This window comes from Streptomyces sp. NRRL F-5630 (assembly GCF_000719475.1).
Taxonomy (GTDB): Bacteria; Actinomycetota; Actinomycetes; order Streptomycetales; family Streptomycetaceae; genus Streptomyces.
Window position 1 is genome coordinate 1 of the sequence record NZ_JOGO01000005.1, and the last position, 115,343, is coordinate 115,343.

Consider the following 115,343-nt stretch of genomic DNA (forward strand, 5'->3'; position numbering starts at 1 on the left):
CGTCGGGGGAGGGCCGGGCGGGGGCCCGGCACTCCCGGCCCCCGCACGCAACGCCGCGACTCCCGCGCCGCCGCTGCCCCCGCCTCCGCGCCCTCCCGCCTCCCCACGCCCCCTGTCAGTCCGCCCGCGCGAGTGCCCGGGCCACCTCCTCCGCGACCTCGTGCACCTGTCCGCGAGGCTGTGTCGCGAGGGTCCCCGGGTTCCGCGTCCACCGGTCCTCCAGCGCGAACCAGTCCACCGCCACCGGCTTCCGCCTCTCCTTGAGCGCCGCCGACAGCTCGTCGATGTACGTGCTCCAGCGCAGCCGGTACAGCCCGCCCACCAGCCCCGACCACTCCCGGTTCGCGTAGTCGCGCAGGCCCGCGTCCGCCCCCTGCCGCGTGCCCCACGTGGTGAGCAACGACAGTGCGTCGTACTGGAGCTGGCTCTTCTCCCGCGCGCTGCCGCCCCACGCCCGCGCCGACTCGACCCACCGCCCCAGCAGATGGTTCTCGTCCGTCGCGACAAGCTCTTCGAGGAGGTCGATCAGCGCGATCCAGCGCCGTCCGAGACGGGCGAACTCCGCCTGGTTCTCCGCCTTGTAGGCGGCGGCCAGGCGCGGCAGCAGGGTCCGGCTCCGGTTGGCGAGCGCCTGCCGTGCCACGTCCAGCAGGTCCCTGCGGTATGTCGGTGAAACACGCAAATCGGCACGCACGGCGAGGAGTTCGTCGAGCGCGGGCTCGAAGGACGCCGCCTCGTACCGCAGTGCCTTGGGCGACCACTTGCCCGCCGAGACCGCGTCGAGCGCGGGCCGGGCCCCGAAGAGCCCGTCGGCGGGCTCCGACCAGCGGTCGTCGCGGCGCGTCCCGTACACCGTCGTCCGCAGGATGTCCCACGCCGCCTCGGCGTGCGCGTCGCTGCCCCCGTACCGCACCCGCGCGTAGTCCCGGAACCAGCTCTTCAGGTCAACGGGCCCTTCGGTCCAGGGCAGTTCGGCGAACAGCTCGAAGGCGGCCGGGTTGTTGTCGGCGGCCTCCGGCATGAGCGCGATACCGGAGAGCCGGCTGCCCGACCGGTCGCGCCAGCGGGGGTAGAGGTCCACCCAGTCCCGCGTGTTGGCGCCGAGCGCGGTGTGGCCGCCGAAGTTCCAGATGGAACCGAAGGCGTACGGCGTGTCCTGCCAGTCGCTCTCGCGGTCGTTCACCTCGGGGAAGCGGTCGCTGAGGCCGTCCACGACGAGCATCGCCTCCCGGTCCGCGGCGGCGATGACCTCCTTCGGCGGGTTCTTCTGCCACCCGAGGATGACCCACACCGCGTCGGGCCGCGCCGCGCGCAGCGCCCGCTGCACCCCGCGCGTCGCCTCCCCCACCGGCACGTTCCCGGCACTGCCGCCCTCGTGCAGGAGATCCATCTTGTAGAGCGTGCCGCGCCCGAACAACTCCTCCTGGATGTCGTAGAACGCGGCGGCGACCTCGGCGAAGAGGTCGGTGCGCGGGTCGAGCCAGTCGGGTCGCGCGAAGCCCATCCACTTGCCCTGCGGCACGGTCTTCGCGCCCGGATTGCGGTCCGCGAAACCGGCCGGGACCGTGCCGAAGTAGCCGGGGAGCACCGGCGACATGCCGAGTTCGCGCAGCCGCCCCACGATCCGGGCACCGAGCGCGGCGCGCTGTTCGACCAGCCCCGCCGTGACGGGCTCGGGGAAGGAGGAGAGGTTCTGGAGCAGCCACCACGGCTGGTGCGCGGGTCCGGGAATCCAGGCACGCACCTCCTCGTCGCTGTACCCGAACTGCCGGAAGAGCCGCTGGTAGACGGCGTCGGCGCCCGCGTAGACGAGCACTTCGTTGAAGCCGTGCAGCGCGAGGAGGTCGATCTCGCGCTCCCAGTAGGCCCAGTCGTGGTACGGGCCCGTGTAGCCGTCGTTCGTGTCGTTGAGCACGAAGCGGTGCGGCGTGTCGGCGCGCCCCTCGATGCGCCCGCCCTCCGGCGCGGGCACCCGCTCGGGCAGCCCGGCCCGGCTCCCCGCCCAGGTGAACTGCGCGAGGCCCGCCTGCTTGAGGTACCGCCGCAGCCCCGCGAGCTGGGTCGCCGGGGTCGTCCCCGCGATCGTGATCCGCCCCGCCCGGCCGCTGACGGCGAAGCGGTCCCGGCCCTCGGCGTCCGGGGCGAGGGAGGTGAAGAGGAACTGGTCGGCGTGGGAGCCGAGGAGACGACGGGCCGCCGCGGCGGCGGGGTCGGAGGGCGCGGGCGGGGCGGGCGGTGCGAGGGGCGTCCGGCGTGCGCTCACCTGGGCCGCGGCCGTGCCGCTCCCGGCGACGGCGGCGATTCCGGGCGCGCCCGCGAGCAGTCCCAGGAAGGTGCGGCGATCCCATGGCATACGGCGGCTCCTCGGCTCGGCGGCGTGGTCCCCCGCGAGCAGTACCCCGTCCGCCCGTCCCTCTTCCACCGGTACCCGCCGTGTCGGCCGGATGGGGCCCACGAACGACCCGGAAGCACCTTTTGTCCGACCGGTTCGGCTTGCCCGACCGGCCCGGCCGACCGTCAGAAACCGAGCGGTGCCGGGTCGGTGGCGAGCGCGTGCACCCGCGCGCGGGGATCGGGGACGAGGCGTCGCTCCCGCAGATCCAGGATGCCGCCGACCCCCGTGACCTCGGCGGCGACGACCCCGTCGACGCGGGTGATCGTCTGCTCGACACGGAAGGTCTTCCCGCCGCCCCACAGGAGCGCGCACCCCACCGTCACCTCGTCCCCGGCCCGCAGCTCCCGCAGGTACCGGATCGTCGTCTCCAGGACCACGGGCCCGATCCCGGCCTCCGCGAGGCCCCCCTGCGTGATCCCCGCCGCGAGGAACAGCTCCCACGGCGCGTGCTCCGCGTACTGGAGGTACACGCTCTGGTTGAGGTGCCCCTGCACGTCGGTCTCGTAGCCCCGCACCCGCACGGAGACGCTGAACTGCTGCTCGGACATGGCCCACTCCTGACCTCGGCTCCCGGTTCGCCGCCGCTCATTCTCGTAGGGAGCGACCCCGTCCCGCGCCGTTCGTGCCACCGGACACGCCGAGCCGCCCGAAAGCACGGGCCCCCGACGGCCGCCGGTACGGGACGGCCTGCCCCCAGGCAGGTGAGGCGCCTACCTCCGGGGCGGTGAGGCGATCACCACCCGGCCCCCGCGCCGGTCCCCGTGCTCACTCACCTGCCACCCCGCCGCCTCCAGCGCCTCCGCGCAGCGCGCCAGTTCCCGGCCCTCCCCGGCCCCCGGCCCGGCCGTCCCCACCACCCGTACCTCCACCGCCTCCGGCTGCGGCGACTCCCGCACGACGTACCCGCCCCGTCCCGCGACCGCCGGTACCCGGCCCGCCGCCTCCAGGGCGAGAGCCGCGGCCCGGACGAGGTGCGCGCGTTCCCAGGCGCAGGGGCGGCCCGTGTCGCCGTCCGCCCGCGTCATCCGGCGCAGCTCCAGGAGCCCCTCCCAGGCCGCGCGCACCTCGCGGGCGCGCGCGGCGGGATCGGCGGGGGGCTCGCTCTCCTCGCCGCCGCGTGCCGCGAAGACGCCGTCCGCCGCCGGGCGGGGTGCGGGCGCGGGCTCGGTCCCGGGGGAGGAGGGCGGTTCCGGGGGAGCGGTGCGGGCGCGCCGGCCCGCCGGGGTCAGGAAGCAGTCGTGCGGCGGACGAGGGTGCCGGAAGGCGAGCCCCAGCCTCACGAGCCGGTCGAGCACCGCCGCGGACCCCCGCAACCGTCCCGTCACCGGGTCCGCCGCGCCGATCACCCGCCGCTGCGCCGCCGTCAGCTCCCGCGCCATCCCGCCGCCCCTCTCCGCACCGCCGTCACCGTTCCCGCCGTCGATGGTGCCGCACCCCACCGACACCGGCCGCACACGACGGACCCGGCCCGTACGCGAGGGCTCCCGCCGCCCGCGCCCCGCTCGCGGACGGCGCCCGCGCGTCCGGTCGCGCCGGGCCGCGCCCAGCGGGCCTCGGCCGCACGCGGGCCCGCGGGCGTGGGGACCGCTCAGCCGTCCTTCAGTGCCGCCTCCGCCTTTTCGGCCCGCTCGCCCATGCGGCGCGCGAGGCGGTGCACGCGGGGATCGCCGTCCGTGCGGTGGAGCGCGTCCGCCAGCATGCGGGTCTGCGCGAGGTGCTCGCGCAGGGCGGTGCGCAGCAGTGTGTCGAATAGGGTGCCGCGCGCCCGTTCCAGGGCGCGGCGTTCGAGGGCGTTCACCATGCCGGGCATGTCGTGGCCCTCGTGCGGGTTCTCGTCGCCGAGGCCCGCCGCCGCGCGCAGCGCCCGCAGGGCTTTGAGGTCGGCACGCTGCCCCCGGGCGAGTTCACCCGCCCACGTGGTGAGCGCGGGGTCCGCTCCGTGGGTGGGGGCCAGCTCCAGGAGGGCGAGGGACTGCTCCTGCATGGCGAGGGAGAGGTGCAGCCAGCCGGTGTCGGTGGCGCCGAGGCCGCCGGGTGACGGCGTGCCGGGGAGGGGCGTGCCGGGGACGGGCGGGGGCGGGCTCGTCGTCGTCACGGGTGGGCTCGCTTCCGGGGAGGCCGCCCCGCCGGTGCCGCACCCCGTCGCGAGCACCGCGCCCAGGAGGACGGCGAGGCTGCCCCGTACCGCCGCCCCCGGTACCGCCGCTCCCCGCCCCCGTACCCGTACCGCCGCCCCTCGTGCCCGTACTGCCGGTCCCTGCCCCGAGGTCCCGTCTTCTGCCCTGCCCGCCATGCCCGGTCCTCTCAGCCGTGCCGTGAACGACGGGACCGCCCGGCGGGAGCGGACTCCCCCCGGGCGGGCTGTCGTTCAGGAGGGGGTGCCGTCCGCCCCGCACTTGACGATCGCGTTGATGCAGGTGGTGACGCGCCGCTGCATCTCCGCGGCGGGCCACGCGTTGAAGAAGTCGCCGTGCATCGTGTAGCCGGGCCCCGAGGCCAGCCGGAAGCCCGCCGGGTTGCCCGAGGCCGGGTACCGCAGCACCTGGCGGAGCTTGGGCACGGGGACGGGGTGGCTCGGCGGGCAGGCCCCGTTCACCGGGTAGGACATGTGGCTCTTGTGGTCGGCGGAGTCGAGGTCTTTGCCGTTCCAGCACTGCGGGAAGTCGAGGTAGGACTCCAGCATGGAGCCGGGCGGGCAGTTCACGAAGTCCTTCGAGGGGTTGACCTCGCCGTGGTGCAGGCAGGACCAGCGGGCGATCGAGGTGGGGTCGTCCGTGCCGGTCGCCTTGGCGTTGCCCGCGACGATCCGCAGGCCCTGGGGGAGCGGCTTGATCTGCTGGATGATGTCGTCGCGCACCCCTTCGCCGAGGTAGTAGAAGGTGGTCCCCGTCGGTTCGACGGGCTGGTCGTTCACGTACAGGGTCGGGACCCAGTACGAGGACGTGTCGATGCTCGGGCTGCACGTGGACGCCGCGCCGAGGAGCTCGTTGACCGTGGTGTGCGCGTTCGTCGCGTGGCTTCCGAAGAAGCTGTGCATGTGCGAGGCGCCGGGCAGGTTGGGGAAGACGATCGGGTCGTCGGGCAGGCGGTGGCTGTAGGGACACTCGGCGAGGAACTCCGCGACGCGGACCACGTCGGCCTTCTGCGCGCCCGGCTGCGGCGAGCGGGGCTCGGCGCCCGCGGTGGAGCCGGTGAACAGCATCGCGAGCAGCAGACCGAGAGCCGCGAAGAGCGGCGGCCACGGGCGCCTGCGCCGGTGCGGGGGACCGGCTGAGCGGGGGGAACGTCTGAGCAGCACAGCACTCCTCCTTCAGGGGAAGTGTGGTGGGGTGTGCCCGCACCCTGAGGTGCGCAGGCCGTGCGGGGCCTTGCGGAGTGAGTGAAGCGCCAAGCGGCAACCGCGTCAATACTTCTCGTACACAGGAAAAGAGCAACCCCGTTGCTATGTAAGGGAGTTGAAGTAATGCCCCGAAGGGTGTGCGTCCGGTATCCGTGCGTGGCGCGAAGGCGTGCCGCGTCAAGGGCGCCTGGGGTGAGCGGATACGACGGCAGCGGGCTCGAACCGGCCTCCGCAGGACCGCGGATCGTGGCCCCCTGCATTCACCTCACGAACGCGGAGAACGGCGATCCGTGTCGTGTCGTGTCAACAGGACCCTTCTGCCAGTTACCAGGAGTCCGGGCCCGTCTGTCGCGGCGTGTGGTGTGACGCAGGCGTGGCGCGCCCCCGTGGTCCGGGTCGCCCCCGTTCGTCCGGGCGGAGCCGCCGCTGACGTGTGCGCCGCCCGCCGCCCGGGACCGGCGCGGGCGGGTGGCGGCGGGCGGCTCAGCCCTCGGGCACCGCCGCGTCGAGCAGCGGCCCCAACTCCCGCACGACGTCGTGCAGGGGGCGGACGTCGTGCGTGGCGCGCGCGAGCAACAGGGCCCCTTCGAGTGAGCTGACCATGAGCGTCGCGAGGGCACCCGTACGGGTCTCGGGTACGCCCATCGCGTGCAGCGCCCCCGCGACGGCGGCGCGCCAGCCGTCGAAGGCGCGCGCGGCGGCGGCACGGGTGGACGCGACCGTGTCCGCGCTGTCGACCGTGGCCGCGGCGACCGGGCAGCCGCCCGCGAAACCCGCCTCGCTTTCGAACTCCTCGGTCCACTGCCCGACCATCGCGGCGAAGAGTCCGCTCGGCGAGGGCGTGCCGAGCCCGGCGACGAAGCGCTCCACGCGGCGGGCCGCGTACCGGCCCGCCCAGTCGACGGCCTCGTTGACCAGTTGCTCCTTGCCGCCGGGGAAGTAGTGCTGGAGCGAGCCGCGCGGGGCTCGCGCCCGCGTCACGGCCTCCCGCATCCCGGTCCTCGCGACACCGCCCCTGCGCAGCAGTTGGGCGGCGCTGAACACGACCCGCTCCCGCGGACTCCGCTCCGCCAACCCCGCCACCTCCCTCGCGCACCGGCCGCCAGCATATCGACGCCCCCTGTCATGACAGCCGTCATATCCGGCCCCTACTATGACCGTGGTCATGATCCCGTTCCGCCGAGGAGACCCCGTGCCGCCCACGCCCGAAGACGACACCCCGACCGGCTTCGTCGGACTCGGCGTCATGGGACAGCCCATGGCGCTCAACCTGGCCCGCGCGGGCACCCCGCTCGTGGTCTGGAACCGCACCGCGTCCCGCGCGGAGCCCCTGCGCGCGGCGGGCGCGGCGGTCGCGGACGACCCGGCCGAGGTCTTCCGTCGTTGCCGCGCCGTCTTCCTGATGCTCGCCGACGAAGCGGCGACGAACGCCGTACTGGCGCGCGGCACAAGGGAGTTCGCGCACCGCGTCGCGGGCCGCACGCTCATCGTGACGGGTACGAACCCGCCCGCCTTCGCGCGAGCCCTGGAGGCGGAGGTGCGGGAGGCGGGCGGCGCGTACGTCGAGGCCCCCGTCTCCGGCTCGCGCGTCCCGGCTGAGGCGGGCGAACTCGTGGCGATGCTCGCGGGCCGGACCGCTGACCTGGCCCGGGTGCGGCCGTTGTTCGCCCCGCTGTGCAAGGAGACGTTCGTCTGCGGCGAGGCGGCATCGCAGGCCCTCCTCATGAAGCTCGCCGTCAACCTCTTCCTGATCACCACCGTCACCGGTCTCGCCGAGTCCTTCCACTTCGCCGCCCAACACGCCCTCGACCTCCCGCAGTTCCTCGCGATCCTCGAAGCGGGCCCGATGGCGAGCCCCGTCTCCCGCACGAAGTCCCCGAAGCTCCTCGCCCGCGACTTCACCCCCCAGGCCACGATCGAGGACGTCCTGAAGAACAACCGCCTCATCGCCGAGGCGGCCCGCGCCTCCGGAGCGGCCTCCCCCCTCCTGGACGCGTGCCACGCGCTCTACGGCGAGACGCTCGCCGGGGGCTTCGCCCGGGAGGACATGGTGGCGGTGGTACGGGCGCTGGAGGGACGGGCCGGGGAGGCGCCCCCGGTGAGTGGGGCCCGGTCCTCGTGAGGGCGGCCGGTCCGCAGGCCCCGCCGAGGCGTGCCGCTCAGAAAGCGACAGAATCCGACGTCGTTATTGTCTCGGTTCTGTTCTCTTCCTAGGGTGGGCGCGGTTCCGCACGACCTCCCGGCCGGAAGGGCACAGCCATGCCACACCCGTCCAGCGTGAACGTAAGCCGCCGTCGTCTCCTGGAAGCGGGGGCGGTCGTGCTCGGCGCGCTCGCCCTGCCCCACGTACCGCCCGGGGGAAAGGCGTTCGCCGCGGCGGGTGACGTGAGCGCGGGCGGGGACGAGTGGAACGGGCACATCGACCTCTTCCGCCTCGGTACCGAGCCCGCCCACACCACCCTCATGCCGTACGAGAGCCTCGGACAGGCGCTCGCCGCCGACCGGACGAAGTCCCCCTACCGGCAGAGCCTCGACGGACGCTGGAAGTTCGCCTACGTGGAGCGGCCCGCCGACAAGCTCGACGACTTCTACCGCACCGACCTGGACGACTCCGGCTGGGAGACCATCCCGGTCCCCTCGGCCTGGCAGCTGCACGGCTACGACAAGCCCCTCTACGTCAACATCACCTACCCGTGGTGGGGCGCCAACGGGCTCGGCGAGGAGGCCCAGCCGCCCGCCGCCCCCACCCGGTACAACCCGGTGGGCCAGTACCGGCGCACGTTCACCGTGCCGAGGGGCTGGCGCGGGCGGCGCACCTTCCTGCACTTCGAGGGCGTCAAGGCCGCGCACTACGTCTGGGTCAACGGGCAGCTCGCCGGATACCACGAGGACTCTTACACGCCCGCGGAGTACGACGTCACCCCGTACCTGGTCGACGGCACCAACCACGTCGCCGTCGAGGTCTACCGCTACTCCGACGGCGACTGGCTCCAGGACCAGGACATGATCCGGCTGAGCGGCATCTTCCGCTCCGTGTACCTGTACTCGACGCCCACCGTCCACCTCCGGGACTTCAAGATCGAGACCCCGCTCGGCGACGGCCACACGACGGCGGAACTGGCGGTCACGGCGCACGTACGGGACTACGCGGGCGACGCCGACGGCGCCGTCCACACCGTCGAGACCCAGCTCTACGACGCCGACGGGCACCCCGTCTGGAACAGGCCGCTCACCGGCTCCGCCCCCCTCACCACCTCCGAAGTGAGCGTCGCCTGCGCCAAGTCCGTCCCCTCGCCGCGCCTGTGGTCCGCCGAGGACCCCTACCTCTACACCGCCGTCCTGCGGCTGCGCGACGCGCACGGGAAGGTCCTGGAGACACTCTCGCACCGCGTCGGCCTGCGCGAGTTCGCGCTCAAGGACGGCCTCATGCGCATCAACGGGCAGCCCGTCTCGCTGCGCGGCACCAACCGCCACGAGATGCACCCGGACCGCGGTTCGGCCCTCAGCCGCGCCGACATGGAGCGCGACATCCGGATCATCAAGCGGCTGAACATCAACTCGGTGCGCACCTCGCACTACCCCAACAACCCCACGTGGCTCGAACTCGCCGACGAGTACGGCCTCTACCTCGTCGGCGAGACCAACCTGGAGACCCACGGCATCCGCGACGAGTACCCCACCAGCCACCCCGACTGGACGCAGGCGTGCCTGGACCGTGCGCGCAACATGGTCCACCGCGACAAGAACCACGCCTCCGCCGTCATCTGGTCGCTCGGCAACGAGGCGGGCAGCGGCTCCGCCTTCAAGGCCATGTACGACTGGATCCACGAGTACGACCCGACCCGCGTCATCCACTACGAGGGCGACGACCGGCCGGGCGTCAGCGACATCCGCTCGAAGATGTACGAGTCGCCGAGCCAGGTGGAGGCCCGCGCGAAGGACACCGGTGACACCCGCCCCTACGTGATGGTCGAGTACGCGCACTCGATGGGGAACTCGACCGGCAACTTCAAGGAGTACTGGGACGTCGTGCGCCGCTACGACGTCCTCCAGGGCGGCTGGATCTGGGACTTCGTCGACCAGGCCCTCAACTGGCCGACCCCCGCGCGGGTCCTGTTCACCGAGACGGGGCCGGCGCGCCTGACGGGCCGCATCGTCAACCCGTCCGGCTCCTTCAGCCGCGACAAGGGCGTCTCGGGGGCGACCGTCTTCGCCCGCGACGAGGGTCTGGACCTGCGCGGTTCCCTGACCCTCGAAGCCTGGGCCACCCCCGGCGTGCGCGGCTACGACCAGCCGATCCTCGCCAAGGGCGACACCCACTACGCGCTCAAGCAGTCGGGGAGAACTCTGGAGTTCTTCCTCTACGCGGACGGCGAGTGGATCACCGCCTCCTGGACCACGCCCGAGGACGGCTGGACCGGCGTCGAGCACCACATCGCGGGCGTCTTCGACGCGGACAAGGGCACGCTCACCCTGTACGTGAACGGCGAGGTCAGGGCGACGAAGACCACGACGCGCACTCCGTCCGGCTCCACCGCGCCCCTCTCCCTGGCCGGTGAGGTCGAGAACCCCACCCGCGAGTTCAGCGGCACGATCCGCCGGGCCCGCGTCCACGCCCGCGCGCTGAGCGCCGCCGAACTCGCCGACGATAGGCGCGGTCCGGACGACGACGGCGTGCGCTTCTGGTTCGACGCCCGCACGGTCGGCCACGAGACGAAGAAGCCCCGGGACAAGACCTTCGCCGCGTACGGCGGCGACTGGGGCGACAACCCCAACGACGGCGCCTTCAGCGGCGACGGCATCGTCCTGCCCGACCGCGGCCACACCGGAAAGGCGGCCGAGGTCAAACGGGTCTACCAGACCATCGGCGCGCGGCCCAAGGACGGCGGCGCACCCGGCGACCTCACCCTCTCCAACGAGAACCTCTTCACCAACCTCCGTGCCTGGAACGGCAGCTGGGAGCTGGCCTGCGACGGCGAGGTGGTCCGGCGCGGGAAGCTCACCCGCGCCCAGCTCGACATCGCCCCGCTGAGCAGCAAGGACATCAGCGTCCCCGTCCACCTCCCGCCCGACCCGGCCCCCGGCGCCGAGTACTTCCTCCAGCTCTCCTTCACGACCAAGGAGCGCACCCCGTGGGCCGAGGAGGGCTTCGAGGTGGCCCGCGTCCAGCTGCCCCTCGACGCGCGCGGCCCCGAGGTGAGGCCCCTCCCGCTCGCCGCCGTGCCGAAGCTGTCGTACGAGGACGGCTCCGCGCGGATCACCGTCACCGGCGCCAAGGGACTCAAGGTCGTCATCGACAAGTCGACCGGGCTCCTCACGACGTTCGAGGCGGGCGGCACGCGACTGCTCGTCGCGGGCGCCGTCCCCAACTTCTGGCGTGCCCCGACCGACAACGACCACGGCAACGGCCAGCACACCCGCAACCAGACCTGGCGGGACGCGGGCGCCCGGCGCGCGGTCGAGAAGGTGACGGCGCGCCCGCTCGACGGGGGACGCGCGGTCGCCGTCACCGTCGAGGGCACCCTGCCGACCTCCACGAAGTCGGCGTACAGCACGGTCTACACCGTCTTCGGCAACGGTGAGGTCAAGGTCGACAACACGCTCCACCCCGGAGCGGCGAACCTCCCCTACCTCCCCGAGGTCGGCACGATCCTGCGCCTGCCCGCGGCACTCGACCGGCTGCACTACTACGGCCGCGGGCCCGAGGAGAACTACTGGGACCGCAAGGACGGCACCGACGTGGGCCGTTGGTCCTCGACCGTGCGGGAGCAGTGGACCCCGTACATCCGGCCGCAGGAGAACGGCAACAAGACGGACGTGCGCTGGGCGGCCCTCACCGACCGGCACGGGCGCGGCCTGCTCGTGTGGGGCGAGGAACTCATCGAGGTCAACGCCTCCCACTTCACCCCGGAGGACCTCTCCGTCGGCGACCGCCACGACTACCAGCTCACCCCGCGCGACGAGGTGATCCTGCGCGTCAACCACCGGCAGATGGGCGTCGGCGGTGACAACAGCTGGGGCGCGCACACCCACGACGCGTACAAGCTGCTCGCGGACCGGGACTACGCGTACACCTACCGGCTGCGGCTGATCACGGACGTGGCGGAGGCGGGCCGGATCGCGCGGCGCCCGACAGGGGTGGCGTAGCCCCCCGGGCAGACGCCGGAGGGGACGGGCAGGGCGCACGGCCGGGGAGCCGTGCTCCCTGCCCGTCGGCCGCGACCGCGCGCGTCGAAGGAGCCTCGAACCGTCGCTCGCGAACGGCTCCCGCGCGACCTCCCGCCCCCCGCCCTCCCCGCGATCAGCCCGCGGCGGTGTTGTAGTTGACGATGCTCTCCGCCAGGAGGGCGACCGCACCGACCAGTGGGCTGTCGGCCCTCCCGTCGAGCACGTCGGGCAGCCGGTGCGCTTCCTCCTCGGAGGCCGCCACCATCCCCCAGAAGGCGTTGTAGCGCGCGGGATCGGCGGGCTTGTCCACCGCCGCCTCGACCGACAGCCGTCCGCCCTCGCGGGTCAGGGCCAGCGCGCCCATCTGCCGCAGCGTCTCCGGCTCCCGTGTCTCGGTGGCCACGACGCTCCAGCCCGTCACGGCGGTCCGGTCCAGCGCGGCGAGGAGGGTGCCCGGAGCGCCGGGGCCGTCGACGACGATGTCGGGCAGGACGAGGGCCACCGGCCCCAGCGTCATCGGCAGCGCGCAGCGGATCGCGCCGTCCAGGCCCGGTTCCTGCGACTCGTCCTGGTAGACGAAAACCATGTGGAATATCCCGGCATAGCGTGCGAGATAGCCGACCGTGTCCAGCTTGTGCTTTCCGAACACGACGACCACGCGTACGTTGAGGCCGTTCCTGGCCAATTCGACGACGGGTTCGAGACTGCGGTCCAGCACGGTCACCCCGGGCGCCAGACAATGGAGTTCCTTCGAGTACGGGGCACCGAAACGGGTCGCGAACCCGGCGCAGGGCAATACCACCGAAACGTCGGGAAAGGAAGCGGAAGAACGATGCATCGGGTCGCTTTCAGGTTGTGTTGACGGACTGAATTCCGGCAGCATTCACTTGCTTATCCACCGGACCGGAAGGACGAACCATGCGGGCGCTGTTGTCCACGTACGGAACGCGGGGCGACGTCGAACCGCTGGTGGCACTCGCGGTGCGGCTACGGGCGCTCGGCGCGGAGGTCCGCGTGTGCGCCCCACCGGACGAGGAGTTCGCCACGCGGCTGGCCGGGCTCGGCGTCGAGCTGGTGCCGGTCGGCCCGCCGGTGCGGGAGCTGATGCGCGGGACGGAGCTTCCGTCGGCGGCGGACCTCTCCCGGTACCGGGACGAGCTGGTCGACACCGAGTTCGACGTCTTCCCCGGCGCCGCGGACGGGTGTGACGTGTGGGTGGCCGCTGGCCTGGCCCAGATCGCCGCGCGGTCGGTCGCTCAGGCCGCGGGCGTCCCCTACGTGTACGCGAGTTACGCGGCGGTGCAGTTGCCGTCGCCGCATCACGCGCCCCCGCCCCGTCCGGGCTGGCCGGAGCCGGAGACGGACGACCACCGCGTCCGCTGGGAGCGGGACGCCCAGCACGTGAACGCGCAGTTCCGCAGGGCACTCAACAGACACCGGGCCTCCCTCGGCCTGCCGCCGGTGGACAACGTCCGCGACCACGTCGTCACCGACCGCCCGTGGCTCGCGGCGGACCCGGTCCTCGGGCCCTGGCGGGCGGCCCCGGGCCTGGACGTGACCCAGACCGGCACGTGGACGCTGCCGGACGAGCGCCCGTTGCCGGCGGATCTCGAAACGTTCCTCGACGCGGGCGAGCCGCCGGTCTACGTGGGATTCGGCAGCGTACGCCCGGCGCCGGACATCGCGCGCAGGGCGATCGAGGCGGCCCGCGCCCGGGGCCGCCGCGTACTCGTCGCGCGGGGCTGGGCGGAGCTTGACCTGCTCGACGACCGGAGCGACTGCTTCGCCGTCGGCGAGGTCAACCAGCAGGCGCTGTTCCCGAGAGTGGCCGCGGTGGTGCACCACGGCGGCGCCGGAACCACCGCGACGGCGGCCCGGGCGGCCGTTCCCCAGGTGGTGGTGGCCAGCCCGCTCTCGGACACCCCGTACTGGGCCGGCCGGGTCGCGGACCTGGGTATCGGCGCGGCGCTCGACGGCACCGCCGTGACCGCCGAGTCCCTCGACGCGGCGGTCGCGACGGCCCTGGAACCGCGGACCCGGGAGCGGGCGCGGGACGTGGGCGCTCAGGTCCGCACCGACGGGGCGGCGGTGGCCGCGCGGCTGCTCACCGACGGCGTCCGGAAGTGAGCGGGACCGGCCCGCGCCGGTCCCGCGCCGAGGCGTGGGCGGGAGCGCGGCGCGGGCGGTCCTCATCGGGGGTCGCTCCGGTGCTCGTCGGGCCGTCAGCCCTTGACCGGGCCGCCGTTGATGGCGACCCGCCGGCCGTAGCGGGCGTAGGGGTAGTAGTCGTACGTCGCGTGGTGCTGGACGCAGCGGTTGTCCCAGAAGACGAGCGTGCCCGGCGTCCAGCGGACTCGGCAGTGCAGGGCGGGAGTGGCGGCGATGACGTCGAAGAGCATGTCGAGCAGGGTCCGGCTCTCCCGCGCCGAGAGCTGGGGCACGCGACTGGTGTACGCCTTGTTGACGTAGAGCAGTTTGCGGTCGGTCTCGGGATGCCGGGCGACCAGCGGGTGCTCGCTCTTGGGAATGACGTAGTCCGGCGGCGGGGTGTAGCCGGCCAGAGCCTGGGCGCCGTCGTGGATGGCGGTGAGCGGGTCCAGCAGGGAGCGCATGGCCGGTGAGAGCAGCTCGTAGGCGAGGTGCATGTTCGCGAAGAGGGTGTCGCCGCCGCAGCCCGGCTCGGGGATCTCGGTGAGGTAGAGCATCGATCCCAGCGACGGCTCGGCGTCGGCGGTGCCGTCGGCGTGCCAGCCGTTGCCCGCCACGTCCGCCGCCGCCGACGTGGTGCGGATCTCCAGGACGCAGGGATCGCCCTCGGGCGGTGGCGGGTTGACGGGGCGCAGTTCGCCGAAGGCGGCGGCGAAACGCTTGTGGTCCTCGGTGGTGATCGTCTGGTCGCGGAAGACGAGGACGTGGTGGTCGAGGAAGGCGGCGCGGATCTCTTCCAGTTGGTCCGCCGGGAGTTCCCGCGACAGATCGACGCCGGAGATCTCCGCGCCGAGCACGGGGGTGATGCGTTCGGCGGTGAGCGTGCGGTAGGACCTCGTGGGACGCGTGGTCACCGCTTCCAGTGCTTCGCGTTCGTACGACTCCATGGCTTCTCCTCCAGAGGGGGGTGCGGTCAGGACGGCGTGGCGGGGGAGGCGGCCGAGGGGCCCGCGAGCGCGTCCCTGATGGCCTCGGCGACCGTGTGTACGTGGGGCGGAGAGACGATGCCGTAGTGGTCGGTGGGCAGGGTCCGCAGTACGGCGGTGGGGGGAAGGCACGCCCTCCACTGCCGCTCCGCCTCCCGGGGGTCGCCGGTGGCGGGCAGCCCGGTCGTACGCTGTTCGGCCAGCCACAGCTGGGTGGGGACGGAGGCGAGCGGCCGCACGCGGTGCTCGTCCAGGCTGCGCAGGTTGGCCCGGCAGCAGCGGGCCAGCCGTTCGGAGTAGGCCCGGGCGGCTGCCGCCGGCTCGGAGGCACCGGACGGCAAGGAGGCGCGGGCGCTGAGTTCGGCGGCGAACACCGCCTCCAGGTACGTCTCGTCCCAGGCGAGGGCCGGTGTCTGCGTCCGGGGCGGCGGCGGGTCCAGCAGGTGGAGTGCCTCCACACGGTGCCCGGCCGACTCCGCCAGGCCCGCCATCTCCATGGCCACCCGGGCACCGAAGGACCACCCCGCCAGGTGGACGCGGTGGCCGGGGCCCCCGAAGCGGGCCCTCAGCGCCGCGTCGTAGTGGCGGGCCCGTTCGGCCAGGGACCAGGCGGGCGCTCCGGTGTCGCGCAGGGCCGGGTCGGCGATGAGGCACACGGTGGGTGCCGGGCCCAGCTCCCCCACCAGGGACCGGTACGCCTGGATGTCCCCGCCCACGGGGTGGACCAGGCACAGGACGGTGTCCTCGCTTCCCTCCTGCCAGATGTCGAGGACGACCGGCGAGTGGGCTTCCCCCGTCTCGGCGACGGTGGGCTCGGGGGGAGCGAGGGACGCCTCCAGTTGCTTGAGGATCTCGGCGAGGCTCACCCGGTGGCTGAAGGAGGCCAGGTCGCACTCGACGCCGTAGTCGTCCTCGATGGCGGAGATCACGCTGATCAGGGTCAGCGAGTCGGCGCCGAGGTCGTACAGGGAGTCGTCCGGGTCCAGTTCGTCCACGCCGAGCAGGTCCCGGACCACGCGGGTCAGGGCGGCGGCCCGTTCCGCGGCGCCGTCCTGCGGCGCGGGGCGCGGGGCGGGTGCTTCCGGCAGGGCCTCGGCGGCGGGGGCGTAGAACGCGCGGGAGGCGGCGAGGTCGGTGGTGGAGACGAGGAGCTGGGGCAGTTGCAGAGCCAGGGCGTGGGCGAAGACCTCCTTGCCCTCCTCGGTCGTCAGGCCGACGTCCAGGTGGGCCCGGTGGCGGCTGTCCGGGTGCGCGACCCGGGTCGCCATACCGGTCTCACGCCAGATGTCCCAGTCGATGCCGATCCGGACGGTCTCCTCCGTCTCGTCGGCCCGGTGGTGGGCGAAGCCGTCGAGCAGGCTCGCCCCGGCCGCGTAGTCGCTCTGCCCGACGCCGCCGAGCAGGGCGGACATCGAGGAGCAGTAGACGGCGAACCGCGGCCGGAGAGCGGCGATCAGGTGCTCCACGACGAGAGCGCCGCCCTCGCGGACCGCGGCGGCGTCCCGCATCGCCGCCGCGTCGCGACGCACGAGCAGTCCGCCGTGTCCGAGGCCGGCCGCGTGGACGACACCGTCCAGACGCGGGGCGTGCCCGGCGACGGCCGCCGCCACCTCGTGCGCGGGCGTGGTCGCCAGGTCCACCGCCAGGAGGCCGACGCGATCGGCCCAGCGGTCGAGCTCCTCGGGGAGCCGGGGGCTCCGCGACAGCAACAGGACCCGCCCCTCGGTGTGTTCCAGGAGCCAGGCGGCGACGGCGCGGCCGATGCCACCGGTGCCGCCCAGGACGAGGTGGACCGTCTCCGGTCCGGCCGGTATCAGGGGCGCGGGGTCCGGCGGCGCGGCCACGGGGGTGGTGCCCTGCCGCCACCAGTAGCCCTGCCGCAGCGCGAGCTGCCGGGCCGGGTTCCCCTCGTCGGCGTGCCCCGCCGGTTGCGGCCCCGCGACGAGCGCGGCCACCGGTGCGGCCCAGCGGCCCAGGTCACCGTCGGGGAGGTCCAGCCAGTGGCCGTCCAGGGCGGCTTCCTGGGCGGCGGTCTCCACCGGTCCCCCCAGGAGCGCGAGTTCGGGCCGGTCCACCGTTCCGTGCACGGGGCGCGCGCCGTACGACAGCCACCACACGCGGGGCCGGACGCTCCGCCCGGCCAGCGCCTGGGCCAGGGCCGCCGTGGTGTCCAGGCAGGCGTGGCGGGCGCGGACCAGCGTGTCGGAGCCGACCGGACCCGTCACGTCCAGGGGCAGCGCGTGCACCCACTCCATGCGCACCGTGGCCTCGACGGACCCGGTGCCGTCCTCGGACAGGGCGTCGAGCACCAGGCGCAGCGACGCCGGGTCGGCCGGGTCGGCGTCGAAGCTGTCGGGGCCCTTGCGGGCGAAGGCGGTGGACGGGTGGACCCGGACGAGCCGGGAGGACACGGCCTCGAACGGTGCGAACGCCTCCCGGGGGGTGCTGTCGGCGGCCACGACGACCACGAGAGGCGCGTCCCCGGTCCGTGCGGTGCCGTCCGGGGCCGCGGCGCGGCGCGACCGGACCCAGTGCGGCTGGTGCAGCCACTCCGACGCGGGCAGCCGCCGGGGCCCGGCGCCCATGGGCGCGGGCGCGCGGTCGAAGTCGTACTCCGCGAGGGCGAACGACGGGGGAGGGAAGTCCCAGGGGGCCGGGGCGGGCCCCGGGCCCCAGTCGACGGATCCTCCGGCGGCCCACTCCTCGGCGAGGTCGCGGGCCGTGCGCCCGGCGGCGGGGACCGGGGCGGCATCCGGGTCGGCGGTGCCGGGCGGGACCTCTCCGGCGGCGACCGCGCGCAGCCACTCCACGGCGGCGGTGACGTCCTCGACGGCCGCCGCGGCCCGCAGGCGCCGGGCGGGGCGGCCGGCCTGCAGGTGACGCAGTACCGCCTCGAAGCGGTCGGGCCGTGCGCCGAGGTAGTCGGCGATCCTCGCGGCGTCGGCGAGGAGGGCGTCCCTGCCCGACGCGGAGAGCACCAGGCACCCGGGTACGTCGCGGGGCGCGGTGTCACCGGTCCCGGTGGGCTGTTCGACGATGACGTGCGCGTTGGTGCCGCCGATCCCGAAGCTGCTCACCGCGGCCACCCGTTCCCTCCCCCCGGGCCAGGGCGCCGCCTCGGTGGGGACGTGGAAGGGGGTGGGGTCGGGCCCGATCTCGGGGTTGAACGCACGGAAGTTGAGGGTGGGCGGAACGGCCCCGTGGTGCACGGCGAGGACGGCGCGCACCAGGCCCACCACACCGGCGGCGGCTCCCAGGTGGCCCAGCTGGCTCTTGACGGAGCCGAGGGCGCAGCGGCCGGACTCGTCGACGCCGTAGGCCTGCCGCAGGGCGCTCACCTCGATCGGGTCGCCCAGCCGCGTCCCGGTCCCGTGCGCCTCGACGTAGCCCAGGTCGGCGCCGGTGCGTCCGGCGCGGGCCAGCGCGGCCCGGATGACCTCGCGCTGTCCGGCCACGGACGGCGCGGTGTAACTCATCTTCGCCGCACCGTCGTTGTTGACGGCGGAACCGGTGAGGACCGCGTAGACGGTGTCGCCGTCGCGCCGTGCCCGGCGCAGCGTCTTGAGGACCACGACCCCGACACCGCTGGCGCCGACCGTCCCCGTCGCGTCGTCGCTGAAGGGCCGGCAGTCGCCGTCCGCGGAGAAGATGTGCTGGGGCCGGTACCGGTAGCCGCCGGTGAGGCGGGGGTCGATCAGCACGCCCGCGGCGAGCATCGCGTCGGCCTCGCCCTGCCGCAGCAACCCGGCCGCGAGGTGCACGGCGACCAGGGAACTCGAACACGCGGTCTGGGCGCTGAAGGTGGGGCCGGTCAGCCCGAGGTGGTAGGCCGCCTTGGTGGCCAGGAAGTCCTTCTCGTGGTGCAGGGCGAGCTGGAAGTCGTCGGGCAGCCGGTCGGGGTCCGCTTCGCGCAGCAGGGACTGGAAGTAGGTGTTCTCCCCGGCGCCCGCCACCAGGCCCACACGCGCGGCCGAGGTGTCCGCGATGCCGGCGTGGGCCAGTGCCTGCACGCAGGCCATCAGCAGATGCCGCTGCTGAGGGTCCATGAGGCGGGCCTCCTGCGGGCTGATGCCGAAGTGGCCGGGGTCGAAGCCGAGCATCGCGTCCAGCGTGCTGTGCGCGCCGACGATCCCTTCCGGGGCGTCGACACGGCGGATGCCGGTGCCGCCCGAGACCACCAGGTCCCAGAACGCGGCGAGGTCCGCGGCACCGGGAACCCGTAGCGCCATGCCGACGACCGCGACGGGCTCGCCGGGCCGGAGGTCCTCGTCGTTCTCCTCGGCGGGGGCCGCTGCCGGGAGGGGCCGGGCGGTGGCGGCGAGGTGGCGGGCCAGGGAGCGGACGGTGACGTGCTCGAAGAGGTCCGCGACACCGAAGCGCAGTCCCAGCGAGGTGGTGCAGCGCAGATGGAAGCGCATGAGGGCGAGGCTGGAGGCGCCCGCCTCGAAGAAGGTCTGGTCCGGGCCGATCGCCGCCCCGGTGACCTCCTGGAAGGCGGTGACGAGCCGCTCCTCGTCGGCCGACAGGCCGGTGCGGGCGGCCGTCGCCCGGCGCAGTTCCTCGCCCGGCGCGCGCAGCGCGGCCCGCCGGTCCAGTTTGCCGCTGGGGGTGCGGGGCAGCACGGGCAGGGCCCGGAAGCGGTCCACGCGGACGTAGGAGGGCAGCGAGGCGGCGAGGTGGGCGCCGAGTTCGTCGGCGGTGGCGGTCTCCTCCCGGAACTGCACGCAGGCGGTCAGCCGGTCTCCGTCGAGCGCGACGACGGCGTTCGCCACCAGCGGGTGGCGCAGCAGGGCCGCCTCGACGGCGCCGAGTTCCAGCCGGTGGCCGCTCCATTTGATCTGCTGGTCGGCGCGGCCCGCGTAGTGCAGCAGACCCTCGTGGTCGAACCAGGCCCGATCGCCGCTGCGGTAGAACAGCCCGGCCCCGGGCACCTCGGTGAAGCGGGGGTCGCCGGAGGCGGGAGCGTTGAGGTAGCAGCGGGTGGCCATGGTGCCGCCGATCAGCAGTTCCCCGGTGCACCCGGGCGGCACCGGGTCCCCGTGGGCGTCCACGACGCGCAGGTCGGCCCCGGCCACCGGGCGTCCGATGGCGGGCCGCTCGGGCCACTCGCCCGGGTCGCCCTCCAGGCACAGGGCGCTGACCACGTGGGTCTCGGTCGGCCCGTAGTGGTTGAACAGCCGGGCGCCGGGCAGCCCGGCGAACCACCTGCGGAGGGTGTCGGTGCACACGGGCTGCTCGCCCGCGGTGACCACCTCGCGCAGCCGCGAGGGGAACTTTTCGAGCCGGACGCCGTACTCGGCGAGCAGTTGCAGGGCCACGTACGGCATGAAGATCCGTTCGGTGCCCGCCGATTCCAGCCGGTCCAGGAGCGCGGGGACGTCCTGGCGCCATTCGGGGCGGATCAGCTGCAGGCTGCCGCCGGTGCACAGCGTGCCGAAGATCTCCTGGAACGACACGTCGAACGAGAGCATGGAGAACTGCTGGGTGGCCGCCGGTCCGGCCGGGCCCCCGGTTCCCGACTGCCAGCGGATCAGGTCGCACAAGGTGCGGTCGGATATCTGCACGCCCTTGGGGACGCCGCTGGAGCCGGAGGTGAACAGGGTGTACAGCGGCCGGGCGCCGTCGTGGGAACCGGCCGCCCGGGGGGCCGGCCGCGGCGGTACGCGGTCCGGCAGGACGACGGGGTGGCGGACCACGCCGTGGGGGAGCGGGGTGTCCGGCGCGGGCGCCGCGTCGGGTGCGACCAGGACGCAGAGCGGATCGACCCGCTCCAGGACCCGGCGCAGCACGTCGGGCGGGTAGGAGGGGTCCAGCGGGACGGCGGTGATGTTCAGCCGCGCCAGGGCCAGCAGGGACACCACGTGCTCGGTGGACGGCTCCAGGTACAGCGCCACGCGGCAGGTGCCGCCCTCGGCGGGGACGGGGTAGCGGTCGGCGAGTTCGGCGGCGAGGCCCGCGGCGAGGGCGTCGAGGGCCTCGTAGGTGAGGGTGCGGCCGTCGGCCGTCAGCAGGGCGGTGGCCCCGGGGGCGCGGGCGACCTGCTGGGCGAAGCCGTCGGCGACGGTGGTGAAGCCCGGCCGCGGGGCGGGTCCGCGCCCGTAGCGCGGCAGGGAACGCCGGTACGGCGCGACCAGTTCACGCGCCGTGGACGGGCCGTCGGCCGCGAGCGCGTCCACGCCGCTCTCGAAGAGCGCGGCCATCGCCTCGACGTCCTCGGCGGAGAAGCGGTCCTCCGCGTACTCCCACAGCAGGTCGAGTCCCTCGGAGTGGTCGACGACGGAGACCGTCATCGGGCACTTGGCCTCCGTCGCCGCCCACCACAGGGGGCGCTGGGAGCAGCCGGGCAGCCGCAACCCCGCGAAGTCGGTGTTCTCCGACACGAACAGGAAGTCGAACGGGGTGCCGTCCCCGAGGTCTTCCCAGCCGGTCAGGACGTCCGTGAGGGCCACGTCCTGGTGGCGCAGCACCTCTTCGGTTCCGGCACCCGTGCGCAGGAGGTGCGCGCGCAGGTCCTCCCCGGGGTCGACGGTCACCGGCAGCAGCACGGTGTTGGCCAGCATCCCGACGCTGTGCTCCAGCTCGGCCACCGGGCGGTTGGCGACCGGCGTGGCGACGCGCGGACGGACCACGCCGGTCACGCCGTACAAGCTCCAGGAGAAGACGGTGAGCAGCGCCTGGAAGCGGGTCAGGCGGAGTTCGGCGCAGAGCCGGTCCAGGGCGGCCCGGCGGGCGGGGTCGAGACGGGTGTGCCGCAGCCGGGCTCGCGGTGCCGGAGTGGCGCCGTGGTCGGGCAGCGGTTCCTGGGGCTCCTCCGACTCCTTGTAGTGCGCGAGGAGTTCGTCGCGCCGGGCGCGGTACGCGTCGGTCGCGAACCAGGTGTCCTGCCAGACGGCGAAGTCCAGCGGGGTCGCGGCCTGTGCGAGGGACGGTTCGGCCGCGGGGCCGGCCGCCTCGGCGTAGGCGGCGGACAGGTCGCCCAGCAGGATGCCCAGTGACCACCCGTCGACGGCGATGTGGTGCAGGTGGAGCAGGAGCGTGCCGCCCCCGTCCCGGGGCAGCCAGCAGCTACGGAGCATCCGGGGGTCGGCGAGGTCGAAGGGCTCGGCGAAGAAGGCGTCGGCGAAGGCGTGCGCCTCCTCCTCGTCCCACGCCTGCCGTGGTTCCGGCTCGTGCCAGGGGTCGTACGGCTCGCCGACCCTCTGTTCGAGCCCCCGGGGGCCGTGGCCGAAGCCGGTGCGCAGGGCGACGTGCCGGGTCACCAGGGCGCGCAGCGCCCTTCGCAGGCGGGCCGTGTCGACGGGGCCGTCCACGCGGAACGCCTGGTGGACGGAGTAGGCCCGGGAGTCCGGCGCACGGCGGTGCAGCAGCCACAACCGCTGCTGCTCACTCGTGGCGGGTGCCGAGCGGGCGCCCACGGCCGTCAGAGGGGGGTACGCGTCTCCCGTGGGAGGACCGGCCGCGGTGACGGCTCGGACGACGGTGGCGAGGTCGCCGTGCAGGACGGTCTCCTGCGGCAGATCGTGGCCCCAGCGCTGCCGGACGGCGAAGCGGAAGCGCAGGGCCTTCAGCGAGTCGCCACCTGCGGCGATCCACCGGTCGCCCAGTCCCAGGCCGCTGGTGCCCAGGGCCCGTTCGGCCAGTTCGAGTACGTCCCGCTCCGTGTCCGTCGCGGCCGGTGCGCCGGACGCGCCGGGACGCCAGGGACGGCCGGTCGTCCGCAGCAGCGCGGCCTCGTCGACTTTGCCGTTGGCGTTGAGCGGCAGCTCGGCGACGAGGTGGATGTGGTGCGGTCGCATGTAGGCGGGCAGGTGCGCCGCGAGGTGGGCGTCGAACTCCTCGAAGGGGACCTCGTGGCGCAGGACGACGTAGGCGAGCAGTTCGTTGCCGCCCCCCTCGCCGTCGCGGCGGGTGCAGACATGGGCCTGCCGCACACCGGGGTGGCCGAGGACGTGCCGCTCCACCTCGCCGGGCTCGATCCGGAAGCCGCGGACCTTGACCTGCCGATCGGCCCGTCCGATGTACTCCAGGCGCCCCTCGCCGTCGGTCCGTACGAGGTCACCGGTGCGGTAGTACCGCTCCCGGCCCCCGTCGAGCCAGGCCGGCCGCACGAAGCGCCGTTCGGTCTCCTCGGGGAGGTTGCGGTAGCCGGACGCGAGCCCGGCGCCGCTGAGCAGGAGTTCGGCGACCTCCCCGGGCGCGGCCACCCGCCGTTCGTCCGGCACGGCGACGACGAAACCGGTGTCCGGCAGGGGCCGCCCGATCGGCACCACGTCGCCGTCGAAGTCGCGCGGGATCGGGTGGCACAGGGCGAAGGTGGTGGACTCGGTCGGCCCGTAGGCGTTGTACAGGCACGTGTCGCTGTCGGCGTTGTCCCGGTACCAGCGGCGCATGACGCGGGAGTTGAGCTGTTCCCCGCCCACCAGGACCTGACCGGCCGCGGCGAAGCAGTCGGGGACGGCCGTGACCACCGCGTTGAACAGCGCCGTCGTGACGAAGGCCGTGTCCACCCGTTCGCGCCGCAGCGCCGCGGCGAGCCTCTCGGGGTCCTGGACGTCCGCGTCGCGCAGGACCACGCACACTCCGCCGGTCAGCAGCGGGACCCAGACCTCGAAGCTCAGCGCGTCGAACGCCGGGTTCGCCAGGCACGCGTAGCGAAGACCGGCTCCGACCCGGATGTAGCCGGGCCGTGCCAGCCGCATGACACCGGCGTCGCGGACCTCGACGCCCTTGGGCCGGCCGGTCGTTCCCGAGGTGTAGAACAGGAAGGACACGCCGTCGGCGGCGGGGGGTTCGGGCACGGTCGCCGCGCCGTCCGGGAGCGTGGGGAGCAGCGTGTCGACCGCGAGCGCAGTCCTGCCCCGGGCGAGCGCGCCACCGTCGTCGGGGGCAGCGTGCACCAGGACGTCCGCGCCGGAGTCCCGGAGGATGAAGAGGAGACGTTCGTGGGGGCTCTGGACGTCCAGCGGCACCACCCGGGCACCGGTGCGCAGGATGCCGAGCATCACGCAGACCAGTTGCCACGAGCGCGGCAGTGCGACGGCCACGGACTGCCCCGGTACCACGCCCTCGCGGGCCAGTGCCTCGGCGACGGCAGCCGCCGCGGCGTTCAGCGTCGCGTAGGTCAGGCGTACCTCGCCGTCGACGACCGCGTCCGCGTCCGGAGTGCGCAGGGCCCGGCGGTGGACGGCGAGGGCGATCCCCGACGCCTCGCCGGGATCGGCGGTGGGGTCGGCGGGGCCGGAGGGGTGTGCGGGCAGGGGCGGTTCCATCAGTCCTCCGACGTGCCGTGGGGGGTCGCGAGCGGCGTCCCGGCGCCTCCCGGGCCGGGGGACAGCCGGGCCAGCTCGGCGGCGAGTACGGAGGCGACCTTTGGCAGTTCGTCGCTCTCCAGCATGTCCCAGTGGCCGCAGGCGACCGGCTCGACGGTGAAGTCGCCTGTGACGCGGTGGCGCCAGAACGCGCGCAGGCGGCCGGGCGCCTCCTCGTCGTCCTCGTCCCCCACGTCCGTCGCCTGCATCAGCACCACGCGGGCCGGTGACTCGGGTACGGCGTAGGCCGCCGCCGTCTCACGGTGGTGGTTGTAGACGTTCAGGTACCGGGCCACCTGATCGTCGTCGATGCCCGGGTACATGCCGTTGAAGCGCACCAGCTTCGCCCGGAACTCCTCCATGCCGACCGGTTCGGCCGCGGCGCGCTCCCGCGCGTCTTCCCCGCCCTCCATGCCGTGGGTGTCGAGCAGGACCACGCTCACTCGCCGTCCGGCCCCCACCAGCCGACGGCCCATCTCGTACGCGATCAGGCCGCCGTAGGAGAGTCCGCAGAGCACCAGTGCCTCGTCCGGCCGGGGCGCGACGAGCCGCAGGTACTCCTCGGCCATCTCCTCGACCCCGGCCAGGACGGACTCGCCGGGGTTGATGCCGGGTGCCTGGAGCCCCACCACGCCGACGCTCGCGGGCAGGGCCGCGGACAGCGGCAGGTAGCAGAAGGCGGTACCGCCGGCGGGATGGACGCAGACCACGCGCTCCCGCCCGTCGCCCGGACGGAACTCCACCAGGCTGCTGACGTCGGCGGACGGCGCGGCGCCGTCGCCGTGGCCGCGCACCCGTGCGGCGAGCGCCTCGATGGTGGGATGCAGCATGACCTCCCGGACCGGCAGGGGAACGTGGAGTTCCTCCTGGACGGCGGCGGCCATCTTGATCGCCGATATCGACGTGCCGCCGAGTGCGAAGAAGTCGTCGCCGATGCCGATGTCCGGCTGCAGCAGCAGCCGGTGCCAGATCCGGTGCAGCGCCATTTCGACGTGGTCGCGGGGCGCGGCCGTGTTGACCCGTCCGGTCCGGGCGCCCGCCGCGGCGCGCAGCACCGCGGGCCGGTCCACCTTGCCGCTGCGGTTCAGCGGCAGCCGCGGGAACTCGGCCACCACCACCGGGATCATGTAGTCGGGCAGGCGGTCCCGGAGGGCCGCGCGCCACGCGTACGCCGTGCGCGCGGCCTCCTCGTCGCAGCCCACCCCGGCGACGAGGTGCGGGCCGCCGGGCGACTCGCGGTCGGCGAGCACCACGGCCTCGCGGACGCCGGGAACCGCGAGCAGGGCCGCCTCGACCTCACCGGGTTCGATGCGGAAGCCGCGCAGCTTGAGCTGGTCGTCGCGACGGCCCGCGTACTCGGCGTTGCCGTCCGGCAGCCAGCGCGCCAGGTCGCCGGTGCGGTAGACGCGTTCGCCGGGGACGAAGGGATCGGGGAGGAACGCTTCCTCGGTGAGGTCCGGCCGGTTCAGGTAGCCGCGCGCCAGGCTCGCGCCGCCCAGGTAGACCTCGCCCACGACCCCCACCGGGACCGGGCGCATCCGCGCGTCGAGCAGGTACAGGCGGGTGCCGCGCAGCGGCCGTCCGATGGGGCACGGCCGCTCATGGGGCCCGGGATCGGTGTAGGCGGTGGAGTAGAGCGTCGCCTCGGTCGGGCCGTAGCCGAAGCAGACGCGCAGGCCGGGAAGGCACTCACGCATGCGGTGCAGAGCCCGCTCGGGCAGGGACTCCACCCCGGTGAGGAGCTGGCGCAGGCTCAGCCCGGCCAGGCGAGCGGCCGGGTCCTCGTCGGCCCACAGGACGTAGGAGGGCGGCAGGAACGCCTGGGTGACCCGGTGCTCGCGCAACCACGCCATGAGGGCCGCGGGGTCGCCGCGAAGCTCGTCGGGGACGAGATGGAGCACGGCCCCGGTGGTCAGCGGTACGAGCAATTCGTGCACTGACGCGTCGAAACCGATGCTGGACCACGCCGAGGCGGCCTCGCCGGGCGCGTCGCCCATGAGGTCGCGCCAGTGGTCGAAGAGATTGACCACACTGCCGTGCGTGACCGCCACGCCCTTGGGACGGCCGGTCGATCCCGAGGTGTAGATGACGTAGGCGAGCCGGGCGGGGTCCGCGCCCACCTCCGGGGCCTGCTCGTGCGCTCCCTCCGCCTCGACCTTCGCCAGGTTCTCCCACGGACGCCGGTCGTCGCCCGGCGTGTCCTCCCCGTCGGTCAGGACCAGGACCGGCGCGGCGTCGTCCACCATGGCGGTGAGGCGCTCCGGGGGCTGGCCGGGGTCCAGGGGAAGGTAGGCGGCACCGGACTTGAGGATGCCGAGCACGCCCACGACGAGGTCCGCCGTGCGGCCCGCGTGCAGGCCGACCACGCGATCGGGACCGGCGCCGCGCGCGGTCAGCGCGTGCGCGAGCCGCTTGGCCCGGCGGTCCAGCGTCCGGTAGTCCAGCACCGTGTCCCCGGCCACCACGGCGGGCTGCCCCGGCCGGGTCCGCACCTGTTCGGCGAACCGCTCCAGCAGGCCCGCCGGTGCCGGTGAGCCCGGCTCACCGGCGGAGGGTCCCGTGCTGAAGGCGGCGAGGAGCTCGCGCTGTTCGTCTTCGCGCAACAGGCTCAGGTCGGCGATCCGCGCCTCGGGCTGCCGGGTCATCAGGCGCAGCACGCGGAGGAACTGGCGCACGTACCGTTCGACGGTCGTCCGGTCGAAGAGCGACACCGCGTAGTCGATCTCGCCGGTGAGCCGTGATCCCTCGTCGGCCAGCGCCAGGACCATGTCGAACTTCGCCGGAACGTGGGCGGCGTCCTGCCGCAACTCCACGTCCAGGCCGGGGATCTCCAGCTCCTTCTTCATGGAGGGGACCCAGGCGAACATGGTCTGGAACAGCGCCGTGTGGGCGGGGCTGCGCGGCGGGTTGACCACTTCCACGACCCGCTCGAACGGCAGGTCGACATGGCGGAGACCGTCCCGGACCCGCTGGTTGACCCGTGCGAGGGCGTCGGCGACACGAGGCGAGCCGGACAGGTCGGCGCGCAGGGCGAGGGTGTTGACGAAGAGGCCGATCAGGCCCTCCACGTCACCGCGGCGCCGGTTCGACGTGGGGGCCCCGACAACGATGTCATCTTGCCCCGACAGCAGCGAGAGGAGTACGGACCAGCCGGTCAGGACGGTGGCGTACAGGGAAACACCGTGCTCGGCGGCGAGAGCGCGCAAAGCCCTCGTCAGGTCCTCGTCGACGGTCACGGTGACCCGGTCGCCGCGGAAGACCTGCTCGGGCGGGCGGGGCCGGTCGGTGGGCACGGAGAGCACGGCCGGAGCGCCGGCCAGCGCGTCGGCCCAGTACTCCGCGTGCGCGGCGGGGTCCGCCCCCGACATCCACTCCCACTGCCAGCGGGTGTAGTCGCTGTACTGCCAGGTCAGTTCCGGCAGGGCGGCGTCCCGTCCCTCCTGGAGCGCGGTGTACACCTGGCCCAGTTCCCGCAGGAGCAGGGAACGGGACCAGCCGTCGAAGACGATGTGGTGGGCCGTCAGGAGCAGTACGTGGTGATCCGGCCGGAGCGCCACCAGGCAGCCGCGCACCATGGATTCCTCGCCCAGCCGGAACGGGGCGCCTTCCACCGCGTGCCGGATGCGGGTGAACCGCTCGGCCGCGTCGGGCAGCCCCGTCAGGTCCTCGACCGTCACCGGGAACCCGGTCCCGGGCGGGTCGACGACCTGGAGCGCCGAGCCGCCGGAGGGCACCAGCCGGGTGCGCAGCGCCTCGTGCCGGGCCGCGAGCAGGTGCAGCGCCCGCACGAGCAGATCCCGGTCGAGTGGCCCGCGGATGTCGAAGGGCATCGGCTCGTTGTAGGCGGCGCTGGCGTCCCCACCCATGCGTGCCATGACCCACAGCCGCTCCTGCGCCAGGGACAGCGGCGCGGGAGACGTCCTTTCGCCGGAAGGTCGGGGAACAGCGATGCGGGGAAGAGACACGGACCACCCTTCACACGAAATAAAAGAGACGGAAACATGCGTCGGCACTTTCGGCGTGAATATCCGCCCCCGCGCAGCCATTTCCTTCCACAGCTCCGCACGAGCGCGCCAAAGGTATCCGGGATGCAATTCAGAGGAATAATCAGGGAAGTGTCCGCTTTTTCCGCCCATCGCGGCGGCGATTTATTTCCGCTGATATTAATTGCGAGTCGATCACCTGGTCAACAGTGACCCACGCCACACCCCTCCGGCCGACGACCGGCCTCCCGTACGCACACCCGCGCCCACCAGCGCCTTCGCGCGACTCTCGGCACCCCGATCCGACGCGCCCGCCTCGCCCCGTGCGGGGTCGTGAACTCGACGACCGCCTCCCGTGTTTCGGCCATGGTTCCGGCCGGGCGACCTCGACCGGCACACGCTTCTTCCCTTCGTCGCCGCCGGCATTGGCGTGGCCCTCGCCCTACAGCGTCAGGACGCCGCTTCCCGCAGGCACCCGACGTCTTTCACTCGACGGATACCGCAATGAGCCGGATCGTCACGGCGACCCGCCGAGGAGACACCCGTCTCCTCGTACAAGCCTTCATCGCGGCATCGAGTCCCTGACAGCTCGCGGCCACGACCGGGCGAACGGCAGCGCGTTGACCGGCCGAGCGAGCGCCTCCCGCCTTTCGGCCCGCGGAGGACACGGTCCCGAAAGGCGTCCTGTGGTGCGCCCCCCGAGTCGAAGGGCGCCGCTGTCCGGCAGGGCGTCGGTGGTGCGCAGACGTCCCGCGTCTCACCTCGCCGCCGCGTACCTTCCGTGCGAGGCGTCCCACCTTCCGAGCGAGGCATCCCCGGAGGGAGTTCAGCGCGAGGTGTCGTCCACGGTGACGACGCGGTTCTGGTAGGCCCATACCGCCGCTTGCAGACGGGACTGCACGCCGAGTTTGGGCAGCAGCCGGGCGAGGTGCGACTTGACGGTGGGGACCTCGACGACGAGCGCTCCGGCGATCTGCTCGTTCGACATGCCCTGCGCCAGCAACAGCAGAATGTCCCGCTCGCGGGCGGTGAGCATGTCGATCCCCCGCGCCGCCGTCACGGGGCGCAGCCGCCGGCGCTCCACGTACTCGGCGACGATGCGGCGCGTGAGAGTACGGTCGAGAGTGCCGTGACCCGCGGCGATGTGCCGGACCGCCCGCAGGATCTCCTCCGGGTCGGAGTCCTTGAGCAAGAACCCGGCGACCCCCGCTTCCAGCGCCCGGAAGACGTAGTCGTCGATGTCGAAGGTCGTGAGGATCAGCACCGGGATGGCCGGAGACGCGCCGGGGCCGCAGATGCGGGCCGCGACGTCGATACCGTCCATCTTCGGCATCCGGATGTCCAGACACGCCACGTCCGGCACCAGCTCGGCCGCCAGGTCGAGGGCCTCCAGGCCGTCCGCGGCGACACCGACGACGTCGATGTCCTCCTCGGCGTTCAGCAGCGCACTCAGGCCGGCGCGGACGAGGGGCTGGTCGTCGGCGAGGAGTACTCGGATCATGCGGACCGCTCCGGGAGGTCGTGGCCGCTTTCGCGGGGGATGCTCATACGGGTTTCCCAGCCGCCGTCGTCGGCCGGGCCCGCGTCGAAGGACCCGCCGATGAGGGCGGCGCGCTCCCTCATACCGACGATGCCGAAGCCAGTACCTCCGGTAGCGGGACGGGCCCGGGGGCCGGGCGGTGCGTTGCGGACGGTGAGCCGCAGCCGGTGCGGCTCGCGGTCGTCCACGGTGACGACGCAGTGCGCGCCGGGCGCGTGCTGTGCGGCGTTCGTGAGGGATTCCTGCACCATGCGGTAGGCGGCGAGCTGACCCAGCGGGCTGACTCCGGCGCCCGGCTCCCGCCGTTCATCGCTCCGCAGGTCGAAGTCGACACGGGCTCCGGTCGCACGGGCCGTCCCGATCAGGCCGGGAAGGGTGGCGAGGGTCTTGACGCCCTCGTCCTCGGAGGCGGCGTCGCGGAGCAGCCCCACCAGACGGCGCAGGTCCTCCAGGATCGCGTTGCTCTGCTTGCGGATCTCCAACGCCCCGGAGCGGGCTTCGTCCGGTGCCGAGGCCGTCTGCCGCGCGACGGCCGAGGCCATCAGCGAGATGCCGGACAGGTGGTGGGCGGCGATGTCGTGCAGTTCGCGAGCCATCGCGGCCCGTTCCAGGGCGATCGCCTCACTGATCTTGGCGTCGCGCTCACGGCTCACCGCCTCCAGCGTCTCCCGCCGCGCCGCGTTCGTCGCGCGCTGCGCGGCGATCACGGAGGCCGGCAGCAGCGGCAGGCCGACCACCACGGCCGCCTGGAGCACCGCCTCGAAGACCAGGGTCCACCCCTCGGTGCGACCGTCGGCGCTGCCGTTGACCAGGTGTGCGGCCGCCACCAGTACGCCCGCACCCAGAGCCCACCGGCGAACCTCGCGCCAGGCCCCGGTCAGCCCGGCCAAGAACGAGGCCACCAGCACCGGCAACGCGGTGACGGTGAACAGTCCGCTGGGAAACACGAGCGCCAGGACGAGGGAGAGCCCGGCCACACAGCCCAGCGGAACGGTCGCCCGACGGCGGCCCCACAGGAGAGTCGCCGATTGCAGGAGGAGCGTCGCAGCCGTCCCCCACCAGGCGCCCGTACCGGGTGCCGCTCCGGCGAGGGACGGGTCGTCAGGCGACAGCAGGGCGATGATCGACAGGAGAGCCAGCGCGCTCAGCGCGGTCGCCGCAGCGATAGCTGTGGACCGGGACGTGCCAGGTCGCTGGGCGGTTGTCACGAGTCGATCATAGTTCGGTCCCGGGCGTACCCGGCGTGGTGGGCGGACGGGGCCGTAGCGCCCCCCGCGTGGCGGGCGGACGCCGTCTCGCCGCGGTCCGGGGAGGGCAGCGGGTCGTAGCCGAGACGGCCGCGGGTGGCGATCACGATCACCGTCGCGGCGACGGCGGCACCCGAGCCCATCGCGATGAGGGCGAGTTCCCCGTCCAGGGCGGGGAACATCTCGGTCCACATCACGGACGCGAAGGTGTTGACGCCCACGTGCATGAGCATGGAGAACGGCACACTCTGCCCCGTGCGGTTGAACACCCACGACATCACGATGTTGAACGCGACGCAGAACCCGAGGAACACCAGCGGCCGGAACCAGGACGCCTCGGGGTAGCCGCCCCACTCCGTGAGGAACAGCGGGAAGTGCCACACACCCCACAGCGGGCCCAGGACGAACGCGGAGCGCAGCGGCGAGAACCGGCTCTGCAGACGGGGAAGGGCGAAGTCGCGCCACCCGGGCTCCTCGGCCAGGCCGGTCGTGATCATCTGGAACACCAGCATCGGCACGAAGGCACTGAGCGCGGCGGCCGAGGGGGTGGCGATCTGCCCGCCGGAGAACGCCAGGCCGGTCAGGAGCATCCCGGCGGGAACGCTGAGCAACGTGACCGCGTACCAGCGTCCGCCGACCCGCCACCGCCAGAGCCGGCGCGTCCAGGCGCGCAGACCGGTCCGGCCGTCCACCAGCGCGGTCATCGCGAAAGCCGCGCCGATCGGGCCCAGGTAGGCGCCGGGCAGGACCCCCAGGACCTGGGTGGTCCCCAGGATCGCGGGGAACCGGTAGTCCCAGACGCCGAGGCCGTTCTGCGACAGGATGTACGGCACCCACGCCACCCAGCTCAGCCCGTTCGCGAGGAGGAAGAAGTAGGTCAGCGGACGCGCTCGCGCGATCGCGCGGAGCCTTGCCGGGAGGCGGTCGGGGACCGGGGCGCCGGAGAGAGCGGTTCGGTTCTGTGTCATGGCGGCAACGCTAGGTTTCCCCGCCGACGGGCTCTACGGTCCGATGGTTGCATCGAGGCAGTGCATCCGAAGGATGCAAACCACTCCGTGCGGGCGGCGCGGTCTCGCGGGACGGCCGTTCTCGCTACCGCCGCGCGGGCCGGGGAATCTCCCGGAACAGGCGTTCGTCCAGGGGTGGTGCGACACGCTGCGAAGAGCGTCGGCCCGGTAAGAGCCTTGGGGAACCGGGGAGTCCGTCGCGATCCTGGCCCGCTGCCGCGCGAACTCCCCGCACGGCAATCACCCTTGGTTACTATGCTCCCTTCATGCCAAAAGCCGGAAGCCGGAAGCCGGAGGGCGGGGCGCCCTCGACGGGCTGCTGGGGGAGCGGGGAGACCGGCCCGCCGGCACATTGCCGGTGAGATCGGCGTGAACGAGCTGAGCAGCGTCCTGCTTCACCGGGCGCCTCAGCTCCAGCAGAGCCGAGAACGGCACGGAGAGGTCGTCGATCACATCGACGTCCTGCTCGTCCCACGCGACCCGATCGCCCACAGCCCACGGATGGGCACGCCGATCAAGGAAGTTCGGCCGGGGCACCTGCCGCAGGGCAGCATGGAAGGCACGGCCGGCACTGAGCACACCGCTGATCGGCGGGGGCGTCAGCACGGAGTCCTGCGCCGCACACGCGGTTGACGGCCACCTCGACATCGATGCGCGAGTAGGGGCGGCCGAGCAGGTGCCGCAGCGGCCGGGTGCGGCGGCTGATCTCGCGGCGCAGTGCTCCTGCGTCGAGGGCGTCGATGCCGGCGCCCCTGGACGGAGGAGGACACGGCGTGCGACACAAGTGACATCCGACCGCCCGTCCTGGACGCCGTCCAGGACGGGCGGTCCGCAGCGGATCCGCCGCGGACCGGAAGCGGAGAGAGCGCTGTCGCTGCTCGGGGCAACTTCTGGTCGCGGGTGGCGGTCAGCCGGCCACAGCCCGGCGAGGCGCAGCCACCCGCAGGGCGATCAGCAGTGCGGAGGCGAGCAATACGGCGCCGGAGACGGTGAATACGGTCAGGACGCCGCCGAAACCGAAGAGCACACCGCCCGCCGCGGCCCCGCCCGCGATCGCGGACTGGACGCCCACCACGACGAGGCCGCCCGCGCTCTCCGCCTGGTCGGGCACCATGCGCGTGGCCCAGTTGGACCAGGCCACCGATACGCCGCCGAAGGCGAGGCCCCAGAGGATGACCAGCGCCACGTACCCGGTCTGCCCGACGGGCAGCAGGGCCAGGCCGAGGGCCGCGAGGGCCATCAGGGCAGGCGTCAGTGCCAGCGTCAGGCGGAGGCTGAATTCCAGGAGGCGGCCGGCCGCCAGCGTGCCGACGAAGTTGGCCACGCCGAAGACGAACAGCACCAGGGTCAGCTTGCCGCTATCGACCTTCACCACGCTTTCCAGCGCCGGCCGGATGTAGGTGAACAGCGCGTAGTGCCCGATGTGGACCAGCAGCATTCCCACGATGCCCAGCCCGAAGCCGGGGCGCCGCAGCACCTCCCACAGCGTGCCCAGCCGTGCCGTGCCCTGGGGCTTCAACGGGGGCAGCGCGAACATCTGGAAGACCAGCGTCAGCACGCCGAGCCCGGCCGCCGCCCAGAAGGTGCTGCGCCAGCCGGCCAGGTCGCCGAGGTAACTGCCGAGCGGCACGGCCACGATGGTCGCCACCGCGATACCGCTGAAGATGACCGACACCGCACGCGGCACCAGCGGGGCGGGCACCAGCCGCATCGCTACGGCCGCCGCCATGCTCCAAAAGCCGCCGAGCGCGATGCCCAGGAGTATGCGCATCAGCATCAGCATGGTCATGTTGGTGGCCGTGGCCACCAACAGGTTGGAGACGATCAGCAGGACGGTGAAGCCGAGCAGCACGAGCCGCCGGTCGATCTTCCTCGTCAGGCTCGCGGTCAGCAGTCCGGACAGCATCGCCGCCACCGCCGTGACGGTCACCGCCTGCCCGGCCAGAGCTTGCGAGACTCCCAGGTCGGAGGCGATCGGGGTCAGCAGGCTGGCCGGCAGGTACTCCGCCGTCAGCAGCCCGAAGACGCCTACCGCCAGCGAGAGTACCGCCGCCCAGGAGGACGAGACCGGTTCGGGCGGCGCCGCTACCGCACCGGAGGATCCCCCAGGGCCGGCATCGGTCACCGTGCCGCACACATCACTGCTCAACTTCTTTACTTCCCTTGACTCGCGTGAAAGGTTCGAGTCAAGCCTGCACGCGAAATTCAGGATGAGCTATGACAGTAAGTCCGCGATATTTGACCGAAACCCCGGGCGGGCACACCGGGGGCTCCTCAGACGGATCACGGGACGGAGCCCCGGACAGCGCCCCCGCCGCGGAAACCGGAGAGCACTCCACCCTGTCGTCGGACCTCATCAGCGAGCTACTGACGAGCATGCGGCTGCGTGGGGTCCGGTACCGCCGCGTACAGGTCGGCGCACGATTCGGGTTCCGTTTCGACGCCAAGCCGGGGCGTGCCTGTTTCCACTTCCTCGCCGTCGGCTCCGCCGTCCTGCGCACCGAGGACGGGACGCTCCACGAACTCGTCGCCGGCAATGCCGTGTTCATGCCGCACGGCGCGTCCCACCAGCTGCTCTCCGGTCCGGACATCCCGGCCCGGGGCATCGACAGTTTCGACGCGGTCCACCTCGGTGACGCGGTGAGCGGCGTGGACACCTGCCCGAGCACCCATCCGGACCCCGGCGCGATCTTCTTCACCGGCTATATGGACTTCGACCTCGGCGGAATGCAGGGCCTGAGCGCGTTGATGCCCGAGGTCATGCTGGTCGACGCCACGGGGGCGCGGTATCCCGGGCTCATGCCGATCCTCGCCTCCATGAAGCGGGAGGTCTGCTCCGGTCGTGTGGGCTTCGCCGGAGTGCTCGCCCGGCTGGCCGAGGTGGCGGCGGCCATGATCGTGCGGGGCTGGGTCGAATGCGGCTGCGACAACTCTGCCGGTCTCGTGGCCGCGCTGCGCGACCCGCGCCTGGCCCGCGCGATCCTGGCCCTGCACCGGAAGCCGGAACACCCGTGGACGGTGGCCGAGTTGGCGGCGGAGTGCCATGTCTCCCGGTCCGTGTTCGCCGACCGGTTCCAGGCCACGATCGGCATGCCGCCCCTCCGTTACGCCACGGAACTGCGGATGCTCCTCGCCGGGCAGTGGCTGGCCCAAGGCACGCTGCCGATCCAGTCCGTGGCCAGCCGCCTCGGCTACACCTCGCAGGCCGCCTTCAGCCGCGCCTTCAAACGCGTCACCGGCCACCCGCCGGGTGCCAGCAAAAACGCCGCCCGTTCGTAGCCGCGCGTCCGCAGATCCGCGTCCGCAGGTCTGGCGTGACTACGGGCCTTCCTCTTGCGGTTGGTGACCCCGGTGTGGGGATTGTCTGCCGTGCGGAACCACCGGTGTGGCCAGGACGTCGCTCAGGCCGGGCCGGAGTCCTCCATGGCCTGGGCGAGGGACGTGGGGCGCAGGTCGGTCCAGTGGGTGTCGATGTACTCGAGTGCCTCATCGCGGCCGGTCTCACCGAGGGCGGTCCGCCAGCCCTCGGGGACGTCGGCGAACGAGGGCCACAGCGAGTGCTGCCCCTCGTCGTTGACCAGGACCAGGTAGGTGCCGTCCGGGTCGTCGAAGGGATTGGTGCTCATCCGGTCACTCCTTCTCAGCGGATTCTTCTTCACCGGTGTGGCGTGACATTCGCAAACAGCTCACCGGGGGAGGGGCGGCGCAAGCCGGCGCCCCCCGGCGCCCGTGCGTGCTCGGCCTCCTGGTCCCGGTGTCCGTGCCGGCCGCCTGCCGTCGGTCCGCGCACCGGATCCGGCAGGACGACCTAGGTGAAGACTTTACGTTGCGCACGCTTCCAAACCTCTCCCACCTGCTTCTTTGGATCGTCGCAAGCAAACGTGAGATACGGCATATTGCACGGTCTTTACTCATCCATTGCCTGCCGTGTTTCGATGAGTCGGTCCGCTTCTTGATCGCTCCGACCACATCCGACGGCGTCGCCGGCACGGCACCGGCAGGACCGATGGGGATGCTCATTCTCATGCCCGAAAACCGACCTGACCTGCGGCTCTCCGATGCTCAACTCGGGGTCTGGCTCGCGGAGCGTGCTGGCTTCAGCCGCCCCGGCGCCTATCAGTGGGCCGAATACCTCGTCCTGGACGGAGACGTCGACACCGGCCTCCTCGCCACCTCGGTGACCAGAGCGGCGACCGACTGCGAGGCGGTCAACGTCCGCATCGTCGAGGGAACGGATTCTTCGCCTGCGCAACGGCTTCTCCGGGCCCCGGAACACACCATCGAGGTGGTCGACATCCGGGAAGCGTCCGACCCGGAAGCCGCCGCGCGGGAGTGGATGCGGGCCGCTCTGGCCGAGGCCGGAGGCAGCGACGCCGGGCCGCTGTTCCTGGGGGCCGTGCTGCGCGTCACCGACGACCGCACGGTGGTGTTCCACCGGGTCCACCACATCGCCCTCGACGGCGCGGGCATGGCCCTGTTCGCCGAACGTGTCGCCGAGGTCTACCGCTGCCTGTACGACGGGCGCGCCGTCCCGGAGTGCGACTGGGGTGGACTCCGTTCCCTGGTGCACGCCGAGGCCGCCTACCGGGAGGCGGCGGAACACACCGAGGACCGGGACTGGTGGCGGGAACGGCTGGCCGGGGGGCCGGACTTCTTGAGCCTCGGCACCCATCCGGCACCGGCCACCACCCACTCGCTCCGGCTGACCAGGGTTCTGCCGACGGAGGAGTTCGCCAGGCTGCGGGGTGCCGCGCGACGGCTCGGACACCGCTGGACCCGGCTGCTCACCGCGGCGACCGCCGGCTACCTGCACGCGGTGACCGGCAACCGTGACGTCGTCCTGAGCCTGCCCGTCGCCGGCCGTCCGCCCGAACTCACCCGGACCGTCCCCGCGATGTCGGCCAACGTCCTGCCGCTGCGGTTGCACGTCGATCCGGCGGCCAGCGTCGGTACCCTGCTCGACCAGGTCGCCGGGGAACTGCGGCTGGTGCGCCGTCACCAGCGTTACCGGGGCGAGCACCTGCGACGCGAGCTGGGCTACCCCGAGGACGGCAGGAGGTTCTTCGGGCCGGTGCTCAACATCCAGCGTTTTGACCGGCCACTGCGGTTCGGCCCGGTGACCGCCACCGTCCACAACCTCCAGGCGCCACCGTCGGAGGACCTCTCGATCGTCGCCTACGACCGTGGCGACGGCGTGCTGCGCCTCGACTTCGACGCCAACCCCTACAACTACGGCGAAGACCTGCTGCACGACATCGCCGACCGCTTCCTGCACGTGCTGTGGCAGGTGGCGGACGCCGACCCGGACACACCACTGGCCCGGATCGCGCCGACCACCGCGCGGGAGCGCAGGCACAGCGCCGCGCTGGGCACGGGCGACCGCACGACGGCGGCGCCCGGCGGGACGGCCGTCGGCCGGTTCGCGGAACAAGTACGCCGCACGCCGGACGCGTTCGCGGTGCGCTCGGCGGAGACCGGTGAACGGCTGACCTACCGCGAACTGGACGCGCGGAGTTCCGCGCTGGCCGCCGGACTCACCGCGGCCGGTGCGGGCCCGGAGCGGACCGTCGCCCTGCTCCTCGAACGGTCGGCCGACCTCGTCGTCGCGGCACTCGCGGTGGTGCGGACGGGCGCCGCCTACGTCCCGTTGCAGCGGGACGACGCGCTCTCCCGGCAGGAAGCGGTGCTCTCCGACGCGGGAGCGCGGGTGCTGCTCACCGACCGGCACACCGCGGGGGACCCCGTCGTGCCGCTGGCCCGCGACCGTGGGGTGCGGCATCTGGACGTACGGACAGGGGAAGCCGGGACGTCGAGGGGGTCCGGGGCCATGGAGCCGCGGGCTGTACCGGAAGCGCTGGCGTGCGTGATGTTCACCTCCGGCTCGACGGGACGGCCCAAGGGCGTCGCGATCACCCAGGGCAACCTGGCCGGGCTCGCCGCCGACCAGTGGTGGTCCGAAGGCGGCGCCGACCGGGTGCTGCTGCATTCGCCGCACGCCTTCGACGCGTTCAACCTGGAACTGTGGGTGCCGTTGCTGACCGGTGGCGAGGTGGTCGTCGCCGCACCGGGACGGCTGGGCCCGGCCGAACTGTCCCGGCTCGCGGCCGGGACCGGGATCACCGGGCTGTGGCTGACGGCCGGGCTGTTCCACGCCATCGCCACGGAGGACCCCGCGTGCCTGGCCGGAGTGCGCCAGGTGTGGACCGGCGGTGACGTGGTGTCTCCCGCGGCGGTGCGCGCCGTGCGCTCCGCGCTGCCGGAACTCACCGTCGTCAACGGGTACGGCCCCACCGAGACCACGGTGTTCGCGACCAGGGGTGCCGTCGGTGAGCAGGCGCCCGAAGACGCGGGGCCGGTCCCCATCGGGACGCCGCTGGACGGCAAGCGGGTGCTGCTGCTCGACGACGCACTGCGCCCGGTGCCACCCGGCGCGGTGGGCGAGCTGTACCTCGGGGGCGCCGGGGTGGCGCGCGGCTACCTGGGCCGGGCGGCCCTCACCGCCGAGCGCTTCGTGCCCGACCCCTACGGGCCGCCCGGCGCCCGTGTCTACCGCACGGGCGACCTGGCCCGCTGGAACCACGACGGGCGGTTGGAGTTCGCCGGACGCACCGACGGACAGATCAAGCTCCGCGGCTACCGGATCGAACCGGGAGAGATCGACGCCGCGCTGCTGGCCGAGCCCGGCGTACGCCAGGCCGCGACGATCCTGCGCGAGGACCGGCCGGGGGTGCGGCGGCTGGTCTCCTACGTGGTCACCGCGGGCGAGGCCGGTGCGCTGCGCGACGGTGTGGCGGACCGGCTCCCGCCGTACATGGTGCCGTCGGCCGTGGTCGGGCTGGACCGGCTGCCGCTGACCCGCAACGGCAAGCTCGACCGGTCCGCGCTGTCGGCGCCGGAGACCGCGAGCACGAGCACGGGCACGAGCGCGGGAACGGACACGAGCACCGGCACCGGTAACGGCAGGGCTCCTCGCACCGCCGTCGAGCAGCGGCTGGCCGAGCTGTTCGGGGAGGTCCTCGGCCTGTCCGAAGTACCGGTCGACCAAGACTTCTTCCAGCTCGGCGGCGACAGCATCAAGGCGATCCAGCTCGCCGGAGCGGCCCAGCGGGCCGGTCTCGCCGTCGGCACCCCCGACGTGTTCCGCACCCCCACCGTCTCCGGCCTGGCCAGTGGCGTCGGAGCGGAGCAGCCGGAGACGGGGCAGCGGGTCGCGCTGGGCGACGCGGACGATCCCACGGTCCCGCTGACGCCCATCATGCACTGGCTGCGTGAACGCGGCGGCCCGATCGAGGGCTTCACGCAGTCCCTGACCGTACGCACCCCGGCGGGCATGACCGGGGAACAGGTGCGCGCGGTGGTACAGGCGCTGGTCGACCACCACGACATGCTGCGGCTCTCGCTCACCACCGCCGCGGGCGGCCTGTGGGCCCTGGAAGTGCGGCCGCGCGCCACCGTCGAGCTGAACCGGCGGGACACCGTGCTCGACCCCGGGCACGGGCGGATGGTCGACGCGCGCTGGCAGGACCGCGGCCCGGCAAAGGCGGGCGAACTGACCCTCACCGTGCACCACCTCAGCGTCGACGGTGTCTCCTGGCGCATCATCCAGGAAGACCTCCGGGCCGCCTGGGAGGCCGTACGAGACGGGCGCACACCACGGTTGCAGCCGACGGGCACCTCCTTCCCCCAGTGGGCGAAGGCACTGGTCCAGTACGCACACCACCCGTCCGTGCTGGAGGAATACCCCCGGTGGCAACCGGACCGGCAGGACCAGCCCGACCTGCCGGAAGCACCGGTCCAGCCGGTCCCCGAGGACCCCCCTGTCGCAGCCCGTGCCCTGGACCGCACCGTGGACACCGAGGACACCCGGCTCCGCCACTCCGCCACCCTCCCCGGCACACTCACCGCACACCTGGTGACCGAGGCCACCGCCGCCTTCGACTGCTCGGTGCACGAGCTGCTGCTCACCGCGTTCGCCCTGGCAGCCGCCGACTGGCGGGAGGGCCCCGACACACTGCTGGTGGATCTCGAAGGCCACGGGCGCGAGGAGTTCGCCGCCAACCTGGATCTGTCCCGTACGGTCGGCTGGTTCACCACCCTGCTCCCCGTGGTGCTCGACCCCGGATGCTCCTGGGCCGAAGCGCGCACCGATCCGGCCGCGCTGGACGGCGCGGTGGCCAAGGTACGGGCCTGCGTACGGGACGCCGCGCGCGCCGGACTCAGCCACGGACTGCTGCGCCACCTCAACCCGCAGACCGCCCCGGCGCTGGCCGCACGCGCGGCGCCGCAGTTCGCGTTCAACTACCTGGGCAGGTTCGACGTCGGCGGTGCGGGGGACTGGGCCGTGGTGGCCGACGCCACCGTGCTCGGTCCTGACACCGGCGGCGGGCTGGCGATGGGTCACATCGTCGAACTGGACACGGTGCTCGCCGACCACCCGGACGGACCCCGGCTGGTGGCGAACTGGTCGTGGCCCGGCGGGCTGCTCACCGAAGCGCGGATCCGCGAACTCGCGGACCGGTGGTTCGACGTGCTGACGGCGCTGACGCGGCGGGCCCGCACCCGGGCGCAGGGCGAACTGCCACTGCCGCCGCTGGCACAGGGGCTGCTGTTCCACTCGCTCTACGACCACGACGGCGCCGACCCCTACCTCGTCCAGTTCGTCTTCGACATCGGCGGACCGCTGGACCCCGCCGCGCTGCGCGACGCACTCCACCGCCTGCTGCTGCGCCATCCCCAGCTCTCCGCGGGCGTCCGGAACAGCCCGTCGGGACGTCCCGTCCAGGTGGTCGTCCCGGACTTCGCCGTGGAGTGGCGGGAGATACCCGCGCACGAGGACCTGGAGCGTTTCCTCGACGCCGACCGCAGGCGGCGGTTCGACCTGGCGAGCCCCCCGCTGGTCCGCGCGGCACTGCGGCACCGTGACGGCGAACGGCACACCTTCGTCCTGACCACGCACCACCTGCTGCTGGACGGCTGGTCCATGCCCGTCCTGATCGAGGAGCTGTTCGCGCTCTACGCGGGCCGCGCGCTGCCGCCCGCGACGCCGTACCGCGACTTCCTCGACTGGCTGTCCAAGAGGGACTCCCGCGCGAGCGAGGCCGCCTGGCGCGCGCTGCTCTCCTCCGTTGACGGTCCGACGCTCGTCGGGGGCGCGGACCGGCGTGGTTCTGCCGCGGCCCGGCACCGGCTGACGGCCGAGCTGGACGAGGCCATCAGCGCGCGCGTCGACGCCGTGGCGCGGCAGCACGGGCTGACCGCCAACGTGATCGTGCAACTGGCATGGGCGGTGCTGCTCGGTGCCCTGACCGGCCGCGACGACGTGGTGTTCGGCGCGACGGTCTCCGGCCGCCCCGCGGAGCTGCCCGGCTCGGAGCGGATCGTCGGCCTGCTGATCAACACCATTCCCGTACGGGTCCGCCTCGACCCCCGCCTGTCGGTCGCCGAGTCCCTCGCGGAGCTGCGCGCCCAGCAACTGTCCATGCTGGACCACCAGCATGCCGACCTGACACGGCTCCAGTCGATCGCCGGGCACGCCGAACTCTTCGACACGGTCGTGGTCTTCGAGAACTATCCGGTCGACGAGGACAGGCTGCGCGATCTCGTGCCAGGGCTGGAACTCAGGGACGTCCAGGGCCGGGACGGCACGCACTACCCGCTGACGCTGATCGCCATGCCGGGCGACGGCCGCCTGCGGCTCCGTCTCGACCACAGCACCGACCTGTTCGACGAGGAGGGGGCCCGCCGTCTCCTCGACCGCCTCGGCGCACTCCTCGACCGGATCACCGCCCGTCCGGAGGCACGGCTGGGCCAGCTCGGTCTGCTGCTTCCGGACGAACAGGAAGTGGCCGCGGACCGCGAAGCGGAACCCGTCCACGGCACACTGCCCGCGCTGTTCGAGGAGCAGGTGCGCCGACGGCCGGCGGCCCCGGCCCTCACCTGCGGGGAGACCACCCTGTCGTACGGGGAGCTGAACGCGCGCGCCAACCGTCTCGCGCGGCTCCTCGTCGAGCGCGGGGCCGGGCCTGAACGCCTGGTGGCCCTGGTGCTCGGCCGTTCGACGGACCTCGTGGTCGCGGTGCTGGCCGTGCTGAAGTCGGGCGCCGGGTACCTGCCGCTGGACCCGGCACACCCCGAGGAGCGGGTGCGGCAGGTGCTGACCGACGCCGCACCCGTGCTCGTCGTCACCGGCGAGCCGCTCGCGGTCCCGCATCCGCAGCTCGTGCTCGACGGAACCGAGCGGTGCGCCGCCTTCTCCGGGGACGACCTCGGTCTGTCCCCGCACCCCGACAGCGTCGCCTACGTGATCTACACGTCGGGCTCCACCGGAGCCCCCAAGGGCGTCGTGGTGTCGCACCACAACGTCGTGCGGCTGCTCTCCGCGTCCGACGACCGGTTCGGATTCGGCGACGAGGACGTGCACACGCTGTTCCACTCCTACGCCTTCGACGTCTCGGTGTGGGAGCTGTGGACGGCGCTGGGCCGCGGCGGTCGCCTGGTGATCGTGCCGGACGACGTCGCGAAATCACCCCGGGAACTCGTGGGGCTGCTCGCCCGGGAGCAGGTGACCGCGCTGAGCCAGACCCCCTCGGCCTTCTACCAGTTGATGCGGGCCGCAGCGGAGGCCGCGCCGGGCGGGCTGCCCGCGCTGCGGGCCGTCGTGTTCGCGGGCGAGGCGCTGGAACTCTCCCGCATCCGCTCCTGGCACGGCCCCGGGCGGCCGAAGCTCGTGAACATGTACGGGATCACCGAGACCACCGTGCACTCGACCTACGCCGAGCTGACCGATCCCGACGAGACCGCCGGTGTCATCGGCACCGTGCTGCCCGATCTGCGGCTGCACCTGCTGGACCACGCGCTGCGGCCGGTCCCGCCGGGCTACACGGGCGAGATCTACGTGGCCGGTCCAGGGGTGACGCGCGGATATCTGGGGCGGCCCGGTCTCACCGCGAGCCGTTACGTCACCGACCCCTTCGGCGCACCCGGAACCCGGATGTACCGGTCCGGGGATCTCGCACTGCGACGGGCCGACGGCACGCTGGAGTACCTGGGCCGCGCTGACCAGCAGGTGAAGATCCGTGGCTACCGGATCGAGCCCGGGGAGATCGAGCGGGTCCTTGAACAGCATCCTGGCGTGGAGCGCGCTGTGGTCCTCGCCGAGGCGGACCCCGACGGCGGCAGACTGCTCTGCTACGTCGTGACGAAGGGGGAGACGACCCCCGCCGCGACCCCCACCGGACTGCGCGAGTACGCGCGGAGGGTCCTGCCCGCGCACATGGTGCCCGCGTTCGTCCTGCCCGTCGACGGGATCCCGCTGACCGGCAACGGCAAGCTGGACCGCCGGGCCCTGCCCCGGCCCGAGTCCGCGCTGCCGGTGAGCCGTCCGCCCGCGACCGCCCGCGAACGGCTCCTGTGCACGCTGTTCGCCGAGACGCTGGGGGTTCCCGAAGTCGGCGCGGAGGACAGCTTCTTCGACCTGGGCGGGCATTCACTGCTGGCCACTCGCCTCATCAACCGGGTGCGGGCCGAGACGGGCCACGAGCTGAGCATCCGCGCCCTCTTCGACGCCCCCGTCGTCGCCGACCTCGCGCGGTGCCTGCCGGAGCAGCCGGAAGGCGCACCACGGGCGCGGCTCGCCGCGACCGCGCGCCCGGAGCGGATACCGCTCTCGCCCGCGCAGCGCCGGCTGTGGTTCTTCAGCGAGTTCGCCGGGCCCAACCCGGTCTACAACATGTCCTTCGCGGTCCGGCTGAGCGGCCCCCTGGAGGTGGAACACCTGCACGCGGCCCTCGGCGACGTGCTCGTCCGGCACGAGAGCCTGCGCACCACCATCACCGTCACCGAGACCGACGGCGAGCCCTGCCAGCACATCGGCATGGTGGAGAAGCCGCCGTTCGAGGTGGTGACCACGTCGGAGGCCGAACTGCCAGGACTGCTCGCCGACGCGGCCGCCCACGTCTTCGACCTCACCGTCGAAATCCCCGTCCGCGTCCTGCTCTACGAGACCGCACCCGAGCGGTACGTGCTGCTGATCCTGCTGCACCACATCGCCGCCGACGGCTGGTCACTGGGCCCCCTCGCCCGCGACCTGTCCACCGCCTACCGGGCCCGCCTCGCCGGCGAGGCCCCGCGATGGGCGAGCGAGCCCGTGCAGTACGCGGACTACGCACTCTGGCAGCGGGGGCTCGGCCTCGACGCCGGGATCTCCTACTGGACCGAGACCCTGCGCGGTGCCCCGGAGGTACTGCCGCTGCCGTTCGACCACCCCAGGCCACCGGTGTCCGCGCACCGGGGGGAGACCGTCGCCTTCGCTCTGGACGCCGGTCTGCACGCACGGCTGGAGCGGCTCGCACGGTCCACCGGCACCAGCCTGTTCATGGTGACGCACGCCGCGATCGCGGTGCTGCTGTCGCGGCTCGGCGCCGGTGAGGACATCCCCATCGGCACACCGGTGGCCGGGCGGCACGACGAGGCACTGCACGACACCGTCGGCTGCTTCGTCAACACGGTGGTGCTGCGCACCGACCTCAGCGGCACACCGACGTTCGCCGAACTGCTGGAGCGGGTGCGCGCCACCGACCTCGACGCGTTCGCCCACCAGGAAACGCCGTTCGAGCAGGTGGTCGAGGCGCTCAACCCGCCGCGCTCACTGTCCAGCCACCCGGTCTTCCAGGTGATGCTGGCCTTCCAGGACACGCCGCCCGCGGTGTTCGACCTGCCGGGCCTGCGGGCCGAGCCGGTCGCCGCGCACGGCGGCGCCTCCCGCATGGACCTGTTGTGGAGCCTGCGCGGGCATCACGGCGACGACGGCGCGGCAGCCGGTGTCGAAGGCGAGCTGGAGTACGACACCGAGCTGTTCACCCCCGCCTCGGCGCGGCTGCTGCTCGCGCGCCTGGAAGGAATCCTGCGCGCTGCGGTGGCGGACCCGCACCGCCGCATCGCCGACCTCCCGGTCCTCGTCGGGGGTGAGTACGAGCGGCTGACCGGCCACTGGAACGCCACAGCGCACGAGGTGCCCGGGGCCACCGTGGCCGACCTGTTCGCGGCGCAGGTGCTCCACACCCCCCACGCACCGGCCGTACGGCACGGGGACACCGTGCTCACCTACCGGGAGCTGTCGGAGCGGGCGGCCCGCACGGCGGCGCGGCTCCGCGCCCGTGGCGCCGGTCCTGGCAGCCTGATCGCGCTGGAGCTGCGGCGCGACGCCTGTCTGCCCGCCGCCCTGCTCGCGGTCCAGTCGGCCGGTGCCGCCTATCTGCCCGTCGACCCCTCGCTGCCGCCGGAGCGGACCGCGGCGCTGCTGGCGGACGCCCGCCCCCTGCTGGTGGTGCGCAACGACGACGGTCCCAGCGCCGACGGGCTCACACCCGACGGTCCCAGCGCCGACGGGCTCACCGTCACCGCCGGGTCACAGGACCCGGCGTCCGTGCCGGAGAACACCGCGTACGTCACGTACACCTCGGGCTCCACCGGACGGCCGAAGGGGGTCGTCGCGCCCCACAGCGCGCTGACGAACGTGGTGCTCGCCCTGGGCGAGCAACTCGCGGTCGGCCCGGAGGACCGCGTACTGGCCGCGGCGCCCGCGAGCTTCGACATGTCCAAGCCCGAGCTGTATCTCCCCCTGGTCACCGGCGCCACGATGGTGCTCGCCGGTGAGGGCGCGCTGCGGGACCCGGACGAGCTGTCGGCGCTGCTCGACCGCCACCGGGTCACCGTGATGCAGGCGACCCCGTCGCTGTGGCAGGCCCTCGTGACGCGACGCCCCGACCAACTGCGCCGCATACGCGCGGTCGTCGGCGGCGAACCCGTACCGCCGGAGCTGGCCGAGAGGCTGACCGGCCGCACGGCGTCCCTGCTGGCCTGTTACGGCCCGACCGAGACCACGGTCTGGTCCGCCACCCACACGGTGGGCCGCGTGACGACCGCCGCCGTGCCCCTCGGGCGTCCCCTGCGCAACACCCGGTGCCATGTGCTCGACGCCAGGCTGCGGCCGGTGCCACCGGGCGTGACCGGCGAACTGTACGTGGCCGGTGCGGGCGTGGCCACGGGTTATCTGCACCGCCCCGGCCTCACGGCGACCCGGTTCGTCCCCGACCCGTTCGGCCCGCCGGGAGACCGGATGTACCGCACCGGCGATCTCGCGTCGTGGACCGCCGACGGGGTGCTGCGCTTCCACGGGCGGACCGACGACCAGGTGAAGATACGCGGTCACCGCGTCGAGCTGGGAGAGGTCGAGGCGGTGCTGGCCCGCCATGAGGACGTCGAAGCCGCCGCGGTGGCCGTGCACGACCGCGGGGCCGACGACCGCCGCCTGGTCGGCTACGTCGTCCCCGCCGGCGCCGCCGAGCCCGGCGAGGCCACCGTCGACCTGGACTCGGTGAGCGCACACCTGGCCCGGCACCTCCCCGACTACATGGTGCCCACCCGCCTGCTCGCGCTGGACCGGCTCCCCCTCAGCACCAACGGAAAGCTGCTGCGCGACCGGCTGCCCGAACCGGACTGGGCATCCGTGCGGGACTCCCCGCCGCCTTCGAGCCTCCGCGAGCACCTGATGTGCGAACTCTTCGCCGAGGTGCTGGACCTGCCCAGGGTCGGCCCCGGGGACAGCTTCTTCGAACTGGGCGGGCACTCGCTCCTGGCGGCACGGCTGACCGACCGGGTGCGGACCGTGCTCGGGCTGGAGCCGACACTCAGGAACGTCTTCGAGGCGGCCACCCCCGCCGCGCTGAGCGACCTGCTGGACCGCACACCGGCCACCCCCGCACCCGCCCACCTCGTGCCGTTCCGGTCCGAAGGGACGGCGGCGCCGGTCTTCTGCGTCCACCCGCTCAGCGGGATGAGCTGGCTGTACTCGGGGCTGCTGCGGCACATCGGCCGCGACCATCCGGTGTACGGCATCCAGGCCGAGGGCCCCGGGGGAGTGGCGGACCTGCCGGACACCGTCGAAGCGATGGCCGAGCGCTATGTGGACCTGGTGCGTTCGGTTCGCCCCGGCGGCCCCTGCCACCTGGTCGGCTGGTCCTTCGGCGGGCTCGTGGCACACGCGATGGCGGTACGGCTGCACGAGATCGGCGAGCCGCCCGGGTCGCTGTTCCTGGTGGACACGGTCGCCGGTGACGCAGCCGGTGACGCAGCCGGACCGGAGCATCCCATCGACGACCGGCGCGTCCTGCGGGTGCTGCTGACGGCGGCGGGGTTCGACGACGAACGCCTGGCCTCGACGGACCTGGACTTCGACACGGTCTCGGCACTTCTGCACAGGGAGGGCAGTGTGTTCGCCCGGTTCACCGAGGACGACATCAGCCGCGTCATCGAGGTGTCGCGGCACAACGACAGGCTCACCCGGGCCTACCGGCCACCGCGCTGCCCCGGGGACACCACCTACGTCGAAGCGGCACCGGACGGGCCGCGCCGGGTCCCGCACCACGAACTGTGGCGGCCCCACGTGGGCGGAGACCTGACCGCCCGTCACGTCACCGCGTCGCACCACCGCGTGATGCAGCCGCAGCACGTGGACGAAGTCGGAGCCCACCTCCGCGAGCTGCTGAGGAGGCTGAGTTGACCAGCGCCAAGACCAGCACCGTGCCCGGCGCGCTGGCCGAGCTGCCCGCAGGCACCCGGGTGGTGATCAGGATGCCCAACGGCCGCGGGCTGGCGGACACGCTGCTCGCCTGCTTCGACCTGCGCCTCGTCGCCGTACCCCTGCACCCGCGCACCACCGGCCGAGCGGTCGCGGACATCGCCGAACGCGTCTCCGCCGCGGCGCTGGTGGACGTCGACGGCCTGCACCGCACCGGTCTGCCCGACGTGCACGAGGCCCCGGACGACCTCGCCTTCATCATGTTCACCTCCGGCTCCACAGGCCCGCAGAAGGGGGTCATGCTCAGCCGGCACGCGGTACTGGGCAACGCCACCAGGACCGCGGCGCTGCACGGGCTGGCACCCGACCGCCCCCACGGCACCTGCCTTCCGCTCTACCACTGCAACGCGCTGGTGATGTCGCTGCTCGGCACGCACATCACCGGCACACCACTCACCCAGCAGGCCGCCTTCGACCCCGAGGGCTACTTCGCGGCGCTGGACGCCGCGGGGGCCAGGACCGCCTCCATCGTGCCGGCGCTGCTGTCGGACCTGCTGGAGGACGGCCCCGACTGGCCGGAGAGCCTGGAGTACCTGATCACCGCGGCCGCGCCGCTGACCAGCGACCTCGCCCGCCGCTTCCACCGCCGCTACGGGCCGCGCCTGCGGCAGGGCTACGGCCTGACCGAGGCGGTCAACTTCAGCTTCACCATGCCCCGGCTCGACGACGCCGGGTTCCGCGAACAGTACCTGGAACACGTGCCCCCGGTCGGCGCACCGCTGCCGGACACCGAACTGCGACTGGAGTCCGGCGAAGTCTGGATCAGGACCCCTGACCTGATGACCGGTTACTGGCAGGACAGCCGGACCACCGCGGCCACGGTCACCGAGGACGGCTGGCTGCGCACCGGCGATCTCGGCGAACTGCGCGACGGCCTGCTCGTGCTGCGCGGACGCGCCGGTGAGCGCGTCAACCGGGGCGGGGAGAAGCACTACCCGCTCGACATCGAGCAAGGCTGGCGCCGCGCGGGACTGTCCGGCAGGTTCGCGGCAGTCCCGGTGGACGAACCCTCGCTCGGCCAGGACATCGGGCTGATCGCCACGGACCAGCCCGTCGTCGCCGTACGCGAACTGTACGAGCGGGCACCGCTGCGCCCCTCGGCGGTCCAGTTCGGCGGGTTCCTGGCGACGTCCACCGGCAAGCCCCAGCGCAAGGCCATGGGCCGGGCCCTCACCGCCCGTCGGCTGGCCTCCGCACGGTACGAACGACTGCTGCGCCACGCCGCTTCCACCGCCCGCGACCTGTTGCGCTCGGGAGCCCGCCACCACGGTCTGCGCGCACTGGCCGCAGAGGCCGACGGCCGCCCGGAAGCGGAGTCGAGAGGGGAAGAGGACGCCGTTTTCGGCGCCCTCGACTTCATGCGGAAGCACTGGCACGACGAGGACGGCGCGGAACTGTCCCGGGCCAAGGCCCACTGGCACACGGCGCTGCTCACCGGGTGGCCCCTGGCGGAGCACGCGGAACTCGCCGCTGCAGTGGCCGCCCGCCACGGCCACGAGACACCGCCGGTGCCTTTCGGAAGCGAGGCGCGGCTCGGCGGCGGCACGCTGCTCGTGCTCCCGCACGGACCCGCTGCCGACGGCCCCGCCTGGCCGCTGGGCCCGCTGCTGGCCTTCCTGAACGGCGCCACGGAGGGCGCCACGGAGGAGGACGGCGAGCCGGACCGCTGGACGCGGCTGACCCGGCTGCGCGACCGAGGATTCCCGACAACGGGCTGCTCGGTGCTGCGCGCCGGGCGGCACGACCTGGGCGGCGTGCTGTGGGCACAGCAGCCGGCCCCCGGACCGACCGACGAGCACACTGGAGCGACTGGATGACGCACAGCACCGAAACGCCCGGCCGGATGAACCGGATGAAGGAGTCGCCCGACCACGAGGACGAGGTCCTCGACGTCGAGCGGCACCAGGACCCCTCCCGGAACCGGCTGACCCCCGTGGTGCAACTGCCGCCGGACGTCGCCCTGAGCGTGGTGGAAGCGCTCGCCGGCCTGGTCCGGTCGGCACACCGCACGGAGCGGGAGCGGCCCACCCCCGCCGGTGTGCTCAAGCAGGCGCAGGAGTTCGAGGAGGGAGACGTCTTCATGCTGGAGCCGCCCTTCGAGGGCTACTTCGCCGACCGCTACCTGATGGACTTCTACGACACCGCCGAGCGCGACATATGCTCGCGCATGCACCTGCACACCGGGTTGCGGTTCGTGCGGATGATGACGGGTCCCGAGACCACGATCCGGGTCTCCAGCCTGTCCCCGATATCCGTACGCCCCGCGACGGGGGGCTGGGCGGGCCCGATGAGCGCGTTCACCGACGCGCTGCCCGGTACGCCTGCCGGGGTGCACCGGGAGCGGCACAACGTCATCGTGCCGCCCAACTCCTGGGTGGACATGCAGATCCCGCGAGGAGTGTCGCACCAGTTCAACGCGGTCGGTCCGAACGCGGTGATCGACTCGGTGCACCCGGAGGAATCCATCGAGACGCTGCGCGAGGGAATGTCGGGCTACCGGATGATGGCCCAGACCATCTTCCTCGCCAAGGACAAGAGCCCTGGCAGCACCTGCGCCGACCCCACCGCACCGGCCGACACCACGCACCCCTGACCTCGACACCCACGAGGGCGGGGCGAAGGACTGGCAGGGGGAGGCGGCGCCGAAGGACGGCTTTCACGTGCTGTGCCACACCGACGCCTCGATCATGCTGGAAGCCGGGGAGTCCGTGGTGACGCCGGCGCGATGGCTCGGCCACTCGTCCCCGGCTGTCACGCTTGGTTACTATGCTCACTTCATGCCAGAGGCCGGGAGCAAGGGCGGCACCGCCATTGACGGACTGCTGGGAAGACACGGGGACGAGGATGCCGATCGAAACTCCCCAGATTCTCCCCAGGGCTGATCGGGGGGTTTCTTCGGATCGCATCTCGTGGGAGCGTGTCGTGGAAAGTAAGGCAAACAAGCCGAGGGGCCTTGGGAAGTGCTGAGAGAGGTCACTGCGAGCCGCTATATCGAACCTCTGTGCTCCGGCGGCTCCGTCCCCGCCGTCGTCGAGGCCGATGACCTCGGGACGTACGTCGTGAAGTTCACCGGCGCCGCGCAGGGGCGCAAGGCGCTCGTCGCCGAGGTGATCGTGGGGGAGCTGGGGCGGCGCCTCGGGCTCCGGGTGCCCGAGCTGGTGCTGGTGGACTTCGACCCCGCGCTCGGGGCGGGGGAGCCGCAGCAGGAGGTGAGGGAGCTGCTCGACGCGAGCGGCGGGATCAACCTCGGGATGGACTACCTGTCCGGGGCCGCCGACTTCGCCGCGGGGGAGTTTCCCGTCGATCCCGTCGATCCCGTCGAGGCCGGGCGGATCGTGTGGCTCGACGCGCTCACCGCGAACGTCGACCGCACCGTGCACAGCACCAACCTGCTCGTGTGGCCCACGCGCGGCCTCGCGCCCCCGCGCCTGTGGCTCATCGACCACGGTGCCGCGCTCGTCTTCCACCACCGCTGGGCGGGGGCGGAGGACGCGCGCGGCAAGGCGTACGACTTCCGGGCGCACGCCCTCGGCGGCTACGCGCCCGACATGCGCGCCGCCGACGCCGAACTGGCCCCCCGGGTCGACGAGGAGTTGCTGCGTGAGGTCGTCGGCCTCGTACCGGACGCCTGGCTCGAAGGCGAGGAGGGCTTCGCGGCGCCCGGCGAGGTCAGGGACGCGTACGTGCGGCACCTCGCCGAGCGCGCCGCGCTCTCCGCGCGCTGGCTGCCGACCGGCTTCCCGAGCGCGGCCGAGCTGTCCGAGGCGGACCGCCGCCGCCGCGACGCCGGCCGCGCGGGCCGCCCGGCGTGGCTCCAGCACGTACCCGACCTGCACGGCCGCCGCTGAGACCGTGCTCAGGGGCGACCGTGCCGGGGCTCAGCCGCGCAGGCGCGCGTACGCCGGGACCGTCAGGAAGTCCGCGTACGTCTCGGCGAGCGCGACCTCCAGGAGCAGCGTGTACGCCTCGTCCCAGCGGCCCGCCGCGTACGTCTCCTCACCGAGCTCGGCGCGCAGCGCGGCCAGGTCCTCGTCGGCGACCTCGCGGACCAGGTCGCGCGTGACGAGGACGGACGCGCCCTCGAGTTCGACCTCGACGCCCGCGTTGATCCACTGCCACAGCTGCGAGCGGGAGATCTCGGCGGTGGCCGCGTCCTCCATCAGGTTGAAGATCGCGACCGCGCCCGAGCCGCGCAGCCACGCCTCGATGTAACGGATGCCGACCTGCACGGCGTTGACCACGCCCTCGTACGTCGGCCGCGCGTCGAGCGAGTCGATCGCGATGAGGTCGCTCGCGGCCACGTCGACGTCCTCGCGCAGCCGCTCCTTCTGGTGCGCGCGCGTGCCGAGCACCGCGTCGAAGGACTCCAGGGCGACGGGGACGAGGTCGGGATGCGCGACCCACGAGCCGTCGAAGCCGTCCGCCGCCTCGCGGTCCTTGTCGGCGCGGACCTTGGCGAAGGCCGTCTTGTTGACCTCGGGGTCCTTGCGCGAGGGGATGAACGCGGCCATGCCGCCGATCGCGTGCGCGCCGCGCTTGTGGCAGGTGCGGACGAGGAGTTCGGTGTACGCGCGCATGAACGGGGCCGTCATCGTCACGGCGTTGCGGTCCGGGAGGACGAACTTGGCACCGGCGTCACGGAAGTTCTTCACGATGGAGAAGAGGTAGTCCCAGCGGCCCGCGTTGAGCCCGGCCGCGTGTTCGCGCAGCTCGTACAGGATCTCCTCCATCTCGTACGCGGCGGTGATCGTCTCGATGAGGACGGTCGCGCGGACCGTGCCGTGCGGGATGCCCAGCTTCTCCTGCGCGAGCGTGAACACGTCGTTCCACAAGCGGGCTTCGAGGTGCGACTCCGTCTTCGGCAGGTAGAAGAACGGGCCGAGGCCGCGGGCGGCGAGCCGCTCGGCGTTGTGGAAGAAGAAGAGCCCGAAGTCGACGAGCCCGCCGGGGACCGCCTCGCCGTCGACCTCCAGGTGCCGCTCGTCGAGGTGCCAGCCGCGCGGGCGCACGACGACGGTGGCCAGCTCCTCGTCGGGACGCAGGGCGTAGCTCTTGCCGCTGCGGGCGTCGGTGAAGTCGATCCTCCGCTCGAAGGCGTCGATCAGGTTGGCCTGGCCGCCGATGACGTTCTCCCAGGTGGGGGCGGAGGCGTCCTCGAAGTCGGCGAGCCACACCTTGGCACCGGAGTTGAGCGCGTTGATCGTCATCTTGCGGTCGGTCGGGCCCGTGATCTCGACGCGGCGGTCCTGGAGCGCCTCGGGGGCGGGCGCGACGCGCCAGGAGTCGTCCTCGCGGATCGCGCGCGTCCCGGGCAGGAAGTCGAGCGAGGCGGTCCGGGCGATCTCCGCGCGGCGCTCGGCACGGCGCGCGAGCAGTTCGGCGCGGCGCGGCGCGAAGGCGCGGTGCAGCTCGGCGAGGAAGGCGAGGGCGGCCGGAGTGAGGATCTCCTCCTGCCGGCTCACGTGCGGGGCGCCTGCGGCGACGACGGCGGGAGCGGGTGCGGACATGAGGGGCACTCCTTCGGCTTCGACGGGGATGGCACACCGCGAAGGGCGCACCGTGTGGCACTGCGTGCCATGGCGGGTCGGGGGCGGGTGGGGAGGAGAAAGGGGTATGCGGACGACGTGAGAAGGGCTCGCCGTTCACTAATGGATAGTAGTTTTCCCATCGCGGAAGTCAATGGCTGAGGGTGAGCGGGCCGCTGTCCCTCGGTGCCACCTCCTTGGCGCGCGGCTCAGGGCGTCCCGCGCAGGCGCCACAGGTCCTCGGGGGTGTCGATGTCGTACGGGTCGCAGAGATCGCCGCACTCGACGAGCCGGATCTCGCCCGCGTGCTCCCGCAGGTAGGTCCGCGCCCCCTGGTCGCCCGAGGCCCCCGCCGCGACCCCGGGCCAGTGCGCGGCGCCGAGCAGGACCGGGTGCCCGCGCTCGCCGCCGTACGCCGCCGCCGCGAGCGTCGCGGGGCTCTCGTACGCGGCGAGGACCCGCGCCACCGCCCCCGGAGTGATCCCCGGCTGGTCCACGAGCAGCACGACCGCCGCGCGGGCCCCCGTCCCGGCGAGCGAGGCGAGCCCGGCCCGCAGCGAGGAACCCATGCCCGCCTCCCACGCCGGGTTGTGGACCCACGCCTCCGGCGCCGTCCCGGCGCGTTCGCCGGCCGCGCGCACCCTCTCCGCCCCGGCGCCCGTCACGACGTGCACGCGCGCGCAGCCGGCCGCCCGCGCGAGGGCGACCGCGTGCGCGACGAGCGGTGAACCCTCGTGTTCCAGAAGGGCTTTGGGTCTGCCTCCGAGTCGCCGCCCGCCCCCGGCGGCGAGCACGATCCCGGCCGTGGCGCCCTCCGTGTCCCTCGTCACCCCTGCCTCCCTCCCGCCGGTCCGGACCGGCGCGTGTGCGGCGACCCTACGGGTGGGGCGCCCGCGGGGGCGGTCGGGGCGCATACCGGCTGGCGTGTCGGCGCACGGTTGCGAATACTGGGCCCGGTTCGCTCCGCCGCGCGCCTGACCAGCCGTGGCCCGCGAACACATCGGGGTAGGCGCACGGGAGCGTGCGAAGGGGGAGGAGTGCCGCTTGTGACCGGTACTGACCGGACGGGTGTGCCCGTCGTCAACACGGGGCGGCCGGCGGGCGATCAGCGGCCCGCCGGGGAGCCGGATGACCCGCGCATCGCGGAGTTGCGCGCGGCTGTGACGGTGCTGCGGTGTGCGCTGGCCGCGCTGCCCGCCGACCTCACCGACAGGGGCCTCGCCGAGGGGGAACTCGCCGCCCTCGCAGTCCTCCTGTCCGGCCCGGCCCCGAGCCCGGCCGCCCTCAGCGGCCCGCTCCTGCGCCTCGCCGCCACGACCGGCTCGGTGAGCGCGCTGGCCCCCGCCCTCGCCCGGCTCCGCGCGGCGGTCGAGCTGTTCGGGGGCGCGGGCGGCCGCTGAGAGGGCGTCAGGCGCGGAGGCGCGCGGGCCCGGGGCTGGGGGTGACGTGCCGTCCGCAGGCCCCCGCGGGCGGCCTGCTCGGCTCCGTGGCCCCCGGAGGGTTCCGCTACGCCTGCTCCTCGCGGCGCGCGAGCGCCTCGGACAGCTCGGCCGCGACCTGCCGCAGCACGGGTACGTGGCGCTCCATCGCCTCGTCGGTGAGGCGGCCCGCCGGGCCCGAGACCGAGAGCGCCGCCGTCGTGGGGGAGTGGGGGACCGGCACCGCGAGGCAGCGCACGCCGATCTCCTGCTCGTTGTCGTCGACCGCGAAGCCCCGTGCCCGTACCTCGTCGAGCGCCGCGAGGAAGGACTCGGGCGTCGTCAGGGTGCGGTCGGTCGCCGCGGGCATACCCGTACGGGCGAGCAGCGCGCGCACCTCGCCCGGGGTGCTGTCGGCGAGGAGGGCCTTGCCCACGCCCGTCGAGTGCGGCAGGACCCGGCGGCCGACCTCGGTGAACATGCGCATCGAGTGCTTCGAGGGCACCTGCGCCACGTACACCACCTCGTCGCCGTCGAGCAGCGCCATGTTCGCCGTCTCGCCCGTCTCGTCGACGAGCCGCGCGAGATACGGGCGCGCCCACGTGCCGAGCAGCCGCGAGGCGGACTCGCCGAGCCGGATCAGGCGGGGGCCCAGCGCGTACCTGCGGTTCTCCTGCTGGCGCACGTAGCCCGTCGCGACGAGCGTGCGCATGAGGCGGTGGATCGTGGGGAGCGGGAGGCCGCTGCTCGCGGCGAGTTCGCTCAGGCCGACCTCGCCGCCCGCGTCCGCCATCCGCTCAAGGAGGTCGAAGGCGCGCTCCAGGGACTGCACGCCCCCGGCGGCCGCGGACTTCGGGGGAGCGGCGGCATCGCTGGTGCGCGGGGTCGGCACGGCACGGTCCTTTCAGGGGACGGACGGGCGAAGCAGCAGCCTACCGGGCGGGATCTTTCCGGCCGCACGGAGGACGGTGTTACATGAAAGTATATTTCCGGTTACCGGAAAGGAGCAGGGTGGGTCCCGCCGCCCGGCGCCCTTGACGGGGTCCCTGGGGCGGCAGAGACTCGCGGCAAAGGTTCAACAGAACGTTGAACGCTTCCGCAGGTGTTGACCAGGGGGCCCCGCCTTGACCGCCGCCGCACCGCCCGACCTCCTCCTCCGCTCCACCCGCGCCGTGCTCCCCGAGGGCCCGCCGCGTCCGGCCGCCATCGCCGTCACGGGCCCGGTGATCAGCGCGGTCCTCCCGTACGGGAGCGCGGCGCCCGAAGGCTGTCGTGTTCTCGACCTCGGCGACGACGCCCTCCTGCCCGGCCTCGTCGACACCCACGTCCACGTCAACGACCCGGGGCGCGCCCACTGGGAGGGCTTCACGACCGCGACCCGCGCCGCCGCCGCGGGGGGCATCACGACCCTCGTCGACATGCCGCTCAACTCCCTGCCGCCCACCACCACCGTCGAGCACCTGCGCCGCAAGCAGGAGGTCGCGGCCCCCCGCGCGCACATCGACGTCGGCTTCTGGGGCGGAGCGATCCCCGGCAACGCGGCCCACCTCCGCCCCCTCCACGAGGCCGGGGTCCTCGGCTTCAAGTGCTTCCTCTCCCCTTCCGGCGTCGACGAGTTCCCGCCGCTGGACGCGGAGGGGCTCGACGCGGCCCTCGCCGCCCTCGCCGCGTTCGACGGCCTTCTCCTCGTGCACGCCGAGGACCCCCACCACCTCGCCGCCGCACCCCAGCGGGGCGGCCCCCGCTACCGCGACTTCCTCGCCTCGCGCCCCCACGCCGCCGAACGCGAGGCCGTCCGCCTCCTGTTGGAGGCGGCCGCGCGCCACCCCGGCGCCCGCGTCCACGTCCTGCACGTCTCCAGCGCCGATGTGCTGCCGCTGATCGCCGAGGCGAAAGCGGCCGGGGCGCGCGTCACCGCCGAGACCTGCCCGCACTTCCTCGCCCTCACCGCCGAGGAAGTCCCGGACGGTGCCACGGAGTTCAAGTGCTGCCCGCCCATCAGGGAGGCCGCCAACCAGGAGGCGCTGTGGCAGGCGCTCGCCGACGGCACGCTCGACTGCGTCGTCTCCGACCACTCACCGTCGACCTCCGACCTCAAAACCCCCGATTTCGCGGGCGCCTGGGGCGGCATCTCCTCGCTCCAGCTCGGCCTGCCCGCCGTCTGGACCGCCGCCGAGGCGCGCGGCACGGGGCTCGCGGACGTCGTCCGCCGCATGTCCACCGCGCCCGCGGCCCTCGCGGGACTCACCACCAAGGGCGCTCTCGCCCCGGGCAGGGACGCCGACTTCACCGTCTTCGCCCCCGAGGCCGCCTTCACCGTGGAGCCCGCCCGCCTCCACCACCGCAACGCCGTCACCGCCTACGCGGGCCGCACCCTGCGCGGCGTCGTCCGCTCCACCTGGCTGCGCGGCCGACGCGCCTACGAGGCCGGGGAGTTCACCGCACCGTACGGGAAGCTGCTGCGCCGGGAGACGTGACCCGGGCGCGCCCGAAGCGACGAAAGGAACCACGCCCACCGTGACCGCGACGCCCTCTTCCTTCACCGGCCCCGCCCAGCCCTACGCCGGCGGCGACCCCTACGCCGACTACCGCGCCACCGCATACCCCTTCACCCACCTCCCCGACCTCGCGGACCGCGGCCTCGGCGGCTGCGTCGTCGCCGCCAACGACGAGTTCTTCGCCGACCGCGAGAACCTGCTCGTCCCCGACCGCCCCCGCTTCGACCCCACCGCGTACGGCCACAAGGGCAAGATCATGGACGGCTGGGAGACCCGCCGCCGTCGCGGCACGGGCCCCGCGCACCCCTGGCCGGAGGCCGACGACCACGACTGGGCGCTCATCCGCCTCGCGACCCCCGGCGTCGTGCGCGGACTCCTCGTCGACACCGCGCACTTCCGCGGCAACCACCCCCGCGCCGTGAGCGTCGAGGCAACCGCGCTGCCGGGCCACCCGAGCCCCGATGACCTGCTCGCCCCCGGCGTGCGCTGGACGACCCTGCTGCCCCGTACGGAGATCGGCGGGCACGCCGCGAACGGCTTCCCCGTCACGGTCGCACGCCGCTTCACGCACGTACGGCTGCGGCAGTACCCGGACGGCGGGATCGCCCGGCTGCGCGTGTACGGGGACGTCGTGCCCGACCCGCGCTGGCTCGCCGCGCTCGGCACCTTCGACCTCGCCGCGCAGGAGTACGGGGGGCGCGCCGAGGACACGTCCGACCGCTTCTTCTCGCCGCCCGCCAACACGCTGCGCCCCGGCCGTTCGCGGTCCATGCACGAGGGCTGGGAGACGCGGCGGCGGCGCGACGACGGCCACGACTGGGTGCGGTACGCGCTCGCCGGGCACGGCGAGATCCGCGCCGTCGAGATCGACACCGCGTGCTACCTCGGCAACGCGGCGGGCTGGGCGGCGCTCTCCGTGCGCGAGGACGAGGGGCCGTGGACCGTCCTCCTGCCGCCCACCCGCCTCCAGCCCGACACCCCGCACCGCTTCCTCCTCGACCACCCCGTCCCCGCGACCCACGCGCGTCTCGACATCCACCCCGACGGCGGCGTCTCGCGGCTGCGGCTGCACGGGAGTCTGAGCGCACGCGGGAGAAGCGAACTGGAGCGCCGAGTCCGGGAGTTGGGGGAGGACTGAGGGCGGGGCGAGGTGTCGCGGTGCGGGGGCGCGCCGGGGGAGTACCGGCCGTCGGCCGCGTACGCCCGGGGGCGCGCGGCCCGCACCGGCACACACCGCGTGCACCAGCCGTTCACCAACGCACGGAACTTTCACCCGGGTTGACATGGACACAGGCATCTACGCGCGTCATCGTGGACGTCATGCGACGACACCCCCACACCCTGTCCCGCACCGCCCGACTCGCCGCCCTCACCGCGCTCGGCGCCGCCCTCCTGATCGGTGGCCCGGCCGCCACCGCGCAGGCGCAGGCCCCGGCCCCGTCCCCCGTCTCCGCCACCGTCCTCACCCCGGCCGGCGCGGCCGCGGTCGGGGACATCTGCTCCTCCGCCCTGCCGAGCCAGGCCCACGACACGCTCGAACTCATCGACAAGGGCGGCCCGTTCCCCTACCCGCAGGACGGCATCGTCTTCCAGAACCGCGAGGGCGTCCTCCCCGACCAGTCCACCGGCTACTACCACGAGTACACCGTGAAGACCCCCGGCTCCCCGGACCGCGGCGCGCGCCGCATCGTGACCGGCGAGAAGACCGACGAGGACTACTACACCTCCGACCACTACGCGAGCTTCGACCTGATCGACTTCACCTGCTGAACCGGCGTCGCGCCCGCTGAACCGGCGTCGACCGGCTCGACCGCCCCGCTCCCCGCACGAGTTGACTCTTTCCCCCCCGGCGCCCCGCCGGTAGCCGCACCCACCGGCCCAGGCGCCCCCGCCCCACCGCGCGTCCCCCCACGGTTCGACGGCGCGCGGTGGGGCGGCCTGACGGTGGCGGGAAGCCGCGAGGACACGTGGGGACGCCGGTGCTCGCCCGACCCCGGCGGCGGCGTCCCCCTCCGGTCACCACCAGCGCGCGGAACCGCGCGAACGCGACGAACCGCTCCTCGTCCCGCTCACCTCCGGCGCCGCGACTCGCAGCGGGCACGGTCGCTGACCGGCGACGTACGCGACCCGGTTCGCCGTGCCGCGCCCCCACGCGGCCTTCGACGGACCGCGCGGAGGGTCGGCTCGATCGGGGTGCCGCAGTGCGCCCGGCGGGGCGGAACGCGGGACCTGGTCCAGGACCGATGCCGCAGCACGTGCCGCCGTGGCGCGGCGAGCGCTCGCCGGGCGGACCGGTGACGTGCTGCGCCCCTGCCGGGCGTCGGCGCTTCCTGCCGGGGGCCGGCCGCGTCGCCGCTCCCCGGGCGCCGGGCTCGGCGCGCGGCCCGCTGACTTTCGTACCGCCCCGTGGACTTTCGGATGATCCTTCGTTCCGGCCGCCCGCCGCGCCGCCCCGGCCACGTAGCTTTGATGATTATGACGACACAGGTGGCACCCGGGCCGAGGCCGGGGCAGGAGACCGCGGCGGCCCGTGGAACCGGTGCACGGACGCGGGCCGGGGCCGCCGTCGCCCGCCTGCGCGCCGCGCTGCCCGCGAGCGCGGCGGACGGCGGGCCCCGCGGCCCCGTCCGGCCCGAGTACCCGTGGCTGCTCCCCTCCGCCGTCGCCGACCTGGCGCCGCCGCGCCGCGCGCGGCGCACCGTGCGGGACTGGATCGTCGACAGTCTCTGCTTCCTCGCGGCGCTCCTCGTCGGCGTCCTCGGCCTCGACGCCCTCAGCCGCCACGCCTCCGGAGCACAGGTCTTCGTCGACGTCGTCCTCGGTCTCCTCGCCTGCTGCGCCCTGTGGGTGCGGCGCCGCGTGCCGCTCGGGCTCGCGCTCGTCCTCATGGTCGTGGGGCTCTTCTCGGAGACCTCCGGCGGTGCGATCCTCGTGAGCCTCTTCACACTGACCGTGCACCGCCCCTTCCGGTACGTGGCCTGGGTCGGCGGTCTCACCCTGCTGCTCGTCCCGCCCTACTTCCTCCTACGGCCGGACCCCGAGATGTCCGTGGCCGAGGCCAGCGCCTTCGTCGTCGCCGTGGTCGGCACCGTGATCGGCTGGGGCATGTTCGTCCGCGCCCGCCGCCAGCTCGTGCTCTCGCTGCGCGACCGCCCGGCGCGCGCCGAGGCCGAGGCGACACTGCGGGCGGCGCACGCGCAGCGCCTCGCCCGGGAGGAGATCGCCCGCGAGATGCACGACGTGCTCGCCCACCGCCTCTCCCTGCTCAGCGTCCACGCGGGCGCCCTCGAATTCCGCCCGGACGCCCCGCGGCCCGAGGTCAGGCGTGCGGCGGGCGTCATCCGCGACAGCGCCCACGAGGCGCTCCAGGACCTGCGGCAGATCATCGGCGTGCTCCGCGCGGGCGACGAGGGCGAGGACCCCGCACGCCCCCAGCCCACGCTCGCCGCGCTCGCCCGCCTCGCCGAGGAGAGCAGGGAGGCGGGCGCCGACGTGGACCTCGGCGTGGACCTCGCCGGGCAGCCGCCCGAGGCCGTGCCCGCCGCGAGCGGCCGCACCGCCTACCGCGTCGTCCAGGAGGGCATGACCAACGCGCGCAAGCACGCCCCCGGCGCCCCGGTCGCCTGCCGCGTCCACGGCCGCCCGGGGGAAGGGCTCACCGTCGAGGTCGCCAACACCGCGCCGCCCGGTGCCCCCGCGCCCGTGCCAGGCTCGGGGCAGGGGCTCATCGGATTGCGCGAGCGCGCCGTGCTCGCCGGGGGCCGCCTGGAGCACGGGTCCACGGCCGACGGCGGCTTCCGCCTCGCCGCCTGGCTACCGTGGCCCCCATGACCGTGACCGTGCTCCTCGCCGACGACGACGCCCTCGTACGCGCCGGACTCCGCCTCATGCTCGGCGGCGATCCCGAACTGGAGATCGTCGGCGAGGCCGCCGACGGCGAGGAGGCGGTACGGCTCGCCGAGGAGCTGCGCCCGGCCGTCGTCCTCATGGACCTGCGCATGCCCGGCACGGACGGGCTCGCGGCGACCGCACGCCTCAGGGAGCGGCCGGAGGCCCCCGAGGTCCTCGCTCTCACGACCTTCCACGCCGACGAACAGGTGCTGCGCGCGCTGCGCGCGGGCGCGGCGGGCTTCCTCCTCAAGGACACCCCGCCCGCCGAGATCGCCGCCGCCGTGCGGGAGGTCGCCCAGGGCCGTCCCGTCCTGTCGCCGCTCGTCACCCGCCGCCTCATCGCGCAGGTCGCGGGCGGGGACTCCCTCTCCGCGCGGCGCGAGCGGGCCCGCGCCCGCCTCGCGAGCCTCGCGGAGCGCGAACGAGCGGTCGCCCTCGCGGTCGGCAGGGGCGCCTCCAACGCGGAGATCGCCGCCGAGCTGTACCTGAGCGTGCCCACGGTCAAGGCCCACGTCTCGCGCGTCCTCGCGAAGCTCCAGCTCAACAACCGGGTCCAGATCGCCCTCCTCACCTACGACGCGGACCCCGCCGCGACCACGTGGGACGAGCAGACCTGACCCCCGCCGCGTGCGGCGTTGGTCACGGACGCCCGGCCGCCACCCCCACATGAGGCATCCACACCGTCACGGGATGACTACGTAGTGTTACCGACGGCCCGCAAGTCGTAGCCGCGCGGCACGAGGGCCCGGCCCCACACCCGCCTTGCTTCCCGGTGAAGTTGACCACCCGCGCCCGCGTCGCCCGCCGCGAAGCCCGCACGGGCCATTGACGCGCACCGCCACTCTCCGTTACAACTCTGCGAGCCGCCCGCCCACCCCACCCACCGCCGTGCGGCGAGGGACCGGTGCACGATACTTGGTCGGTCGGGGCGGCTGACGGCGCCCCTCACGGGCGACCTCCCCCAGCCTCCGGCCGGGGCCCACCGCCCCGTGGACCGTGCGCCCACCGGGCGCGGCGGATTCGACGCACGTACGGCAAGACGAGAAGGGCTGGTCCTGGTGGCACGCTTTCGTACCTGGGTGAGTGTCGCGGTGGCCGCGGCGCTCGGCCTCTCCCTCGCGGGGTGCAGCAGCACCGGCGGCAAGCGCGCCGAGGACGCCCGCAAGGCCGCGGCGGCCGGTGGCAAGGCCGCGGTGAACACCCCGCGCTGGACGATCGCCATGGTCACCCACTCCGGCGACGGCGACTCCTTCTGGGACATCGTGCAGAACGGCGCCAAGCAGGCCGCCGTCAAGGACAACATCAAGTTCCTCTACTCGCACAGCGACCAGGGGCAGACCCAGGCGCAGTACGTCGACGCCGCCATCGACAAGAAGGTCGACGGCATCATCGTCACGCTCGCCAAGCCCGGCGCGATGAAGTCCGCGCTCGCCCGCGCCAAGAAGGCCGGCATCCCCGTCGTCACCGTGAACTCGGGCGCCGACGCCTCCAAGAAGTTCGGCGCGCTCGCCCACATCGGACAGGACGAGAGCGTCGCGGGCGAGGCCGTCGGCGAGGAACTCAACAAGCGCGGCAGGAAGAAGGCCCTGTGCGTCCTGCACGAGCAGGGCAACGTCGGTCACGAGGACCGCTGCGCCGGGGCGAAGAAGACCTTCGACGGCACCATGGAGAACATCTACGTCACCGGCACCAACATGCCCGACGTGCAGTCCGCCCTCCAGGCCAAGCTCCAGACGGACAAGAAGATCGACACCGTCGTCACCCTCGGCGCACCCTTCGCCGACGCCGCCGTCAAGGCGAAGAACGAGGCGGGCAGCAAGGCCGAGGTCGACACCTTCGACCTCAACTCCGAGGTGGTCGACGGGCTCAAGGACAAGACCCTCGGCTTCGCCGTCGACCAGCAGCCCTACCTCCAGGGCTACGAGGCCGTCGACCTGCTGTGGCTCTACCGCTACAACGCCGACATGCTCGGCGGCGGGCAGCCCGTCCTCACGGGTCCGCAGATCGTCACGCGCGCCGACGCCGACGCCCTCGCCGAGTACACGAAGCGGGAGACCCGATGAGCGCCGCGGCAGGCGGTGACGAACGGCTCCTGCGCACCCCGGCCTGGCGCAAGCTCCTGCGCCGCCCGGAACTCGGCTCGATCGTCGGCGCGATCGCCGTCTTCGTCTTCTTCGCCCTCGTCGCCGACAGCTTCCTGAAGCCCGCGAGCCTCGCCACGATGCTCTACGCGGCCTCCACGATCGGCATCATGGCGGTCCCCGTCGCACTCCTGATGATCGGCGGCGACTTCGACCTCTCCGCCGGTGTCATGGTGACGACCTCCGCGCTCGTCTCCACGATGTTCAGCTTCCAGATGACCGCGAACACGTGGGTCGGCGTCGGCGTCTCGCTCGTCGTCACCCTCGCGATCGGCTTCTTCAACGGCTACCTGCGCCAGCGCACGAAACTGCCGAGCTTCATCATCACGCTCGGCACCTTCCTCATGCTCACGGGTCTCAACCTGGGCCTCACGAAGGCCATCAGCGGCGGCGTCTCGACGAAGAGCATCTCCGACATGGAGGGCTTCTCCTCCGCGCACGCGCTCTTCGCGTCCACGCTCACCCTCGGAGGCGTCGACTTCAAGGTCACGATCCTGTGGTGGTTCGCGCTCATCGCCCTCGGCACGTGGATCCTGCTGCGCACCCGCGCGGGCAACTGGATCTTCGCCGTCGGCGGCGACGACAACGCGGCCCGCGCGGTCGGCGTCCCCGTCACGAAGACCCGCATCGGGCTCTACCTCGGCGTCGCCTTCGGCGCCTGGATCTCCGGGCAGCACCTGCTCTTCTCCTTCGACCAGGTGCAGTCCGGAGAAGGCGTCGGCAACGAGTTCATCTACATCGTCGCGGCCGTCATCGGCGGCTGCCTCATCACCGGCGGCTACGGCTCGGCGATCGGCGCCGCCGTCGGCGCGCTCATCTTCGGCATGACGAGCAAGGGCATCGTCTACGCCGAGTGGAACGCGGACTGGTTCAAGTTCTTCCTCGGAGCGATGCTCCTCCTCGCCACGCTCCTCAACGCGTGGGTGCGCAAGCGTGCGGAGGCCACCTCATGACCACCCCCACAGCGGCCGGCTCCGGGGAGCGCGTCCCGCTCGTCGAGCTCGACGACGTCAGCAAGTACTACGGGAACGTCCGCGCCCTCGAAGGCGTCTCGCTCAGCGTCCACCCCGGTGAGATCACCTGCGTGCTCGGCGACAACGGCGCGGGCAAGTCCACCCTCATCAAGATCATCGCCGGTCTGCACCAGCACGACGCCGGTGCCTTCCGCTTCGACGGCGAGGAGACGAGGCTGTCCTCGCCCCGCGAGGCGCTCGATCTCGGTATCGCGACTGTCTACCAGGACCTCTCCGTCGTCCCGCTCATGCCCGTGTGGCGGAACTTCTTCCTCGGCTCCGAGCCGGTCAAGGGCCCCTGGCCCTTCACGCGCATGGACGTGAACTTCATGCGCGAGACGACCCGCTCCGAACTGGCCCGGATGGGCATCGACCTGCGCGACGTGGACCAGCCGATCGGGACGCTCTCCGGCGGTGAGCGGCAGTGCGTCGCGATCGCGCGCGCCGTCTACCTCGGTGCCAAGGTCCTCGTCCTCGACGAGCCGACGGCCGCGCTCGGCGTCAAGCAGTCGGGCGTCGTCCTCAAGTACGTCGCCGCCGCGCGCGACGCCGGGCTCGGCGTGGTCCTCATCACGCACAACCCGCACCACGCCTACCTCGTCGGCGACCACTTCGTGCTCCTCAAGCGCGGCACGATGGCCGGCAGCCACCCCAAGTCGGGGATCAGCCTGGACGAACTGACCCGGCAGATGGCGGGCGGCTCCGAACTGGACGAACTGAGCCACGAACTCCAGCGCGCCCCGGTTCCCGACCACCTGGGCGGGCACCCGGCCAAGGACGCGGACTGAGCGTTCCTCCCCCTCCGCCGTGCCCGCGCCTCCCACCGGACGGGGATGCCCCGCCCGAAGGCCGGCGGAGGACGGGCACAGCGGGGGCCCGGCACCGGCCGTCCCCATGCCGGGACCCCACCCCGACCCCCGGCAATGGCACAATCGGCCCCGGTGGGCACCCCGCCCACCCCGGCCGAGTGCCGCGCCCCCGACCGAGCAGGGACCCGATGAGCACGTACCGCGGCGCCGCCCGCGCCACCGTCCTGCGTACGCGCACCGTGGGCACCCGTGAACGGCGTTCCCACCTCAGCGCTCCGCGGGTCCCCACGGTCGGCATCGACATCGGCGGCACCAAGGTCATGGCCGGCGTCGTGGACGCGGACGGCCACATCCTGGAGACGCTCCGCGCCGAGACCCCCGACAAGTCGAAGAGCCCGAAGGTCGTCGAGGACACGATCGTCGAGCTGGTCCTCGACCTCTCCGACCGGCACGACGTGCACGCGGTCGGCATCGGCGCGGCGGGCTGGGTCGACGCGGAGCGCAACCGGGTCCTGTTCGCCCCGCACCTCGCCTGGCGCGACGAACCGCTGCGCGACCGCCTCTCGGGCCGCCTCGCGGTGCCCGTCATGGTCGACAACGACGCGAACGCCGCCGCGTGGGCGGAGTGGCGCTTCGGCGCGGGGCGCGGCGAGGACCACCTCGTGATGATCACACTCGGCACCGGCATCGGCGGCGCGATCCTGGAGGACGGCAGGGTCAAGCGCGGCCAGTTCGGCGTCGCGGGCGAGTTCGGGCACATGCAGGTCGTGCCCGGCGGCCACCGCTGCCCCTGCGGGAACCGGGGCTGCTGGGAGCAGTACAGCTCGGGCAACGCGCTCGTGCGCGAGGCGCGCGAGCTGGCCGCCGCCGACTCGCCGGTCGCGCACGGCATCATCGACCGCGTCGGCGGCAACATCAACGACATCACCGGGCCGCTCATCACCGAGCTGGCCCGCTCGGGCGACGCCATGTGCGTCGAACTGCTCCAGGACATCGGCCAGTGGCTCGGCGTCGGCATCGCGAACCTCGCCGCCGCGCTCGACCCCTCCTGCTTCGTCATCGGCGGCGGCGTCAGCGCCGCGGACGATCTCCTCATCGACCCGGCGACGGACGCCTTCCGCCGCCACCTCACCGGGCGCGGCTACCGCCCCCAGGCCCGCATCGCCAAGGCCCAGCTCGGGCCCGAGGCCGGGATGGTCGGCGCCGCCGACCTGGCCAGGCTCGTCGCCCGCCGCTTCCGCCGCGCCAACCGCCGCCGCGTCGAGCGGTACGAGCGGTACGCCCAGACCTCGGGCGTCCCGGGCGGGGAGGACGGCGCGTGAGCCTCGGCCGGGCCAGCCTCCCCCAGCAGCCGGGGCCACTCCGGGCCCCCCGCGCGGAATCCCGCGGCCACATGATCCGCCGCCGCTCGCTGACGCTCCTGATCATCGTGCTGCTCATCGGCGTGCCCGCCGGATACCTCCTCGTCTCCGCCTCCCAGAGCCGCGAGTCGGGGCGCGACAAAGAGAACAGGTACTCGGCGACGGGCCTGAGCGCGGGCTGGCCCTCGAAGGTGCAGCGGCGCATCTACGAGGTGGACATCCCGCCGAAGTCCTCCTTCGTCGCGTACTACGAGACGAACAACTGGAAGGCCAGCCGCCTCTACACCCAGTTCCGCACGACCGACAAGGGACTGACGAAGTTCCTCCACTCGCTCGGCAAGACCCGCGCCGACCTCAACGACGGGGTCACGATCAAGAAGCGCGACCGCGACATCACCCGCTGGAGCTTCGACCCCGCCGTGCACTGGACGGGCCTGCGCCACAAGCAGGACGACCCCCGCCCGAGCCAGGACGTCACGGTCGACCGCACCGACCCCCGGCACCCCATCGTCTACGTCGTCTCCGCGACCACGCCCTGACCGGCGTCGATCCCGCGCACGGCCCGGATTGTCGGTCCCGCCCCGTACAGTCGGACACGGCCTCGCAGACGGGGCCGCACACGCACCCGCCACCGGGGCGAGACCGCGGGACACGCGGGGGAAGGAGGAGCCGACATGCGCGGCAGCGGTACGTACCGGCGCCTCGCCCACCGCGACGCCGCCCCGGAGCCGACCCGGCCCTCGCCCCTCCGTGCGGGGCCGCGCGCCGTCTCCCGCCGTCCCGCCGCGCTCCCGGAGCCCCGTACGGTCGTGAGGCGCCCGCGATGACCACGCACGCCCCGCCCCGCCTCCACCACCTCGCCCCGGTCTTCCTGCCCGCCGAACTGCCCCGCGCGGGCGCCTTCGCCTGGTGGGACCCGGCCGGGGCCCCCGTCCCGGACGCGCGCGACACCCTCACCGTCGTCCGCTTGCGCGCCGACGGACGCCCGCGCCGCGTCGAGGTCCCGGCCCTGCGCCTCCCGCTCGCCGAAGCGCTCCCCGTGCTCCTCGCGGCGCCCGAGGCGGGCGCGCACCCGGCCGCCGCGTGCTGGGCGGGCGCGGCGCGGCTCGCGCTGCGGCTCGTGGCGCGCGGCAGACTGCGGCCCGCGCTCGCCCCCGGCGACCTCGACACGTGGCGCGCGGGGCCGCTCGACGCCGCCGAGACCGCCCAGGCCCGCGCGCTCGCCGCCGCCCTCCCCGCCGAGGGCTGCGCCGCGCCCCTGCCGGGAGCCGGGCCGCTGCGCCTGCCCGAGCCCGCGGCCCTGGTGCGGGCGCTGCTCGACGCGGTCGCCGACACCCTGCCCCGCACCCCCGCCGCCCCGTACGCGCACGGCGTCCCCTTCGCCGCGGCGAAGGCCACCGCGCTCCCTGGTGCCAGGGACTGGGCCGCCGAGGCGGCCGCGGCGCCCGGCGCGGGCGTGCGGGTCTCGCTGCGCCTGGACCTGTCCGCCCGTACCGTCTTCGACGCGGGCCCCGGCGGGTCGCACAGCCTCGGCTCGACCGTCCTCGTCCAGGTCCACAGCCTCGCCGACCCGACCCTCGTGACCGACGCGAACACCCTGTGGCAGGGCGACGCCGACCCCGCCTTCGGGCCCGCCGCGCAGGTCGAGGCCGCGCTCGCGCTGCGCCGCGCCGCGCACGTCTGGCCCCCGCTCGCGCGCCTCGCCGAGATGGACGTCCCCGGCGTCCTGGCCCTCGACGAGCGCGAGACCGAGGACCTCCTCGGCCGCGCCGCGACACGCCTCGACGCGGCGGGCGTCGCCGTGCACTGGCCGCGCGAGCTGACCCGCGACCTCACCGCCCAGGCCGTCGTGCACTCCGCGCCCGGCTCCGCCGCCAACGGCACCGGACTGCTCGACGGCGAGGGACTGCTCCGCTTCGAGTGGCGGCTCGCGCTCGGCGACGAGGAGCTGACCGACGCGGAGATGGACCGCATCGCGGAATCGCACCGCGCCGTCGTGCGCCTGCGCGACCAGTGGGTCCGCATCGATCCCGAGCTGGCCCGCCGCGCCCGCAAGCGCCAGCTCGGACTCCTCGACCCGCTCGACGCCCTGTCCCTCGCGCTCACAGGGACCGCCGAGATCGACGGCGAGACCGTCGACGCCGTCCCCACCGGCGCTCTCGCGGCCCTCCGCGACCGGCTCCTCGAAGGCGTCAGGCCCGCCCCCGAGCCGCCCGGACTGCGTGCCACGCTCCGCGACTACCAGAAGCAGGGCCTCGGCTGGCTCGGCCTCATGACCTCCCTCGGCCTCGGCGGCGTCCTCGCCGACGACATGGGCCTCGGCAAGACCGTCACCGTCATCGCCCTCCACCTCACCCGCGCCCAGGAGACCCCGAAGGCGGCGACCCTCGTCGTGTGCCCCGCCTCCCTCCTCGGCAACTGGGAGCGCGAGATCCACCGCTTCGCCCCCGGCACCCCCGTACGCCGCTTCCACGGCACGGGCCGCGACCCCGTGCCCCCGCCCGGCGGCTTCCTCCTCACGACGTACGGGACGCTCCGCTCCTCCGCCCCCCAGCTCGCCGGGCAGGACTTCGGCCTCGTCATCGCCGACGAGGCCCAGCAGGTCAAGAACCCGCACTCGGCGACCGCGCGCGCCCTGCGCACCGTCCCCGCCCGCGCCCGCGTCGCCGTCACCGGGACCCCCGTCGAGAACAACCTCTCCGAGCTGTGGGCCCTCCTCGACTGGACCACCCCCGGCCTCCTCGGCCCGCTCACCGCCTTCCGCGCCCGGCACGCCCGCGCCGTCGAGAACGGCGAGCACCTGGAGAACCCGGAGGCCGCCGAGCGCCTCGCCCGCCTCCTCAAGCCCTTCCTGCTGCGCCGCCGCAAGGCGGACCCCGGCATCCTCCCCGAGCTGCCCCCGAAGACCGTCACGGACCACCCCGTCGCCCTCGGCGCCGAGCAGGCCGGGCTCTACGAGGCCGTCGTCCGCGAGTCCCTCGCCGCGATCGAGGCCGCCGAGGGCATGAGCAGGCGCGGCCTCGTGCTGCGCCTGATCACCTCGCTCAAGCAGATCTGCAACCACCCGGCGCAGTACCTCAAGGAACACCCCGACACGGCCCGCCTGCCCGGCCGTTCGGGGAAACTCGACGCGCTCGACGAACTCCTCGGCACGATCCTCGCCGAGGACGGCTCCGTCCTCGTCTTCACGCAGTACGTGCGCATGGCGCGCCTCCTCACCGCGCACCTCGCCGCGCAGGCGGTCCCCGCCGGGCTCCTCCACGGCGGCACGCCCGTCGACGCGCGCGACCAGCTCGTGGACCGCTTCCAGAGCGGCGCCCTCCCCGTCCTCGTCCTCTCCCTCAAGGCCGCGGGGACGGGCCTCAACCTCACCCGCGCCGGGCACGTCGTGCACTACGACCGCTGGTGGAACCCGGCCGTCGAGGACCAGGCAACGGACCGCGCCCACCGCATCGGCCAGACCCGGCACGTGCAGGTCCACCGGCTCCTCACCGAGGGCACCGTCGAGGACCGCATCGCCGACCTCGTCGCAGGCAAGCAGGCCCTCGCCGACGCCGTGCTCGGCACCGGCGGCGACCCCGCCTTCACCGAACTCACCGACCGCGACCTCGCCTCGCTCGTCTCCCTGCGGAGGGACGCGTGAACGGGGACGAGGCGAACGAGGCGGAGGACTCGCTGCCGGCCGGGACGGCGGAGGAGCACGCCGCTGCCGAGTCCTCCGCCGCCTCGCTCGCCCGCGCCGCCATCCGGCAGGCACCGCGCCCCGCCCCGCAGGGACCGGCGGCCCGCGCCCGCGCCAGGCGCGCGGCAAGCGCGGCGGCGGCCAGGCGCAGGGAAGCGGCGGAGGAGGGCGACAGCCCGGCGGGCCGCGTGCGCGCGGGGCTGCGGCGGGCGGGAGAGCCGGACGGGTACGGGGAGGAGGCGGCCCCGGACCCCCTGCCGACCGCCGTCGACCGCCCCCGCCCGGCCGACGCCGCCCGCGCGGCCCTGCGCGACAGCAGGCGCGGGACCGCCGCGGCAGGCGAGGAGGCGCCCGAGCCCGGCAGCGAAACGCCCGCGCCCGGGGACGAGGCGCCCGCGTCGACGGCCACGACGCCTGGACGCAGGGCGGAGACCCCTGGGACCACGAGCGAGGCGCCCGCACCCACGGACGAGACGCCCGCGCCCGAGGGCGTGGTGCCCGCCGCCGGTCGAACCGTCACCGACGAGTCCGCGTCCGCCGCGCCGGTGCCTCCCCGGCCCCGCGCCGACGAGCCCGCCTCGGCCGCGCGTCCCGCAGACCTCGCCCGCGCCGCTCTCCGCTCGGCGCGCGCCCGTTCGCCGCAGCCCGCACCGGAGCCCCCGAAGCCCGCACCCGCGCCAGGAACGCCGAGTCCCCCGGCCGCCCCGGGGCCGACCCCGCTCCCGGCGTCGGCGGAAGCGGCGCCCAGGCCGCCGCGCTCCGCCGCCTCGGCCGCGGTCCCCGCCGGGGCCCGCCGCACGTACCGTCCGGGCGCGGCGACCGGTGCCGGTACGCCCGCGACGCCCTGGTCGGAGGGCTGGGAGCAGGCCGTGGCCGCGCTCGCCGCCGAACCGGGACGGTTCGCGCGAGCTCGGGAGTACCTGCGCCAGGGCAGGGTCGGCACCGTCACGCTCACCCCCGGCACGGCACTCGCCTACGTCCAGGGCGGCCGGGCCCGCCCGTACCGCGTGAGCCTGCGCGCGCACCACCTGCCCGAGCGGGCCTGGGAGCGCCTCACCGACGCCTGCGCCGCGCGCGCCGACCGGCTCGCGGTCCTCCTCGACGGCGGGCTGCCCGGCGCACTCGCCGGGTCCGAGGGTGCGGCGCTCCTCCCCGGGCCGGGGGAGCCCGTGCTCGACTGCGCCTGCCCCGATCCCGTACGGCCCTGCAAGCACGGACTCGCGCTCGCCCTGCGCCTCACCGGGCTGCTCGCCGACGAGCCGCAGGCCCTGCTCCTGCTGCGCGGACGCGACCCGGGGACCTTCACCGCCGAGCTGAGCCGCCGTCACGCGCGCCTCGCGGCCAAGGGCGACGCGGGCGCGACCGCGCTTCCCGGCGTGAAGGCGGCGGACCTGTACGGGCGCGAGCCCGGACCGCTCCCGCCGCCCCTCCCCGTGCCCCAGGCGACGGAGCCACCCCCGGCGTACCCGGCGGGCGCTTCCGCCCCCGACCCGCTCACCCTGGACCGCCTCGCGAGCGACGCGGGCACGCGCGCCCTCACGCTCCTGCGCACCGGCGTCGACCCGCTCGCGGGCTGCGGCGTGTGGGAGGACGCGGTACGGCTCGCCGCCGAACACCCCGGCACGGGTCTCACGGGCACCGGCCGCGCCCTGTACACGCGGCTCGCGCGCGCCGCCGGAGCCGAGCCGGGCGCGCTGCACCGGGCCGTCGCGGCCTGGCGGGGCGCGGGCGCGGCAGGGCTGCGCGCCCTGGAGGAACCGCCGTGGAACCCCCCGGCCGGGCCCTTCGACCGCGCCCGCTCCCTCCTCCTCGCGGCGGGCCACCCCCCGTACCGCCCGCACGGCAACAGGCTCACGAGCCCGGACGGCACACGTCAGCTCCGTATGGACCGCGAGGGCACGTGGTACGCGTACGAGTCCGACCCCGGCGCGGAGGACTGGTGGCCGCGCGGTACGGCGGCGAAGGACCCGGTGGTGGCCCTGGAGAGCGCGAGGCCCGGGGAGGACGAGGAGGAGGACGACTGGGCGGACCCGTACGCCTGACGGGCCGTCCGTTGGGGGCCGCTCCCGTCCGGCGCCCCAAGGGGCCTGGTGTCGTGGCGGTGCCGACCGTGCACGAGGTGGGGCGCAGGGCCTCGTGAGCGCCCGCCACCCCGCGAGGCGAGAGGTGCCGGGGCGTGTCCCCGGATGTCTGATTCTCGCCGGTCCGCGTTAAATGCCTGGACCGCGCACCTCGCGCGAGGCGAGACTGCCGCTTTCCGAACGACGGGGAGCGTGATGGGTACAACGGACACACCGGAGACGAAGCCGCCGGGCAGGAGCGCCGTCATGCTGGCGCTGCGTCACTACGGCCTGGAACTGCGACGGCAGCGCGCCCTCGCGCTGCCCGCGCTCCTGCTGCCCGCGGTCGGCAACATCGGCATCCGCTACCTCGGCCCGCTGCTGATCGCCAAGCTCGCGGGGCAGGCCGCCGACGAGGGCGGACTCGCCCTCGGCCGGGCGACGCCCTACATCATCGGCTTCGGCGTGACACTGCTGCTCGCCGAGGCGCTGTGGCGCATTGGGGTGCACTGCCTCAACCGGGTCGAGGCGCGCGGCATGGAACACCTCTACGTCCGGGGCATGGACGAACTCCTCGCCAAGGACCCGGCTTTCTTCCACGACAACTTCGCGGGCTCCCTGACCAAGCGCGTCCTCAGCTACGGCAAGCGCTTCGAGGACATGGTCGACACGCTGATGTTCAACGTCATCGGCAACGTCGTCCCGCTGCTCTTCGGCGCCGTGGTGCTGTGGCTCTACGAGCCCGTCCTCGTCATCGGCCTCGTGCTGGTGATCGCGCTCACGGCCGCGGCGGCGACGCCGCTGATCCGGCGCAGGCAACGCATCGTCAACGACCGCGAGGCGGCCCTCGCGCGCGTCTCCGGGCACGTCGCCGACAGCCTCACCAACATGGAGACCATCCGCGCCTTCGCCGCCGAGGACAGGGAGGCGGGGGAGCACCGGAAGCGGGTCGCCGAGTCCCGCCGCCTGACCCTCCGTTCGTGGGACTACGGCAACCTGCGCGTGGACACGCTCATCGCGCCCATGTCCGTGCTGACCAATGTCCTCGGCCTGGTGATGGCCATCGCCCTCGCCGGCGGGGACGCGGGCGTCGAGGAGATCTTCGTGGCCTTCACGTACTTCTCCAACGCCAGCGCGATCATGTTCGACTTCAACCAGATCTACCGGCGTCTCGAAAGCTCGGTGACCGAGGCCGCCCAGTTCACCGAGCTGCTTCTGGAACCGGCCACGGTCCTCGACCCGCCGGACCCCGAACCACTCGCCCCGCAGGACGCGTCCGTCCGCTTCGAAGCCGTGGACTTCGCCCACTCCGCCACGAGGCCGCTCTTCCGGGGCCTGGACCTGGACGTCCCCGCGGGTGCCCGGATCGGGCTCGTCGGCCGGTCGGGCGGCGGCAAGACCACGCTGACCCGGCTCCTGCTGCGAATGTCGGACATCGACGGCGGACGCATCCTCATCGGCGGGCAGGACATCAGCCGACTGCGCCAGCGCGACCTGCGGGCGCTCATCGCCTACGTCCCGCAGGAGCCCGCGATGTTCCACCGCAGCCTGCGCGACAACATCGCCTTCGCCCGCCCGGGCGCCACCGACGCGGAGGTCCGCGCGGCGGCGGAGGCCGCGCACGTCACGGAGTTCGCCGACCAGCTCCCCGAGGGCTTCGAGACGCTGGTGGGGGAGCGGGGTGTCAAGCTCTCGGGCGGTCAGCGCCAGCGCGTCGCTCTCGCGCGGGCCATCCTGCGCGACGCCCCCGTCCTGCTGCTCGACGAGGCGACGAGCGCGCTGGACTCCGAGAGCGAGATCCTCGTCCAGGACGCGCTGTGGCGGCTCATGGAAGGGCGTACGGCCCTGGTCGTCGCCCACCGCCTGAGCACCGTGGCGGACATGGACCGCCTCGTCGTCCTCGACCGGGGCAAGGTCGTCGAACAGGGCAGCCACGAGGAACTCCTCACCACGGGCGGCACCTACGCGAGGCTGTGGCAGCACCAGTCGGGCGGCTTCCTCGCCGAGAGCGAGGACAGCGGGGTCCGCGACACCGGGAGCCAGGGTGGCGAGAGCGTCGGGGCCGGGAGGGCCGGGGGCGAGGACTTCCCGCCCTCCGCACCGCCTGCCGTACCGCCCACCGCGCCGCGCGGCACGCTGCCGGGAGCGGCCGACCCGGCGCGCGTCCTCTGACGGCGGTGCGCGAGTGACGCCGGGTGTCCGGCTCGTAAGGGGGCCCCGCCCTCGTACGAGCCGGGACGCCGCCGGTGCCTCGCCGGTGCCGCCGGTGCCTCAGGGGTGCCCTCCCGGCTGCGCGCTCTGCCCAGTGCCCTCTTCCCGCGCCCCCAGGCCGCGCGCGCCCGGAGCCCCCCGGGCCGCGCCGCCCCGTCCGCCCGCGTGGTGCGCTTCCCGCCGGGCGGCCGAAACCTAGGGTGCTCTCATGCGACGCGTTCCCGCCTGGGCTCTGCTCGCCGCCGTGTGCGCCCCTGTTCTGCTGGTCGGCGCCTGGTCGGTCGCCGGGGTGCTCCAGGGCCCCGGCTACGACCCCGCCACCACGACCATCAGTGTGCTCGCCGCCCACGGCGCCCCGGGGTACTGGCTCATGACCGTCGCTCTGCTCGCCCTCGGCACCTGCTACATGGCGATCGCCGCCGGGCTGCGTCCGGCCGCGGGCGCCGGTCGCGCCGCGCTCGCGGGCGGGGGAGCGTCCGCGATGGGGCTCACGCTCGTGCCCGCGCCGCTCAAGGGCGGGGACCTCGGGCACGGCACCGTCGCCACGACCGGCTTCGTCCTGCTGGCCCTCTGGCCGGTCCTTGCGGCCGACCGCTCGGGTGTGCGAGTCCCCTGGGGCCTGCGCCCACGGGTCTGCGCGGGCGCGACCGCCGCGATGGCGGCGGGCGCCGTCCTCCTCCTCGGCTCCCTGCTCGGGGGCTGGGCTCCCGGCGTCACGGAACGCGCCCTGACCTTCGCCCAGGCCCTGTGGCCCCTCCTCGTCGTCCTGTCCTGCCGCTGGTCGGCATGGACCACCGCCGAGAGTCCGGGGTGAGAGGGCGAGCGGGCCCGCCGGAGCGGCGGGAGACCGCCTGCCGGCGGGAGGCCCGCGGGGACGCCGCCTCAGACCACCGAGCCCGTACGGCTCGCGGCGCCTGTCTCGATGTGACCGGCGAAACGCTGCGAGAAGGCGGTGTCACCCGCCACCGTCACTGTGAAGTCGTACCAGCCGTCCGCGTACACGACCTGCTGGAAGTAGTCCGAGACGCTCTTCCCCGGCGCCACCTCGTACGTCCACGCGCCACTGCGGTAGTGCGTCGAGGTGGCGGTGAAGGTGAGGGTGCGCCCCGGGTCGTCGTTGGCGAATGTGAACCACAGAGCGAGCTTCCCGTCGTACGTGCCGAAGCTGCTGCGTACGCGCGCGAACCGCCCCGCGCCCGACCCCGTATCCCCCCGGAAGCGGCGCAGGAAGCGGTTCGGGCCGGTCACCGACAGGTCGTAGCGCCCACCGCCGTACGCGGCACCGATGTTGAAGAAGTCGCTGGTGGCCGCGTCGGGGCCCACCGTGTACTGCCAGGGGCCGCCGCCCCGGTAGCCGTTGGCGTACGCGGCGAAGTGCGCGGCCGAGGTGGCCTGGGCGCCCTTGTTCTCCAGGTTCACCCATATCTTCTGCGTACCGGAGGGGCTGCCGCCCTCGTACCGGTCGAGGTAGGCGTTGACCTGGTAGGGCAGCGCGCACGCGGGCTTGTTGCCGCTCTCCTGCGCCGGCAGGGTGCCCGTGCCGGAGGGGGCGCTGGGCGCGCTCGTCACGGAGCACGCGTTCGTGTCCATGACCGGCTGACCCGCCGGAGTCACCCCGGGCAGCGCGGGGAGCGGCCCGAAGACGGGGTGGTCGAAGTCGAAGGCCGACGTGAGGTCGCCGCACACCGCGCGCCGCCAGGGGCTGATGTTCGGGCAGCCGACGCCGGTCCACTTCTCCAGGAAGCGCAGCACCGACGTGTGGTCGCATACCTGCGAGTTGACCCGCCCGCCGCGCGTCCACGGCGAGGCGATGATCATCGGCACGCGGAAGCCGAGCCCGACCGGTGCCCCACCGGAGTACTCCGTCGCGTCGCCGGTGTCGGCGGGCACGGGCGGCGGCACGTGGTCGAAGAAGCCGTCGTTCTCGTCGTACGTGAGGATGAAGACCGTCGAGTCCAGCGTCTCCTGGTCCGTCGCCAGCGCTTCGAGCACGCGCTTGGTGACGGTCGCGCCCTTGCCCGGACTCGCGTTCGGATGCTCGGAGTTGGCGTAGTCGGTCACGATCCACGAGACCTGCGGCAGCGTCCCGGCGCGCACGTCGGCACGGAGCGCGGCCACGAGCGCGTCCGCCACGTCCCCGCCGTCGTACGGGACCCCGGCCACCCCGCGCTGCCACAGACTCGCGTCACCCTTGCCGTCCTGCGCGGCGTCCTTCGTCAGGAACGGCTTGAAGTACTCCAGAGCGTTGTCACCGTAGTTGAGGGACGCGTCCCGGTCGTAGACCTGGTACACCTTCCAGCTCACCCCGGCGCCCTGGAGCGCCTCCGCGTACGTCTGCCAGTTCTGCTCCTTGCGCCGGAAGTCGCCGCCGTTGGTGTTGGCCTGGTTCGCGCCCGCGAGCCCGACACCGGTCGAACCCGACCACAGGTAGTTGCGGTTGGGGCCGGTACCGGTCAGCGAGGAACAGTGGTAGGCGTCGCAGATGGTGTACGCGTCGGCGAGCGCGTATGTGTACGGGAGGTCGGCGCGGGTGTGGTAGCCCATCGTCATCCCCGTCCCGCTCTTCGCCGCGTACCAGTTGTTCATCCGGCCGCCGCTCCAGGCGCTGTGCTGGTCGCTCCAGCTGTGCCCGCCGCCGTCCACCTTGCACTGCGCGCTCTGCCAGCCCCCGCCGCCGGCGCTGAGCTGCCACGGGAAGAGCGAACCGCTGCCGCGAGGCTGCTGGAAGACGGAGCGCCCCGAAGGACCCGAGGCGGAACCGGGCAGATCGATCGCGGTGTGGTCGCCGAAGCCCCGTACCCCCTTCAGCATCCCGAAGTAGTGGTCGAAGCTGCGGTTCTCCTGCATCAGGATCACGACGTGCCGCACCGGCGCCAGCCGCGGGTCGCGCGCGACCGCCACCGGCGCGGCGGCGCTCTCCGGCCCGGAGCCGCGCGCGACGCCACCGGTCATCGCGGAGGCCGCGACGGCCGTCGCCGAGACGAGGAACGTTCTGCGTGAGGGAGTGTGAGCCATCGGGTCGCTACCTGAGCCTCTCGGACGTGGGAACATCGAACATCGCCCTCCCCGGTGGCCACCCCACCAACAACACCCGAACGACCGCCGAACGTACCCTCCGGTCACCGAACGCGGAACCCCGCGTACCAGCCGACTCGGACGGCCCTTCGAGGCTCCCGGCCCGCCCCCGGCCCGTCGTCGCGGGTCGCCCCGAGCAAGTCGAGCCGGACCGAGACGGTGACACCTCCGGCCGATGCACGGGACTGCCGCCCTGACGACCGACAACGCCGGACAGCGCGTGCTCTGGGTTGCGCGCGCCCTGTATCCCCGGGGTGACCTTGCACGACCGAGCGTTGGTCTACCCGCGGAGGCCGAGCGCAACATGGGGACTCTCATCGGGCCGTCCGGCGCCGGGGAGTCGACGAGCGTACGCACCTGGCCGGCCCGGCAGGTCCGTCCTGTTCCCTGACGCGTCGCGCGAGGCGGTCAGGGACGACTTGTCGCTCAAGCGAGCGTGTTGAGGAGCCTCGGGCGGAACGGCCTGGCATCCCTGTCAGGGTGACGTCGTGCCCCTCGATGACAAAGCTCGGCCCCGCGACTCACCTCGGACTTCCGCACGAAGCGGGGTCGTCCGTCTTCCGCCTGGAGTCGGCCGCGTGATCGCGTAGCTTTGGCCCAGTCCTGACGCCGCGTACGCGCGGGCAGGGCTCACCCCGGAGGATCGTCTGCCGCCGAGCCCGCTCAGGTCCTCGTGAGCAGCTCTTCTCGCGCAGCCCCTCCGCATGCCGTCTGGGGCGGGAGACGGCTGCCGTGGCGCGGTCGTGGTGATCTCCCCTCCACGGTCGCGACCGCTGCCTCACAGCAACCGACGACCGTCACCACGCTCTGCTCCGACTTCGCAGACTCCTCTCAAATCGCCATACCAGGTCGCCTCGGCCGAAGTGGCCCGCGCGCCTCACCCTCCGACGGCGCGGGACACCGCACGACCGGTCTCAGTCCGGGTTCGTGGCGTTCCGGCGCAGGCCGTCGAACAGGAGCCCGGCGATCTGGCGGGCTTCGTCGATCCATCCGTCCGCCGCACGCAGGGCGCACACGCCTCCCAGGGCCCGCAGCAGGGTGACTCCGGAGATGTCGCCGCGCACCGTGCCCGCCGCGTGGCCGGCAGCGAGGAGGCGCGTGAGGGCGTCGGCCATGCGGGTGCGGGCGTCGTCGAAGACTGGTGAGTCGGTGGCCATGATGCTTTCCAGCGCAACGGACATGCCCTTTCCCACGGCCGCGTGGTCCACGAGCAGCAGCAGGAACGCGCGCAGTGCTTCGTGCGGGGCGTGCTGGTCGAGCAGGGTGTCGGCTGAAGCGCACAGGTCGTCGACCTCGGAGCGCCACACCTCTTCGATCAGTGCTTCGCGGGTCTCGAAATGTCGGTAGAGCGTGCCCACGGCCACACCCGCGCGGCGGGCGATGTCCTCCACGTGCGCGTCGGTGTCGCCGTCGAGGAAGGCCTGCCTGGCCACGGACAGCAGTGTCTCGCGGTTGCGACGGGCGTCGGCCCGCATCGGCCGTGCTGTCGGCAAGGGATACCTCCGTAAGGTGAGTCGGGCTCCGTTTAAGTGCTACGGTTTCCGGAGTCTGGTTCATCTTAAGAGGGAGTCTTCCATGCCGAACATCGACGAGGGTCTTCAGGGCTTGCGCGTGCTGGTCACAGGCGGTAGCCGGGGGCTGGGTGAGGCGACCGTACGGCGTTTCGTCGCCGCGGGGGCGACCGTGCTGTCCGCGTCCCGCAGCCAGCCCGAGGAGGGCAGCGGAGCTACGTTCATCGCCGCGGATCTGTCCTCGCTCGACGGGGTGGCCGAACTCGGCCGCCGTGTTGTCGACGCGGTCGGCGGAGTGGACGTGCTCGTGAACAACGCCGGCGCCGCGACCGCCCCGGCGCCGACCCTGAGCCGGTCGGACGCCTCCTGGATGGCGGACCTGGAGATGAACCTCCTCAGCGCCGTACGGCTGGACCGGGCCCTGGTCCCCGGGATGGTCGAGAGGGGCTCCGGCGTCGTCGTACACGTCTCCTCGATCGCCAGCCAATTGCCCCAGCGCTCCGAGGTGTCCTACGCCGCGGCCAAGGCCGCGCTCAACACCTACAGTCGCGAACTGGCCACCGAAGTCGGCCCGCAGGGGGTGCGCGTCGTCTGTGTCCTTCCCGGATTCGTCCTCACGGAGGGCTCCGCCGCCCACCTGCGACACATGGCCGACCAGCAAGGTGTGAGCGTGCGGCAGGCCACACAGCAGCTTGTGGACCACTTGAAGCCGCCCATGGGCCGCCCCGGCGCCCCCGAGGACGTTGCCGAACTGATCGCGTTCCTCGCCTCCGGCCGCGCCAAGTGGCTCACGGGATCGCAGTTCCGCGTCGACGGAGGCATCATCCCGACCGTCTGACCACCACCTGTACGACGAACAGGACCATCGCGATGCCCTTCACGCTGAGTTCAGTGATCATCGACGCCGCCGACATCGAGCCCGAGAGCGCCTTCTGGCACCAGTTGCTCGGCGGCACGATTCACCGTTCGCCGACCCACCATTTCGTCCAGGCCCCGGGGTTGCCCGTCCTCGTCGTTCAGTCAGCGCCCGGCCAGGCCGCCCCGGACTGGCCGGACGGCGGGTCCCAGCAGATACACCTGGACTTCGCCGTAGCAGACCTCGCGGACGCGGATCGCGCCGCCACCAGCGCCGGTGCCGTCCGCCTGCGGCCCACCACCGACGCCACCGACAAGACCGGCAGCCGCGTCTATGCCAGCCCGGCCGGACACCCGTTCTGCCTGCGCACCCTGTAGAGCGACATGTGTCTCCTCGCCGCGCCAACCTGCTGACGGTGGAGCAGCGCGTGACCGGGGCTTGCCCTCGATGTCACGTGCTGTGCGGAGCCCGAAGGGCCGGGAGCGGTGCGTGAGCGAGGTGGGCGACGAACGGCCACCGATCGCCTTGCCGGGGAGAACCAACCGCGGCAAGGCTCTGCCGGTAGTGCGCCCACCGGCCTTGCCCTTCGGAGCCGCGCGCGAACGGGGCGGGCCAGACTTCAAGGAACTGGTCCACACCGGCGAGCAACCCGAGGATGGTGAGGCGGCTTGCGGGGCGCCGGTGTCGCGCCGCGCCTGTCGCTCCAGCCTGTGTCCGCCGCGACGTTTGTTGATCCGAGGCTCTCTCCGGAGCGGCGGAGGCGGCCGGCCCCCCCCGGGTCAGTCCGGCTGTTTCTCCACGTGGTCGAGGACGCGCTGGGAGAGACGGCCGAGCGTCTTGAGCTGGTGGGGGGTCAGGGCGTCGATGAAGAGGCGGCGGACGTGCTCGACGTGCTGGGGTGCGGCCTCTTCGATCGCCTTGTGGCCGGCCGGGGTGGCGACGATGAACGCTCCGCGTCCGTCGTCGGGGCATTCCTCCTTGGCCACGAGCCCGCGTTTCGCCATTCGCGTGACCTGGTGGGACACGCGGCTCTTCTCCCACTCCACGCGTGCGACCAGGTCCGAGAAGCGCAGCCGTCCGTCGCTCGCTTCCGTGAGGCTGACGAGCACGATGTAGTCGGAGGCTGACATGCCGGAGTCGGCCTGGATGTGCCGGGACAGTCGTCCGATGAGTGTCTCCTGCATACGGATGAAGCTGTCCCAGGCGGCTTTCTGCTCCGAGTCGAGCCAGCGTGGTGGTGGTGCGTCCATGGGGTCAGTCTAGCGAAATGGTTGACAGTTCATCTACTCATGGTGGCGGTGGCGGTGGCGGGGCGTCCGTCAGTGGAGGGGTTTCTGTCGTGGCCGTGACGCGGCCGTGGCGCTTCGGCGGCCCCCGGTGCCGATGTGCGGGCCGGGGCGTGCCGATCCGGCGCTCGTCGGGCGGATGGGGAGCTTCGTGACGGGTTAAGTTGATGCGTCAACTCTGTGCGGCTAGGGTGAGGTCCGAGTGACGGGATTCCGCCGCGTCGAGCGGGATCGGACACCAGGCGGGATCAGGCTTCTCAGAGGAGGACACATGGCGGTCGAAGTGAGCGACGTGCCCGGGGCGAAGCGCTACGAGGCCCGTGTCGACGGAGAGTCCGAGGTGGCGGGCGTCGCGGAGTACATCCGCACCGCGGAACTCGTCGCGTTCGTGCACACCGAGGTGGGGCCGGAGTACGAGGGCAGGGGAGTGGGGTCCGCGCTGGCCCGCACCGCCCTCGACGAGGCACGCGCCTCGAAGCTGCGGGTACTGGCCACCTGCCCCTTCTTCGCGGGCTGGATCAGCCGGCACCCCGAGTACCAGGACCTGCTGTACCAGTCCCGCAGCAAGGTCAGCGACTGAATGCCGAGCACGGCAGTGAGGGAGGCGGGCATGAGCGACGAATCCGGGCGGAAGGCATACCGGACGGACTCGATCACGGTGACCTTCGAGGCCAGGCGCTGTCTGCACGCCGCCGAGTGCGTCCGTGGCCTGCCAGAGGTCTTCGACGTGGCGAAGCGACCGTGGATCCAGCCGGAGAAGGCTACGGCCGAGCGCCTGGCGGAGGTGGTGCGGCTCTGCCCCTCGGGTGCGCTCCAGTACGAACTGGTGGAGGGCGGGACGGAAGTCCCCGCGCGGCCCACCACGATCACCCGCGGCGCCACCGGGCAGTTGACCGTACGCGGTGAGCTGAGTGTGGAGACACCGGAAGGCGCGCGCGCCGAGACCAGGGCAGTCCTGTGCGGCTGCGGAGAGAGCCGCCTCCAGCCGTACTGCGACCATGCGGGGCCCTGCGGCCGATGACGGGGCGGGCGCCCCCGCTTCCCCCCAGGTGAGACACCTACGACGCTGGAGTTGAGCGGATGTCCCTCACGGTGCGGTTCTCCGAGTAGGGCACCCCCGATGTGCTGCGTGTCGTCGATGTTCCGCCGCTCGCGGCGGGCCCCGGGCGGGTGCGGCTCGCGGTCCGCTCCGCGAGCGTCAACCCGCTCGACTGGACAATCCTGAACGGCTCCATGCGCCAGGTGACGCCTGTCGGCTTCCCGGCCGGTCTCGGCTCCGACGTGGCGGACGTGGTCGACCAGGTCGGCGAGGACGTGACCTACTTCAGCGTCGGTGGGACGAGGTGCTGGCTGCCTCCCTCACCACCATCCGCCCGTCAACGAACGGTGAGCGTACGTGCGTACCGTCTCCGGGGGCATCCCGAAGTCCGTAGGCACGTGCGCGTTTGATGCGCCTTCCGCGCGGGCCGCAACGATCCGGGCCCGCTCCGCCACACGAGCTGGGACCTGCCACACGAGGCTGCCGTGCCCACGTGTGATGAACTGTGGCCCGGTTTCGGGACGTTGATCTCGTCTCGGACAGGGAAGCGGGAGGGGTCATGGGCCGTGGTGGGGGGTCGTGGCGGCGACTGGCGGCAGTGGTGCTCGTCATGGCGGTCGCGGCCGGGTGTACGGGGCAGGGCGAAGGCGCGGGCGGCGGAAACGACGAAGACCTGCTGCGGAACCAGGACTGGACGCAGATGCCTGGCACCACCGAGCGGAACGACATCCTGCGGGTCAGCGCATTGGACCGGCGCATCGTGGAGCAGGACTCCTCCGGCGGCCGGCCCAACCCCCCACTGAACCTGGCCGGCCCGCATCTGAGGTCCGATGGCGACTTCACCGTCACCGCGCGCATGTCCGGTGTGGGCGACGACGACGGCGACTCATGGCTGCGGCTGTACGGACGTGTACCGGTCATCTACGACGAGTGGCGGCAGGAGCGGCCGTCACTCCGCGTCGGCGTGACCGCTGAAGGGCACGTGAAGGCAGAGGTGTGGGACGGCGAGGGCGATGAGCCCGCCACCACCAAGGATTTCGACTGCGGCTGCTCCGGGACGGTGACGCTCGCCGTGTCGAGCATCGGTGACACCTTCCGCGTGAAAGCCGACGGGCGGCGGCTGGGAACCGTCCGGGACCCGGGGGTGTTCGCCGAGGGCACTGTCTGGTTCGGTCTGGAGGCGGACGCGGGCGAAGACGAGCGCCGCGAGGGATGGCGTCTGACGCGGCTGACCGCGCGGGCGGAGAGCGGTGACTCGCTCCGCGTGATCAAGGCGCCGCAGCTACGCCAGGAGCAGTCCGACGACTCGCTGCGTGCGCGGGCCGCACACGTGAGGCGGCCGTTCGACGTCGGCGCCGCCCTGGCCGAGAACCCGCTGCTCACCGACTCACGCTACCGGGCGCTCGCGGGAAGCCAGTTCTCCATGCTCACTCCGGAGAACGCGTTCAAGCCCCAGTTCCTGCACCCACGCCGGGGTGTCTACGACTTCCACGACGCGGATCTCCTCGTACGTTTCGCCCGCGCGAACGACATGAAGGTGCACGCGCACACCCTTGTCTGGCACGAGGCGCTGCCCGTCTGGATGCGGGAGGACGACGACCCCGAGGAGGTGCGCCGGACCATGCTCCGGCACATCGCGACGGTGGCCGGGCACTTCAAGGGAAGGGTCGCGGAATGGGATGTGGTCAACGAGCCCATGTCCGACGACGAGGACAGCTACACCAATGGGGATCTCGGTCTGCGCTCCGAGCAGAGCCCGTGGTTCGAGGCCATGGGCGAGGAGTACATCGACGAGGCGTTCAGGGCCGCCCACCGGGCCGATCCGAAGGCACGGCTGTTCCTCAACGAGTACGGGGTCGAGGAGGAAGGCGAGCGGTGGGACGCCCTTTACGCTCTGGTCGAACGGCTCAAGGAACGCGGCGTACCGATCGACGGCGTGGGTTTCCAGAACCATGAGTACGCACCCGGCGACCGCACCGACCCGGAGACCTTCCGCGGCCATGTGCGGGATCTGGCGGAACTCGGGATTCAGGCGCGAGTGTCGGAGATGGACGTCCCCATAGGTGAGGACGAGGAGGACGGGCGGCAGACACAGGCTGATGAGATGGCGGGCAAGCTGCGGGTCTGCTTGGAGGAGCCGAACTGCACCTCGTTCTCCACATGGGGGTTCACCGACCGGTACGGTTCCACCGCCGACACCAAGATCTATCCTCCGCGCACGGCCGATTCCCTGCCGTGGGACGCGGCCCTGCGGCCGAAGCCGGCGTACGAGCGCATGCTCGACGTCTTCGACGAGGAGTGAGGAAGCAAGGCGCGGACTCTCGGTTCGGTGTCGAGCGAGGACGAGACGGTGACTGCCTCCCAGCCATCGACCGGGCGCCCGCAAGCAGCGCGACACCGTCTTGCGGCGCGTCGACGAGCGTGAGCAGGACGTGGCCTGGTCATCCAGTACGACAAGAACGCCACCACCTACCGCGCCGGACATCCACGGCGCCGCCCTCTTCGTCTGGGCGGACAGATGCCCCGAAAGAAACGGCCTGGCCGGATCAGTTGTCCGGCATTGTGTACCAGCTCGCCCCGGACCGCGACGCCGCCGAAGTGCGCCGCCCCACGCCGCGCAGACGGACCGGCCCACCGGCCGGCTCGGCGCCCTCGACGAGGACGGCATCGGTGCCGCCCTGCGTGCCATGCACGCGGACGTGGCCCACTCCTGAAGCCTCAAGGAGCGCGCCGAGATCCGCCACATGTCGCGTTCCGCGTTCGCCCCGCCTTCAAGAGCCACGTCGGGGTCCACCCGTTGGAATACCTGATCCAATGGCGCATGAGCCTGGCGCGCGACGCCCTCACCCGCGACTCCCTGCCGATCTCCGAACTCGCACGGGCCACGGGCTACCAGTCCGAGAGCGCGTTCAGCACCGCGTTCGCGTCGTCGGCTCATCACCGGCACAGCTCCGGAACCAGGCACGGCAGCCGGTGCATTCAGCCGCTAATGGAAGGTGAAGAGACGCCACGCGGCCCCTCGAAGGGGCGGGGTGTCTGGGTGCGGTGGGAGTGGCCGAGTTCCGGGCCGAGTCCGAAGTAGTGGCGGAAGTTGTAAATGAGGGGGCTCCAGGCGGCGGGGTCGATGTGGTCGGTGCCCGGAACGACGATGCGAGAGTCGGCGTGCACCTTGCACACGACGGCCTCGACGATGACGAAGTCCCCGGAGGCATCCGGCCGCACCCGCTCGGCGCGGGCCTCCAGCTGGATCGGGCATCCGGCGACGCGGGGCGGCCGGACCAGGTGGGACGGCTCGCTGGTCAGGCCGGCCGCCGCGAACTTGTCCGGCTCGAAGCGGCAGCCCTCGGGCTTGCTGGAGGGCACTGGATTCCGGCCGGTCAGCGGGGCCAACCGTTCCACGGCCGACCACTGGGCGGGGGCCGGCAGGCTGATGACCAGGTCGGGCCGACTGCCGAGGTTGTTCGCGGTCTGCCCGTCACGGCCCAGTCCCAGCACAACCGTCCACCCGAGGGCCCAAGCGGAGGATATCGGGGCGACGTTGAACGAGCCGTCCTGATTCTCCGTCGACAGGAGGACCACCGGCGTCCCGAAGTACAGGATGCTCGGCTCGATCTCCACGTGCGTGGCGACTGTCGGTGCGGGCAGGGGGCTGGGAGGTGCCGTGTTCATGGTGAGCAGGCTAGGGTCCGGTTGTTTCGTCCGGGGCCGAAGTGTCGTGCGCGACGGACGACATGGACATGCGGAGTGCGCATGTCGCCGGTCCTGACCTGGCCACCGTGGCGGAGCTTCTGAGCGGCCGTATGCGCGTGGGTGTTTGCCTGGCCCGTCTCGACGATCGTGCGGGGACGGCCACGGAATGGGCACGTCATACGGTGGTGGCGCCCTCGATGGTGACTGAGCACTTGTCCGTGCTCGTCCGTGGAAACTTGCTGGCCGGGGAACGGCAGGGACGCCACCGCTATGCGTCCGGTCGTCGACAGGCGGCTGCCCCACGTTCGCACCCCCCCCGGCCCGCAGGCCCGGCCACGTGGTGGGGGAGGGGCCCGCCCCGGCCCGTGCTCCGCGCCTCGGCCCGTGCTCCTCGGCCGCGCCCACGCGGCTGCTCCGGCGGGTCGCCGCGGGGCCGTCTGTGGCGACGAGCCCCGCGGCGTTCCCCGGTGGGTCACAGCAAGCCGTGCGCCCGGAGATCGGCCACGTACTTGGTGATCAGCTCCGGTGGCAGGCTGGGAATGTCCTTCTCCTCGTCGAGGGCTGCGGCCCGTACCGCCGCGCGGAAGCGGTCCGCGGGCAGGGCGGAGCCGGGGAGCGGCCGTGCCGGTTCGGCGAAGGCGTGCAGCAGGGGGAGCAGCGAGTGCTGCCGCTGGCGGTCGGGGAGGCCCCGCAGGGCGGTCTCGAAGCGGTCGAGCCACTCGGCGTAGTCCTGGACGCGGGACAAGGGGTGTCCGGCCGCCGTCAGCCAGTCGACGAAGGTGTCGAGGGAGATGGAGTCCTCGTTCGGGTTGACCACGTTGTAGGTCCGGTGGCCCTCTCGCGCTTGGTCTCCGAGCGCGGTGACGGCCCGCGCGGTGAAGTCCACGGGGAGCGCGTCGTAGTGCCCGCCGCCGGAGCCCCCGGCGTAGAAGCTGCCGGGTGCGATACCCGTCGCCAGCAGGCTCAGCAGGAGGCGGGTGAAGACGTCCGGGACGTTGAGCTGGCCCCGGTAGTCGGGGTGGGCGAGGATCAGGTTCGAGCGGAAGACGGCTACCGGCAGGCCGAACGCCTCGTGCGCCTCGCGCAGCAGCACCTCACCGGCCCATTTGCTGGCCGCGTAGCCGTCGGCGTAGTCACCGTCGAGGTCGCGTGTCGCGCAGGCGGTGCGGATGTCCGCCGACTCCTCTGCCGTCGCGTCGTTCCCGAAGACCACGGCGACCGTCGACAGGTAGGTGAACTGCTTGACGCGGGAGGTGACCGCGAGCCTGATCAGCTCGGCGGTTCCCAGCACGTTGGGGCCGAAGAGCTGCTCGTAGGGGAGGACGTGGTTGACCAGCGCGGCCGGGTGGACGATCAGGTCCACGGTGCGGGCGAGCCGCTGCCACGTCTCCTCGTCCAGCCCGAGGCGCGGTTCCCCCATGTCGCCTGCGAGCACCTGGAGATGCCGGGCCGCGGCCTTGCGGTAGCGCTCCACGAGCGCCGGATCGCCGCTGTCGAAGGCCGCGTCGAGCCGTGCCCGCGCCGCCTCGGCGGAGGAACCGCGGACCACGCACACCAGCGTGCCGTCCCGCTCCGCCAGGCGCTCCAGCCATTCGAGGCACAGGAAACGGCCCAGGTAGCCGTTGGCGCCGGTCAGCAGCACCGTCCGGGCCTCGGGCAGCGGACCTGTCGGCCTCTCGGCCTGCCCGGCGGTCCGCGTGCCGAGGAAGGCGTCCAGTTTCAGGTGGGCCGCGTGCAGTCGCGTCGCGCCGGGGCCGTGGACGGCGGCGGCGGTGGGGCGGCGGTGCTCCGAGGCGAGCGCCCGCTCGATGTGACCGGCCACGTGCCCGAGCGTGTTGACCGGGTTGATGACCACGTCGACGGGGATGTCGACGTGGAAGATCTCCTTGAGCAACTGGGAGAACGACAATGCCGTGAGACTGTCGCCGCCGAGTTCGAGGAACCGGGTGCCGGGCTCCACGGCACCGTCCTGCTGTCCGAGGAGCGCCCGCGCGGCACGGAGAACGGTCTCCGTCACCGGCCGGTCGGCGTCGGACTGGCGCAGTGCCCGCAGTTCGTCGGCCTCACGTTCGGACAACGCGGTGTACAGCGCTTCGAGGCGGTCGCCGTATCGCTGCGTGAGGGCCTTCCGCAGCGGCTTGCGCACCCCGGAGAGCAAGCCGTTCTCCTGCGTGAACGGCTCGGTCTCGACGAGGAGGTCCCGCGGCACCTCGTAGGAGTTCAGCCCCGCCTCGGTGGCGATCTCCCGCAGGGAATTCCGAAGGATCGACCTGAGGCGTTCGGTGTCCCCGCCGGCGCGGTCCAGGGCGTCCCGCGTCGGCACGACGACAGCGAGCAGGTAGGCGCGGGCGCTGTTGCCGTACAGGAAGATCTGCCGGACGGCCGGGCTGTCGCCGAAGAGCGCCTCCAGGCGGGAGACGGTGACGAACTCGCCCTGCGACAGCTTGAGGACGTGGGATCGGCGGTCGATGTGACGCAGCCGGTCGGGGCCGACGCGGGCCATGATGTCGCCCGTGCGGTAGAAGCCGTCCTCGTCGAAGACCTCGTAGGTGGCGTCCGGGCGCCGGAAGTACCCGGGCACGAGCCTCTCGGACCTGATCAGCAACTCGCCCCTGGGGTGTGGCGAGTCGGTGGCGAAGTACCCCAGTTCGGGGACGTCGGCCAGCTTGTGGCCGGTCACCGGCGGGCAGAGCAGCCGGCCGTCGAGGGTGATGATGCCGCCTTCCGTCGAGCCGTAGCCGTCGAGCAGCCTGACCTGGAAACAGTCCTGGATGAACGCGGCCGTCTCGGCGCTGGGCGGGGCCGAGCCGCTGAGGGCCCACAGGAGGCGACCGCCCATGACGTTCTCCCGCAACTCCTCCTTGACCCGCTCCGCCGGCTCGGCCGCGTCGCCGCCCGTCCCGGTCCGGCGGGTCAGCTCCGCCCGGTAGTGGTGGAAGAGCATGTCGGAGATGCGGGGGACCATGACGAGCTCGGTGGGGCGGACCAGGGAGAGGTCCTCAAGGAGCGTCGACAGGTCCCTGGAGGCCGCGAAGCAGGCGAGGCCGCCCCTGGCGAGCGTGCCGAACAGCACGCCCCGGCCCATCACATGGCTCTGCGGCAGGTAGTTCAGGACGATCGAGGGCCGGACTCCCTGGCCGGGTACGAAGTCGATCCAGAACTGCCGGACCAGGCGTTCGGTGTACATGGCGCCCTTGGGGCTGCCGGTGGTGCCGGAGGTGTAGATCAGCGCGCTGAGCGTATCGGGCGCCGACCCCTCGGGCACCCGGGGCAGCGGCGGCAGCGCCGCGCCCCGCTCGACGACCGACGCCAGCGTGTCCAGCGTCGCGCCACGGCCCTGGGCCGCGAGCCGGGCGCGCGCCGAGTCCAGCGCCTCCTGATGGGCGGTGGCCTCGGGGTGGTGGCCGAGGACGATGATCCTGCCCAGCGAGGCAGCGTTCGCCGCGACCTCGACCGCGACCTCCAGGTGGTCCACGTCCACCGCGAGCAGGCCCGGTGCGCTCTGCTCGACGATGGGGGCCAGATAGTCCGCCGAGGCACCCGCCTGAAGGGGGACGGACACCGCGCCGGAGCGGACACAGGCCAGGTCCACCACGGTGTACTCGGCGCTCGGGCGGCCCAGGACGGCGACGAAGCCGCCCTCTTCCACGGCGTGTTCGGGGTGGTGCCGCCACTCGGAGGCCACGGCGTCCACGCGTTTCCGGAGTTCGCCGTAGGTGAGAGTGTCGAACCGCTCCAGGAGACGCAGCGCGGTGCGGCCCGTCTCCGGGTCGGTGACCGGCTCCGTGGCGCGCTCGCCCAGGGCGGGGCGGTCCGCATACCCCTCCAGAACCGTGGCCATCAGGGCTGCGAGCGGCAGTCCCGGTCGTCGTAACTCCTTGGTGACGTCGTCCAGCGGCGCGGTGTCACGGAACTGCGCGTCGGTCGCGTACAAGTGGGCGCCGCGCCGGTCGGACAGTGCGTCGAGCTCGTCGGTGCGGAGGGAGCTGTGGGCCATGGGTGGTCTCCTTGGCGTCCGGGGGAGTGGTTCGGTTCCGGGAGCTGCCGTTCGGGAAGGGGTGTCGCGTGGCGCGGCTGATGGCTGGGCAGAGGGCGTCGAAGCCCGCCGCGGGTGTCACCGTTCCTCCGCCGCTCCCGGCGCGTCGGGGTCGTGGTCGCGGGTGAGCCGGACGATCGCGGCCGCCGCGTCGCGGGCGTTGTCCGCGTCCCGGGCCTCGATGGCGTCGACGAGCCGCCGGTGCAGCCTGGCGTGCTCCTCCGCCTGGACGGCGTTCCAGGACAGGCCGCCCAGGGACGAGGTGAGTGCCGTGCCGAGGTAGTCGTACACCTCGACCAGCAGGTCGTTCCCGCTCGCGCGGACCACGGCACGGTGGAACAGCGCGTCCACACTCGTGGCCGCGGACGCGTCGGCACCGGCGCAGGCCGCGTCGGCGTCCGCCAGCAGCTCCCGCATCCGCCGCAGCTCCTCCTCGCTGCGGCGCAGGGCCGCGGCCCCGGAGGCGTACTCCTCCAGGACGGTCCGCAGTTCCAGCACGTTGTCCCGCTGCGCGGCGCTCGCCCGCCGCACCATGACCGACTGGAGCTCACTGGAGGAGCGGACGTAGGTGCCGTCCCCGGCGCGGGGCTCCAGCAGCCCCAGATGCACCAGTGCGCCGATCGCCTCCCGCAGCGTGCTGCGCCCGACCCCCAGCTCCTCGATGAGGACTTGCTCCGGAGGGATCCGCGTCCCCACCGGCCAGCCCCCTGCCTCGATGTGCGAGCGGAGGCTGTCCACGAGCTGCGCGGACAGGCTGGCCGTTCGTCGCGGTGCGCTGATGCGTTTCATGACAGCAGCATAGACAAACGTCAGACGTTTGAACATCGGCATTCGGCCAAGATCCCGCCGGGTGCGGGTGCGGGTGCGGGTGCGGGTGCGGGTGCGGGTGCGGGTGCGGGTGCGGGTGCGGGTGAACGCGGCCGTCGGTGGTGTGACTTGCGACGCCGGGGGACCGTCGCTGAGCCGTGCCCCGGCTCGGCGCCCGGGCTCCCGGCATCGTCCCTGCTGCCGGGTGGGACGCAGGCTGGAGTTGCCCGGAGCGGCGGCGGCCGCAGCCGGTGGCGGGACCACCGACAGCCCTGGCACCGCCGACGTGTCGCCCGCTAACTCTGGCCGAGCACCGTCTGTCGCGTCAGGATGAACTGCCCGATCGGCCCTGATCATGCGCCTTGGTGAGGCAGTCGTGCAGCCGCCCGCGCGTATCCCGCAGGTCCGTCAGACGCCGGTCGAGGCGGTCGCGCTCGGCCGCGAGCAGTTCCAGAAGCTCCGGCGACGCCCCACCGGAGTCAGCGAATGGCAGCACCTTGCGAATGGTGCTGCTGGCCAGGCCCATGGCGTAGAGCTGTTGAAGCAGCCTGACCCGTTCAACGGCCTCGGCCGGGTACCGGCGCTGCCCCCCTGGGTTCCGCGAGGAGTGGAGCAGGTCCTGCTGCTCGTAGTAGCGCAGCGCCCTGACGCTTACGCCCGCCTTCGCGGCGACCTCGCCGATTCGCATCGCCACCTCCTGACCCGCCCCCACTCCGGCTTGCACCTGACGCCGACGTCAGGTTTTAGCGTAACGGACACCGGGACGAACCCTCTCGTCCGATTGTCCGGAGCACGCCTGTGACCAGCACGTCTCCGAACTGACTCAGCAAGACCTCGGGAAGGATCAGCAATGTCCGTCAGGCACACGGTCGTGATCGACGAAAGCGCAGAGTGGTCGGTGTGACCCTCACCGGGAAAACAGTGGTCGTTCTGGGCGCTACGGGGCAGCAGGGAGGAGCGGTGGCCGCGGCGCTGCGGGCCGGAGGGTGGGGAGTGCGGGCGGTCGTGCGGGACCCCTCCGGTAAGCGGGCCCGGTCCCTCTCCGCCGTCGGCGTGGAAACCGTGCGCGGTGACCTCGGCGACGCGGAGTCGCTCCGCGCGGCCTTCTCCGGTGCCCATGGCGTCTTCAGTGTCCAGCCCAACGCGGGCCAGGCCGGGGCCACCCTGACCAACGAGGACGAGGTCCGCTTCGGCGCGGCCGTGGCGGAGATCGCCGAGCGCAGCGGGGTCGCCCACCTCGTCTACAGTTCGGCCGTCACCGCGGGTGCGCCAACCGGCGTCGCTCATCTCGACACCAAGAGCCGTATCGAGGCCCGTGTCAGGGACCTGGACATCGCCAGCACCATCATTCGGCCGGCCGCGTTCATGGAACTCCTCGTGACCCCCGGAACGGGCCTCGACCGGGGACACCTGTCGTTCCTGATGCGCCCCGACCAGGCCATGCAGTTCATCGCCGTACGCGATATCGGTCGCGTCGTCGCCGCCGTCTTCGGCTCACCCGAGCGCTACGTCCGCCGCACCCTGGAGATCGCCGGTGACAGCCTCACCGGCGACGACCTGGCCGGGCATCTGACCCAGGCCGCCGGCCGGCCGATCAGCTACAGCCGCCTGCCGGCGACGCCGTCGGCACAGGACCAGGTCATCGGCCGGTTGGAAGCGCTCGTGGACGACGGCAGGCTGGCGGGACACGCGGACCTCGACGCGCTGCGCGCGGAGTTCCCGTTCCTGCTGCGCTTCGACCGCTGGCTGACGGGCCCTGGCGCGAACCTCCTCGATCAGGCGCTCCGCGCCTCCGACACGGCCATCGATCCGCGCTGACGAGGCTTTCCCGGGCGGCCCGGGCCGTCGCGGGCCGCCGGTGGCCGTCTGCCCGTCTGCCCGTCTGCCCGTCTGCCGGGCTGCTCGGCTGGCCGCGACGGCCTCGCCGGCGTTCCGCGTCCACTCGGCCGGGACCTCCCGGAGGAGCCGGACCAGATGCCCAGCGGCCGTCGGCGGCGCCCCGGACCCGGTGGCCAGGAGGCCGATCGGGTGCGCGAGTGGTGCGCCATGGGGGTATCCCTCCGGGGAGCGACCGCACCGGCCTACGCGTTGGCGGTTCACGTGCCCGCGACATGGGGCAGCTCGTGCGCCTCGCTTTCGACGACAGCCACGATGCCCCGGAACGCGTCGAAGCCGGAGAGGCCCATCGCTTCCCGTGGGCCCGGAGTGAGGACGCCTCCCGCCTCAAAGGCACCCAAGCGCCCGGCTGTTGGCGCGTGTCATGATCCCGCTCCTCGGCCGCCTCGTCACTCGAACTCGGCGGGCGCACAGGACCGGGAGGTATCGGCGGGTGCGCGGCACCGCCGCTCACGGTTCACTCCGTGGCCTGGGTGGCTCGTCACAGCTCCGCGTCGCGGACCAGGAGCGCGATCTGTACCCGGTTCTCGACCGTCAGCTTGGCGAACAGCCTGCCCGTGTGTGCCTTGACGGTCGCGATGCTGATGTGCAGCCGCCGGGCGATCTCCGGGTTGCCCAGGCCGTCCGCGATGGCCCGGGCGGTTTCGAGTTCTCGTTCGGTCAGCGCGGCCAGTTGTCTCCGTGCTGCTTCGCGGGTCGCGTCGTGTGCGTGGGAGGACCGTGGGCCGGTGGCCGCGGCGATCACACGTGCCGTGGCAGCGGGTGACAGGACGGGGTTGCCCTCCGCGACGGTCCGCACCGCGTCGAGAATCCGCGGCGGTGGGGTGTCTTTGAGGACGAACCCGAGTGCTCCCGCCTCCAGCGCGCCCAGCACCAGAGCGTCGGAGTCGAACGTGGTCAGCATGAGCACTCCGGGCGGCACCCGGCGGGTGAGGATCTCCCGGGTCGCGCTGAGACCGTCACGGCCGGGCATCCGCACGTCCATCAGCACCACGTCCGGCCGGTGCTCGTCCACCGCGGCGATCGCGGCGTCCCCGTCGGCGGCCTCCGCGACCACGGTCAGGTCCGGTTCGCCATCGACGACCAGCCGCAGCACCACGCGCACCAACTGGTCGTCGTCGACGATGACGACGCGCACCGGCTCCCGCTCACCGTCCACTCAGGTTCTCTTTTCGCGCGTGCGGTGCGGCCAGGGCAGTCGTGCGGTGAGGAGGTATCCACCGTCGGATGTGGGGCGATGGTCGAGCGTTCCGCCCACGAGGGTGACGCGCTCGCCGAGGCCGAGCAGGCCGAATCCCGACACCGGCGAGCGCACGTTTCCGCTGCGGCCAGCGGAGTTGCGGACACCCACCTCCAGCTTGTCGCCTTCTGTTCCTTCGAGGGTGATGCGTATGTGTGCGCCCGGCGCATGTTTGGCGGCGTTGGTCAGTCCTTCCTGGACGATCCGGTAGCAGGTTCGCCCCACGACGTCGGGCGGCTCCCCCGTCAGGCTCGTGGTGAGTGCGACGTCCAGCCCGGAGGCGCGGGCGTCGGCCACCAGGCCCGGAACGCGGTCGAGCGAGGGCTGAGGGGGCTCCGGGCGGGCGGGCCCGGCCCGGAGCACACCGAGCACATCCCGTAGTTCCTCCAGGGCCTGATGGGAGCCGTCGGCGATGGAGCGGACCAGCATGCGGTTCTCCTCCGCCGGGAGGTCGCCGCGGTGGTCGAGCGCCCCGGCCTGCATGGCCACCAGGGAGATCCGGTGTGCGAGCACGTCGTGCATCTCGCGGGCGATCCGGTTGCGCTCCAGGGCCCGGGCCTGCGCCGCTCGCGCGGTCTGTTCCCGTTCCGCGCTCTCCGCCCGGTCCCGCAGGGACCGCACTTCGGCACGCCGCGCGCCCACGGCCATGCCCACGGCCGCCGCGATGCCCGCCGTCAGCGCCGAGAGGGCGAACTGGACCCACCACGGGCTGGGCGGCCCCGCGCCCTGGACCGGATGGAGCTCGACGGCGCACTGTGACGCGGTCACGTAGGCCAGCCCGACGACCCCGATCTCCACCGGACGGCGACGAGTGGAGACCGAAGCCAGCGCCACGAGCATGGCGCCGGTGGCGAGTGCCGACGCGGTCGACGCGATCGCGACCGTCATGCCGACGGCGAGCGGGAACCGCCGTCGCCACACGAGCGCCGTCAAGCAGCCGAGCGCCACCAGCGGATCACCGATCAGGAACCACGGCTCCGTTTCGGCCGCCTGCCGCTTCAGCAGCACACCGGTGGCGAGCCAGACCGGTATGCCCACTGCCGCGGCTGCTGCCAGCCGCCAGGCATGCGGCCACCATGCCCGCCAGGGTGCGACGTCCGTGTCCACCTGGCCATTATCGCGAGACCGGGTGTCCGGTGACCAGGGCCGAAGGACGATCCGCCTTGGACCAAAGTCGATGACCGTCTCGCCTGAGGTCGAAGGTCCTTCGAGCCGTGGGACCGATGCGGAGGCCGCGCCGCGCGGACAGACTCTTTCCGTGCCGAGACGCCCGGACACGGGACGGAGAGGCGCGATGCGCGAGGTGGTTTCGGAGCCTTTGAACCGGTGGGGAGGGTGATCATGGACCTGACCGCCCAAGCGGCGATCCGCGGTCTCCTCCATCGGGACACGGGACACGGGGACTTCGGGCCGTCCCAGGGCATCGACGACTCGGTCCCGGGCGGCTTTGCCGACCGGATGACTCCTCGCGGAGTCCACCGCCCTCGACGCGACGGTGCTCGACGGCCGGGCACACACCCACCGGACACACACCCACCGGGAACCGGACGCCGGGCGGGCCGGTGGTTGCGGAGAAATCCGCTGCCGAGAAAGCACCTGACGCCCTCCGGCACCCGGCCGGGCCCTGTCCGCCGGCCTCCACGGGACGGCCGGACCTGACGGCCGGTGTACCGAGCCGTCGCCCCGGCGTCCCCACGCGCCCCTACAGGAGGACATCACATGCGCAGAACACTCGCCCTCGCCCTTGCCGCCGCCGCGGCGGCGGTGACCGCGGTCCCGGGAGTGTCGTCGGCGACGACGCCGGAGACCGTGCGGTGGGGCCCGTGCCCGGAGGACATCGCCTCGCCACGTCTTGAGTGCTCGACGCTCCAAGTCCCCCTGGACTACCGGCATCCCGACGGTCGGCGAATCGAGATCGCGATCTCGCGACTGGCGAGCGAGAAGCCCTCGCAGCGTCGCGGGGTGCTGCTGACCAACCCGGGCGGCCCGGGCGGTGCGGGGCTCGACTACCCGGCCCTTCTCGCCGGCTCCGGGCTGCCCCAGAAGGTGCTGGACTCCTACGACGTGATCGGCTTCGACCCGCGCGGCGTCGGCCGCAGCACGCCGGTGACCTGCGACCTGACACCGGAACAGCAGGCACGCGGCAACTTTCCGCCGTACGCGCACACCTCGGCCGACGTCGCGCGGGAGGCGAGCTACGCGCGGACCGTCGCCGAGCAGTGCGCCACCTCGCGGACGGCGTGGATGCTGCCGCACACCACCACCGCGAACACCGCGCGCGACATGGACCGGATCCGGGTGGCGCTGGGCGAGCCGAAGCTCTCGTACCTCGGCCATTCGTACGGCACCCACCTCGGCGCGGTGTACGCGACGATGTTCCCCGAGCGCGGCGACCGGATCGTGCTCGACAGCAGCCTGGGGCCGGGTGGTTACGACGTCACGGCCATGCGGTCGTTCGCGCGGGGAATGGAGGACCGGTTCCCGGACTTCGCGGCGTTCGCTGCCGCGCATCCCGAGTACGGGTTGGGCACCACTCCGGAGCAGGTGACCGCGAAGTTCTACGACCTCGCCGAGCGGTTGGAGGCGAAGCCGGTCCAGGGCGTCGACGGGACGCTGTTCCGCGGGCTCACCTTCGAATATCTCTACAGCGATGCGACCCTCCGCCTGCTCGCCGCCACCTGGCAGGCTCTTGAGGAGGACCAGCCTCTGCCCAAACTGCCCTCGTCGGGGAACGTGGAAAATAGCATGGCCTCCCGCTTTTCAGTGATATGCGGTGATACCCGCTGGCCGAGGAAGGTCCGGGACTATCAGCGCGACGTCGCGGTCGACCGGCTGAGGTACCCGATGCTGGGCGGGTCCACGGCCAGCATCGGACCGTGCGCGTTCTGGCCGCACAAGCGGGCCGAACCGCCGGTGCGCATCGGTGACCGGGGCCCGTCGAACGTGCTCATGGCGCAGAACGAACGCGACCCGGGGACACCATTGGCCGGCGCCCGGAAGCTGCGGCACGCCTTGGGGAAGCGGGCCACCATGGTGACGGCCGACCAGGGCGGGCACGGCGTCTATCCGTTCGGCACCAACACGTGCGCGAACGACGCGGTGACGGCGTTCCTGACCACGGGGCAGCGCCCGCCGCGGGACCTCGCCTGCGCGGCGGAGTCGAGCGAGTAACGGGAGCCGGAGCCGAGCGGACAACGGGAACCGGGGCCTCTTCGGAGGGCGTCGGGCCGTGCGGTGGGCTCGGGCCGGAGGAGGGGCGGGTGTGATGCGGCGTCCCTGCCGAGAGCGCGTCGCGGGGGACACGCGGCGAAAAGCCGGGAGGCGACGCGGGCCCGATCACCGGCGGGCTGCCGCTCGGATGTCGTCACACGGCGGCACCCCTCACACCTCGCCCTCCGCCGACCGTGCCAGATACGTGTGATTGTCCTCGATGAGGTGGTCCAGCATGTCTCTGGCGGCGGTGAGGCCGTCGATGTCCTCGGAGAGCCGGGCCCGCTCGCGGGCCATGATCTCCAGCGCCTGCCGCGCCCTGTCCTCGCTCGGCTCGGTCATGCACGGCACCATCTCGACGAGGGTGCCGCTGGACATGCCCGCCGCCAGGAACGCTTGCACCAGGCGCACCCGCTGGACGTGCTCCTCCTCGTAGAGCCGCTGGCCGCTGGGCGAGCGGGAGCTGATGAGCAGGCCCTGCTCCTCGTAGTAGCGCAGCGACCGGCGGCTGGCTCCCGTCCGGGCGGACAATTCGCCGATCCGCATGGTGGACCCCTTCTCCGCGTCTGTCCTACTTGCCCCTGACATCGGTGTGAGCGTTTAGGTTACCTCCATGCTGAAGCTCATCTTCATGATCAATCGCGCCGAGGGAATGTCGTACGAGCGTTTCGTCGAGCACCATCGGGATCGTCACGCGCCGCTGTTCACCTCCATCCCGGAGGCGGAGCGCTACGTGCGCAAGTACGTCGTGTCGCATCCGGTCCCCGCCGGGAAGTACCCGCCCCGGGCCTACGACGGCCTCACGGAGATCTGGTTCGAGGACTGGGAGGATCACGACGCCTTCTTCGCCTCCGACAACTACCGGACACTGGTCAACCCCGACGAAGCCCGCTTCATCGACATGGGCTCAGTGGCGGTGATGGTCACCGAGGAGAAGGAGGTCATCTGACGAACCGGTTCGACGGGCGGATACGAGCGCGACTCCCGCCGCCGACCCGGCCCGCACGCTGCCGGCCGCGCCCACCGCACCGTCGAAGACATGGCGCGCCCCCGGTGCATCAGCTCGGGGGGCCGAGGGGCAGAAGTCCCGAACGGAACGCCCCACCCGCGCGGCTCGGCGTTGCGGAGACCCGTGACGAGGACGTCACCGGCCGTCCCTGCTCCAGCGCCGTGACCTGAAGCCCTGCCCGGGGCCAGGACGGGGACCGCGTGCACCGGCGGGCGGCTCGTCCTCTCCCCCCGGGGCCTCCCGGCCGTCGGGTCCCGCACGCTGGGCGGCCGGGACGCTGGGCGTCCCGCACGCCGGGCGGCCGGGACGGCACCAGGGCTCGATGAAGACGCCGCCGAGGACCGACCCTCCGGGGCCTTCACCTCACGGCGCGCTGCGTTCGGCCCGGGGCCGGGACTCGGCGAGGGCGAGGGCGGCGATGGCCCCGAGCAGGATCACCGTGCCCACGACGGTGGCCACGGTGAGCTGTTCGTCGAGGAACAGCACGGCCAGGGCGGCGGCGCTGACCGGCTCCAGGAGCATCATGACGGACGCGGTGGCGGCCCTGAGCACGGCGACCCCGGCGAAGTACAGCGGGTAGGCGAGTGCCGTGGTGACGGCGGCGATGTACAGCATGAGCAGCGCCGCCTCGGTGAGGTTCCCGCCCTGCGGGACAAGCCCCTCGTGGAAGGCCGGCGGCAGCATCACGGCCGCGCCGATCACGAAGGACCAGAGGGTGAGCGTGAAGGCGTCCTCGCCGGTCCCGTGCCGTCCGGTCCACCGGCCCAGCAGATTGGAGACGGTGTACCCGGCAGCGGACAACAGGGCCATCGCCACGCCCGCGGGGTGCACGACGCCGGGCTGGTTGCCCAGCACGAGCACGGTCAGTCCGGCCAGCGCGCCCGTGACGGCCAGTACTCCGGCGCGGCCGACGCGCTCGCCCAGGAACAGTCGCCCACCGGCGGCCGTGAACACGGGTGCGGTGCCGAGCGTGACAATGGTGCCCACCGCGAGCCCGGTGTGCCGCACAGCGGCGAAGTAGGCGGTCTGGAAGACAGCCAGCCCGACTCCGGTGCCGATCAGCAGCAGCATCCGCCGCCCGGCGGGCCGCGGCGCGCGCGGCGCCTTGCGGAACCTGCCCACCGCCACGGCGGGCAGCAGCAGCACCGCCCCGGCCGAGAAGCGCCAGAACGAGAGGGCCATGGGCCCCAGGTCGCTCGTCCGGTAGATGACCTCCACGGCCGCTCCCGTCGTTCCCCAGGCGATCCCGGCGAAGGCCAGGAAGGCGAAGCCGCGCCGTACCGCGTGCGAGCCGGTCCGTGACCGGGCACCGGCGGGGCCCGACTCCTCGGCGTAGAGGTCGAGATCCTGTGAGGGCTGCATCCGTTCACCGTGCGGCCGGTCGCCGGATGCGCAAAATGCATCCTGACTGTCAGCGATACGCTGAGCGTATGGATAGACACCCAGGAGACGGCACGGGGCTCGCAGGGCTGGAGCTGAGGCATCTGCGCTGCCTGGTCGCGATCGTGGACACCGGCAGCTTCACGGACGCGGCCCTGGAACTGGGCGTCTCCCAGGCCGCGGTCTCCCGCACCTTGCTCGCCCTGGAGAAGACCTTGGAGGTGCGGCTGCTGCACCGCACCAGCCGCACGGTCGAGCCCACCAAGGCGGGCGGGCAGGTGCTCGCCCGCGCCCGTCTGCTGCTGGCCGGCGCGGAGGAACTCGTCGCCGAAGCCGCCTCCGGCCACCGCCGCCTGCACATCGGTCACGCCTGGTCGGCCTTCGGGCGTCACACCACCGCGTTCCAGCGCCGCTGGCGGCACGACCACCCCGACGTCGCGCTCAGACTCGTCCGGCACAACTCCTCCACCGGGGGGCTCGCCGAGGGACTCTGCGACCTCGCGGTCATCCGGAGCGCCCTCGACCTCGCACCCTGGTCACATGCCTTCGTCGGCCACGAGGACCGCTGCCTCGCCCTCGCCTCCGACGATCCCTGGGCCCGTCGCCGCGGCATCCGCCTGGCCGAAGTCGCCACCCGCACCCTCGCCCTCGACCGCCGCACGGGCACCACCACCCTGAACCTGTGGCCCGAGCCGGAACGGCCCGCCGCCGAGTACGTCCACGACATCGACGACTGGCTCGCCGCCATCGCCTCCGGCCGCTGCGTCGGCGTCACTCCCCAGGCCACCGCGGCCCAGTACCGCCCCGCCGGCATCACCTACCGCCCTCTGCGCGACGCGGAGCCCGTCCCCGTCCACCTCATCTGGCGCCCCCAGGACCCCCACCCCGCCACCCGCGCCGCCGTCGCCCTCGCCATCGACCTGTACCGCACAGGCCATCAAGCCCCGGCGGCCTCTGGTGGATGAGCGGTGAGGACGGTGGGCCGTCTGCCGTCTGCCGTCTGCCGTCTGCCGTCTGCCGCCTGCCGCTGGACGGTCGCGGCCGCACCGCGCCGGTCGGCGAACGGCCGCGAGAATCCGCGAGCGGGCCCGTCGCGGTCACCGTGGGAATCCGCGAGCGGTCCCTCTCGCGGTCACCGCGCGCCCGTCACGTGGGGGAAGCCGCACCAGACCCCCAAGACGGCCGCGGACATCATGACCGCGGTCGTACGGGGCTCCTGCCCGTTGACCCCCCTCCCGACAGCGCGGACCGGCGCGGAAGAAGTTGACCTTGCCGTAGCGGCAATGTCTACGGTCGCTTGCCATGACGATTTCCATCATCGACAGCGCCTCCTGCATGAGCCGGGTCCTGGCGGCGGATACGGACGATCGCGCCGACCTCCTCCGTGACATGTGGGCCCCCATGGCGGGGATGTACCACTTCATCCCTGGTGGCGTGGACATGGCCACCGTGCACCGGCAGAACTTCGGCTTCCCTCCGGACTCCGCGACGGAGCAGGTGCGCGAGGGTCTGGAAGCGGAAGGCCGCGAGCCCCGCATGGACGTGATGCTCGAAGGCTTCAACGACCGCTACGAGGCCGAGGTCGTACGACGGTGGGGCCGCGAAGCCTTCGACGCGTCGAACCAGTGGTGGCATTCCAAGTCCATCGGACAGCAACGCGACTGGCAGGCCGACGCCGAGGCCCTGCTCACCCGGTGGGCCGAGATTCACGAAGCCGGACACACCCCGGGATCACCTGTTGCTCAAGAGCACGCCGCCGTCCACATGACCTGGTTCGCCGAGATCCCCGGCACCCCCACGCACGCCGACGATGCCGAGCGATCCGCCGCGATGGTGCGCTGCGTGGCCGACCTCTACCAGACCAGCCCCGACTTCCACCACGCCTTCGGCAGCCGGGAGGCCGCGCAGTTCGCCGCCGACGCCCTGCGCCTCCACGTGCGGCCCCCGGCCTGACACAGCCGGTACCGCGGCAGCCGCCCCGGACCGGAAGATGCCCAAGTCCCTTCCTCACGCCGCCTTACCTCGCGGCACCGTCTGAAGGGGCCTCACTCGTCATCGAGGGGAGGGGGCCGATCACCGAGATCGCCGCCTCGCCCCATGGCCCGGGTGGTGTTCGCTCTCCGCGAGTCCGCCGGTCTTTCCGGCCGCGCCGGGTCTCGACCGGCCGGTCACGTGGTGGGGAGGACGCGCGTATGCCTGGGGTAGTCGGTGTAGCCCTCGGTGAGACCGGCGTAGTAGGTCTCCCGGTCGCCGTCGGCGAGCGGGTGGCCCTGCGCGAAGCGCTCGACCAGGTCGGGATTGGCGATGTAGGGAGCGCCGAAGGAGACCGCGTCGACTATTCCCCGGCCGAGGATGTCGTTGCCAAGGGCCCGGGTGAAGCCGAGGTTGGCGACGATGCTGCCGTGATAGTGGCCGCGGTAGCGGGAGAAGAGGGCGGCGCGTTCCTCGATGGTGCCGGGGGCGCCCATGAGGTGCAGATAGGCGAGGCTGTAGTCGTTGAGCCTCTTGAACAACTGGTCGTAGTCGGCGAGGGTCTCCTCGTCCGCGGTGAACGCGGTTCCGCTGATCCAGAGCGGGGACATCTTCAGGCCGACGCGGTCGCTGCCCCACACGTCGCCGACGGCGTCGAGGATGTCGTTGAGGAGCCGGGCGCGCTTCTCGCTGCTGCCTCCGTAGTCGTCGGTACGCCGGTTGAGACGGGGATTGAGGAACTGCGGGATCAAGTGCTGTCCCTGGGCGTGGATTTCGACGCCGTCGAAGCCGGCGCGGCGGGCGTTCTCGGCCGCGTGGCGGTAGTCGGCGATGGTGGCGGCGATCTCCGCGCCGGTGTACGCGCGCGGGGTGACGGTGGCCTTCGGGCCGGAGGGGGTGAAGGACGTCTCGCCGGGGTTGATGGCCGAGGGGCCGGCCGGCAGGCGTCCGCCGAAGTGGTCGGGGTGGGAGGCCGCTCCGACGTGGCCCAGCTGGGAGAGGATCCGTCCACCCGCCTCGTGGACGGCCTCGGTGACCTTTGTCCAGCCGGCGGTCTGGGCGTCGGTGTAGATGCCGGGGACGTTGATGAACCCGATCGCGTCGGGGCTGACCCAGGTCCCCTCGGTGACGATCAGCCCGGCGGTGGCGCGCTGCGCGTAGTAGGTCGCCTGCAAGTCGGTCGGGGCCAGCTCGGGATTGTGGGCGCGGGCGCGCGTCATGGGGGCCATGACGACGCTGTTGGGCAGCTCCAGCGCTCCCAGGCGGACGGGCTGCAGCAAGGGCTGGGTGGGCATGAGTGACTTCCTTGTACGGAGGGTGGATGAAGGACACGAGCGCACGGACAACTGAGAGCCGCTGCCTCAGCCCTGTTCTGCCTCAGTCCTGTTTGAGGGCGTGGAGGCCGGAGAGCGGACCGCCGAGTTGCATAAGGCGTCCGCCCTCGCGCAGGGAGCCGAGATCGACGGGCGCGAAGCCGAAGGCCGCGGTGAGATCCCCGACGGTCGCTTTGGCGTCCGCGTCGTCCCCGGCGAGGAACAGCACTTGACGTCCGGCCTCGTGGCGCGGGTTGGCGGCGATGTACTGGCCGTACAGGGTGTTGAACGCCTTGACGACGCGGGCCCCGGGCAGCAGTGAGGCGACGTACTCGCTGCCGGTCAGCTCGCCCAGGTCCGCGATCCGGGCGTGCGGGGGAGGGGAGGCGAACTGGTTGGTGGTGTCGATGACGACGCGGCCATCGAAGGGTGGCAGGCCCGCTGTCGCCTCCGGGATCTGGGGCCAGGCCACGGCGAGGACGACGAGCTCCGCCGCCGCGGCCTGGCGAGGGGTTCCGGCGCGGGCGAGCGGTCCGAGTGCGCCGACGAGCCCGGCCAGGGAAGCGGGGCCGCGACCGTTGCTCAGGACGACCTCGTGGCCGTGGGCAAGGGCATGGCGTGCGATGGCCTGGGCGACGGTTCCGGCGCCGAGCGTGCCGATCCTCATGGGGGTGCCTTTCGCGGGGATCAGGAGGGGGGACTGGTGAGCAGGACCGTTCCGCTCTTGCCGGTACGGCGGACGTGGTCGACGGCTTTGGGGAACTCGGCGAGGTCGTAGCGCGCGGCGACCTCGAAGAGGTCCGGAGCGGTCGCGGCCAGGCGGGTGGCGAAGGCGACGTCCTCGGCCCGCTCCTCGGGCGTGCGGGTCATCCACCGTTCGATGGACACGCCTCGCACGGTCAGGGCCCGGCGCATCAGTGGGAGCGACTCCAGAGGCGTGCTCCCGGAACCGAGCCGGCCGTAGGTGATCAGCGTGCCACCGTCGTCGAGCAGTCCGGCGAGCTCGCCGGACAGGGACCCGCCCACCGCGTCGAGCGCGACCCGGGGGCGCCTGCCGCCGGTCGCTTCGCGGACTTGGGCCCGCCAATCCGTGTCGGCCGTCGAAATGGCCGGCAGTTCCGGGAAGCGCTGCCGCAGCGTCCGCGCACCGGTGGCACTGCGCACCAGGTTGACCAGCGGGATGCCGTGCTTGACAGCCGCGGCGCCGACCAGCTTCCCCACGGACGAACCGGCGGCCGTCTGGATGACCGGCCCCGGCTGGTCGTGCTGGGCCTCCTCGACCGCTCGCAGCAAAGTGAGCAGGGTGATCGGGTTGACCAGCATCAGGGCCGCGGTCTCGTCGCTGACATGCTCCGGTACGGGTACCACCAGACCGGCAGGGGCCGTGAGTACGTCGCTCCACGCGCCCGGTACCGGGAAGAACGCGACCCGCTGACCCGGCCCCAGATGCCGCACACCCTCGCCGAGGGCATCGACGACGCCCATTCCCTCCAGGCCGGGGACGCGCGGACCGGCGAGCCGCCGCCGCGCGTCCGGGCCGCCCTCTACTCCCGCCAGGTCGCCCGGGTGGATGGGACGGGACAGCACCCGCACCCGTACCTGCGCCGCGTCGGGTGCGGGAGGGGGCGACTGCTCTCTCAGGTGCAGGACCTCGTCGGCCTCGCCATGGCGGTCGTGCGCGATGGTGCGCATGAGGCTCCTGTTCGATTTATTGATGACGGGTGTCATCGAAACTTCTTGGTATGATGACGAGCATCATCGAAACAGTCAAGTCGGCGACGGCGTGAGAGGACAGCGATGCCGCGTATCACCAGGGAGGACAAGGCCCGCAACCGGCAGAACATCCTCGACGCGGCGGGCCGCATGTTCCGTCTGCAAGGCATCGACGGGGTCGGCATCGCGGAGCTGATGAAGGAGGCGGGCCTCACCCACGGCGGCTTCTACAACCACTTCGCTTCCAAGAACGACCTGGTCGTCGAGGCCTGCGAAGCCTCCTTCGCCGCGTCTCTCGGAAGCCTGTCCCAGACGATCGAGGAGGGCCCGGACGCGGGCGGCTCCCCGCTGAAACGGGCCGTGGACGGATATCTGTCCCCCGCACACCGCGACGCCCCGGACGGCGGCTGCCCTTCAGCCTCCTTGGCCACCGACGCCGGACGGCACCACGAAGCCGTGCAGCGCGTGTACGCCGAGGGGGTCGAGGGCTATCTCACCGGCTTCGCCGCCGAGTTCCTGCGCGAAGCCGAGGAACAGGGGCGCGCACTCACACCGGACGAAGCCAGGCGCAGGGCGATGCGCCTGCTCAGCGAAATGATCGGCACCCTGACGCTCGCCCGTGCCGTACGCCACGTCGAGCCCGAACTCTCCGACGAGATCCTGCGGGCCGGTCGCAGCCACGCCCTCGACTGACACCCACGCGCGGGGACCGCTCTCAGCTGGCGGTGTGGAGACGGAAGGTATCCACGCGGCCGGCTTCATCGGCAGTGAAGCCGAGACGGACATGATCGGGCGCACCCCCTTGGGTCGTATCGGTCAGCCCAAGGATCTGGCGCGGGCGGCGGTCTTCTTCGCCTCCGACGAGGCCGCGTGGGTCACCGGAGAGCGCCTCACCGCCTCCGGCGGCCCGCGAAGCTGACACACCCTGGCAACGCCGAAGTCCGCAGACTTACCCGGCGGGACCGGGCTTCTCCCGGGGACGCTGCTTCTGATCATCAACCGCTCCCTCGACCGCACAGGACCTGTGACCGCGCGAAAGGTGCTGAGGGGCCATGTCACTTGGCCAGTCTGCGGTGACATACGAGGGTCACGGCGGTGGCAGTGAAGGCGAGGAAGTGTTCCGGCTTCCGTGCGTAGCGACGGCGCAGGCGTCGGCAGCCGGACAGCCGGGACACACTTGGGGACGCGGGGCCCACAGGTGGTCGGGGAGGGCTGGTTGCCGCGGACTCAGCCGCGCCGTCGCGACGCGGCGGCGAACAGGGCGGTGACGTGCTCGCGCTGGTCGTCGCCCCTGCGGGCGAGGACGATCCGGCTCGGCCCCGCGTCGGGGACAGGGACGCACACGATGCCTGGGGCCGCGGGCGTGACGAGTGAACGAGGCAGGACCGCGACGACGCGTCCGATCCTCACCAGAGCGGTGAGTTCGCCGGCGTCGGCGATCTCCGGACCGCTCCCACCACCGGGGACACCCGCCCACCTCGGGAAGACCTCATCGCTGAGGTCGCTCAGGGAGATGCTGTCCCGCCCGGCGAGCCGGTGGTTTTCGGGGAGGACGGCCACCCGGTCCTCGACGTGGAGGGTCTCGGTGGCCAGCCCGCCGAGGTCATCGAACGGGGCGTAGAGCAGGCCCGTGTCGGCACGCCCGTCGCGCAGGTGATCGGTGCGGTCGGTGGCGCCGCTGAAGAGGATGTCGACCTGCCGGGCGGCGGGCTGCTCCGCGTAGGCGGCGAGGATCCCGGAGAGCAGGTTCGCGTCACCGCCGGGTTTGATCACGAACCTGAGCGATGCGTCGTCGGCGGCGCGTTGTGTGTTCTGCACGGCGACTGTCATCGCGTTCAGCGCGTGTCGGCCGTGCTCCAGCAGGGCCGCCCCGGCGGGCGTCAGCACGACGCTGCGGCTGGTGCGGTCGAAGAGCGTGACGCGCAGCCGGGACTCGATGCGCTTGATGGTCTTCGACAGGGCGGGCTGTGCGACGGCGAGCCTGTCGGCGGCGCGTCCGAAGTGCAGCTCCTCGGCGACGGTGATGAAGTACCGCAGCTCCCTTACCTCCACCAGATCCATTCCTCAAGGTTATCGAATGCCCGCGGAAGAGGTCTTGGACGCGGCCGGATACCGGGTGGTCGTATGGGGTCATGATCCAGCACACCATGTTCGTCCAGTTCACCGCACCGATTCCCGAGCACGACCTGAAGCAGTACCTCGCGGACCTCGAAACGGCCGCGAAGGGCACCGGCGTGCTCCAGACGTTCGCCGCACAGCGTCACATCCCCGTCCCCGGCGAGGAGAAGATTCCGGCGTTCATCGCCACCGCCGTCGTCCAGCTTGGCACCGCCGACCTCGAGGCGCTGGGGACCCTTTTCGCCGCACCGGAGGTCGGCGAGGTCTTCGACACCTGGCGCGCCCGTTACCCGTTCAAGGCGGCCTGGGCGAACCACGAGGCGCTGGCGTGAGCGACTTCACCGACAAGGTCGGCCTTGTCACCGGGGCGGGCAGCGGGATCGGAAGGGCCATCGCCTCCGGTCTCGCCCGCCGCGGGGCGGCGGTGGCGGTCCTCGACGTGGACGAGGCGGCGGCGCACGAGACAGCCGAGAAGATCGCGGGGGCAGGCGGGCGGGCGATCGCCGTCCGGGCCGACATCGCCGACGAGAACTCCGTGCGGTCGGCGATCGGCCGGACGGTCGCCGAGTTCGGGCGGCTGAATGTGGCGGTCAACAACGCCGCCGTCTCGTCGAGCGGCCGGCAGCTGACCGAAATGCGGGCGCAGGAATGGGAAGGCGTGCTGCGGGTCAATCTGACCGGCACGTTCCTCTGTCTCAAACACGAGATACCCGAACTGCGCCGGGCCGGGGGCGGAGCGATCGTCAACATCGCCTCCGGCGGCGGCCTGCACGCCATCCCGCTGTCCCCGGCGTACGTGGCCGGCAAGCACGGCGTCGTGGGCCTGACGAAGGCCGCCGCAGTCGACTACGCCGCCGACGGCATCCGGGTCAACGCGGTAGCCCCCGGGATGACCCGCACGGCGCATCTGGACCGGGCCACCGAGGGAACCGGGATGATCGCCCAGCACCAGGCACTCACTCCGCTCGGCCGTCTCGCCACCCCGGACGAGATCGCCGACGCCGCCGTCTGGCTGTGCTCGGACGAATCCTCCTACGTCACGGGGACCACCCTGTCGGTCGACGGCGGACGCCGCGCCTGACCCTACGGAGAGGGCGCCGCGCCCGACCGCACGAGCAGGACCCTGCGCCTGACCGTGCGGGCAGGGCGCGCCCCGCCTGGCCGGGCGATCAGGACGCCGCACTTGACCGTGCGAGCAGGGCGCCGCGCCTGGCCGCAGGAGTAGGGCAAGGGAGGCGCCGGACATGTCCTGCTCATCCCCGGGCCGCTCGACGGCGTTCCTCTTCTTAGCACGTCAGAGGGCCATGCCTCCCGTTGCGTCGATGACCTGGCCGGTTACCCAGCGTGCGTCGTCGGAGGCGAGGAAGGCCACGATGTCGGCCATGTCTTCCGGCCGCCCGATCCGGCCGAGGGCGGCAAGAGACGCCGCTTGCGCCTCGGCGTGCGGATCGCCCAGCAGGGTGGCCGCGCTGGCATCGGTGAGGACGGTTCCCGGGGCCACCGAGTTGACCGTGATGCCCCGGGGGCCCAGCTCCTTGGCGAGGGCGAGACTGAAGTTGTCCAGGGCTCCCTTGGTGGCGCCGTAGGCGATCATTTCAGGCGTTGCCAGGCGGGCCACGGAGCTGGAGATGTTGATGATCCGGCCCCCGTCGCGCAGGCGCGGCAGTCCCTGCTGCGTGACGAAGAACGGCGCACGCACGTTCACGGCGAAGACCTTGTCGAAGGCGTCCTCGGTCAACGACTCCAGGGATGCGAAATCCCCGATGCCGACGTTGTTGACGATGATGTCGAGCTTCCCCTCGGGCACGTGCTCCGTGCCCGCGGCGTCGAAGGCGGCCCAGAGGCGGGCCGCGTCGCCGCGTTCACCCAGCCCCGCCTGGAGTGCGAAGGCCCGTCCTCCGTTCTTGCGGATGTTTTCGACGGTCTCGCTCGCCGCCGTCTCGTCGCGGGCGTAGGTGACGCCGACGGCGGCGCCGTCCTGGGCGAGCCGCTCCGCGATCGCCCGGCCGATGCCCCTGCTGCCGCCGGTGACCAGTGCGACCTTGTCCTCGAGTGCTCTTGCAGACACGGCGGAAGACCGCCTCCCGTTCATCGAATCGTCTCTTGAGTGCTATGGGCGCCTAGACCAGCGGCTTGTGTTCGGGCCACCACCGCTGGACGGCTTCGACAGTCGTCGTCGGGCTGACGTTGAAGCAGAGCTTCGCGCCGGGTGCCAGCTCGTGGGTGGTGTTGACCAGCACCTCCAACAGCGGGGTCAGTTCCGGGTCCAGCCGGACGCCGGCGCCGATCAGCACGATGTCGTAGTCCTTGGCGGTCAACGCGGTGCGAAAGACCGCCTCGGCCGTGCGGCCGTAGTCGAGCAGGCAGTCATCGACACTCAGGCCGAGCTCCTCGAGCCGAGCCCGGCCCGCGGCCATTCCGGCCCGGACCGCCTCGGCGTCGATTTCAGGGAACGCCGCCCGTGACGAGGGCGCGTCGTCCACCAGCGCTGGATCCAGTCCGACGTTGAGCATGGACGGGGACATGTCGGTGTACCTCCGTGACCTGGGGTTTCTCGGACCCACGGTAGGCGCCTGGAGGCCGGGCGGCCCTCCCACATTTCTGGGATACCGTGGCAAGGGTGAGTTCCCCGATGGTCCGGCGCGAGACCGTGCGCGACATCGAGGCGATCTGCCGTCTCGACCTCGACTCCCGGATACTGCGCCGCCGGATCGCCGACCGGCTGACACGCCTCATCCCGGCCGACTCCTACTGCTTCAGCACGATCGACCCGATGACGCTGCTGACCGCCGACCAAGTCAGCGCCGGGCTCGTACCGGAGGCGGCCGCGGCCGCCGCGCACAACGAGTACCTGGTGGACGACGTCCTGAAGTTCGCGGCGCTGGCCCGCTCCGAGGTGTCCGCGGGCACGCTCGGTGCGGCCACCGGCGGTGATCCGGAAGCCAGCCACCGCTACCGGACCGTGCTGCCGATGATCGACGCGCGGCACGAGCTGCGGGCGGGCTTCGTGGTGGACGGCCGCTGCTGGGGCGTCGTCGCCCTCTTCCGCGGCGGCCGGCGGCCCGACTTCACCCCGGCCGACGTCGGCGTCCTGCGGCGGCTGTCCGCCCCGGTCGGTGCGGCCCTGCGCCGGGCCGCCCACCGGGCACCCGACGACACCGCTGCGGGCCCGTCCGAGGCCGGAGTGCTCCTGCTCGACCAGGACTTGCGGCTGTTTTCGGAGAACCTGGCCGCGAAGCTCTGGCGGGACGAGCTGGACCCGTCGCAGGCGGAACTGCCGTCCGCGATCCTGGAGGTGGCCGCACGGGGAAGAGGCGCTGAGCTGCCGGCGTACGGACGCATCCGCGGCCGCTCGGGCCGGTGGCTCTCCGTCCAGGCCTCGCCGCTGAGTGGTGGCGGCCCGCATCCGGCGGCCATCGCCGTGACGGTACATCCGGCGCCGGCCGCCGACGTGGCCGAGATACTGCTGCTCGCGTACGGGCTCACAGCGCGCGAGCGTGACGTGCTGGCGCGAGTCGTCGCCGGTCTGCCGTCGCGGACCATCGCCGTGGAACTGCACATCACCGCGGCGACCGTGCAGGACCATCTGAAGAGTGTGTTCGCGAAGACCGGTGTCCGCAGCCGCGGCGAACTGGTGGCGACGGTCCTGGGCCTGTGACCGGACGAGTGATTACTGAGTTTTTCGTCAGGGACCGTACGACCGTATCCAGTTGTGAGCAATCTGCGGGACTCGACCTCGCGGCACGGCGTGAGCCGGTAGAGCTGGCGTCATGACGCAGGTACAACTGAGCGACGCTGAATGGGAGTTCATCGAGTCCTGTCTGCCGATCGGCCGGTTCGGGTCCGGAGCGGCACCGGCACCCGCACCGGCACCCCACCGGCCTCAGGCGTAGAGGTGCTTCACGTTCTCCCGTGGGGCCGGGCGGTGCCGGAGTGCGGGGCCCGCGGCGAACCCGGTCAGCACGTTCTCGGTCACCTTGGTGACGAACTCGCCGGTGCGGGCGTCCATCCGGTGGTTCCGCCCGTTCAGGCCGGTGCCCGCCATCAGTCCTTCCACCCAGCGCATGGTGCCGGTGGCGAAGACGCCGGCGCCGCTGGGCACCGTGTAGTACGCCGAGTCGGAGTGGCTGTGCCGCCCGTTGCACACCAGGGGCGAGTGCGCGACCACCTCGATCGACTCCGGGGTGGGGGCGCTGGGGGTGACCCGGTCGTACTCCACGCCCACCAGGTGGGCGAAGCGCTCGCCGCGGCGTACGCCCGTGCCGCGGAAGGCCCAGTGGTCGGGGTTCTGCACCACGTAGGGTGCGTCGGTCGGAAAGCCTTCGTACAGGACGCCCGTCAGCGACGACTCGGGGTCGGCGCCGGGCCCGCCGCGGAAGTCGGTGGTGGCCATGCGCGGGTGGTCGGCCAGGTAGGGGTCGGCGGTGAAGTCGGTCTTGTAGCAGACCACCGCGGGCGGCGCGGCGGCCGTGTCGGAGGCCAGGCGGATCCGGCGGAAGCAGGTGTTGGCGCCGAGGAAGACCAGGTTCGTCCCGGCGTCGCGGGCGGCGGTGACGTGCCGCCGCTGCTCGGGCGTCCAGTACTCGTCGTGGCCCAGGGCCACCGTGGTGGTCGCGCCCTTCAGTACCCCCGGGTCGCGATGGACGTCCAGGCCCGTGGTGTACGCCAGCGGGATACCCGCCCGTTCGGCCAGCACCACCGCGGCCCGCTCGTAGACCAGGAACTTCTCGGCGCCGTTCTTGGCGTAGGGGCGCTCGAAGGAGACTCCGTAGGCGCGGCGGGCGTAGGAGCCCTCGGCGCCGTAGTAGAGGCAGTTGCCGCCCCAGTCGTTGTACGCCTGCCAGGTGGCGGGGGCGTGCATCAGGAGGGTGCGGCCGTGCGCGGAGACCGAGCGGACCACCAGGGGGACATAGCGCTGGTGCCCGTTGTCGGCCTCCAGCCGCAGCAGGTAGGCGCCCTTCGGCCAGCCGTCGGCCGGCACCGCCAGGCTCTGGTCCCAGCCCGCGCGGATCATCCGCGTGTCCGGGGTGGTGCTGCTCGGGCCCTGCCGGCTGCCGCGCACCGTGTGCGAGACCCACACCAGGGCCGCCTGCGCGCCGTCGTACCAGCCGACGCGGAAGGCGGAGACGCGGAACGTCCGCGCGGTGGTCGACACGTGCAGCGCGAAGGTCTCTCCCGGCCGCACGCTGACCCGGTCGGCGTAGCCCTCGATCGCCTCCGGCGGGCCGACGGACGCCGGCCGCCAGTCGTTCGTGCCCTTCAGCGCGGGGTGGCCGCTCAGCCGGGACGCGGACGGGGTGGGGCGGGTGTGGGTGGCGCCCGTCCCGCACCCGGCGCTCGCCGCGACGACCAGTCCGGACGCCGCGACCCGCAGCACCTGCCGCCGCCCCGGCCACGGCGGGGCGGCGCCGTCGGGGGGAGTCCCTGCCGCCTGCTCCTCGCCGCTGTCCATGCCGTCGCCCCTTCCGCCCGTTTCAGCCGCTCCACCGGCTCGATCCTGCGGCAGCCGGCGCCCCGCGGCGAGCCGGAGAGGGCCGAACGGCAGCACCGCGTGCGGCCGTTCGGCGGCCGGTCCTGCCCCGTCGAGGGCATCCATCCGCGCGGCCGTCGCACTCCAAGCGGCCCCCCGCACGTGACCGCCGAGGGCGCGGAGCAGGCTCAGGGCTTCGGGAGCGTCGCCAGATAGGTGGAGACCAGCGAGCGGGCCCAGTCGGCGGAGGCGGGCTCGGGGGTGAAAACGGCACGGTAGTAGAGCGGGCCGAGGAGGAAGTCCGCGGCGGTCTCCACGTCGAGTGCTGTCCCCCCGCGGTCCTGTTCGTGCCGAATGATGGCGCCGAGCTGGCGGTGGCGGTCCTCGACGCAGGCGCAACCCCCCGCTGGGCCGGAGCCGATGGTCGCCCGCATGAGAGCGAGCGTGTCCGGGTCGGCCACGTCGGTGGCGACGTCGGCGAGCCAGCGTCGCAGGTCGCCGGAGAGAGAGCCGGAGTCGGGGACGACGAGGTCGTCGGTGAAACGGCTGGTGGCGACGTCGTTGAGCAGTTGGGCGATGGAGCCCCAGCGGCGGTACAGAGTGGTGGGGTGCACGCCCGCGCGCGCCGCCACGGCGGGCAGGGTCAGGGTCTCCGCTTCCTCCTCGGCGAGGAGTTCCGCGACGGCGCGGTGGACGGCCGCCCGCACCTTCGCGGAGCGGCCGCCGGGACGTACGGGGGTCGACGATTCAGCCATGCGGAAATTATCGCACTGATCACTGCGTTAGTGGTAGCGTCCTAAACGCATCGATCACTGCATTTGGAGTCCCGCCGTGTCCGGTCCCACCCCGCCCCAGCTCCAGTCCTCCCCTTCACCCGCTGACTGGGTGGCGCCACCGGAGCAGAGGCGGAGACGGCTGAGCCGTCCCGTCGCCTTCGCCTCGCTCGCGGTCGTCTTCGTGCTGTTCATGGCCGCCTCCAGCGCACCCTCCCCGCTCTATGTCGTCTACCAGCAGCAATGGCACTTCTCCGCCACCACCCTCACCACCGTCTTCGCCGTGTACGTACTCGGTCTGATCGGTGCGCTGCTCGTCCTCGGCGCCCTCTCCGACCACCTCGGCCGCCGCCCGGTCCTGCTCTCCGCCCTCGCCCTCGAAGCGGCCTCCATGGCCCTGTTCCTCGCCGCGGGCGACGTCGGCCTGCTGCTGACGGCACGCTTCCTCCAGGGCATCGCCACCGGAGCCGCCATGACCACACTCGGCGCCGCCCTCTCCGACCTCAACCCCGCACACGCCCCGCACCGGGCCGGTCTCGTCACAGGCACCGCGCCCACCTTCGGACTGGGGCTCGGCTCGCTGGGATGCGGCCTCCTCATCGAGTACGCGCCGCACCCCACCCGCCTCGTCTACGTACTGCTGCTCCTCGCACTCGTAGTGGCCGGTGCCCTCCTCTCGGCCCTGCCCGAGACCTCGCTGCGCCGCCCCGGCGCCGCCCGCTCGCTCCACCCCCGCCTGCGCATCGCCCCCCACCTGCGGGCCGACCTGCTGAGCCTGGTCCCCATCCTCATCGCGAGCTGGGCGCTCGGCGGCCTCTACCTCTCGCTCGGCCCGTCCGTCGCCGCCGGCCTGTTCGGCCTCTCCAACCACGTCGTCGGCGGACTCGTGGTCACCCTGCTCACCGGCCCGGCCTTCCTCACCGCCCTCGCTCTGCGCGGCTGGCCCGTCGGACGGACCCTCGCCGTCAGCGCGACCCTGCTGCTGGCCGGCACGGCCGTCGCCCTGACCGGTGTGGAGCAGCACTCCTTGACCGCGGCCGCAGCCGGGACCGTGGTCGCGGGCATCGGCTTCGGCGGCTCCGCCCTCGCCAGCTTCGGCACCCTGGCCCGGATAGCCCGCCCCGCCGAACGCAGCGAGCTGCTTTCTGTCGCCTTCGTCATCTCCTACCTGGCCTTCAGCGTCCCCGCTGTGATCGCCGGAATCGCCGCCACGCACGCCGGTCTCAAGGACACGTTCGTCGCCTACGCCGCAGCGGTCGCCGCCCTCTGCGCCCTCGCCCTGCTCGCGCAGCGCCTGCGCGCGACCCGCACCCCTACCTCCGGCGTTCCCCAAGTGTGAGACAGCACCCGGGAATTGCTCGCCGCGGCCCGATCGAGGCCGCGGCGAGCGCGATTCTGCTCGCCCGGTCCGCCGGGGCCGGTAGGCCGGGTTGTCGTCGCAGCCGGGTCCGGCGGGGCGGACTCCCGTTCCTGTGGGGCTGGGCGGCCAGGAGCACAGCAGGCGGGCCCGCACTCTCCCGGCAGCGGCCGGGCTGCCAGGTCCGTGGGCAGTCGCCGCGGCCCGTAGCAGCACCATCAGCGCCGGACGGGCTTCCGCCGGTTGTCGTCCGGCCACCGCTCGACGGGAGCCGTCTCCTCGCTACGGACGGTCCCCCGGAGAAGGCGGTCCACGAGCAACGGCCGGGTGCCGGGCGGGGGTTGTCACACTCCCCGCTTCGGTGCCCGGAGCATACGGCGTACGGAGGGGCAAAGGTGGGGCCGGCGCGGCGGCCCGCGAAGGTTCCGTTCGCAGCGGCCCTACTTACCGAGCACCCGCCCGAGGAAGCCGCGCAGGTAACCCGCGACGATGTCCAGGTGGCTCTCCAGCAGGAAGTGGCCGCCGTTGATCAGGTGGACCTCCGCGTCCTTGGCGTCGCGGGCGAACGCTCGCGCGCCGGCCGCGCCGAAGATCTCGTCATTGCGGCCCCACACGGCGAGCACCGGGACCTCGCTCGTGCGGAGGAATTCGTGCAGCAGTGGGTAGAGCGGGCGGTTGTTCCGGTAGTCGCGGAACAGTGCCAGCTGGACCTCGTCGTTGCCCTGGCGGGAGACGAGGGCGATGTCGTGCTCCCAGGTGTCCGGGCTGACCAGGCTCGGGTCGGGCACGCCGTGCAGGTATTGCCAGCGGATGGCCTCGCGGCTCAGTGCGGCGCGGACGGCGGGCTCGGTGTCGGGGCCGGGGTTGGCGCCGTAGGCCCAGACGTCGGTCCAGAACGACTCGACGAAGCCTTCTTCGTAGCCGTTGCCGTTCTGGGTGACCACGGCGGAGATCCGCTCGGGGTGCTTGAGCGCGAGGCGCCATCCGAGGGGAGCGCCGTAGTCCTGGACGTAGAGGGCGTAGCGGCCCAGACCCAGTTGGTCGAGCAGTCCGGAGGTGAGTTCGGCGAGGGCGTCGAAGGTGTAGGTGAACTCATCCACGGGCGGGGCGTCGGAGTGGCCGAAGCCGAGGTGGTCCGGCGCGATGACGTGGTAATCGCCGGCCAGTAGCGGGATGAGCTCGCGGAACATGAACGAGCTGGTCGGGTAGCCGTGCAGCAGCACGA

The 115,343-nt window shown here is 72.9% G+C and carries 81 protein-coding genes (1 of these 81 running past the window's edge); 41 read left to right on the forward strand and 40 right to left on the reverse strand.

The features are described 5' to 3' along the window. Positions 1–115: 115 nt before the first annotated feature. The 6 genes from IF99_RS0103745 to IF99_RS0103770 form a co-directional block, all read right to left on the reverse strand. Positions 116–2,353 (reverse strand): alpha-N-acetylglucosaminidase, encoded by a 2,238-nt coding sequence (locus IF99_RS0103745; protein ID WP_030994860.1) that lies wholly within the window; start codon positions 2,351–2,353, stop codon positions 116–118. 164 nt (positions 2,354–2,517) lie between these two features. Then, positions 2,518–2,943 (reverse strand): acyl-CoA thioesterase, encoded by a 426-nt coding sequence (locus IF99_RS0103750; RefSeq protein WP_030994861.1) that lies wholly within the window; start codon positions 2,941–2,943, stop codon positions 2,518–2,520. Between the two features lie 162 nt (positions 2,944–3,105). Further along, positions 3,106–3,774: a hypothetical protein gene (locus tag IF99_RS0103755; protein WP_030994862.1), complete on the reverse strand. Its 669-nt coding sequence runs from the start codon at positions 3,772–3,774 to the stop codon at positions 3,106–3,108. A gap of 209 nt (positions 3,775–3,983) precedes the next feature. Then, positions 3,984–4,688, reverse strand: a complete 705-nt coding sequence (locus IF99_RS34640; protein WP_234340574.1) for a DUF305 domain-containing protein — start codon at positions 4,686–4,688, stop codon at positions 3,984–3,986. A 75-nt stretch (positions 4,689–4,763) separates the two neighbouring features. Continuing rightward, positions 4,764–5,693 (reverse strand): DUF1996 domain-containing protein, encoded by a 930-nt coding sequence (locus IF99_RS0103765; protein ID WP_030994864.1) that lies wholly within the window; start codon positions 5,691–5,693, stop codon positions 4,764–4,766. A 525-nt stretch (positions 5,694–6,218) separates the two neighbouring features. After that, positions 6,219–6,809 (reverse strand): TetR/AcrR family transcriptional regulator, encoded by a 591-nt coding sequence (locus IF99_RS0103770; protein ID WP_030994865.1) that lies wholly within the window; start codon positions 6,807–6,809, stop codon positions 6,219–6,221. 91 nt (positions 6,810–6,900) lie between these two features. Between IF99_RS0103770 and IF99_RS0103775 the strand changes: the two genes are divergently transcribed. After that, a complete protein-coding gene (locus IF99_RS0103775; protein ID WP_051703365.1) occupies positions 6,901–7,857 on the forward strand; it encodes an NAD(P)-dependent oxidoreductase in 957 nt (318 codons plus the stop codon). A gap of 137 nt (positions 7,858–7,994) precedes the next feature. Next, positions 7,995–11,882 (forward strand): glycoside hydrolase family 2 TIM barrel-domain containing protein, encoded by a 3,888-nt coding sequence (locus IF99_RS0103780; protein WP_030994867.1) that lies wholly within the window; start codon positions 7,995–7,997, stop codon positions 11,880–11,882. Between the two features lie 154 nt (positions 11,883–12,036). On the opposite strand, the gene IF99_RS0103785 is transcribed toward IF99_RS0103780, so the two are convergent. Next, positions 12,037–12,621 carry a hypothetical protein gene (locus IF99_RS0103785; protein ID WP_199806452.1) on the reverse strand — a complete coding sequence of 195 codons (585 nt, stop codon included), beginning with the start codon at positions 12,619–12,621 and terminating at the stop codon, positions 12,037–12,039. A gap of 200 nt (positions 12,622–12,821) precedes the next feature. Between IF99_RS0103785 and IF99_RS0103790 the strand changes: the two genes are divergently transcribed. Continuing rightward, positions 12,822–14,030, forward strand: a complete 1,209-nt coding sequence (locus IF99_RS0103790) for a glycosyltransferase (protein WP_030994869.1) — start codon at positions 12,822–12,824, stop codon at positions 14,028–14,030. Positions 14,031–14,125: 95 nt separating this feature from the next. Here IF99_RS0103790 and IF99_RS0103795 read toward each other — a convergent pair whose 3' ends face one another. The 8 genes from IF99_RS0103795 to IF99_RS0103830 all read right to left on the reverse strand — a co-directional run bounded on the left by IF99_RS0103795 (position 14,126) and on the right by IF99_RS0103830 (position 34,271). Further along, on the reverse strand, positions 14,126–14,998 hold the full coding sequence (locus IF99_RS0103795) for a TauD/TfdA dioxygenase family protein (protein ID WP_030994870.1): 873 nt from the start codon (positions 14,996–14,998) through the stop codon (positions 14,126–14,128). Positions 14,999–15,024: 26 nt separating this feature from the next. Beyond that, positions 15,025–24,306: a non-ribosomal peptide synthetase gene (locus IF99_RS0103800; protein ID WP_051703349.1), complete on the reverse strand. Its 9,282-nt coding sequence runs from the start codon at positions 24,304–24,306 to the stop codon at positions 15,025–15,027. Further along, positions 24,306–28,391, reverse strand: coding sequence for a non-ribosomal peptide synthetase (locus IF99_RS0103805; protein ID WP_078654978.1), 4,086 nt, complete (start codon positions 28,389–28,391; stop codon positions 24,306–24,308). Before IF99_RS0103805 ends, IF99_RS0103800 begins: the two co-directional genes overlap by 1 nt. 763 nt (positions 28,392–29,154) lie before the next feature. Then, positions 29,155–29,829 carry a response regulator gene (locus IF99_RS0103810; RefSeq protein ID WP_030994873.1) on the reverse strand — a complete coding sequence of 225 codons (675 nt, stop codon included), beginning with the start codon at positions 29,827–29,829 and terminating at the stop codon, positions 29,155–29,157. Next, the gene (locus IF99_RS0103815; protein ID WP_030994874.1) at positions 29,826–31,076 is read right to left on the reverse strand and encodes a sensor histidine kinase; all 1,251 of its coding nucleotides are present in this window, start codon (positions 31,074–31,076) and stop codon (positions 29,826–29,828) included. The genes IF99_RS0103810 and IF99_RS0103815 overlap by 4 nt, the downstream gene beginning before the upstream one ends. After that, the gene (locus IF99_RS0103820; RefSeq protein ID WP_037826415.1) at positions 31,073–32,083 is read right to left on the reverse strand and encodes a type II CAAX endopeptidase family protein; all 1,011 of its coding nucleotides are present in this window, start codon (positions 32,081–32,083) and stop codon (positions 31,073–31,075) included. Before IF99_RS0103820 ends, IF99_RS0103815 begins: the two co-directional genes overlap by 4 nt. A 303-nt stretch (positions 32,084–32,386) precedes the next feature. Further along, positions 32,387–32,728, reverse strand: coding sequence for a hypothetical protein (locus tag IF99_RS30520; protein ID WP_030994876.1), 342 nt, complete (start codon positions 32,726–32,728; stop codon positions 32,387–32,389). Between the two features lie 301 nt (positions 32,729–33,029). Further along, entirely contained in the window at positions 33,030–34,271 is a 1,242-nt protein-coding gene (locus tag IF99_RS0103830; protein ID WP_051703351.1) for an MFS transporter, read from the reverse strand. 68 nt (positions 34,272–34,339) lie between these two features. Here IF99_RS0103830 and IF99_RS0103835 point away from each other — a divergent pair, with 68 nt between their 5' ends. Further along, a complete protein-coding gene (locus IF99_RS0103835) occupies positions 34,340–35,401 on the forward strand; it encodes an AraC family transcriptional regulator (RefSeq protein ID WP_030994878.1) in 1,062 nt (353 codons plus the stop codon). Positions 35,402–35,523: 122 nt separating this feature from the next. Here IF99_RS0103835 and IF99_RS0103840 read toward each other — a convergent pair whose 3' ends face one another. After that, entirely contained in the window at positions 35,524–35,748 is a 225-nt protein-coding gene (locus IF99_RS0103840) for an MbtH family protein (protein WP_030994879.1), read from the reverse strand. A 398-nt stretch (positions 35,749–36,146) separates the two neighbouring features. Here IF99_RS0103840 and IF99_RS0103845 point away from each other — a divergent pair, with 398 nt between their 5' ends. The 4 genes from IF99_RS0103845 (at position 36,147) to IF99_RS0103865 (ending at position 51,607) form a co-directional block, all read left to right on the forward strand. Then, positions 36,147–47,681 (forward strand): amino acid adenylation domain-containing protein, encoded by an 11,535-nt coding sequence (locus IF99_RS0103845; protein ID WP_158716576.1) that lies wholly within the window; start codon positions 36,147–36,149, stop codon positions 47,679–47,681. Further along, the gene (locus IF99_RS0103850; protein WP_234340575.1) at positions 47,678–49,576 is read left to right on the forward strand and encodes a class I adenylate-forming enzyme family protein; all 1,899 of its coding nucleotides are present in this window, start codon (positions 47,678–47,680) and stop codon (positions 49,574–49,576) included. The genes IF99_RS0103845 and IF99_RS0103850 overlap by 4 nt, the downstream gene beginning before the upstream one ends. Beyond that, positions 49,573–50,352, forward strand: a complete 780-nt coding sequence (locus tag IF99_RS0103855; protein WP_234340576.1) for a hypothetical protein — start codon at positions 49,573–49,575, stop codon at positions 50,350–50,352. Before IF99_RS0103850 ends, IF99_RS0103855 begins: the two co-directional genes overlap by 4 nt. 367 nt (positions 50,353–50,719) lie before the next feature. Continuing rightward, positions 50,720–51,607, forward strand: a complete 888-nt coding sequence (locus tag IF99_RS0103865; RefSeq protein WP_030994883.1) for a HipA family kinase — start codon at positions 50,720–50,722, stop codon at positions 51,605–51,607. 30 nt (positions 51,608–51,637) lie between these two features. On the opposite strand, the gene aceB is transcribed toward IF99_RS0103865, so the two are convergent. After that, a complete protein-coding gene (gene aceB / locus IF99_RS0103870) occupies positions 51,638–53,266 on the reverse strand; it encodes a malate synthase A (protein WP_030994884.1) in 1,629 nt (542 codons plus the stop codon). 227 nt (positions 53,267–53,493) lie between these two features. Further along, positions 53,494–54,114 carry a nucleotidyltransferase family protein gene (locus IF99_RS0103875; protein WP_030994885.1) on the reverse strand — a complete coding sequence of 207 codons (621 nt, stop codon included), beginning with the start codon at positions 54,112–54,114 and terminating at the stop codon, positions 53,494–53,496. Positions 54,115–54,330: 216 nt separating this feature from the next. Between IF99_RS0103875 and IF99_RS0103880 the strand changes: the two genes are divergently transcribed. Further along, positions 54,331–54,684, forward strand: coding sequence for a DUF5955 family protein (locus IF99_RS0103880; RefSeq protein ID WP_030994886.1), 354 nt, complete (start codon positions 54,331–54,333; stop codon positions 54,682–54,684). 106 nt (positions 54,685–54,790) lie between these two features. Here the strand turns inward: IF99_RS0103880 and IF99_RS0103885 are convergent, their stop codons facing one another. Further along, positions 54,791–55,594 carry an IclR family transcriptional regulator gene (locus tag IF99_RS0103885; RefSeq protein ID WP_030994887.1) on the reverse strand — a complete coding sequence of 268 codons (804 nt, stop codon included), beginning with the start codon at positions 55,592–55,594 and terminating at the stop codon, positions 54,791–54,793. Positions 55,595–55,826: 232 nt separating this feature from the next. Here IF99_RS0103885 and allB point away from each other — a divergent pair, with 232 nt between their 5' ends. The 14 genes from allB to IF99_RS0103960 all read left to right on the forward strand — a co-directional run bounded on the left by allB (position 55,827) and on the right by IF99_RS0103960 (position 75,182). Further along, on the forward strand, positions 55,827–57,179 hold the full coding sequence (allB, locus tag IF99_RS0103890; protein WP_030994888.1) for an allantoinase AllB: 1,353 nt from the start codon (positions 55,827–55,829) through the stop codon (positions 57,177–57,179). Positions 57,180–57,219: 40 nt separating this feature from the next. Next, entirely contained in the window at positions 57,220–58,338 is a 1,119-nt protein-coding gene (gene alc, locus IF99_RS0103895) for an allantoicase (RefSeq protein WP_030994889.1), read from the forward strand. A gap of 182 nt (positions 58,339–58,520) precedes the next feature. Then, entirely contained in the window at positions 58,521–58,970 is a 450-nt protein-coding gene (locus tag IF99_RS0103900; protein ID WP_030994890.1) for a ribonuclease domain-containing protein, read from the forward strand. A gap of 717 nt (positions 58,971–59,687) precedes the next feature. Then, positions 59,688–61,031, forward strand: a complete 1,344-nt coding sequence (locus tag IF99_RS0103905; RefSeq protein WP_030994891.1) for a sensor histidine kinase — start codon at positions 59,688–59,690, stop codon at positions 61,029–61,031. Next, positions 61,028–61,708, forward strand: a complete 681-nt coding sequence (locus tag IF99_RS0103910) for a response regulator (protein WP_030994892.1) — start codon at positions 61,028–61,030, stop codon at positions 61,706–61,708. The genes IF99_RS0103905 and IF99_RS0103910 overlap by 4 nt, the downstream gene beginning before the upstream one ends. Before the next feature lie 441 nt (positions 61,709–62,149). After that, the gene (locus IF99_RS0103915; protein WP_030994893.1) at positions 62,150–63,154 is read left to right on the forward strand and encodes a sugar ABC transporter substrate-binding protein; all 1,005 of its coding nucleotides are present in this window, start codon (positions 62,150–62,152) and stop codon (positions 63,152–63,154) included. Further along, positions 63,151–64,185: an ABC transporter permease gene (locus tag IF99_RS0103920; protein ID WP_030994894.1), complete on the forward strand. Its 1,035-nt coding sequence runs from the start codon at positions 63,151–63,153 to the stop codon at positions 64,183–64,185. The genes IF99_RS0103915 and IF99_RS0103920 overlap by 4 nt, the downstream gene beginning before the upstream one ends. After that, positions 64,182–65,033 (forward strand): ATP-binding cassette domain-containing protein, encoded by an 852-nt coding sequence (locus tag IF99_RS0103925; RefSeq protein ID WP_030994895.1) that lies wholly within the window; start codon positions 64,182–64,184, stop codon positions 65,031–65,033. Before IF99_RS0103920 ends, IF99_RS0103925 begins: the two co-directional genes overlap by 4 nt. A 209-nt stretch (positions 65,034–65,242) precedes the next feature. Further along, positions 65,243–66,376: an ROK family glucokinase gene (locus IF99_RS0103930; RefSeq protein ID WP_030994896.1), complete on the forward strand. Its 1,134-nt coding sequence runs from the start codon at positions 65,243–65,245 to the stop codon at positions 66,374–66,376. Positions 66,377–66,447: 71 nt separating this feature from the next. After that, complete coding sequence (locus IF99_RS0103935; RefSeq protein ID WP_030994897.1) at positions 66,448–66,954, forward strand: hypothetical protein; 507 nt, start codon at positions 66,448–66,450, stop codon at positions 66,952–66,954. A 284-nt stretch (positions 66,955–67,238) separates the two neighbouring features. Then, the gene (locus IF99_RS0103945; RefSeq protein ID WP_030994898.1) at positions 67,239–70,058 is read left to right on the forward strand and encodes a DEAD/DEAH box helicase; all 2,820 of its coding nucleotides are present in this window, start codon (positions 67,239–67,241) and stop codon (positions 70,056–70,058) included. Continuing rightward, positions 70,055–72,139 carry a hypothetical protein gene (locus IF99_RS0103950; RefSeq protein ID WP_051703355.1) on the forward strand — a complete coding sequence of 695 codons (2,085 nt, stop codon included), beginning with the start codon at positions 70,055–70,057 and terminating at the stop codon, positions 72,137–72,139. The genes IF99_RS0103945 and IF99_RS0103950 overlap by 4 nt, the downstream gene beginning before the upstream one ends. A gap of 234 nt (positions 72,140–72,373) precedes the next feature. Beyond that, complete coding sequence (locus tag IF99_RS0103955; protein WP_030994900.1) at positions 72,374–74,329, forward strand: ABC transporter ATP-binding protein; 1,956 nt, start codon at positions 72,374–72,376, stop codon at positions 74,327–74,329. 247 nt (positions 74,330–74,576) lie between these two features. Further along, complete coding sequence (locus tag IF99_RS0103960; protein WP_030994901.1) at positions 74,577–75,182, forward strand: DUF998 domain-containing protein; 606 nt, start codon at positions 74,577–74,579, stop codon at positions 75,180–75,182. A 68-nt stretch (positions 75,183–75,250) separates the two neighbouring features. Here the strand turns inward: IF99_RS0103960 and IF99_RS0103965 are convergent, their stop codons facing one another. Both IF99_RS0103965 and IF99_RS0103970 read right to left on the reverse strand, forming a co-directional pair. Beyond that, entirely contained in the window at positions 75,251–77,383 is a 2,133-nt protein-coding gene (locus IF99_RS0103965; RefSeq protein WP_030994902.1) for a phosphocholine-specific phospholipase C, read from the reverse strand. A 974-nt stretch (positions 77,384–78,357) separates the two neighbouring features. Further along, entirely contained in the window at positions 78,358–78,918 is a 561-nt protein-coding gene (locus IF99_RS0103970) for a TetR/AcrR family transcriptional regulator (protein ID WP_420705640.1), read from the reverse strand. Between the two features lie 100 nt (positions 78,919–79,018). Here IF99_RS0103970 and IF99_RS0103975 point away from each other — a divergent pair, with 100 nt between their 5' ends. Continuing rightward, positions 79,019–79,792 carry an oxidoreductase gene (locus IF99_RS0103975; protein ID WP_030994904.1) on the forward strand — a complete coding sequence of 258 codons (774 nt, stop codon included), beginning with the start codon at positions 79,019–79,021 and terminating at the stop codon, positions 79,790–79,792. Between the two features lie 32 nt (positions 79,793–79,824). Beyond that, a complete protein-coding gene (locus tag IF99_RS0103980) occupies positions 79,825–80,187 on the forward strand; it encodes a VOC family protein (RefSeq protein WP_030994905.1) in 363 nt (120 codons plus the stop codon). Between the two features lie 402 nt (positions 80,188–80,589). On the opposite strand, the gene IF99_RS0103985 is transcribed toward IF99_RS0103980, so the two are convergent. Continuing rightward, positions 80,590–81,060 (reverse strand): MarR family winged helix-turn-helix transcriptional regulator, encoded by a 471-nt coding sequence (locus IF99_RS0103985; RefSeq protein WP_030994906.1) that lies wholly within the window; start codon positions 81,058–81,060, stop codon positions 80,590–80,592. Between the two features lie 307 nt (positions 81,061–81,367). On the opposite strand from IF99_RS0103985, the gene IF99_RS0103990 reads away from it, so the two are divergent. The 5 genes from IF99_RS0103990 (at position 81,368) to IF99_RS34650 (ending at position 85,217) form a co-directional block, all read left to right on the forward strand. Next, complete coding sequence (locus IF99_RS0103990) at positions 81,368–81,676, forward strand: GNAT family N-acetyltransferase (protein WP_030994907.1); 309 nt, start codon at positions 81,368–81,370, stop codon at positions 81,674–81,676. 30 nt (positions 81,677–81,706) lie between these two features. Next, the gene (locus IF99_RS0103995) at positions 81,707–82,117 is read left to right on the forward strand and encodes a (4Fe-4S)-binding protein (RefSeq protein ID WP_030994908.1); all 411 of its coding nucleotides are present in this window, start codon (positions 81,707–81,709) and stop codon (positions 82,115–82,117) included. A gap of 149 nt (positions 82,118–82,266) precedes the next feature. After that, the gene (locus IF99_RS35685) at positions 82,267–82,545 is read left to right on the forward strand and encodes an alcohol dehydrogenase catalytic domain-containing protein (protein ID WP_356231758.1); all 279 of its coding nucleotides are present in this window, start codon (positions 82,267–82,269) and stop codon (positions 82,543–82,545) included. Between the two features lie 149 nt (positions 82,546–82,694). Then, positions 82,695–84,437: an endo-1,4-beta-xylanase gene (locus IF99_RS0104000; protein WP_030994909.1), complete on the forward strand. Its 1,743-nt coding sequence runs from the start codon at positions 82,695–82,697 to the stop codon at positions 84,435–84,437. A gap of 519 nt (positions 84,438–84,956) precedes the next feature. Further along, positions 84,957–85,217 (forward strand): hypothetical protein, encoded by a 261-nt coding sequence (locus tag IF99_RS34650; protein ID WP_234340582.1) that lies wholly within the window; start codon positions 84,957–84,959, stop codon positions 85,215–85,217. On the opposite strand, the gene IF99_RS0104010 is transcribed toward IF99_RS34650, so the two are convergent. From IF99_RS0104010 to IF99_RS0104025, 4 genes are all read right to left on the reverse strand, one after another. Then, on the reverse strand, positions 85,115–85,804 hold the full coding sequence (locus tag IF99_RS0104010) for a flavin reductase family protein (protein WP_030994911.1): 690 nt from the start codon (positions 85,802–85,804) through the stop codon (positions 85,115–85,117). The genes IF99_RS34650 and IF99_RS0104010 overlap by 103 nt on opposite strands. A gap of 493 nt (positions 85,805–86,297) precedes the next feature. After that, a complete protein-coding gene (gene car / locus IF99_RS0104015) occupies positions 86,298–89,822 on the reverse strand; it encodes a carboxylic acid reductase (RefSeq protein WP_078654980.1) in 3,525 nt (1,174 codons plus the stop codon). A gap of 117 nt (positions 89,823–89,939) precedes the next feature. After that, a complete protein-coding gene (locus IF99_RS0104020; protein WP_030994913.1) occupies positions 89,940–90,650 on the reverse strand; it encodes a FadR/GntR family transcriptional regulator in 711 nt (236 codons plus the stop codon). A gap of 343 nt (positions 90,651–90,993) precedes the next feature. Next, complete coding sequence (locus IF99_RS0104025; protein ID WP_030994914.1) at positions 90,994–91,356, reverse strand: MerR family transcriptional regulator; 363 nt, start codon at positions 91,354–91,356, stop codon at positions 90,994–90,996. Between the two features lie 212 nt (positions 91,357–91,568). On the opposite strand from IF99_RS0104025, the gene IF99_RS0104030 reads away from it, so the two are divergent. Beyond that, complete coding sequence (locus tag IF99_RS0104030; RefSeq protein ID WP_030994915.1) at positions 91,569–92,486, forward strand: NmrA/HSCARG family protein; 918 nt, start codon at positions 91,569–91,571, stop codon at positions 92,484–92,486. A 278-nt stretch (positions 92,487–92,764) separates the two neighbouring features. Here IF99_RS0104030 and IF99_RS33885 read toward each other — a convergent pair whose 3' ends face one another. From IF99_RS33885 to IF99_RS0104045, 3 genes are all read right to left on the reverse strand, one after another. After that, the gene (locus tag IF99_RS33885) at positions 92,765–92,905 is read right to left on the reverse strand and encodes a hypothetical protein (protein WP_158716577.1); all 141 of its coding nucleotides are present in this window, start codon (positions 92,903–92,905) and stop codon (positions 92,765–92,767) included. Positions 92,906–93,045: 140 nt separating this feature from the next. Continuing rightward, positions 93,046–93,723, reverse strand: coding sequence for a response regulator (locus IF99_RS0104040; RefSeq protein ID WP_030994916.1), 678 nt, complete (start codon positions 93,721–93,723; stop codon positions 93,046–93,048). Then, entirely contained in the window at positions 93,724–94,911 is a 1,188-nt protein-coding gene (locus IF99_RS0104045; protein WP_030994917.1) for a histidine kinase, read from the reverse strand. A 612-nt stretch (positions 94,912–95,523) separates the two neighbouring features. Between IF99_RS0104045 and IF99_RS0104050 the strand changes: the two genes are divergently transcribed. Further along, entirely contained in the window at positions 95,524–96,975 is a 1,452-nt protein-coding gene (locus IF99_RS0104050; protein ID WP_030994918.1) for an alpha/beta hydrolase, read from the forward strand. 210 nt (positions 96,976–97,185) lie between these two features. On the opposite strand, the gene IF99_RS0104055 is transcribed toward IF99_RS0104050, so the two are convergent. Then, positions 97,186–97,560, reverse strand: coding sequence for a MerR family transcriptional regulator (locus tag IF99_RS0104055; protein ID WP_030994919.1), 375 nt, complete (start codon positions 97,558–97,560; stop codon positions 97,186–97,188). Between the two features lie 67 nt (positions 97,561–97,627). Between IF99_RS0104055 and IF99_RS0104060 the strand changes: the two genes are divergently transcribed. Then, the gene (locus IF99_RS0104060; protein WP_030994920.1) at positions 97,628–97,963 is read left to right on the forward strand and encodes an EthD domain-containing protein; all 336 of its coding nucleotides are present in this window, start codon (positions 97,628–97,630) and stop codon (positions 97,961–97,963) included. 423 nt (positions 97,964–98,386) lie between these two features. Here the strand turns inward: IF99_RS0104060 and IF99_RS0104065 are convergent, their stop codons facing one another. Beyond that, complete coding sequence (locus IF99_RS0104065) at positions 98,387–99,385, reverse strand: DMT family transporter (protein ID WP_078654982.1); 999 nt, start codon at positions 99,383–99,385, stop codon at positions 98,387–98,389. 68 nt (positions 99,386–99,453) lie between these two features. Between IF99_RS0104065 and IF99_RS0104070 the strand changes: the two genes are divergently transcribed. Together IF99_RS0104070 and IF99_RS0104075 are read left to right on the forward strand one after the other, a co-directional pair. Then, positions 99,454–100,368 carry a LysR family transcriptional regulator gene (locus IF99_RS0104070; protein ID WP_051703356.1) on the forward strand — a complete coding sequence of 305 codons (915 nt, stop codon included), beginning with the start codon at positions 99,454–99,456 and terminating at the stop codon, positions 100,366–100,368. 337 nt (positions 100,369–100,705) lie between these two features. Further along, complete coding sequence (locus IF99_RS0104075; protein WP_051703357.1) at positions 100,706–101,356, forward strand: TipAS antibiotic-recognition domain-containing protein; 651 nt, start codon at positions 100,706–100,708, stop codon at positions 101,354–101,356. 215 nt (positions 101,357–101,571) lie between these two features. Here IF99_RS0104075 and IF99_RS0104080 read toward each other — a convergent pair whose 3' ends face one another. From IF99_RS0104080 to IF99_RS0104090, 3 genes are all read right to left on the reverse strand, one after another. After that, positions 101,572–102,669 carry an alkene reductase gene (locus IF99_RS0104080; protein ID WP_030994925.1) on the reverse strand — a complete coding sequence of 366 codons (1,098 nt, stop codon included), beginning with the start codon at positions 102,667–102,669 and terminating at the stop codon, positions 101,572–101,574. Between the two features lie 82 nt (positions 102,670–102,751). Then, the gene (locus IF99_RS0104085; protein WP_030994926.1) at positions 102,752–103,354 is read right to left on the reverse strand and encodes an NADPH-dependent F420 reductase; all 603 of its coding nucleotides are present in this window, start codon (positions 103,352–103,354) and stop codon (positions 102,752–102,754) included. A 20-nt stretch (positions 103,355–103,374) separates the two neighbouring features. Next, positions 103,375–104,415, reverse strand: a complete 1,041-nt coding sequence (locus IF99_RS0104090) for a zinc-binding dehydrogenase (RefSeq protein WP_234340578.1) — start codon at positions 104,413–104,415, stop codon at positions 103,375–103,377. A 69-nt stretch (positions 104,416–104,484) separates the two neighbouring features. Between IF99_RS0104090 and IF99_RS0104095 the strand changes: the two genes are divergently transcribed. Next, the gene (locus IF99_RS0104095) at positions 104,485–105,093 is read left to right on the forward strand and encodes a TetR/AcrR family transcriptional regulator (protein WP_030994928.1); all 609 of its coding nucleotides are present in this window, start codon (positions 104,485–104,487) and stop codon (positions 105,091–105,093) included. A gap of 34 nt (positions 105,094–105,127) precedes the next feature. Further along, positions 105,128–105,319, forward strand: coding sequence for an SDR family oxidoreductase (locus tag IF99_RS0104100; RefSeq protein ID WP_030994929.1), 192 nt, complete (start codon positions 105,128–105,130; stop codon positions 105,317–105,319). 308 nt (positions 105,320–105,627) lie between these two features. Here IF99_RS0104100 and IF99_RS0104105 read toward each other — a convergent pair whose 3' ends face one another. Continuing rightward, on the reverse strand, positions 105,628–106,461 hold the full coding sequence (locus tag IF99_RS0104105; protein ID WP_030994930.1) for a LysR family transcriptional regulator: 834 nt from the start codon (positions 106,459–106,461) through the stop codon (positions 105,628–105,630). Between the two features lie 71 nt (positions 106,462–106,532). Here IF99_RS0104105 and IF99_RS0104110 point away from each other — a divergent pair, with 71 nt between their 5' ends. Together IF99_RS0104110 and IF99_RS0104115 are read left to right on the forward strand one after the other, a co-directional pair. Next, the gene (locus IF99_RS0104110; RefSeq protein ID WP_030994931.1) at positions 106,533–106,850 is read left to right on the forward strand and encodes a hypothetical protein; all 318 of its coding nucleotides are present in this window, start codon (positions 106,533–106,535) and stop codon (positions 106,848–106,850) included. Further along, positions 106,847–107,599, forward strand: a complete 753-nt coding sequence (locus IF99_RS0104115; RefSeq protein ID WP_030994932.1) for an SDR family NAD(P)-dependent oxidoreductase — start codon at positions 106,847–106,849, stop codon at positions 107,597–107,599. The genes IF99_RS0104110 and IF99_RS0104115 overlap by 4 nt, the downstream gene beginning before the upstream one ends. Before the next feature lie 213 nt (positions 107,600–107,812). Here the strand turns inward: IF99_RS0104115 and IF99_RS0104120 are convergent, their stop codons facing one another. Next, positions 107,813–108,586, reverse strand: a complete 774-nt coding sequence (locus IF99_RS0104120) for a glucose 1-dehydrogenase (RefSeq protein ID WP_030994933.1) — start codon at positions 108,584–108,586, stop codon at positions 107,813–107,815. A gap of 52 nt (positions 108,587–108,638) precedes the next feature. Beyond that, complete coding sequence (locus IF99_RS0104125) at positions 108,639–109,043, reverse strand: hypothetical protein (protein WP_030994934.1); 405 nt, start codon at positions 109,041–109,043, stop codon at positions 108,639–108,641. A gap of 95 nt (positions 109,044–109,138) precedes the next feature. Between IF99_RS0104125 and IF99_RS0104130 the strand changes: the two genes are divergently transcribed. After that, complete coding sequence (locus tag IF99_RS0104130) at positions 109,139–110,176, forward strand: helix-turn-helix transcriptional regulator (RefSeq protein ID WP_158716578.1); 1,038 nt, start codon at positions 109,139–109,141, stop codon at positions 110,174–110,176. 225 nt (positions 110,177–110,401) lie between these two features. Here IF99_RS0104130 and IF99_RS30530 read toward each other — a convergent pair whose 3' ends face one another. Together IF99_RS30530 and IF99_RS0104140 are read right to left on the reverse strand one after the other, a co-directional pair. Then, positions 110,402–111,970 carry a N,N-dimethylformamidase beta subunit family domain-containing protein gene (locus IF99_RS30530; protein ID WP_234340579.1) on the reverse strand — a complete coding sequence of 523 codons (1,569 nt, stop codon included), beginning with the start codon at positions 111,968–111,970 and terminating at the stop codon, positions 110,402–110,404. 206 nt (positions 111,971–112,176) lie between these two features. Further along, a complete protein-coding gene (locus IF99_RS0104140; RefSeq protein ID WP_030994937.1) occupies positions 112,177–112,743 on the reverse strand; it encodes a TetR-like C-terminal domain-containing protein in 567 nt (188 codons plus the stop codon). Between the two features lie 76 nt (positions 112,744–112,819). Here IF99_RS0104140 and IF99_RS0104145 point away from each other — a divergent pair, with 76 nt between their 5' ends. After that, entirely contained in the window at positions 112,820–114,100 is a 1,281-nt protein-coding gene (locus tag IF99_RS0104145) for an MFS transporter (protein ID WP_030994938.1), read from the forward strand. A gap of 458 nt (positions 114,101–114,558) precedes the next feature. Here IF99_RS0104145 and IF99_RS0104150 read toward each other — a convergent pair whose 3' ends face one another. Continuing rightward, positions 114,559–115,343 carry the 3' portion of an alpha/beta fold hydrolase gene (locus tag IF99_RS0104150; RefSeq protein WP_030994939.1) on the reverse strand. Its footprint extends 85 nt past the window's final position, so 785 of the gene's 870 nt are visible here — the last part of the coding sequence; its start codon lies beyond the right edge, outside the window — the gene reads right to left on this strand; its stop codon occupies positions 114,559–114,561.

What these genes read in the sequence shown, in the direction of transcription:
- IF99_RS0104110 (WP_030994931.1), top strand. Translation starts at nt 106,533, where the DNA reads ATGATCCAGCACACCATGTTCGTCCAGTTCACCGCACCGATTCCCGAG.
- IF99_RS0104095 (WP_030994928.1), top strand. Translation starts at nt 104,485, where the DNA reads ATGCCGCGTATCACCAGGGAGGACAAGGCCCGCAACCGGCAGAACATC.
- IF99_RS0104085 (WP_030994926.1), bottom strand. Translation starts at nt 103,354, where the DNA reads ATGAGGATCGGCACGCTCGGCGCCGGAACCGTCGCCCAGGCCATCGCA.
- IF99_RS0104010 (WP_030994911.1), bottom strand. Translation starts at nt 85,804, where the DNA reads ATGAACACGGCACCTCCCAGCCCCCTGCCCGCACCGACAGTCGCCACG.
- IF99_RS0103780 (WP_030994867.1), top strand. Translation starts at nt 7,995, where the DNA reads ATGCCACACCCGTCCAGCGTGAACGTAAGCCGCCGTCGTCTCCTGGAA.
- IF99_RS0103925 (WP_030994895.1), top strand. Translation starts at nt 64,182, where the DNA reads ATGACCACCCCCACAGCGGCCGGCTCCGGGGAGCGCGTCCCGCTCGTC.
- IF99_RS0103930 (WP_030994896.1), top strand. Translation starts at nt 65,243, where the DNA reads ATGAGCACGTACCGCGGCGCCGCCCGCGCCACCGTCCTGCGTACGCGC.
- IF99_RS0103990 (WP_030994907.1), top strand. Translation starts at nt 81,368, where the DNA reads ATGGCGGTCGAAGTGAGCGACGTGCCCGGGGCGAAGCGCTACGAGGCC.
- IF99_RS0104080 (WP_030994925.1), bottom strand. Translation starts at nt 102,669, where the DNA reads ATGCCCACCCAGCCCTTGCTGCAGCCCGTCCGCCTGGGAGCGCTGGAG.
- IF99_RS0103855 (WP_234340576.1), top strand. Translation starts at nt 49,573, where the DNA reads ATGACGCACAGCACCGAAACGCCCGGCCGGATGAACCGGATGAAGGAG.
- IF99_RS0103955 (WP_030994900.1), top strand. Translation starts at nt 72,374, where the DNA reads ATGGGTACAACGGACACACCGGAGACGAAGCCGCCGGGCAGGAGCGCC.
- IF99_RS0103965 (WP_030994902.1), bottom strand. Translation starts at nt 77,383, where the DNA reads ATGGCTCACACTCCCTCACGCAGAACGTTCCTCGTCTCGGCGACGGCC.
- IF99_RS0103975 (WP_030994904.1), top strand. Translation starts at nt 79,019, where the DNA reads ATGCCGAACATCGACGAGGGTCTTCAGGGCTTGCGCGTGCTGGTCACA.
- IF99_RS0103750 (WP_030994861.1), bottom strand. Translation starts at nt 2,943, where the DNA reads ATGTCCGAGCAGCAGTTCAGCGTCTCCGTGCGGGTGCGGGGCTACGAG.
- IF99_RS0103790 (WP_030994869.1), top strand. Translation starts at nt 12,822, where the DNA reads ATGCGGGCGCTGTTGTCCACGTACGGAACGCGGGGCGACGTCGAACCG.
- IF99_RS0103845 (WP_158716576.1), top strand. Translation starts at nt 36,147, where the DNA reads ATGCCCGAAAACCGACCTGACCTGCGGCTCTCCGATGCTCAACTCGGG.
- IF99_RS0103910 (WP_030994892.1), top strand. Translation starts at nt 61,028, where the DNA reads ATGACCGTGACCGTGCTCCTCGCCGACGACGACGCCCTCGTACGCGCC.
- car (WP_078654980.1), bottom strand. Translation starts at nt 89,822, where the DNA reads ATGGCCCACAGCTCCCTCCGCACCGACGAGCTCGACGCACTGTCCGAC.
- IF99_RS0103805 (WP_078654978.1), bottom strand. Translation starts at nt 28,391, where the DNA reads ATGGCTGCGCGGGGGCGGATATTCACGCCGAAAGTGCCGACGCATGTT.
- IF99_RS0104070 (WP_051703356.1), top strand. Translation starts at nt 99,454, where the DNA reads ATGGATAGACACCCAGGAGACGGCACGGGGCTCGCAGGGCTGGAGCTG.
- IF99_RS0103945 (WP_030994898.1), top strand. Translation starts at nt 67,239, where the DNA reads ATGACCACGCACGCCCCGCCCCGCCTCCACCACCTCGCCCCGGTCTTC.
- IF99_RS0103755 (WP_030994862.1), bottom strand. Translation starts at nt 3,774, where the DNA reads ATGGCGCGGGAGCTGACGGCGGCGCAGCGGCGGGTGATCGGCGCGGCG.
- IF99_RS0103810 (WP_030994873.1), bottom strand. Translation starts at nt 29,829, where the DNA reads ATGATCCGAGTACTCCTCGCCGACGACCAGCCCCTCGTCCGCGCCGGC.
- IF99_RS0103840 (WP_030994879.1), bottom strand. Translation starts at nt 35,748, where the DNA reads ATGAGCACCAATCCCTTCGACGACCCGGACGGCACCTACCTGGTCCTG.
- IF99_RS34650 (WP_234340582.1), top strand. Translation starts at nt 84,957, where the DNA reads ATGAGCCTGGCGCGCGACGCCCTCACCCGCGACTCCCTGCCGATCTCC.
- IF99_RS0103900 (WP_030994890.1), top strand. Translation starts at nt 58,521, where the DNA reads ATGCGACGACACCCCCACACCCTGTCCCGCACCGCCCGACTCGCCGCC.
- IF99_RS0104125 (WP_030994934.1), bottom strand. Translation starts at nt 109,043, where the DNA reads ATGTCCCCGTCCATGCTCAACGTCGGACTGGATCCAGCGCTGGTGGAC.
- IF99_RS0104055 (WP_030994919.1), bottom strand. Translation starts at nt 97,560, where the DNA reads ATGCGGATCGGCGAATTGTCCGCCCGGACGGGAGCCAGCCGCCGGTCG.
- IF99_RS0103995 (WP_030994908.1), top strand. Translation starts at nt 81,707, where the DNA reads ATGAGCGACGAATCCGGGCGGAAGGCATACCGGACGGACTCGATCACG.
- IF99_RS0104090 (WP_234340578.1), bottom strand. Translation starts at nt 104,415, where the DNA reads ATGACACCCGTCATCAATAAATCGAACAGGAGCCTCATGCGCACCATC.
- IF99_RS0104140 (WP_030994937.1), bottom strand. Translation starts at nt 112,743, where the DNA reads ATGGCTGAATCGTCGACCCCCGTACGTCCCGGCGGCCGCTCCGCGAAG.
- IF99_RS34640 (WP_234340574.1), bottom strand. Translation starts at nt 4,688, where the DNA reads ATGGCGGGCAGGGCAGAAGACGGGACCTCGGGGCAGGGACCGGCAGTA.
- IF99_RS0103835 (WP_030994878.1), top strand. Translation starts at nt 34,340, where the DNA reads ATGACAGTAAGTCCGCGATATTTGACCGAAACCCCGGGCGGGCACACC.
- IF99_RS0103935 (WP_030994897.1), top strand. Translation starts at nt 66,448, where the DNA reads ATGATCCGCCGCCGCTCGCTGACGCTCCTGATCATCGTGCTGCTCATC.
- IF99_RS0103820 (WP_037826415.1), bottom strand. Translation starts at nt 32,083, where the DNA reads ATGACACAGAACCGAACCGCTCTCTCCGGCGCCCCGGTCCCCGACCGC.
- IF99_RS0104060 (WP_030994920.1), top strand. Translation starts at nt 97,628, where the DNA reads ATGCTGAAGCTCATCTTCATGATCAATCGCGCCGAGGGAATGTCGTAC.
- IF99_RS0103745 (WP_030994860.1), bottom strand. Translation starts at nt 2,353, where the DNA reads ATGCCATGGGATCGCCGCACCTTCCTGGGACTGCTCGCGGGCGCGCCC.
- IF99_RS0104025 (WP_030994914.1), bottom strand. Translation starts at nt 91,356, where the DNA reads ATGCGAATCGGCGAGGTCGCCGCGAAGGCGGGCGTAAGCGTCAGGGCG.
- IF99_RS0104050 (WP_030994918.1), top strand. Translation starts at nt 95,524, where the DNA reads ATGCGCAGAACACTCGCCCTCGCCCTTGCCGCCGCCGCGGCGGCGGTG.
- IF99_RS0103970 (WP_420705640.1), bottom strand. Translation starts at nt 78,918, where the DNA reads ATGCGGGCCGACGCCCGTCGCAACCGCGAGACACTGCTGTCCGTGGCC.
- IF99_RS0103800 (WP_051703349.1), bottom strand. Translation starts at nt 24,306, where the DNA reads ATGGAACCGCCCCTGCCCGCACACCCCTCCGGCCCCGCCGACCCCACC.
- aceB (WP_030994884.1), bottom strand. Translation starts at nt 53,266, where the DNA reads ATGTCCGCACCCGCTCCCGCCGTCGTCGCCGCAGGCGCCCCGCACGTG.
- IF99_RS0103795 (WP_030994870.1), bottom strand. Translation starts at nt 14,998, where the DNA reads ATGGAGTCGTACGAACGCGAAGCACTGGAAGCGGTGACCACGCGTCCC.
- IF99_RS0104000 (WP_030994909.1), top strand. Translation starts at nt 82,695, where the DNA reads ATGGGCCGTGGTGGGGGGTCGTGGCGGCGACTGGCGGCAGTGGTGCTC.
- IF99_RS0104105 (WP_030994930.1), bottom strand. Translation starts at nt 106,461, where the DNA reads ATGGATCTGGTGGAGGTAAGGGAGCTGCGGTACTTCATCACCGTCGCC.
- IF99_RS0104020 (WP_030994913.1), bottom strand. Translation starts at nt 90,650, where the DNA reads ATGAAACGCATCAGCGCACCGCGACGAACGGCCAGCCTGTCCGCGCAG.
- IF99_RS0104075 (WP_051703357.1), top strand. Translation starts at nt 100,706, where the DNA reads ATGACGATTTCCATCATCGACAGCGCCTCCTGCATGAGCCGGGTCCTG.
- IF99_RS0103985 (WP_030994906.1), bottom strand. Translation starts at nt 81,060, where the DNA reads ATGGACGCACCACCACCACGCTGGCTCGACTCGGAGCAGAAAGCCGCC.
- IF99_RS0103920 (WP_030994894.1), top strand. Translation starts at nt 63,151, where the DNA reads ATGAGCGCCGCGGCAGGCGGTGACGAACGGCTCCTGCGCACCCCGGCC.
- IF99_RS0103960 (WP_030994901.1), top strand. Translation starts at nt 74,577, where the DNA reads ATGCGACGCGTTCCCGCCTGGGCTCTGCTCGCCGCCGTGTGCGCCCCT.
- IF99_RS30530 (WP_234340579.1), bottom strand. Translation starts at nt 111,970, where the DNA reads ATGGACAGCGGCGAGGAGCAGGCGGCAGGGACTCCCCCCGACGGCGCC.
- IF99_RS0103775 (WP_051703365.1), top strand. Translation starts at nt 6,901, where the DNA reads ATGATCCCGTTCCGCCGAGGAGACCCCGTGCCGCCCACGCCCGAAGAC.
- IF99_RS0104065 (WP_078654982.1), bottom strand. Translation starts at nt 99,385, where the DNA reads ATGCAGCCCTCACAGGATCTCGACCTCTACGCCGAGGAGTCGGGCCCC.
- IF99_RS0103980 (WP_030994905.1), top strand. Translation starts at nt 79,825, where the DNA reads ATGCCCTTCACGCTGAGTTCAGTGATCATCGACGCCGCCGACATCGAG.